Origin of the sequence: Paenibacillus sp. 32352, from assembly GCF_002042965.1 — a bacterium.
Taxonomy (GTDB): domain Bacteria; phylum Bacillota; class Bacilli; order Paenibacillales; family NBRC-103111; genus Paenibacillus_S; species Paenibacillus_S vulneris.
The window spans coordinates 1-115,343 of record NZ_MZNT01000020.1 but is presented as its reverse complement, the minus strand read 5'-3'; the positions used below and the strand labels follow the sequence as shown (position 1 = coordinate 115,343).

The following is a 115,343-nucleotide window of genomic DNA, read 5'->3' as shown; positions in this document are numbered from 1 at the left end:
TAGCGGTGATCCTTCCTTGCGCAGCTTCACGGCAATGGGGGCGATAGTGGAGATGAATTCGTGCCTGTCTATGATTCATCACCATCCAAATACTTCTTCTTTTCTTCTACTCTTTTGGCTGCTCTAGCCATCTTATGTTCAATTTCATCAGCCACCGCGTTCATCACCCAAACCGGAACCCACTTGTCCCACCCTGCCCTGACCGTATTTGCGGTCATACTCTTCCAAATATGCAAGCCAGCCGCTCCAGTTAGAAAACCAAAAGCAACCATCGGCATACCTATAATTTGATCGACCAAGTGGCCTGCAGCAGGAACAAATAGGAGAAATAAGGATCTAAATGCACCATCTATGCCATATTCAGAAGCATAGGATCCATCTTTCAATGAAGCCCTGTACCCGGCTATCCAATCCATAACAATAAGCAGCACATACAGTGTTAAAACAAGGTATTTTACAGGCTCATCACCATAAAGGAACTGAAAGCACGTCATAAAATAAGCGCCCAAGGCGCCTGTAGTGTAATGAAGTAACTTCATGTTATACACCCTTCTTTCCATTTGGATTTAAGAAAGCCCTGCTTATGCAGGGCTTCGTGTCACTTGAATTTCAGGACGCTTTGTATGAATTTGTTCAGCCACCAAGTCTGAATCCTCGATGGACATCTTGTAGCTATCCACAATTTGAATTATGGAACCTTCGCCAGCGTCATAGCGAATCAAGCAGGCATTTGCGATAATGCGAATCTTCTCCATAGCCATTGCCATGTTATTTCCCCCTCTCCATTAGAATCTCAGCCATGACGAGCTCCATGTCTCCAAGTCTAGCTTTCAAATCCTCCTTCTCTGCTTCCAGCCTTGTTATTTTCTCAGTATCCGTTTCAGAGGGTTGCTGGTTTCGGATGGCTGCCAACTCCTCGGGAGTTATCCCTTCTACCCAAAACGTTGCAATCTGTTGGGCTTTAGGTTTGTTCACGGTTTCACACCCATCTGTTTCTAATTCAAATTCTCCCCTTGCCACTAGATCTAATCGCTGGTTATATAATTCCCAAGCAGCAAGATCGAACCTAGGCTTATAAAGACCTTCTGGCACTGGAATAGCCACGGTATAACCTACTAATTCTTGTTCCAGTACAGTATCTTTGAAAGTTTCAACCGATTCAAAATTATCCTTTGGACCAGACTGCTTATAGATAGGAAAAACGCCTGTCACATTATCTGTGACAAGCGTTACGTCTGTGATATATCCGTTTAAATCGATAATAATTGCTTCTTTCATGGCGTCCTCCTTATTGTTCTGCTCGGAATGAGATACCATTTAGAATAAACCAGTTATTTCCGCCCATTCTAAACTGAACTTCTCCGTTTATTTCAACAGATGCACTTGAAACAACCTCAGCTGTTCCATTGTTCGATAATGTTACTAGTCTAAGATAGTGACTGGGTCTATACCCTTTTGGCAATATAAAAATTGGTACCCCTGCATTCGTGGCACCATCTTTTATAGATCCTCTTAAATGTACAATCCCTTGATCATCCAAATAATAACTTGCTGGCGGATTAGGGGCGCCATAGTTAACCCAGCCATTTAACAATGTTGATGTAATCCATTGCGGTTGAACCTTCTGCGCTTTCGTGTTTTCAAGCACACTAACCCTTTTCACGATGTCCGCCTGATTCTTAGTTAAAGTATCGACATTTGTCCTTAGGTTAGCTGAATATTCCCCCTGCACATCCTGAATATTGGATGTTAGGCTGTGCTGGTCAAGAGCCAGATATGTGACAGTGTAGGTTGCAGATGGGTCATATTCAGCTATTTGTTTATAAGCTCTCTCCCCAAGGTAGGGTGTCATTTTCATGCCAGTTGATGATATAGTCCAAACTTTATCTACCTGTTCATTTTTATGCACATATACAATTTTTTTTGCGCGGTATTTAAGAGCCGATTGTGGTTCGATCGAGTCATTAATGTATGCCCATCCTAAATCTCCTCGATAAGGTATGCTTGCCTTTTCTCTAACTATGACACCTGTACCAACCTCGATCTGGTTCAGATCATCATGAAGCATGATAGCTCCTTCGGGAATAATTTTTTCAAATAGAGGTTGTGATAGTTGATATTGAAGTTTGTAAGGCGTTGACCACTCAGGGTATGAAAAAGTTGGTGTTGTTGTTGTCCAATTTGCAGTTCCACCCGCATCCCCATTCATGGAGTTGATGAATTTAATTTTTGCCCAATACTTTGTGCCAGACGTGTATGGTTTTCTCGCGTCACTAGAACCATCGAACATCTTCCAACCGTTAAAATAAGCTTGAATCTCAGCTTGGGATGGTTGAAAATCATCGCCCCAACCGCTATCCGCATTAGATATTGATATATACAAAAGTCCATCATTCCATAAATTAAAAGCATCGGTTGGATATGATGTTTGCCAAGCGGTTGAAAGTTGGTTGGTTAAAATTTTTCCATCAAATTTAACTATCTGGGCATTCGAATCATAAGGTATGAATCCACTAATTGGAATCCTAACTTGTTTTTTGCCTGTTGATTTTTGGGAGTATACCCAATGCAAATTGCCGTCCAAATCCATTGTTCTAAACTTCGCTAGTTTATAATAATCATGCCCTATACGATATAGTTGATCCGATACAGAGCCATCAATATTGGAGCACCATTGACCTGGAAAGAATAAATAATTATCTTCACGTGGTTTGAACGGTTTTGGTATTTCACCGCAAGTTAGCGTCGGATTAGAATATATTGCTGTGCCTAGAAGCCCTGTGCCAGACGAATCTAGCGTATTAAGGACTATTTCTAAGTAAATCGTATCATTTAAAGTGTTTATGGATTCTCCCGTTAGTTTATTCGATAATCTCCGTTTATAAGCATCACACAGATAATAATATGGCTTAAAGTTAGCACCCGTTATTGTTACTCTGAAATAATACGTTTGGTTTCTAGCTACAGGCACGTAATAGCGAATAAAGCTTCCATTTACAGAATCATTCGATGTAACCGAGATTTTGTAAGGATCCATAATTACATATGAACTTGTTCCCTGCATTCCTGTTTCCCATTCTGTAAAAGGAGGCAACAAATTCTCCCCATACTTTATTACATAAGGATTCATTATCGACTTCATATCATCTACATAGGGATATCTTGCTGCGATTTGCTCTGTTGTCATGCTATCTATTTCATTGTATTCTTCATCCGAAATTTCATATACTCGACAAGAATCAAAATATCCATAAGTACCCGGTTCCCCAATAGTGATTGCATTAAAACCGGATGTTTGAGTATCTTCCGTCGGAGAAAATTTTTTATAAACAGTGGTGAATTTGGTAGTATCCGTAACAGGTGGTATAACACCAATACCACTAGGTACAAGCGATGTTAATTGGATTTGTACCCCTGTTGCGTTCCCATTTTTAACATCGCCGATTAAGATATATTTCCTCCCTGCATGAAATTGGTAGGCCGAATTAGTTGCTCCAGCTCCCAATGGGTAGCCCGTTGCTACAGTGACTTTTAGTCCATTCATTCCAGATGTGGTATTTGTGGGGTCCAGTGCTATTGATGATTGGTATGCAAAATATCGTGATATTGACTCAAATCCACCATCCTGACCAAGCAAATTTATAAGCGTACGCCCCTTAAAACCAGTAACATTATATGGAGCTACCCTGTCAGACTGGACGACCTGGGTACCATATCGTAAATTCAGAGCCGTCGGCTCAGGACTATCAATTCCTTCCGCGTGAGCATCCTTAATCCCTTGCTCCAAACGGTTCATATCATGTTCCGTCACAATCTCCTCAAATTTCCAATTCGTTTTTGCGTTATACGTCACGTTCTATACCTCCTTGATTCCTATCGTTTGCTTTATAATCGTGTCGCTGGTAATCGGCACATAGACGGCGTTGGAGCTAATGACGGCGTCATCTTGGCTTTTTAGCTCGATAAGCGTCACTTCCGTTACGGAGCCGTAAGGGATAACATACTCCATTTCAACCGTGCCGGCCGTCACTTGCTTTATAGAAAAACTGGATATCGCATAGCTCTCATTCACAACAACCTTGGCAATCCGATTATTCGTAAATGAAGCCAGTTCAGACAAATATGTCGTCGGTATCATACTAACTGCACCTCCTGCCCTTTTACTGCAAATGGCGTTTGACCCAGCTTCCAGCCGCTCCCTAACCGGGTTCCGCGAATTAGTGGCGTAGCACTCACATGCTCCTGTAACACGATAGTATCGAGTAACGAGGTCGATTGATGGTAGACAATGTTAGCCGGTTTAATCGTATGAATCGTATATTCGATCTCTTTAAAATAGGCGGCGTCCGGAACGTCAAATGTTACTTTGAGAATATAATTTTGCTCGTCGATCTCCACGGTGGCACGCCCCTCGCCGGCAAGTACATCCAATCGGGTCTGTAGATAACGCGCAGTAAAGGGGGGCTTGGTGGAGTAGCGGTTGATCAGTCTTCTGCGCCGGAAATCCAGGGACTCTGTCGTTGAGTCAGCTCGAATCCCCAGCATTTGCTCCCTGCGTTTGATAGCCTGGATGCTGGACGTATCTACGAATTGGTCATCCAGCAGCCTTTGAACGGCTTCGGCTAGAGCGTCAAGCTCCGCATCTTCCGTTGTAGCAAGCTCCGCGAAATCGGTTATCTCCTCATAGAACTCAGGTAAGTAATGAATCAGCTTAGACAAACAAGCTCACCACCCCAAGCACCGGAATTTGCTCGCTCGTTAATGTCAGATTAGCACCGGCTCCATTAAGCATCGTATTGGATACATCCGTAACACCAGGTACGGTCAGAATTCGCGCCTCAATCTGACTGACCCTGATAACAAGCTGTGATTCACTCATCCACGCTTGCCGCAAGGATAACAGGTATGCTTCGAGCACCGCTTCGATTTCAGCTTGAACTTGTCCCAATGTCATGCCATTTTCTAACGTAAGGCTTGTTTCTAGATTGAGAGTGACATTCTCAACTCCAGCTATGGTGACCTTATGTCCGATAGGGGCAAACCCAAGCCCTTCCGCGCTGTTAACGGTTGGATCCATAGCGGTCTGGACATCGTTAACCAACATGGGAGACGGTGAGCTGTAGTCGGAAGAAATAATAGTGCATTTCACCGTCCCTCCGCCCTGCCACACCGGAAATACTTTGACTCCCCCTATGCCCGGGATATCCCCGATCTTCTTCTTATAATCGGCAACATTGCCTCCGAAGGGCTGCTCGTTCAGGGTCGCAAAGTACCGCTTCCGTAGCGAAGCGTCGCTTTCCACATCCTCGCCGGGCACGAGCACTTCCGAAAGCTCTGCTTTGGCCAGCCCGGATAAATTATTAATAGGCAGCAGTGTACCGTAGTATTGGTTTCCAGCCGCTCCCGCCGTCTCGCACTCCAATTCAAAAGCACCGGCCGCAAGCTTTCGAATGACGGTGTAATTCAGTGAACTGCCTGAGAATCGGCTGCCGATAGGCACGTCGAAGGGAGCATTGCCCGAGCCATAGAACAACGCTTTGCGAAGAGATTTTGTAGCAGGCTTGCGTTCAATTCCAAATTCCAGCGTACGACGCTCCAGATAATCTCCTGCCGCTGTGTCGGCAAAGGAGAGATTACGGTTAATGTCCAGCTCGGTGTACAATCCTGCCAGTTCCCATGCGGCCGGTGCCAGCGCATCATAAATGATGCTGCCTTCCCGTTTATCTATATCCGAAGGAATCCGGTCCAGCATTCTATTTAAAATGGCTTGAAATGTTTGATGCTCATACACTTTCTCCAACCCCCTTGGTTAATGCGACACTCCCATACAGTGAAACAACCGTAAAGGAAGCCGTAATGTCATCCCCGTTTATCTCGACTTCAAAGTGCTGAATGTCTTTGATCCGGTCATCCTGCAATAATGCTTCCCGGATTCGCCTGTTCAGCTCGGTTTGAACAAAGGACGGGCTGCGTCCCGGAATATTGGAAAATTCACTGCCGTAATTTCCGCTATAGATGATATGTTCAAACCGCTCCGTCGCCAGTATTTTTAATGCCGCTTGCTTTACGGCTTCCAAACCATCTACCATACCCAGGATCCTCTTCAAACCCGGATCGATCCGGTAGGTCCTGCCGGGCTGCCGTACGGTTTGAGTCACCTTGCCTAATATGCCGCCTTGCGGAATCATCCCTCCACCACCTTATCCAGAACGATGAACTTAAGCCCGCCCTGCATTCTAAGCAGGAGCACCACATCGCCTGCTTCCAATCCTTTTCGAATGACGATAGGTTCGGCAAGGGCTTCTTCCGTATTTCCCCCATTAATGGAATGCGTATGCTTCAAATCCAATTGCAGAGGGGTAAGGCTTTCCGGAACAAGCAAAAAATCCTCCGTAAGCGGCTCTCTTTGCGGATCGAAGCTCACTTCTAGAGGATTTACTTGTGTTACATTTCCTGTAAATATGGAGACGGGATATCCGGCATGAACCGCATCGGCCCCCGCCTGCTTGATTAAATCTAATAATCTCATTTCTCAATCACCACCTTAGGGTCATCCATTCTGATATCAAACAGGTCGAGTGACATGGAATGGTCGCTGCCTTCAAATTTATGCGTACACTCATTGACCAAAAACCTCATGTTAATCCCCTCTTCCGCAATGTTAATAGATAAATAGCTGCCGGCTCTTACGCGAATATCCCCAATAGCCTCCACCTGAAAGCTTCTGCCCACTCTATTCTTAAGATTCATCAAGTTGGCCAGCGACTTCTTCACCTGGTCATCGTCCATCTTCTCGTCCACCGATTGGTACAGCATCAACAGTCCCCATTTGGCGATATTGCTGCTGTCCTGTTTTATAAATAGCTCGCGCTTTCCAAGCTCCTTATTGTCCCGGCCGAGAACAACCATATTGTATGAATTCTCGATGGTTACTTTTTGCTTGTAATCGTACAGAAGACTTCCGTCACCTAGGGATAGATTAAGCACCCTATCCTCAACGTTTTGGATAACCAGCTCGCCGAAGTCATCCAGAAGCAGGAACTGTTTGCCGGTTCCGAGCAGCGTATTGTCCATAGCCTTGCAAATAATATCCATCGTCTTCACGCCATCCTCCGATATCTTCGGAATCTTATACTCGGTATCGATCAGCGTGCCTGTTTTCAACTGGTATTTATCTGCAAAATGCTGTACGACCTCCGTAGCCGTCATGTCGGATTTTAGAAGGTAATCATTGACCATCAGGTATCGCATTTGATCATATGCCGTAATTTTGACTTCCTCGTCCCGGCCGCTGCTAATCACAAAAATGTACCCATAGAATACTTTGACGCCATCCTTGCGTACGCGGACTATATCGCCGACGTTGTACTTAAAGTCCTTATCCTCGTACCAGCCGCCTTTAATCAGTGTAAACTCAAAAGTAGAAGCGCTGCCCTTTCGGCTTGTCTTATAGGTCGCATCAGAAATGATTCCTGAGACATCCCACAAATGACCGTCCCGATTATCCAGGATAATCTCTAACATCTATGACCACCTCCTAGTACTGTGGAATTCTTACCAACGTACCTGCCGGTAGTTCCATAACCTTATCGTTTGTAATTCCGTTAAATGCTTGAAGCTCAGTCCATCTATTTTCATCACCAAACAAACGTTTTGCTACTTCCCTCAGCTGTTCCCCCGCCCTTAAAGTGTACGTCTCCGGTTTAACCCGCTCGTCCGGGCGCATCGGCTGCTGCTGCACTATTGCCGTTTCTCCATTTTCCAATTCCACTGTGCTTACACCGCGTGCTGAATAAAATACATATTCCTTAAGCTTCAAGGTGTATTCAATATCGCCGGAGGATCCTGCCGATTGCTTCCATTCGAAGGATTCAATAGATGCAGGGAAGTTGAGGTCTGATAATCCCGTAACGCCGCTTGCCTTGGCCAAAGCATTGTAATCTCCCGCGAAAATAAATCGGATGGGGTGCTTGCTCTCCATCCATTTTCGGATCAGGTTAACATAATACATAGGCACAAATAATGTGACTTCCTCATTGACAAAAGGGTAGTACTGATTAGGGAAAAAGCTGCTGAAACTAACTTCCTTCAGCTTCGGGTTTTTGATGACATTGATCTCGCCCGCCCGAGTCTCATCCGTGCCTCCGCCCCTGCCGACAATATTGTAGGTTTTCCCCTGCCCTTCTTCTTTGACGTCCAGAGACTCGGGATTTACGGGTAATTGGAACCCTTCCGCTTGATTGTTCCAGCTCAGCGATATTCTGTAGTTGTTCAATAGCTGCACTCCTTTCCTTTATTTCCTACATAAAAAAGAAAGGCACCCTGGAGGGTGCGCTTTTTACTAATTACCCATATACTCCTTGGGCTGAGTTAGAAATTTCTCTTACCATAACGTCTTCAATACGGCGAATCATCTCATTCACATCGGTCGGATTATTAATATCTCCCGTTGTGACTTGAACCGTAGGGGTTAAAGTAACGAAGTTCTGGATATTTTGCATTTCCGCCAGGTCCCGCATCACCTTGATATCCTCGCTCGTTACGTCAACCGTATCATCGATCTGGCCGACGACGCCAACCCTGTCGATATTATTGTTTTTTTGGTTCCAACCGTCCAGGATAGAGGTTTGCTTGTTAGGGTCAAGGGAGCCTTGCAGTGAAGACAGCTTATTGACAAGGGTCGCTCCGCTGCTATAGCCAAAATCGAATTCGTTCTTCAAATCCTTGTAATCCATCCGTCCTATGACAGCTACGTCCTTGTCACTGACAGGCTTCTCAAGCTGGTCCATCATATCCCTCATACTATCGCTGATGGCATGAATGTTATTCTCATCAAAGAGCTTGGCTTGGCCGATATTGAGTCCGAACATGCTGTTTACTCCATCTGCCAGCCAATTAAAGCCTTTCAAAATTCCATTTATACCCTTCAGGATGGTTGTCATAAAACCGCCCGCGAAATCTTCAACACCCTGAGCCATGCTTATTAGGAAGCCGCCAAATGTCACAGCTAAATCGTAGAACAGTTTTTTCACGGAATAAGTCGAGTCTATAAATATATTGATTAGACCTTCTCCAAAGCTCGCGAAAACGTTCCATAGCATGGCGACAATATTCCATACTACTCCATATAGCACCATGAAACTCCCTACTATAACACCGACAATTTGCTCTGCAGTAATGCCGCAGTTTAAAAGATAATAAACCAATATTCCTACAGCAGCAGCTACTAATAGGATGGGCCAGCTTGCGAGAGCCAGCTCCAATATGGGAACAAGCGCGGCCCATAGTACAGGAATGAGCATGGTAGCAATGGCTGCAGCAACGGCCAGGATAATATTGCTGGCAGTGGACCAATTACTTTGAATGGCATCGGATACTTGCAGGAATCTGTCCACTAAAGACGTTACGAGCCAAGCAACTACGTTCAAGCCTGCTTGTAGTGCGTTAAAAAACGGGTCAAATTTCCCTTCCTGGAATGCCGTGTTGAGTGTCGCGAGCAGAGGCTGCAGAGCTTGTAATGCCCCTTGGCCAGCAGTGGCGAGAGATGTTTGGAAATGGTTACCCAACGCCTCCACTTGCTTGGCCGGTGTCGCTAACATCGTTTCAAGTGCTTTCTTTCCCATATTTTCCTTTTCAAGCAGTTTATCAAAAGCATTTATAAAACCATTCAAATCGCCGGCTTTTCCGAGATCCTCAATTTTTGAAGCCTTAATGCTTGCCTCGGACATGTTGTAACGCCCTGCCAGCGAAGCGGTATTTCCGCTCATCGCTTCTTTCAGTACGGAGATGTTATCCCCCAGTCCTTTACCCTCGTTATCGAATGCATTTAGGCGAAGCGCCAAATTATTGATTTTCTCAAGTTGATTCGTGTTCTTGGTCTGAGGAAAGAATGATAACGTTCCCTTCAAAAATTCATTGACGTCCACACCCGACTTGACAGCATCCGCCTTGAACTTTTGAAACATCGCAGTACCTACTTGATCGTCACCGGTTCTTGCCTTAAACGTATCTTGCAGCTTCTGCAGCTCCATTCCGCCGGACAGGGCTTTTCCTCCGAGCTCTTTGAACGTATCGAAGTTTAAATACTGGCCGGCCAACCCTTTGATTTTGTCCAAAAGCCCGCCCCCGGCCCCCCCGCCTTGCTTGCCCTTACCGTTCAATTTATCCTGCAGCTGATTAACCTTTTCCTCCAGCTCGGCGATTTTCTTTAGGTCCTCCTGCATTTGCTTTACTCCGGTATTGGAAAGCTTAAACAGTCTGGCCGTTTGGACGATTAACGTCAATAAGCGTAATATATTTGTTAATCCTCCAGCTGATAATTTAGGCATTGCCGGTGCTGGGTTCATTGGGGGATTAGCTGCACCCGCAGCCTTCGCGGCATTAACGACATTTGCAACCTTTGCTACATTTGCCACATTCGCAACTTTTGCCACATTCGCCACATTTGAAATTTTTGCATTTGTGATATTCGCAGTCTTTACTGCATTGGCAGCGTTGGCAACAGTGATCTTGATATTAGCCTGTATAGATTGTTTCAACAATACAGTAGAATTGAAAACCGTGCCCATACCCGATTTGGATATTGTTGACGCTTGTGAAAATTGTTTAATCAATTTCAACGATGCTCCTATGGTTGCCAGCGGCTCTCCCTCCTTTCTTGCACAAGTAAACCTCTCTGCGGCTACCTGCTTTTCTTCGCCTGGGCCTTTTTCTCCTGATCGATTCGAATATCAATCATGGCATAGATCACGGCCCTTTGACGGGAAGTCATGTTCATTAGATCATGCGGTAAAATGTTTAATTCATGGAGGGCGTAGTAAGCATAATTAGCCTCACCGTCCCCCTCCATAACTAGTTTTTTGCTTCTTCGACCAGCTCGTTCATATTTTTGTCGAAGGCGTTAAGCTCCTGGATTTTTTCAATCAGCGCCGCATACTCCCCTGCCAACAGCATTTTCCGGAGAAGGTTCTCTGCGCCCATGACGCCGTAGGATTTTTGCAGCTCGGCATCTTTCAGATTCGGGAATACGACGCTGGCAACCGCCAGCTTCACCATATATTCCGTTGGATCGGTTTCCTGCGTTGCCACACCTCTCTTTCCTTGAACGCGCTTGGTCGCCGACTTACGAATCGATTCGTTCTCTTCCTCCGTCATACTTCTCAGCTTCCAAGGGACCGGCTTCCCGTCCTTGTCCTTAAAGCGTTCCGAAACAACCAGTTCCTCCGTCAAGCCGCTAACATTTTGTGCATAGAATACGCTCAAATCGCTCATTGTTTAATACCCTCCATTAATTAACCCAGAACGGGCTTTCCGAATTGGTCTAGAATATCCACATCATCAAACGTAAAACTTACTTCCTCTTCCAAAGCATCCGAGCCCGTGTCCAGCAGCGCCATAATGACGCTATCCAAATTCACGCCCTTCAGGACAACCGTTTGTTTTCCTACGGAAGAGGACGGATCCTCGTTGATCACCTGCACATCGAAATAGGTATCCTTGCCCTGCTTGATATAATCCAGCATCATTTCTCTGAACACCGAGGTGATGTAATAAATCGTCATGCTGCCTGAGCCTTTCCAGCCCTTAGCCTTATGCTGCGTGCCGCGTCGTCCCAGAGTCTTCACCTCAGACTTTTCCTTTTCGACCTTGCCCTCAAGCTTCTTGATGTAGAACATCTCTTCCACCTGACCGTTAATTGTGGCATAAGCCCGGCCCTCTTGACCGGAAATCGTATCGCTCGCTCTTAAGAAAGACATATTATTGCACCGTCACTTTCATATAAATTTTTTCAACCGAATCGACCGGCTGTACTCCAACTTCCACATACACGCTATCCGCCTCATTGCCTTCCAGCACCACTACGTCGCTTTGAGAATCGAAGTTTTGAACCGCATTGATTCCCTGCAATGTGCTCAAGTACGAATTGCATTCGCCGCGCAGTAGATTTCTGCCATCCGCGTTATTGTCCACTTTTCCGATAAAGAACGATTCGAAGATTCGTTTGAAGTCATTGTTGATGCCGTCGAGCACGCGAATGACCCGATTTTTGCGGAACTCCTTGCCTTTGGCCGGAGAAAAGCCCGTAAAGGTATTGATGTCCAGCTCCACCTTGGCTTTCCCTTGGCTTGGCGTAAACACAAATTCCCCATTATTGATGGCTGTGATGATCTGCTCGTTGGTATAGCGGGGCTCCACGTCGACAGCATCATCGTAAGCATCATAGGTCAGCGATTCGTTCACCTGCGCTCCGGCCGTTGCAGCAGCAACCCATGCCACAGCTTGTGCCGCCTTCAGCCTTGTCCCATCCGAGAGAATAACGCCGTTCTTGACGCTAATGACGCCTTCATAGTCCGCCGTTGGATAGTTTTCCAGCACGACCTGGACCTTCTTGCCTTCATCATCCCGAAGCCGGCGCACGAAGGAAGTGTATACCGATTTGAGGGTGCTGTCCGTTGACGGGAGAGCCATCGTTTGGAAGTCGACCAGCTCGGCAGCCGCCAAATAGTCCATATGGTCCTGGTTGGTCACCGTACCGTCTGTACCGCCGGCCAGCGCAGTTCCTGCCGTTTCCGTTAAAGCGCCGGTTCCGCTGAATGCAACCCAGTCATTAGACTTGAGGCCATCCGCATCGGTGACCGATTGACTATCTGCGATTTTCCCCGCCAGCAGCGTCTTCACATCCCATTTGGTTTCGTCGTCGAAATTCTTTTGGATAACCAGAGAGATATCGTTGCCGCGCAATCCGCCATATTGGGCAGTTGCCGTTAGAGTGCCTAGCGTTGCTTTCGCCTTGGCTCCTTCGTTCAAGCGATAGACAAGGACCGTCTTAACCCGCTTCAGCGCTTCCTTGACCAGCAGCAGCTGCAATGCCGTCACATCGTATCCGAGCAGCTTGGATACATCCTCGCCAGCTTGAATCTTGAGCATTTGCTTCGACGATCCCCAGCTTAGCGATAAAGGCATGGTCATCACGCCGCGGTCCCCTACGGCTCCAACTGGTTTCCCCTCCCCGACAAATTCAATGTATACCCCTGCACGATCTTTATTTTGCGTTGTCCATGTTCCTCCAGCCATTTAGTTAGCCACCTTTCTTGAAAACTCCGTCATATATTTTTTTACTTGCTCCATGGTGTAAGCTGCATCCTCCTGCAGTAAGGCGTTCAGCACATCTTTTTGCTGCGCCGTATACCGGCTCGAATCCAAAAACTGCTGCTTGGTATATGTGGATACCGCAGCTTCATCACTTTTACTTCTTGTACTCATTTGTACCGTTCCTCCTGTTCTAAATGCATCATTTTTACTGCGGGCGGTTTCTGCTTCATCATGCGGATATCGAAGCTGATATAAAATCGGAGCGAATCCTCCGCGATTTCATGATGAAGATCATATCCCCGGTATTTGTTTCCTTCCCGTTCGATGGTTTCCAGCTCCTCATACAACCGTTCGGCCATCGCATGATAGCCTAATGGGCTGTTCCGGTCTGCCGGATCCGGGTAGTATTCGATCCTGAACAAAGTAGGATATCGATACCGCCCATTGACTTCCTTGACTTGCTTGCTGCTCACTAAATGAACTAGTAAAGCAGGCCTCTGCCAATTCTGATCCGGATACTCATCGTAAACGGGGAGATTAAATCCCAGGGACTGCAGCCGCTGTAGTAAGGCTTGTTTCATTTCCTCAAAAATCATAGATCCACCTCAAATGCGTTGGATAATGGTTCCAGCCCAGTCCGAACGCTGCTAGAATCCCTTGCTTTGAACCGAAACCGCCGCCTCTCCCTTGGGAAGCTCGTCTGTGTTTTCCCTGTAAACAATAGGGCTGCTAGCTACTTCCGCCAGAAAGGCAGCCGGCCGGCTCTTGATTCGAAACCTCGTGAACGGACTGCTATCGCAATCGTTCATCTCCAATTGCCTTATCCGCTATCCTATGTGCTCGAAGATGCCACACCTCCTTCATTCATGGTGTTGGTGATTGCTGCTGCAACCCGGAGTGTTTCTCGGCGATCCAAGGGGTTTCTAACCCCGCCTCATCTTCACACCATCGACGACTAGCGTCTAAGGTGGAATATCATGTCCACCCACAGCATGACCGAGTCCTCCGATGATCAGGGTACAGTAGGAATCACCCGAGCCGTAGCTCTATGAACCTAATGTACATCCTGACCGTAGACATTTTGTTGACACGCTTTGGACATGAATTGGACATCCTCATTCCAAATAGAGAAGTGTATTGGCTACGGAGACGACCCCTTCATCCAATTTGCGGTCAATGGTTTTATCGCAGTAATTCCACCCGCTGAATTTGAGAATAGTCGCCGCGCGGGTATGGCCTTGGATATAGCGAAAGGTCACAACCGCCCTGATATTCTCGTCCGCAATCTGCTCTACGGCTCTTTCTATTAAGCTAGTGAACCGCAGCAGAGATTGCTGAACATGTTTTTGCATGTCGTTAGCAGGGGGATTTTGGTCAAATAGCTCCAGCTTCTTCTTTCTGTCTTTGTATTGCTTGAGATATTCCTTCGCGATCTTGATTTCCTTTACCGTTGCTGCCGGAAATGCTTCATTCTTCATAAGCAACATGCTTCTCACCCTTCTTCATATGAAATAGAAATAAGTACTCTCCTGTAGAAAAACAAATAGGCAGCTATTCTTGACGAATCCAAGCTCAGCCGTTCTGATCAGGCCGTTACGCTGCCTCAAAGTAATTACACCTTGGGTTCCTTGCTTCCAAAAGCTACATGCAAGGAATCGCTTCCTTGCCAGCTTGTCCGCTAACAGCTATACTAAAAACAAGCATCTTGCTTCATAGCTAACGTCTAAGCCGCCCCGCCAGGCGGCTTTTTCGTATTGCTGTCATGCATTCTCCACATCTTTCACCCAGCCCGCATAACCGACGAAGTACATTTGCCGATATCTCAAATAGGTCTCCCCCCTTTCTATCAATCACTTTTTAGCGATGGATGACACTATTTAGTCAATCGTTGACCAAATAGTACCATCGTGTCACTTTATAGTCAACGATTGTTTGTCACTTTTTAGTGATACCGTTGAATTTTTGGTCAACTTTTACTAATATAAAGATAGAGAGGGGATTGAGACCCGTGAAATACCATGAACTGTTATCCCGTTATATAGAAGAAAGCAAGCTAAGCCTTGGAGAGCTTGTCTTGAGGCTTAAAAATCGTGATATCGATATTACAAAGTCGTATATCAGCAAGCTCAAAAACGGCAATAAACCCCCAGCCTCGGAGGAAATTACCCGCGCTCTGGCCGAAGTCACAGGCGGTGACCCCGATGCTCTGGTTATGGCCGCCTACATAGATAAAGCCCCCACGGAAGTGAAGGATGCTCTCCGGGAGGCCGAAAAATATAGATTTGCCTTTCATCTGACTCGCAAGCTGATGGATTTCATGGAGTTTTACAACGAGCACCAAGAAATTCAAGAAGACTTGTTGCACGAAATTCAATCTATGGGAGATGAGCTAAGGGAAGCCTACCATTATGACTATCCCTTCGATAAGCTTAAAGAGGCTCCCGAGTCCGCTCTGCAGCTGATAGGTTCCCTTCGTTCCCGCTTTTTCCCGCAGTCGCCTTCAGTCACCATGGGAAGCGAAACGATCCATTTTGCCAATTATCTTGACGATAAAGGTCAAATCGTACGCCCGTTTCCTCGGACAGAAAACGCTGCTTCTCCCTCTTACAATAAAGCGGCAGATTCCGGGAATGATCCGGATGTGACCCGGCGCATGCTGGAGGCTGCCCGCGATCTTATGAAAGAAACCGACGATTACATCGATTTTCTTGAAAATATGGGCGTCGAAGCGGAATATGTCGAAGACATTCTCAAAGACGTCATCTATATGAAACGCTATATGAACAAGCTGTATAACAACATCCATGGCTTGCAGCATACCCTTCAGGAAGGGAAGCGGCCAGGAAAGTCAACTCGTAACCCTATAGGCGCCTTGGGGATTGTGACGGAGGAATCCGGAGAGTATCTGAGCCAGGCGGCCTATAATGGGAAACCGGCTCCTCTTACCGAGCAAGAACGCAAGGAGTTTGAAGCCAAACGGAAATTATTCGAAAAATTTAACGGCGAACACTAGGTTATTGTTGCCCTCTGCTAATTTGGAAAGCCCCTACAGGGCTTTTCTTTATCAAATAAAATAGAACATACGTTCTGTTGGGAGGTAAATATATGGATCTTTCTTTATACAAACCGACTGAAACAGAAGAATGGATTTCCTTCATATATCAAAAACATGGAATCTGCTACGCGGCAGATATGGATATAGATCATATCGCAGCTATTTTTCGTGCTATGGTAGAGCTTCACCCTCACGAATCGAAAGTGATCTGGAGCAGCAATTTTGCCTTAATTTATTTGCACGCCCTGCTAAGCAAAGAACAACAGCGCGAAAATTTCTTTCACGAGCTCGGGCACATCGTCCGCCATTGCGGCGATCAATATGGAATGCCCGAAACATTCATAGAGCTGCAGGAGCAGCAAGCGGCGCAGTTCCAGCTGTATGCTGCCATGCCGGCCTTTATGCTGCACGAGTTTATACATGATGTGTACAGCTGGGGCGCATTTGAAAAGGTGTTGGCCGAAGCCTTTTGTCTTCCGATCCGGTTCGTTCAGAAACGGCTTAATCAAATCCTAAATCGTCTCTGCCTTGCGCAAATAGATAAGGAGCGGCGGGATCGGACGGTGGACACCAGCTATATTACGACCGATTACATAAGGCAAAAGCAGGCTGAAATGGGGCGGCAGAGACTAATTAGAGAGAAATCGTGGGGGATCCTATGACAAAAATCCGTGTCTATTATGAAGAACATCAGGGGCTCGACGGCGTTTGCCTGGTTCCTATGAAGCTTATTGTGCGGTTTCCCCGCGGTAAGATGCTCTGGGACAAGCCTGCGGTGTATATTCCCTTAGACGTCCCGTTTCGCCGTCACTATTCGGAGGATTTTCTTGAAGATCTAATGAGCATTGCCATCGGGATTGACGACATGATGATGAGCTTTGATAAACCAAAGCATATCGGTATCTCACTCACTCGTGTGATGGAGCGTATGGAAAAGATGAAGGAACGCGATATGCTGGTGTTTCAATATGAGGACATCGAACAGTTCATTATTCAAATCGACGATATCGAGCAGGTATTACAAATGCAGGTAAGGCCGTTCTATGTATTATCATAAAAAACACAAAAGAGACGCGTAAACCGCGCCTCTTCCGTCCCATCTTTATTGTTCTGCTTGAATAGGCTTCACTTTGCCTAACAGGAACAAATAATTCAAAATACCGATAACGATCAGCGCCGCGGAGAACAGCAGAGCCGGTACGAAGGAGCCGTAAGTCGCTACGAAAAAGCCGGTGATAATCGGTCCGACGACGCCGCCCATATTGGATACCGTGTTCTGCATACCTGCAACGACCGAGGTCATATTTTTCGGAGCCACGTCGCTAGGCAGCGCCCACACCTGGGATGCCGCCACTGTGGTACCCGACTTGGCGATACAGAGGAGCACCACGGCCAGCACGGCCGATTGAGCGAAGGCGGCGAAGCCGATGCACGATGCCATCAGCAATCCGATGATAAGGAACAGCTTGCGTGTCGCCGTCAATGACAACAGCCCCTTTGCATAAATGCGGTCGGACAGCCATCCGGCGATAACCTCAACAACCATCGCGCACAGCAGCGGCAGCGACGCCATGAAGCCCATCTCGATCAGGCCCATACCTCTTTCCTTGACGAGATACGTCGGCAGCCAAGTAATGAAGAAGTAGGAATTATAATTGATCATGAAGAACCCGATACACATCGCCCAAATATTACGATACTTCAGCAGCTGATACCATTTCATCGGCTGCTCGGTGTCCAGTCCCTCCTGCTTGGACTGTCCTTCCCGGATATGCTTCAATTCCGCTTCGTTAACGCCCTTATGCTCTTCCGGCGTTTCCTTAAAGTACAGAATCCAGACGATTGCCCAAACGATCCCGAGTCCCCCGATGATCAGAAAGGTCATCTTCCAATCGAACATGGCGATCAGCCACACGATGAGCGGCATCGCTATAGCTCCGCCGAATTTGGATCCGCTATCAAAAATTCCCGCTACCGTCGCGCGTTCCTTATCCGGGAACCATTTGGACGAGATGCCCGCATTGCTCGGATAAGCCGCGGCTTCCCCGACGCCTAGAGCGACACGAAAGCCAAGAATGGACTTGAAGCCGGTTGCAAGACCGGTTACCGCTGTAGATAGCGACCACCAGGCAACGGCGAAGCCGAGCGTTTTCTTCTGTCCGATCCGGTCGGCCACCCAGCCGGAAGGAACCTGCAGCAGCGCGTAGGACCAGAAGAAGCCGGAGAGAACGACGCCCATTTGGGCGGCATTCAGTCCGAATTCCTTCGTAATGTATGGCGCTGCGGCCGAGAGTACTGTTCGATCGATATAGTTGATCGCTATTGCTGCCCACATAAGAATGGCGACGACCCAGCGCACATTGGATTTCTTAGTCAGTGTTTGCAAGATGTATCTCTCCGTCTCTTGATGATGTAGTAAAAGAATAATGTATGAAGATGGCAATCCGATGGACTGATGTTGACGAATTACAACCCATTCATAACGTGATCAGGTCTTTGCCCGTTCACCAGGACGTTCACGATATTGCGAACGCAAGTCATGCCGAGCGCGTTCACCGCCCCGCTAGTATAGCCGGCAATATGAGGCAGAGCAATAAAGTTAGGCAGAGCGAACAGCGGATGCTCCTTCAGCGGCTCAAGCTCGAATACATCCAATGCCGCCCCGGCTATCGTCCCGGCAGTCAGCGCTTGATACAGCGCCTCCTCATGAACGATTCCGCCTCGAGCAGCGTTGATCAAATAAGCGCTTTCTTTCATCCGCTTCAGCTGCTCGGCACCGATAAAATGCTTGGTCTCTTCCGTCAGGGCGATATGAAGGGTAACGAAGTCGCTTCGGCTGAGCAACTCGTCCAGCGTGACGAAGGACACTCCATGCTGCTCTGCAAAGGCATGATCCGGGTACGGATCATAAGCCAATATGTTCATATCGAAGCCGCCCGCTCTTCTCGCAACCTCCTTGCCGATGCTTCCGAGCCCGATAATACCTACCGTTTTATTATATACATCGGAGCCGAAGATTCGAGGCCATTCACCCTTCTTCGTCAGCTCGTTCGCCAGCGGAATTTGCCGAGCCAGCGACAGCATCAGGGCGAATGCGAAGTCGGCCACCGCATGCTTGTTGGCGCTTGGGACGTTCGTCACCCAAACCTGATGCTTCTTCGCCGCCTCCAAATCAATATTATCCACGCCGACGCCATGCTTGCACACCAGCTTCAGGCGAGGGGCACGGGCGAGAACATTCTCCGTAATCTGATTAAAGGCTACGATAGCCGCGTCCACATCCTGAATCGCATCAATAAACGCTTCCTCTGTAATATCTTCCGGCAAATGCTGAAGCTCGATGCCGTACTTCTCCAAATATTCAATAGGTTCATTAGAGTATTTGGCGAAGGACGGCGATGTCGATACAACCTTCATGGAATACTCGCTCTCCTTCTATGTTGTCTATAATCTATGATGTTTAACGGGTCGCTTCCGTCTTCGGCGCCAAATCCGCTCCGGACTGGATCGCCGCGAGCATGCTGCGTTCATCGGCGATGTTTTTCCCTGCAATATCGAAGGCCGTTCCGTGATCGACGGAAGTGCGCACGATGCCGCCTTTCAGACCGACCGTAATATTAACGCCTTCCTCAAGCCCGAGCACCTTGATCGGCACATGGCCTTGATCGTGATAGCAGGCGACGACGATATCGAAATCTTTGCGGACAGCACGGAAAAACAACGTATCCGCAGGATAAGGGCCGGTGACCTGAATGCCTTCGGCGGCCGCCTTTTCGATGCCCGGAATCAGCTTCTCCTCTTCCTCCCCGTTACCGAAAAGACCGTTCTCTCCCGCATGAGGGTTAATGCCGCAAACCGCAATGCGCGGATTCGCATATCCAGCGCGGGTTAATGTCTCATGCGCCAGCTTGACGACCTTGTAGGTCCGCTCGGGGTTGATCGTCTCAATAGCTTTGATCAAGCCTACATGCGTCGTCAAATGGATGACCTTCAGCTTCGGCGAGGACAGCATCATCGAATAATCCTCGGTACCTGTCAAATCGGCCAGGATCTCGGTATGCCCCGGATACAGATGCCCTCCCTTTTGCAGCGCTTCCTTATTCAGCGGCGCTGTGCAGATCGCCTGAATCTCCTGCTCCTTGGCGAGGTCAACCGCTTTCTTCAAATATTGAAAGGCCGCGTCGCCGGCTTGCGGAGACATCACACCGAACGGCAAATCCGCCGGAAGCAGATTCATGTCGAGACAATCGATCGTGCCATGAACAAAGGCCCCTTCGCTTACCCGCTCAACCCGGCGAAGCTGGACCGGCGTTCCCGTAACGTCAACGGCGCGCTGCAAAATGCCGTAATCGCCGATGACTACTGGACGGCAAATATCATAAACCGATGCATGTCCGAGCGCTTTCACAATAACCTCCGGGCCGATGCCTGCCGCATCTCCCATCGTAATTCCGATAATTGGCTTCATAGTTCTCCTCCTTGCAGCTTGCGGGCAGCCTTGATCATAGCTGACTCCGAGCCGAAATTTCCTGCCTTGGTTACGGCATAGATATCCTTCCCCGATATACGAACGGCTCCAAGAGGAATCCCCGATTCGACTTCATCCAGCAGATGGAACTCATCCGCCTTCAGCTGCTGGAATACTTGGCGTGCCGTATCGCCGCCTGTCAGGAACATGCGGCGCAGATCATATTGATCTGCAAGCGCCATCGCCCACTCCCCAAGCACTCGAGAAATCCGATTGCTGATGTCGACAAGGTTGTAGCCGAACTCCCGCCCGAGCCGCTGCGTCCGATCAACATCGTTGGAGGAATACAGCGCGATATGACGCCCCGACTTTAGGGCGGCCTCCGCTTCCAGAAGCACACGGCTCCATTCGGCTTCTCTGGAAGCCTCCTCCCGGATGATCTCCTCCGACCGAATCTCGATTCCGGCCACATCCGGCTCCTGAAGCAGCCGTTCCAGCTGCTTGCGGCCGATAGCGCTTACGCTGCCTACAACAAGGAGGACCGGCGTTCCATGAGCCGGGATCGTAACCGGCTTCGGCTCCGGCTCGAGCCCATAAGCCAGGGGCAGCACATTCATAAGTCCGGCCGAGCCTACCCAGATAACCGACTTACCGGTGCCCAGCATATGCCGGACAAGCCGCTCCAGATCGGAGACGTCTGCCGAATCCGCCACTACGTACACGACGCCCCGCTCCTGCATCGAAGTGAGCTTGGCAGCCACATGCTCCGACGTTTGCTGCAGATCGCCGCGGGACAAGTGCCCGACCTCCCTGCCTGCCTGCTCCCGAATGAGCCGCGTGATGAGCGAGTCGCGGACCGGAGTCTTCGGGTCCCTCGCCACTTCGGTCTCATGAAGCGGTTTGCCACCCAGGTACATGACGCCTTCCTCAATGGTACGTCCGTTCTGCGGAAAGCCCGGGGCGATGACGACAAGATCCGGACGGAACACATCGTATACCGCGTTGATTTCCTGCCCGATGTTCCCTCTCATTGTGGAATCGATTTTTTTATAAATGATATCGAACGGCTCGCCCTGAAGCGATTCACAGGCTTCCTTCACCCTGCCGTATGCCTCCTCGGAAGTCACGGATCGGCTGTCCGTATCGATGATGACGGCGTCCTTGCTTCTTAAGCCCTCTGCTTGCGGCTCCAAAATAACCGATACCTGGAAGCCATAGCGGATCAACTGACCGCCGCAGTCGCTCGCACCTGTCAAATCATCCGAAATGACAGATATTCTCATGCCCGTTCACTCCTTTATCATGGAAATGGGAAATGCAGGCTCCAAGCTGCGACCACTTCATGCCAATTTTCCTAATCTGTAGCCTGAAGCCGCATTATTTTCCATGACTTCGTTTCGTTGTATCTAGTTATGCCAGTAATTTGCGGTAAATCGCTTCCATGTCCTGCAGGCTGAGCTCTTTTGGATTATTATTCAGCAGGCGGGTTACTTTGGACGCCGATACGGCGAGTTCAGGTACGTCATCCGGCTTAACTCCGAAGCTGCTCAAATCCTGCGGTATTTCCAGAACGGTCGTCCAATCGACGATACGCTCGACCACTTTGGCCGCGGCCTGTGAGGATGTCAGCCCTTGCACCTGAATACCCATAGGTTCAGCCACTTGATATAACCGATCCTCAATCGCATCCATATTGAACTCCATCACATGCGGAAGCAGCATTGAATTGGCTACGCCATGCGCGATTTTGAATTTGCCGCCGAGCGGATAGGCCAATGCATGAACTGCTGCGGTACCCGCGGCCGTCAATGCCATCCCGCCGTACATGGAGCCGAGCAGCATCTTTTCTCTGGCATCAACGTTAGTTCCGTTCTGATAAGCTTCCACAATGCTGGACGAAATCAGACGAATCGATTCCAGCGCGAACATATCGCTGATCGGATTCGCTTTATTCGAAATGAAGGATTCAAGCGAATGGGTGAACGCATCCATTCCAGTAGCCGCCGTAATCGGCTTTGGCAATCCCAGTGTCAGCATCGGATCAAGGAAGACGACCTTTGGAAGCATATGCTTGCTGACGATGCCTATCTTCAGCTCTTCGTCAGGCAATGTAACGATAGCGTTCGGAGTAACCTCCGCCCCCGTACCTGAGGTGGTCGGAATCAGAATCGTCGGGATTCCCGGCTTCTTGACCAAATCCGTTCCGAGCAGGTCGCGGATGGAGCATTCGTTCGTAGCGAGAACGGCCAAAATTTTGGCGGAATCGAGAACGCTTCCCCCACCGAACCCGATCAAGACATCGTAAGCTTTGTCCGCCATGCCGGCAAACACCTGCTCAATGTTCTCTACCGTCGGTTCCGGCAAAATGTTTGTATTAACGTCGGCCGTCACGCCCTTGGCTGCCAGTTGGCTGACCAAGGCATCGACAAAGCCTAATGATTTAATCGAAGGCTGTGTAAGGATAAGCACCGATTTCACATCGACGCCGGTAAGGTGCAGATGCTCTCCCACGCTTTGCAGCGAGTTTCGCCCTGCGATAATATGATCTGCGGTTTGAAACTGGTACAGCGTTTTCATGAATTCAACCCCTTGGATGGATTTGAAACAACTGAGATTTAACGGCTTTGATAGGAATCCACCATAGCCTGAATCTTCTTCAGCGCCTCTCCCGAAACAACAGATACAGGCGATTTCGGCGGTCCTACCGGAATACCGCTCAATTCTACGGCCTTTTTCAAAACGGATGGGAGCGTCCCCAGAGCAAACGTATCGCGAAGCGGCTGAAGCGCGTCCTGCGCTTTTTGTGCTTCTTCGATATTGCCGTTCTGCCAGTGATTGTAGATCGATACAACGGTTTCAGGAAGCATATTGGCTGTCGCGGCCACCGCACCCACGCCGCCGGCAAGCAATGTTTTCAAAATCAGCGAATCCGTGCCTGCGAAGACGGTAAAAGCTTCGCCTTGGGTTGCCTTAATGTAATTCTCGATATTGGCGAAATTGCCGCTGCTGTCCTTAATACCGACAATGTTAGGAAGCTTGGCCAAGACGGCTGCCGTCTCCGGCTCCAGGTTTACACCGGTTCTTGAAGGAATGTTGTACAGCACGATCGGCAGCTTCGTCGATTCGGCGATTCGGGTATAATGAACGATGAGCTCCTCTTGTGAAGGCGCTATGAAGAAGGGCGTAATAATCGAAACCGCATCGGCTCCCAATTGCTCCATCTGTCTGGAAAGCTCAATCACTTCCTCCGTCGTCCCGCCCCCAGTACCAACGATCACGGGAACTCTGCCTTTTACCTCTTCTATCACGATGCGAGCCATAGCCAGCTTCTCTTCCGTAGAGAGCAAATGGAATTCGCCGTTCGTTCCGAGAATAAAAATCCCATGAACCCCGGATTCAATAAGCCGGTTCGTCAACTGGCGTACCACGGGCTCGTTAACCTTCTGATCTTCCGTAAGCGGTGTCAGCATAGCAGGAATAATCCCTTTTAATTCCACCATAAAGGCCTCCTTCTATTTCCCATCCTATAAAAACGTTTTATTTCACAACAGTTATCATCAATATGTCTTTCGTAATGAATTATAAATAATATAGTTCGAAATATCAACATTTTTATTGTATTTTGCATCATATACTTTCTAATTGTTGCATTACGCAACATATATAGTTGCGATTTGCAACACAAATAACCCTACATCCGGACTGGATATAGGGCTTAATGCACACCACACTTCTAATGTTTTATATCGGATCCTTCAATATTCTCCACAGCGTTGAACGATTAATCCCGAGCCTTTTGGCTGCACGGGACTGATTCATGTTCTCCTCCTGGAGCACCAGCTGAATGATCTCCTTCTGGATACTCTGCAGAGGCTGATCCAGATTAATCGTACGGGCGCCGCTTGCCGGGCCGTGCCCGATTCTTTGCTTTTCCAGCACAGTGAGAAGCTCTTCGTCGATATACTCGCCTTCTGCCGCTTTTACCAGCTCTTTCACCGTGTCTCGAAGCTCTATCAGATTACCCTTCCACGGGTATTCGTAGAGCGCTTCCTGTGCTTTAGGACGAATGCCGACAACCTGCTTGCCGTATTTCTCGTTATTCTCCGAAATAAAAATACGGATCAGCTCCTCCAGCTCCTGAGGATTTGTTCGGAGCGGCTTCATCTCGACGGCTGCCCCTTCGATCAGCGAGAGCAGCTCCGGCTCCAGAAGCCCTTCCTCCCGCAGCTGCCCGGGCGCTTTCTCGAAGGAGCAGATCAGGTATGCAGCGCATTGGGGCACCGACTCCGCCAGCCTTCTCTGGTATTTGGGCGAGAGCCGTTCCGCACCGCGCAAATAGATCATGCTGCCAGGCAGAGCCTCTCCCAGCAGATGCTTCAAGTGCATGAAGGCTTCCTCGGAGCCTCGTACAACGTTCACCTCCAGCAGCTCGCCTCCTTCAGGATGCAGCTGCCGCCATACCGTGCCCGCAAAAATCCGTTTTCCTGTTCCCTGCTCTCCGTATACGGCGAGAGGTCGTACCCGCTGCAGCCGTTCCGCAGCTGAGGCAAGTGCTTCCTGGAAATCGGAGCGGGCCCGAATCAGATGAGGAAACGTCTCAATAAACGGCTCCAACCGCCGAACCTGAATATCGTTCTCGTTATCCGTTACCGGACGCACATAGAGATTAAACGCAGCCTCCGGCTCCCCTTCCCCCCGGATCACAGTAAGCTTATGACGGAACGTCATGTCGTACAGCTCGAAGGAGGAGGCTTCACCAACCTTGCCGCCTGACTTTTGCATCATAGCAAGCAATTTGGGGAACCTCTGCCGCATTATGACATCCGCATCTTGATCGTGGCGAATGCCCAGCATATCCCGGAACGCAGCATTCATATAATGCAGTCTGCCGCCGGTCTGCATCACCGCCATCCCCTGTTCCGCACCTTGAGCGAGCGAGTTCAGCATCTGCCCCTCAGCTTTGTAGCAACTGACGGCCTGGCACACATTTCTCGCGTTCTCGAACGCCTCCAGCACGGATTCTTTACCGGACGTGATCAGAATGCCCTGAAGCCCTTGCTCCTTGGCCAGCCGCACCGTATTCGTCCCGCCGACAATCACAAGTGCCCCTTTGCTCCGTGCCGCCTCAAGGACCTCGTTCACATCATCCTGCTCGTTAATGATCGTATAGGGAATATCGACATCCAGCAGCCGTGATACGGCGACAACCGCCTCGATAATATTAGGAAATCCTATCATTTCAATAGGAATTTTGTATTCCTTCAGCAGCGTGATTAGCCGCAAAATGTCAAAGCCGGATATTTTGATCTCCACTACCGGAAGTGAGCTGAGCTTACGGATCAGTCTGGCCGTCCCGCCACGGCTAATAATGATGTCATAGCCTTCCTTCTCATATTGATGAACAGGCAAAGGCTCCGACAAATCGCCTTGTATCACCGTTACTTCAAAATCATCCAGTTGATCTTTGAGATTGGAGGTCAGCTCCACCAACCCGCGGTAGGGCGCGATGACCAATGCCTTTATTTTTTTCATAGAATGCCCCTCTTCTAAACCTCACAGGAACGATATATTGATTTATTTTCGTTCACTTTATAGCTAAAATATACTGATTCATCTCCATAGTGTCAATTTGGTGTGGCTTATTGCAACGATTCCATCAGAGATCCTGCGGTCAACACGGGAAAGAAGGTTAATCTTTTAGTCCCATTTACATCCAACTGCTGCTAGTATATACAAGAATAGAGAACTTAACTTAACCAGGGAGAGGATTAAATGACATCCCAGCAGCAAGCTGCTATGCAATCTATGATCAATTGGCTGTCGGATGAACGAGAGCTCGGCCAAAAACCTAGCAAAATTGAAATTGCAGGCGAATTCGATTTGCATGGTATGCACTACTACATCTTCAAGTACAAAAAAACATGGCTGGGAAAATGGCTCCTTGGTGTCTGCGGCGGCTATGAGCATCCATCGGATACGGAGCATTGCGGCCATATCTTCAGTGAGATGCAGCCCTATGACCCGGCTACTGCGAAGCAGGAAGCTATAGCTATGGTAGAAATGATCCGCGAGTATTGGATGAAGCAGGCGGCAGCAATCGAGGCGACTCAAACGCAAGAGGACGCCACGGAGTCTCAGGACGAGCCCTCCGGAGGTTTATTTAACGGGTTCGTGCTGCTGAACTCTCCGGAATGCGATCTGGATCAGGTCAAAGAGAACCTGATGAAGGATTGGAATATCTCTTGTTCATCAGCATCAGGGGAAGGTGAGGGCCCTGAGGAAGAAAAGGAAGGAATCCTCGTTTTTGAAACGGACGGCTTCACTGCCGCTATAAGCTTTGTGGATGCTCCAATTCCAGACGGGGAGGCAGAGCATTATGCAGGAGGCAACTATCTCTGGCGGGAGGCCGCTGACGTTACCAAAACCCATGTGGCCCAAATCATTCTGGCTGTATTTACCCGCTCCGGCTCTCCGTTGGATAGCGGCAGGCTGTACACCAAGCTGGCGGCCAGCTGCTTGAAGCTTCCGAACGCAATCGGATTCTATTCGTCGGGTACCGTATTCCAGCCGGAGCTTTATGTGGAAATGGCTGAGCTGATGAAGACGGAGGATACGTTTCCTTTATTGAATCTGGTTCACTTTGGTCTTGTCAGAACGGAGTCGGGAATGAATGGATATACCTGTGGACTGCGGCCATTCGGCAAGGAAGAGATCGAAGTGCTGGACAGTCAGGCTTCTCCTGCCGATCTGCGTGATTTTCTGATCGATATTTCCGCATATATCGTGGAAAGCAACGTCACTTTAAGGGACGGGGAAACCATCGGCTTTTCAGCAGAGCACAAGCTGCCGATTACCCGTTCCCAAGGCGTATATGTAGACGGAGAGAGCCTCAAAATCGAATATTAATCCCGAGACGTCAGGGAGGCGGCGGATTTGATCCCCGTACTCCCTTCGCTCGCTCCAGACCATGCGGACTGAACATCATCTTTATTTAAAAGCACTTGTGCTACAGGCATTGAGGGCACCGTTGAGGAAATTGCAGTCCTTCGTTCGTGTAATAATCCGGATTCGACTCGTCCAATAAGAACGGATTCCCGCACTTCCCACATGCTAATATAATGGGATTGTCCGACCGAAGGAGCAAGGAGTGGGCCATCTCACCCACCAACTGGCCCCACTGCTTATCATTCATTCCCTCACGTTGCTCCAACGCTTCAATCACATGCCGAATCTCCCTCTGAACCTTCTTGAATTCCACCTGCTCCCACAATCTCAAGTAAGGAATGTATTTCTTATTAGCGGAGCACAAGATTTTATACAGAAACAGGAGCATCATCCCCCGGTTCCGTTCTTTCAAATATTCCATACTGACCGGTGTTACGTTATGCTCAAGCCAATGATCCCACTCTTGTAAAAACTCTTGGGCGCGCTGTTCTCGTTCGACAGCCCATCCATACGGTGTGAAAATGATCATGGGCAGCTTACCCTGTCTTTCCGTCCCCAAAAATCCCGTGTCTATCATAGTATCCACTTTGTCCATGATCTGCTCCAACGTAAGATCCCTGTAGAAACCATAAGAAGGGTTTTGATCCAATCCTAGCTCCAATACTTTCCGCTCTTTCGAGCCCTTCAATATTTTGACAAGCAACGTCCTTCCGCCTTGGGCAATGATATCGTCTGCTGCCCGCAAAATAGCGCGGTATTCCGTTTCTGGCAACGTCCTGCGGCTTCGCTTCATTTTGGTATCAGTCCTGTTATTCAAAGTATTAGAACCATAATACCATAGGAAGGTAAAAATAACTTTCATGTTCCTGATTAACGAAAACGAACGGTAAATGATTTTTTAGTTAGTACCTGGAATCTAAAGCCTTGCCTCCTCAGCCCTTTGATTACAGCCGGCAGGCATTTGGGCGTATTGGGGTTGAAATCATGGAATAGGACGATGATTTTACGTTTGTTTTTGCTGCCGCGCAGTACATTGCGAATCATAGCTTCCGTGGTGGGACGAGGGATTTCGGAGTCGCCGGACTCGACATTCCAGTCAAAATACCGGTATCCTCTTCTCGTCATGACTTGGTTCACCTTGGTCATCTGGGCCCTATTCCCATACAACGGGTTCACTGCGTTTTGGGACCCTCCTGGAAATCGAAAGATCTTCGGCTTTACATGTACTTGTCGCTGCAATAGGGACTCCAGCTTACGGAAATCCTTAAGAAATGCCGATATGGAGCTGTAAATGACCGGATAATTGTGAGAAAACGTATGATTGCCGATGGCATGGCCTTCTTGTACCATTCTTTTATACAAGCGAATTCCTTTGGGAGTACGGTTGCCAAGGACAAAAAAGGTCGCCTTAACCCCATGCTCCCTTAGCTGATCCAGAATGGCTCCTGTATAGCGGGCAGGACCATCGTCAAAAGTCAGATAAGCTACTTTAATAAGCCCGTCCTCCTAAGAATCGATAGCATACGTTTTGCCCGATTCGTGTAATTATGCCTATAAACCGTACGGTTCCCTTGCCTACGAATGCGTTCTCGAGCTGATGGGTGCTCTAGATAATGATGTACCAGCCGCACCGTATCTTCAGGCGAGGTCGACACTGCAAAATCGCGTCCCGGTTTACCGACCCGTCTTACCCCCGGTGTGTCGATGGTAAGAAGGAACCCCCCTGAACCTAATATTTCATAGGTTCGCTGGGTTACCATATCCCTGTAATTTTGCAGACCCAGCATGATTTGCGATGAACTATAAACTTGATTCGCATTTTGGTAAGGCAGCTTCCCATGTATCCAGCCTCGTGGAACGGTTTTACCCAAGTAAGGCTTCATCTTCTCCCAATCTGCCCCGTAGAAATCTACCCGAATACCCGCAGAAAGCAGCGGACGTATCAGAAGATTCAATGCCTTTCGCCGAAAATGCTTCGGATATCTGCTTAAGACTTGAGGATAGGCGTTCGCTACGACGGCAATTTTATGTCTATACTTTTGAAGCGGCTTTACCCTTCGATGAATACTAGGAGAAAAACCAAAATCGAGATGAGCTGCGCGGATACCAAGCTTCCGATAATAGGCGGCTGTCCGGGCGGAAATGGTAAATACAAAATCCGGTTTCATTCTTCGGATCAACGGAAGTGTAAATTCTGCTGTGAAATTGGGATCCTCTGTTGACCAATAGATCAATGGAATACCCGAAATGCTGGCGTATTGGCGCATCCACCGCTGCTTTTCCTTTGTTTGTTCAGGACCCCAACCCACAGTCATAAGCAGCTGCGGCTTGTAGGAGGAAATCAATGAAGCTATTTTTTTCTTGGTCAAGGGACCTGAAATCTTTACGTTATGACCCAAATCACGCAATCCATCAGTGAGCCCCCTCGACCAGATGGGCCCGCTTTCCAAAAAGAGAATTTTCATAGTCACTCCCCTTCGCAGGCCGCCACACAGTCAGGCTTTCCCGCTTTCGGAATATAATGCGAATGAATAACTTTTTAGGAGGAGATCCGTTTGGGCGATAGTGATGCTTTTTACCGTTTCCCGACAAATAAGCGATATATCGCGCTCACATTTGATATCGGATGGGGGAACCAGGTACCAGGGACCGTACTGTGGGTGCTGCAGCAAAAAAACGTGAAAAATGCAACTTTCTTTTTGTCGGCCGCCTGGGCAGCCAAACATCCCCGATTAGCACGTAAAATTCATTCCCTGGGCTATGAAATCGGCTCGCACGGGTTTTTGCATCAAGACTATACCAAACACCGCGAAGATTGGATTCGGGTCCAGGTAAAGAAAGCGGAAAGAATCATAAAAAACGTGACAGGGGTTCGGACCCGATTGATTCGGACACCTTACGGCAGTATCAATGCCAAGGTTGTAAAAAAACTAAGAACGTTAAACTATCGAACGATCCATTGGAGTGTAGATTCCCTGGACTGGACCAATCCAGGGGTTGATGCCATTGCCAAGCGGGTACTCTCTCAGACTAAGGCCGGGGACATCATTCTTATGCATGCAAGCGATTCTGCAACCCAAACGGCGAAGGCCCTTCCGATAATGATAGACCGATTAAGAGCCAAAGGATTCCGGTTCGTCACGGTTTCCGAGCTCATAAACGGGCGAACCGGTTCTGGTTCATCGCGCGTTAAATGATTTTTTGTCGGTTTGCTTTAGGACGGATCCCAGATAGCAGTTCATTCACGGTTACCAATGTGTAACCCTTCTTTTTTATTCCATCCAGAATAATGGGTAAGGCTTTCAACGTCTGGGGCCATGGGTCACAGCCGTGGAGCAATACGATCGCACCCGGATGTATATTAGGCAGCACCCGCTGAACGATTTTTTTTACATTCTTGTATTTCCAATCTAACGAATCCGTGTCCCAATGAACAATCGTTTGCTTCATGCTCAGCAGCTTCTTAATGACTCGCAAATCGAGGTCGCCGCTTGGCGTGCGAATCATATTGGTCTTGGCTCCGGTTGCGTTAACAATAGCCCGCTTGGCAGCTTTCACATCCCGCTCTATCCAAGCATTCGAATGAGAGGTGTAATCCTCATGACGATGTCCATGGGAAGCAATGTCAAAACCCATCTGCTGTATTCGCTTGGCAATACCAGGGTTGAGCTGTACCCACTCCCCAGTGACAAAAAATGTCGCTTTTTTTACGCCTCTTGCTTTCAATAAGGAAAGTAATTGGACAGGGACCCGATGACCATAAGCCATATTGAAGGTTAAGGCGAGGATCCGTTTACGGGTCGGCACATTGTAGATAACGCGATTTATCTTCACGGGTGATCTTCTCTTTCTTTTCCTTGTTATTTTAGAATGCTTCGTTTCTTTAGCTCAAGTAGCATCCGAATGGCACGATGCTTGTACGTATGCTTGGCGACAGCCTGCTTGCCGGCTTTTCTAATTTGTTCCCTTTTGTCAGGGTGTTTGAGATAATATCTGACAAGCCGTACCGTTTCTTCCGGAGAGCGTGAGACAACAAGGTGCTTTCCCGGCTTAAAGAGCCGTCGTATTTCCGGTGTGTCGCTTGTAAGCAAGAATCCTCCCGACCCGAGGATTTCATAAGTTCTTTGCGTTACTTGCTTTAATTGGTTTTGCGGACCAATAATAATTTTCGCGGAGTTGTAAACCTTATATGCCTCTTGATAAGGCAAATAACCGTGAATCCACTTCTCAGGAATCCGAATGCCTAGTACGGGCTTGACTTCATTCCACTGCCTTCCCCAGAAATCGACCCTGATTTTCCTTTTTACCAGCGGATGGATTAAAGTGGACAAGGACTTGATGCGAAAATGGCGAGGATATTTTTGTAATATTCGAGAATAGCCGTTGGCTACGATGGCGATATCGCTGCGAAACCCGGCATGCTCCCTCCCGTTCCTATGAACGTTCCGGTGGTGGCCGAAATCTGAATGAGCAGCGGGAATGCCCATTTTCTCGTACTTCTTTACCATGTCACGGCAGATGGTAAAGACAAAATCCGGTTTGACCGCTTTTACGTATGGGAGAGTAAAAGTATGGTGGTGCGTAGGATCTTCTGTTGCCCAGTAGACATGCGGAATGCCGGATCGGCCAACATAGTGCCGAATCCATTTGCGCTTGAGGGGGCTGTGTTCTTCCGTCCAACCCAAAGTAATGATCAAATGCGGCCGGAAATCCGCTATTAAGCGAGGAAGCTTTTTTCTCGTGAGAGGACCAGACACTTTCACCTGGTGTCCCGCATCCCGGAAGCCATTGGGAAGGCCATGAATCCACATGGGGTGGCTTTCTAAAAAAAGTACCCTCAAAGTCGGAACCCCCTGTTGTTATATTTCGCGGTCATTGCCTGTATCCAGGAAGCCTTGACCATAAAATAGATTATGCGTGCAGAATACAAAGGAAAGTTGTCCGTTCGCTGCAGGCGATGCCTAAATTCGGGCAACAAAAAAGCCGGCTTTTCGAAGCCCGGCTGGCGATAGGCGATACTATGTTTAACTAGCATTGCTGTACCTTTTTTAAAAGCTGAATCCCGCCCCACTCTCTGAACAGCCTTTGTGTCTTTATTATAATCTCCCTTCGGGTAGGTATGTGCCCATTTCCCCTTCCGGACTTCGGAAAAACTAAATAGAATACATTCTCTTGATTTCCTGTTCCGCCCGTTCTTGGATTCGAGTTGATGCCCAGCACTCTAGCTAATGCAATGGAGCCTTCACCAATACCAACATCCGTATCCGCGTAAACAGCAAAAGCCAATCTTCCATTCTTTATGTTATAAACTACGGCCATATCGCCCAAAACTGCACCAAAGCTTCTCCTTTGGGGTAAAACGATAAAGGGGATTTTCTCCGAATTCACATAAGCGTTCGGATCGGTAAAGCGCTTGTTAAAATCACTTAGGGCTGTTTGGGAAACATAAAAGCCGGGGGCGGGATCCGTACGTTTTTGTATGACCGGCCTTCCCGAAGGCTTGCCGTTGTGTGTAACAATCCCTACCCAATGGCCGGGTCTGCCAGCGTGGCTCAAATCGTCAAGCCCGGTATTTTGGGGATTGTAGGCGCGGGGGGATCCATCTGCGTCAATGTCCATGATGCTGCGGTAGAAAAATGCCGGAGGTTTATGCCCGGGAATCGTATAAATGAATACCTTTTTATTAAATCGGTTCAGCACGACGCCGATTCTACGCACCTTAACAGCTGCAGGCTTAAATTTTTTTATATGGATCATTCCTTCCGGTAAGAACCTTTATTGCCTATACTATTTTTATTTGGTGCGCATGGTTCCTATAAGCTCGCAGCGTGCATGAAAAAAGGGGCTTATAAATAGAAAAAACACCATTTCCATGATGTTTTTTCTATTTATAAGGGTGGGGAAATACCGAGCGCTTTACAGCAATTCCCTTCTAAGCTGCTCGCCCGATTTGGGGGATAAGTAGCTGAAAGGAATATCGAATGCCGTTTTGGTCCCTGTAAAGCCTTCCTTCGCGAATCTGCTGATAGCTCTGGCATAGGCGACCAACACGCTTCCCGTAAATTCGGGATTGCTGGCAAGGTTGAGTCCAAATTCGATAATCTGCTTGCTGTTGTCACCTGTCTTCCCGCTTCTGAGAACAAGTCCGCCATGAGGCATGGCGGAGTGCTTTTCCTGCAGCTCTTCTGCACTAATAAAGTTCACCCGAGTCTCATAATCGGCAAAATAATCCGGCATCGTGGTAATTTCATGTTCAATTCGGGACAAATCTTCTCCTGGCTCCACTACAACATAGCACTCTCTCAAATGCTTGTCCCTTGCGGTCAGTACCGGATCCTCCCCCCTTCTTACCTTATCCACCGCATCCATGCTGGGGATGGTATATTGAACCGCATTGTCGACGCCCCGAATTCGGCGAATCGCATCCGAATGCCCCTGGCTCACGCCTTTTCCCCAAAACGTGTACTCATTTCCTTCCGGCAGCACCGCCTCAGCGAGCAGACGGTTTAATGAAAATAAGCCCGGATCCCAACCCGTTGAAATCACACTTGCATGCCCGCCTCTTCTTGCCGATGCATCTACCGCATCGAAGTATTCTGGAATTTTGGCGTGCCTGTCGAAGCTGTCCACCGTATGGAACATGGAAGCGAAGTACGGGCCTTGCTCCGGTAAATCCGTTGCAGAACCGCCGCATAATATCATGACATCGATCTTTCCTATGTATTGTTCAGCTTCAGAGATGTGCTTGATTAGCCCTGTCGAGGCCATGTTCCCGGGCTGACGTCTCGTGAAGATCGCTGCAAGCTCCATATCCGGGTTCTGCCGAATGGCCTTTTCAACCCCGCGGCCCAAATTGCCATAACCTACAATCCCGACTCTTATCATTGACATATAATTCCCTCCACGCTTTTATATCAATCCTTGTCGTAACGGACAAGGCCTTACGTTCAAACAAAAACATCGTGCCCGCAAGCAAATCGCAAGCACGACGTGATCTCTTTTTTTACATGATGTAACGAAAGCTAAGGCTTAACGACGGAAAGCAGGAACTCGTGGGCCTCGGAAATCACCGTCACCTCAGACGCAAACTCCACATCCTTGACGTACAACGTTTCTCCAATGCCCATCGTGCTAATATTCAATTCCACTACATCCGGCAAATGCTTAGGCAATGCCTCTACCTCGATAGCCGAGCATTGAATCTGCACGACGCCGCCTTCCTTTGTTCCGATAGGAGTTCCTTTGAACTTGACCGGAATCTTCGTGCGAATGCGCTCGCCCATCTGAACCTGCTGAAAATCGACATGCAATAAATCCCTCGTCACCGGGTCCCGCTGGAAGTCCTCCAGCAGTACGGTCAGCGAGCCTTCGCCTTCAAAATGCAGCTCAATGAATCCTGACCCGCCTTGCTTCAGCCATTTTTGAAACTGGGTCGCCGAAATATGAATCCGCTCATTCTCCGCATGTTTTCTGAAAATAACGCCCGGCAGACGTCCGGATCTGCGCAGTTCCCGAAGTCCGGAAGAATTTAACGGTACGCGGGGTTCCGCTTGAAACCTTGTAGTCATGCTATGCTCGCTCCTTCTCATCAAATGATCTTTGCCTGCTGCCCACGGTCATCCAATATCCCCTTAACGGGGCTGCAAAGAGAAACATAGCATCACCACCTCCATGTCCTATCGAACCGATTTACAAGACATTTAATGTAAATTTCCCATAAATATGCACCAAGGCACCCTACTCCGAAAGAGTAGAATGCCTATGGGATACTTTTACCATATCATAGATATCCTGTTTTGTCGATCTGATCTAGATATGTAAAATTCATACTTCTATAATGATCGTAATTGGGTATTACCCGGTTATCCATTCATTTCAAAATACCATGTAATAATGTATAATTGTTATAACAGTTGAATAATATGATAAGGAGTTGATTACAATATGAGCAAGGTGATAGAAATGGAACGCAAAGTCTCGAAGTTTGGAAACAGCTTGGGCTTAACGATGACAGACGCTCTTAAACAACTCGGATTGGATGCCGGTGATTCCGTCCGTATTGAAGTCCATGAAAATGATGGGGAAATCGTTATTAAAAAAATCAATAAGGTAAATCTGCCGACTGGAATCAGCACTGATTTTCTAGATACCCTTTCCAAAGTTATGGAGGAGTATGACGAAACATTAAAAGGACTGAAAGATAGATAATGGACAAAACCCGGTTTATTACCGTCCAAGAGGTTATAGCTATTAACGTTGCTATGATACAAAAATATAGTCCCGGAGAACATATTGGTGTAAAAAACAACAGTCTATTGGAATCCGCTGTGTTACGCCCGCAATCATCAGCTTTTGGCAAAGATGCCTATGAAACCCTTTATGAGAAAGCGGCTGCGCTTTTTGAATCCCTCGGTCAAAACCATCCCTTTCAAAACGCAAATAAGCGAACGGCTTTTACTGCCCTGGTCATCTTCTTGCGGTATAATGGCAGTCATTTCATAATGGGCAGCAAAGACGCGGAGAATTTTACTGTAGATATGGTAAATCATCAGTTTGGTTTTCAAGAGCTCACTGAGATGATTCAAAGGAGCTGCAGGATGTTAGAATAAACTAAGAGACACCAGCCCTGGAAGGCCGATGTCTCTTTTTATTATGGCGATGGTTCGGCTGCTCCCGCCGGAAATCGCTGGCTGCAGAGCCGCATTCTCACCAAAAGGATCCGCTCATTCTTGAACAGGCCGTTCCTGCACACCCTGGTATGTTTGCCTAGCTCCCTTGCTTTCTTTCATCATGCTGTTCAAGCTTAGGGCCGCAAGGATTGCGATAGCTACACCAATGGCTCCAAACCATGTGATCGAGGATAAGGATACCTGCTCAACGGCAATGGCTCCTATCCCTGCACCTGCCGCCATCGCGAGCTGCAGCATAGATTGATTGAGACCCAGCATAATCCCGGAGTATTCCGGCTTAATCCGAACCAGATTATATTGCTGCGTAGGACCGGTAGACCATGCCGAGAATGACCATAAGATCAACAGTGCGGCAATGACGAACATATTAGCTGATACGGCAATCGCCAGCGAAAGCAAAATGAGAGCAGCGACGTGCACAGTCATTCCGCCGAGTAATGTGGAGGATACCCCCCATTTATCTGTGCTGTAGCCCCCTGTTTTGGAGCCTATTAAGCTTGCAATACCGAATGCCAATAAAACCCCGCTTAACATCCCCTCATTCACCCCTGCAACGTTAAGAAGATAGGGAGAAATGTACGTATAAGCTATTGAATATCCCCCTAACCAAAAGAGGGTAATAGATAAGCCAACTGCAACCTTTTTGTTTTTCAACAACGCTAACTGTTGCGTTAGAGGTACGGGGGCGTCCCCTTTAATTCGAGGAATGGTGTAGAAAAGAACAAAGACGGCCACAAGTCCCGCTAAAGCAATGAAACCGAATACCGATCGCCATCCGTATTCAGCAGCAGCCATTCGCCCAAGAGGAACGCCAATAATTAACGATGCCGTAAATCCCATAACGACCGTAGCGATTGAGCTTGCCTGCTTACCTGCAGGCGCAATTTTGGCTGCAATATCCAAGGCTGTAACCACCACCACGCCCGCTCCCAAAGCCATGATCACACGGGATATAATAAACAGTCCAAATCCAGGCAAAGCAAAGGACATCACATTGGCTAAGATGAATATTCCCAATGCTCCTACCAGCAGGTTCTTTCTATCCAGCTTTGATGTCAGGGCCATTGTAACCGGTGTGCACAGCCCATATACCAATGAAAAAATAGTTACAAGCTGTCCCGCCGCGGTAATCGAAATTGCCATCGAGTCCGAGATCTTATCCAGGACACCTGAGATCACATATTCGGACGTCCCCACTAAAAAGCTAACCAATGCTAAAAAATAAACCTTCCATGTACTAGACAAAAAAATCACCCATCCTTTACTATATTCACATCTATATATTATAAATTGTCGATGTGTTGAACCATACAAAAACATATCGTGATATGTCGATACGTTTTTCTTAAATAAAACTGAATTCTCAAGATGAGCATTCAGTTTAGCCCTGCTTATATTTCATTGTTCAGAAATGCGGCAATCTCACGCAGCTTTTCGTCATCCCTTGTATAGTAGGTGTATTTGCCAATGCGCTCTGCCTTGATCAGACCTGCCCGTTGAAGAATGGACAAATACTGGGACGCCGTGGATTGGGTCATATTTAATTTTTCAGTAACCTGACAGACGCATACCCCGGTTTTTCTCATATCAATCCCTTCATGGGGCTTAAAATGTTTTTCGGGTTCCTTTAACCACTGTAGAATTTGCAATCTCGACTCGTTGGACAACGCTTTGAAAATTTCGATGGGATTCATACATATAATCATATCGGGAATTATCGATTTGTCAAGTGGGCTTTAGTGAAATCATCTGCAAATCTGTCATGATTTAACCCTTTATAGTTTCTTAACTTTATTATTTGCCCCGTTATGGTATTATTTGGTACAAACCTTGGAGAAATGGGGAGGGATATTCTAGATGAGCAAGTATCAAAGACTTATTAATGATTTGAATAACGACCTCGAATCGAATAATGAGACCTTGACCATACACATTTGGAGCACAGATGCTTTCCTTGAAAAAATGGACCCAGCACAGGCAGAAGATTGGAAGGAACAGTTTATTTTGAACATTATCCAGAAGGAAAAAAACTAACGGTAATGTCCCGAAATGCAAAAAACACCGACTAAATCGTCGATGCTATTCGCATTTATTGGGAACGAACTGCAGTTTAGCAAATCAGTGATCCGCCACGTCATGGTGTGGATGTTCGGGCGTAAAGGCAGAAACCAGGCTTCATACTCGTGCCGCGGCTTTTAACTTATCCTGCTCGATGGCCGATAAAGCGATCTTTTGTATGGTAGCGTCATCCATAGGCGGATTATGCAAGCCGGCTCTTACATCCCGATAGTATCGCTGCAATGGATTGCTGCGGTGGATGCTTTTGATTCCCAGGATTCTCATCGCTTTGTCCACAACAGCAATCGCCGTATTGGTGACTGCATGTTTGGCCGCGCCGAGCTCGTTCGTGAGGAACGGTCTTCGCGATAAATCATCGTAGGCTTCGGCAGCACTATATAAAAAATGCCTTACTTTCATCAGCTCAAGATCCATTTCGCCTATAAGCTGTTGAATGTTGGACAGCTGACTGATCGGCCCGCTTATACTATTAGGCGAATAATGATTGGCAAACCGGACCGCATAGTCTCTCGCAGCCTGCGCGACGCCCAGATAACAAGCCGGAATATGGAGCAGCCAGCCGTTCACTTCTTTTCCTCTGCCAAGAATATCGGGTTCAACAAGCAGATCCTCATGGACAGTGACTTGTTCCAGGACAAGATCGTGGCTGCCTGTTCCCCGTAACGAAATGGTATCCCAAGTTTCATCAATTCTAATTCCCTCTAAATCCTTATGCACCAGGAAGTACCCGATCGTCTCCGTTTCCTCTATCCATGCCGAAACAAGAAAATAAGTTAACATAGGAGCAAGCGATGTAAACACCTTACGTCCCGAGATCACCCAATGGTTCCCTTTTTTTATGGCCTTGGTCTCGGGGCGGCCGCCTCTTGTCGGGCTTCCTGTCTGCGCCTCAGAGGCAGCTCGATTGATTAAGGCCCCCTTGGCAATTTCTTCAGCTATAAAATTCAGGTCTCGATCCGACCATAATTTTTTCTCAAACAGCTCCCCGATCACGGACAAATGCCACCCAATAGCTAAGGCAGTAGAGGCATCGAAGCTCGCGACTGTTTCCTGGAGCAGCACCATATCATATACGTTTAGCCCTTCCCCGCCATAAGCTTTTGGAAGTGTCGACCGGGTGTAGCCCAGTTCGATTAAATCTACTATATTTTCCGTAGGGAAGAGCCCCTCCTCATCGATTCGCGCGGCTTTATTTTTGAAATCAGCCTCCTTCTCGTATAGCTTGTTCAGCCATTCTTGTTGAATATCCCGCCGTATAAATAAATTCATCCTGATTCCCCCTCTATGCGATAAAAGTACCCTCTTGCCTAACGATCCAAAATATCATATAATTCCGATTGGATTTATTTAGTATTATGTTATTTCCAATGCCGGTTATTTGTCAAGAAAGAAAGACCCTTTGATCCATTTTAATTCCTACTTTACTGATTGGATTTCTTGTGTTAATATTTGGTTCATCAAAAAAAGGTTCACGTTGGTTTATCATTCTACCGGGTTTCTAACAAACTTTATAGATCATTTCAAAGGAGATTTGCGTGATGAGAAAAAAATGGTTATCTATGGCTGTCACTAGTTTAGCGTTGGTCACTCTACTGGCGGGATGCGGTTCAAGCACAACGGCTTCCACAGACGCATCGAAGGGCTCATCGGATGTTAAAGACTCCAAAGCCAGAGTCGTCAAAATAGCGTATGATCAAGCTTCCAAACCTATAAGCTACACGGACGACAAGGGAAATCCAACGGGATATGATGTCGAAGCTATGAAGTTAGTGGGCCAATTACTCCCTCAATACAAATTCGAATTCGTTGGAACATCCAGCGACGACTTATTATTAGGCGTTGAACAAGGTAAGTATCAAGTGGGTATTAAAAATGCTTTTTGGACAGAGGAGCGAACCAAAAAATTTATTTTCCCCAAAGAATTTCTGGGCTTAAGCAGCACCGGACTTGTATTAAAGAAAAAGAATGAAAACATTAAAAACCTGTCGGATTTCGCTTCAGCCGGATTTACGCTAGCGCCTATTGCTGCTAATAACGCGCAATATACCATTATTGACGAATACAACAAGACGAATCCTAATAATAAAGTAAAATTGCAAGCCGGCGATTCGTTCACAGTGGATGTAGTTCAATGGGTAAATGAAGGGCGCGTGGACGGAGGTGTCATGATTGAAGGTCCTTTCCAAAAGCAAGTCACCGAGCCGGACGGCCCCTATTATAAGTTCAAGGATCAGATTGTCTACAATGAGTTCGCCGTGATCAAAACGTGGCCGTTGTTCAATAAGAAGGAACAGGAATTCGCAGATGCTTACGATGAGGCTATTAAAAAGCTGAAAAATGACAAGAAGCTCAATGAATTGAGCACCAAATTTTATGGCCGGGATTTGTTCGAGGTATTAAATGCCGTTAAAAGGTAATGGCCTATTGCCTAGCTAGTTTCCCAAAGTCAAATAAAAGCTTGTCACTTGAGTGGCAAGTTTTTTCGATTAATGCTTTTACCTATTCATAAGCCAGAATGAAGGTGAACCATGAACCACTATTTCGATGCAAAATATATCTTTGACTCCATTCCCGTGCTAATTCCGTTTTTAAAAGTAACCTTTATGGTTACCGGTTTCTCTGTATTGTTCGGCACCCTTCTAGGCTTCCTTCTAGCGGCGGCAAAAATAGGGAAGAATCGCTGGGCTAGTAAAACGGCTCATGGGTACACCACTATAATCCGATGCACGCCGTCCATTGTGCTTCTATTTCTAACGTATTACGGAATCCCGTTCCTATTCAATCAGTTTGGCATCGACTTGAACAGCATTGATAAATCCGTATTTGTGGTTATTACGTTCTCGCTTCAATTCGCGGCAGCGATGTCCGAGGTCATCCGAACCGCCTATGAATCTGTAGATAAAGGGCAGTATGAAGCTGCGGTAAGTGTAGGATTGAGCAGCACGCAGGCTTACAGGAGAATCATTTTTCCCCAGGCTTTTGTAGTGGCACTGCCCAATTTTGGCAACAGCCTGCTAGCGCTGATTAAGGAAGGCTCCTTGGCGTATACGATCGGATTGATCGATGTCATCGGGAAAGCAAGTTTAATTATTTCAAGCAATTACAACGCTCACGCGTTAGAAATTTATTTGGCCTTGTCCCTGATTTACTGGGTAATTTCCATTGCTATTGAGCAGCTGTTCTCGAAGCTGGAACGAGTATTCAGCAAAGGAAAACAAGCTCTAAAAACCGTATAAGGAGGTGGGGAACGTGTCGGAAGGGCTCGATTGGGGATTTTTGGTGAAAACCTTTTTTATAGCATTATCCGGTGCTCCTACTGCGCTAGCCATTACAGTGGTCGCGCTGCTGATTGCGGCTCCACTAGGCTTTATGGGGGCGTTAACCAGAATTAACAAAATCCCGGTTTTGCACCGGCTCGCTCAGATCTATATTTCTTTTGTAAGAGGAACACCTATCATCGTCCAAATTTTTATTATCTATAGCAGCGTGCCCTTATTGCTAACTAATCTATTTGCCAAGCTTCATATTCAAGTTGACATTTACAAAGTGAATCCCATTTGGTACGCATTCATCGTATTTTCCTTGTACACGACAGCTACGCTGATCGAGGTATTCCGTTCGGCCATCAACACAGTCAACAAAGGGCAGCTTGAAGCCGCTTTGTCTGTCGGATTAACTACCGTCCAAGCTTTTAGAAGGATTATCGTTCCGCAAGCTTTGGTCGTGGCATTACCCAATATTTGTACTGCGACAACCAATCTCATTAAAGCTACCTCTTTGGGCTATGCGATGTCCTTGCAAGAAATTACATTAAAAGCTAAAGTAGCGGCCAACGTCGGGTACAACTACGTAGAGGCTTATATCGATATTTTTCTTATCTATTTGATTATTTGCAGTCTGGTGGAATACGGATTTAAGCGGTATGAGAAATATTTGAGAACCTACAAAACGGTAAATGCCTAAGAATGAGCAAGGGGGGCCACACACGTGTTAGAGATTCGGGATGTCTATAAATCATTTGGTAAACAGGAGATTTTAAAGGGAGTCAGCCTAAAAATAGATAAGGGCGACGTGGTCGTCATCCTTGGTCCCAGCGGCTCGGGTAAAACCACCTTACTCCGATGCATTAATTTTTTGGAAAGATCCGACCAGGGGCACGCCGTGTTTGGAAATGTCGATGTGAACCTTCGAACAGCAACAAAAAAACAAATTCACGACATTCGCCAAAAGGTCGCTTTCGTATTCCAAAATTATAATTTGTTCAACAACAAAACAGCGTTAGAAAATGTGACCGAAGGACTGATTATCGGAAGAAAGGTACCTAAACAGGAGGCGGATGAAATCGGCAGGGCCATGCTCGATAAAGTAGGGCTTTCAGACAAATACAACGCGTATCCCAGCCAATTATCAGGAGGCCAGCAGCAACGGGTTGGCATTGCGAGGGCTCTTGCATTAAATCCTGACATCATTTTATTTGATGAGCCTACTTCTGCGCTTGATCCGGAATTAGTCGGGGAAGTGTTAACCGTCATGAGAAACATTGCGAAGGAAGGAACAACGATGCTAGTGGTTACTCACGAAATGTCCTTTGCCAGGGATGTGGCTAACACAGTTATTTTTATGGATGGCGGAAGCATTGTGGAGCAAGGAACGCCGAAGGACATATTTACAAGCCCAAAAGAAGAACGTACCCAACAGTTCTTAAGGAGAGTTTTGCCGGCGGATTACTCTTATGACATTTAAGTGAGCTACAGATTTGGATAGGCTGATAGTTTCCAGCGAGCAGGAAAAAGTACCCTATAGGCAGACTACTTTATGTGTCTACTCTATAGGGTACAGTTTGTCGTGTGGACAAGGTTCCACTATTCCAAACCCGTTAAGCGTAAGCGTGCTACTCTTCAAATATCTTCGTAAGCAGCCCGCCCAATTGGGTTAATGCTTGCTCTTCTTGCTCACCGTCTATTTCCAGCGTTACTTCATCATTTTGCTGAATGCCCAGGGTCAGCATACTAAGAGAACTTTTCCCGTTCACCTTCTTATCCCCTTTAATCACGCTGATCTTGCAAGGGAACGCGCTGGCGGCCTGAACAAATTCTTTTGTAGGCCGTGCATGGAAACCGGATGGATTCAGTACTTTAAAAGTTTGAGTTTTCATATCTGGTTACTCCTTGGTCTTTTGATGTACGAATTGAACAATGCCCTCATGACTGCTCATCGCCATTATTTGCTCCGTATAATCCGCCCACTCTCTGCGGTTTAACCGCTTGATGAGAGCTCTCGTCGACAAAATGGAGCCTGCACTCATGCTGAACTCATGGAGCCCCATTCCGAGCAGGATCGGAACCGCCGTTTCATCCCCGGCCATTTCTCCGCACATACCAACCCATTTGCCTTCTTTCTCCGCGGCTTGAATCACCATGCGGATTAATCTTAACACAGAGGGGTGGCACGGCTGATACAAATACGCCACGTTCTCGTTCATGCGGTCGGCGGCCATCGTATATTGAATCAGATCATTGGTGCCGATGCTGAAAAAGTCGACCTCTTTGGCTAAGTGATCGGCAGCCAGTGCCGCGGCAGGAATCTCTATCATGATTCCGATCTCGATGATATCGGATACGGCTGTTCCTTCGCCAATCAGCTTCTCCTTTTCCTCCTGCAGCAGCCGCTTCGCCTCCAGAAGCTCTTCTCTTACCGCAATCATAGGAAACATGATTTTTAAATTGCCGAAGCTGCTTGCACGCAGCAAAGCTCTAAGCTGGGTACGGAACAAATCCTGTCGGCTGAGGCATAAACGCACCGCGCGCAGTCCAAGGAACGGATTGCTTTCCGCTGGAAGCTTCATATATGGCAATTCCTTGTCGCCGCCGATATCCAGCGTACGAATGACAACAGGCTTGTTCTTCATTCGTTCCAGCACATGTTTATATACCTGGAACTGCTCATCTTCGCTGGGAAGAGCACTACGGCCCATATATAAAAATTCCGTCCGCAGCAAGCCGATGCCTTCCGCTCCGTTCTCAAGCACCTTCTGCAAATCTTCCACGCTGCCGATATTGGCCGCCAGTTCTACATGGTGGCCATCCTGCGAAATAGTCGGCTGATCCAGCAGCTTGCGCAGCTCGCGTCTACGCTCGTCATACGCCGCTTTGCTCGCTTGGTACGCCGCTAGCTCCTCATCGGTCGGATTGACGATCACGGTTCCGCCCACAGCGTCCATAATGATCGGTGTTCCCGTATCGATGAGTGCCGCTGCCTCGCCTGCCCCCACGATGGCAGGTACCTCAAGGGAACGCGCCATAATCGCCGAATGCGAGGTGCGGCTGCCGATTTCGGTTACAAACCCGAGCACATAATCAAGATTTAACTGCGCCGTATCCGAAGGGGTCAAATCCTCCGCAACAAGAACACACGGCTCATGGATGGCCGATACCGATGCATGAGGGATTCCCCTCAAATGGCTCATTATACGGCCTGATACGTCGCGCACATCTGCCGCACGTTCCCGCAGCAACTCATTATCCATTGCGCTCAGTGCCTCGATGAAGACAGTGGAAACCTCGTGGAGCGCATATTGGGCGTTATCACCCTCGTTTTCGATTTTCTCAATGATGGCATCGATCAAATCGGGATCTTCTAACAGCATCAGATGCGCTTCAAAAATTTCCGCCTTCGCCGCACCCATTCGAGCTTCCGTCATACTGCGAATCTGTTCGAGCTCTTGCTTTGCGCGCTCTACCGCCTCGCGAAAGAGCGTTAGCTCGCGTTGTACATCGGCTGCCTTGTCAGCCCCAGGAACATACTGCTCCTGACGCAGGCGAAAAGCTTTGCCGATAGCAATACCCGGTGAGGCAGCGATACCGGACAGACGATTGGTTGCCATTTCAGTCATGCTCATACCTCCTTAACACCCGCTTTTAACTGTTCATAATGAATAATAATGGCTTTATGCAGCGGGTGCTCCTTGTCGATCGAAGTATAGCTCGTAATGGTTTGATCCAAGCCATGCTCGGATAAGGACTTCTGAATTTCCGCAGCTTCCGGGTCGGACGCAATGTCAAACAGAAGCGCGGAAGCAATGCCCATTGTTAGGTACCGTGTGGACAGACCAAGCTCAAAAGCCTGCAAGGCCGGACGAACAAAACGGTCGTTACGGGATATTTTGCGAATCGGTGATCTGCCGATACGTTCGATGTGATCCGTCAAATAAGGGTTGGAGAAACGGCCTAGTATTTTATCAATATACTGCTCATGCTCCCCACGATCAAATCCATATTTACGGGTTAGCAGCGCTCCTGTTTCTTCCATGATATGCCGTACGTTTTTTGCGATTTCGGAATCCGCCATCGCTTCTTGAATGGTGCCGTAGCCTTGCAGATATCCGAGGTAAGCCGCGAAGCCGTGCCCTGTGTTAACTGTAAACAGCTTACGCTCAATATAAGGCTCTAGCTCGGAAACGTAATGTACGCCTTCGATTCGATGAAAGCCCGGAAGCATTTTCGATTCATCCACGACCCATTCATAAAATGGCTCCACCCTCACTTCGAGAGGGTCCTCATTGTGCTGAATAGGAACGATGCGGTCAACCGCCGAATCCGGAAAAGCAGCGAATTTCCCTACGATCTCTTGAAGTTCCGGGCTTAAATGGCTGTATACATGCTCTTTAAGCTGAGTGCTTCCTCCGATCGCATTTTCGCAGGCGATAATGTGGAGCGGGGCGGCACCGCGTTCTGCACGTTTAGCAAGCCCCATTGCTATACCTTCAGCAATATGTTTAAGAATGTTAACCCCAACCGCCGTTGTCACAAGATCGGCCTGTGCGACGGCTTCCGCAACATCCTCCAGATTCTTACCATTTATCGCCGTCACGTTCGATACATAGAACGAATCTTGTGCAGCGTTCGCCAAACGAACGGTATATGCTTTTCTTTCCTTCAGCAATTCCACCAAGCTGTCGTTCACATCGGAGAAGCAAACTTCATAACCCGCTTGGGACAATACTAGCCCGATGAAGCCCCTGCCAATGTTCCCGGCGCCAAAATGCAGAGCTCTCATGATTCCATCCCGCTTTCGAATATACCGATAATTTCCTCAGCTGTGGACGCTTTTTGAATACTCTCCATATTTTCCTCTTCAGAACAAACCATCGCTACATTGGTCAAAATGTCCAAATGCTCACCGCCGGCGGCAGCAATACCGATAACGAGCGTTGCCTTTTCTCCGTCTCCGAAATCGACACCCTGCGGAATTTGTACAATCGACAAGCCTGTGGAATGAATCAACGATTTGGAATCCTGCGTACCGTGAGGAATGGCCAGCCCATTGCCCATATAAGTGGACAGCGTCGCCTCGCGCTCAAGCATTTTTTCGATATACCCTGCCGAGGCATGACCGGCATCGACCAGCAGCTGGCCAGCCATGCGAATCGCTTCGAATTTGTCTTTAGGTTGTGCATTTAGTTTCACTTTGTTTGCAGACAGTATGCTCATAGTAGATCTCTCCATTATCCGTTTATTTTTTATTTTCCACAAAAACAGCCAGCTCTCTCGATAGAAATTGTTTGATCTCCGCTGTTTCACCCGTTTTGAGCAGCTCGATCATTTCCGGATTGATCAGGTAAGAGCTTATTTCACTAAGCACCTCCAAGCTTTCCTTGGAAAGCTCTTTCGGACCCAGCATCAGAAGCAGCTGCCTGACACCCGCGGGGGCAGGCTCTAGAAGATTTAAGTCTTCCCTCAGCCGAAACAGTGTAAAAGAAGGCGCCTTAACCTTATCGCTCCTTATATGGAACAACGCAATGCCCAGGTCAGGGATGATCTGGCTGCTCTGCCGTTCTCTTTGCAGCAGCAGCTCGACAATCGGCTCCACTTCCTCAATCGTGCCGGACTCCTTGACATATTCACACATGGCTGCAAGCATTTCGGATAAGACCTTGCACTTCTGCTCCAGATAATAAACCTTGAATTGGTCGATAATCTTCCTGATTTCATCCGTGTATCGTTCAAGCCGTTGAAGCTTATGCGAAGCTACCTGATCTTCTTCTATCCTTTCGCGTGGAGTCTCTTTTTCTCTCTCCTGCTGAAGCGTTACATTATGAATAAACAAACGCAGCCTTTCTGCTTCTTCCTTCGTTAGCAGCGGGCTTACCTTGATATATTGGTCGTCTTGCAGCGGCAGGTCCACGGTGGAAATGATCAGATCGTACTCGCTTTCCGGTATGCGGGCCGCTTCAAACCACGAGGCCTGACCGGCGATAACGACTTGAGGAAGCACATTGGAAAGGCGAACCGCCAGCATGTTGGACGTTCCGATCCCGCTCGTGCAGACCAGGATCGCTCTGACGTTGCGGCGAAATTGCTTCTGCTTTTCAATAGAAGCTCCAAAATGCATAACCAGAAATCCGATTTCCTCATCCGGAGCGAAGAGCTCCGGCATGGTCTCATCCATCGCCTGACGAACGGCCGCGAACAGCTCTTCGTAATCTCTCTTGATTTGCCCAAGCAAAGGATTGCGTATACTCCCCTTCGAACGGAGACGGGTAATCGCAGATTCCAGATGATGGAGCAACCCGTCTCGAAGCGATCGGTCCTCGCTGAACCGGATGCCCATGCGCTCTTCCATATTGCGGATCAGCCGCCATACGATTTCCATATAGCTCAGTTCTTCAGCCGGAAGCAGCTGATTGGGATGTACCGTCTCTTCAGGCTCAAGCAGCGTGGACAGATGGGCTATCTCCGCTGTTATAAACTCCACAGGTATCGCTTCCGTTAGCTCCTGAATGATGCGGATAAGCAGCTCACTGCGGCGAATAGAGGCATGCTCGGCTTGGAGTGCTACCTGCTTCCCCTGTTTGATTCGGGAGATAGCGACCGATATCCCGAGCAGCAGATGCGTATATTCCTCTTCTCCAAGCTCACTTAGGCCGGCCTCCTCAGCATGCCACAGTGCAGCCTCCACCTTGGCAAAGTAAGGCTTGCCGATAAGCTCAAGCAGCTTCCCTTCTGCAGACTGGGGCGGAGGAGGATGCTTCCCGAACATATCGGATTCATCCAGATATTGCCTTGCCAGCTGATTGATCAGCTTTCGCTTATTGGCCTCCGTTCCGGTTAACTCCACTCCATATCCCCTTCTGCGCACAAGAAGCAGGTTCGCCTTCCGGATCACATCCTCAAGCTCATTCAAGTCGTTCGTAACGGTCGGTGTAGAGACGTGCAGCTCGTGCGATAAGGTAAACAGCTTTACAGGCTCCTCTTCCGTAAGAAGCTTGCACAAAATAAAGAGTTTGCGCTCCTGTGCCGAATTTTCGAGCATGGCTTCGTCCTGTAGTCTTCGTCTTAACGCATCAAGCTGCTCAGGCTTTCCCTGAAGCTGAATGCCTTTACCGGTTTTTTTGAGCAGCGTCAGTCCGAATGCAGCCAGACTTGTCTCCAGCTCGTAGAGCTCCCTGTGAATGGTTCTCGTGCTTACACCGATTTCCGAGGCGATTTCTCCAACGGTGATCTCCTCATGACGGCTGAGGAGTAAATCCACGATTTGACGATGCCGGTGATGCTGGCTCATGCCTATGCTCCTTATCAGTAGAATGGAGATAAACGCCGGCAATGAAGCCGACGTCTGAAAATTGGCATTATTTTAATCGCTCTACAAGCTCGTCGTACTCCGGGCTCTTCAAGAAATTATCGATCGAAATGTGTTCCGCTTGCGGTGCCTGTTTACGAGCTCGGTCTGTCAGCGACTTGTGCGTCACGATGATATCAGCGTCGCTTGGAATCTCGCTAATCGCTGTGTTGATTACCGTGACATTCACACCGGCTTGGTTCAGCTTCTTTCTTAGCATAGAAGCCCCCATAGCGCTCGAACCCATCCCCGCATCGCAGGAGAACACGATTTTATGAACTTCCGAAGCTGGTTTCACTTGAACTGCATGGTCCGCCACAGCTGCAGCAGCGGGTACAGATGCGTTTGGAGCTTGCTTCATTTGCTGTACTTTTGCTTTAGCCTGTTCCAGATCCTCTTCATCCGCCGATTGCTTGCTTGTTTTCAAGAGCAGAGCAGCCACTACAAAAGAGACGATGGTTGCCGTAATAACCCCGGTAAAGATGGACAGCAAGCCGCCCTTTGGCGCCATGGCAATGTAGGCAAAAATACTTCCGGGCGATGGAGGAGCCACAAGACCTGCATGAAATAAGGAGAAGGTGAATGTACCCGTCACGCCGCCGGCGATAACCGCCAAAATCAAGCGCGGGTTCATTAGAATGTATGGGAAATAAATTTCATGAATACCGCCAAAGAAATGAATGATCACGGCACCCGGAGCGGAAAGCTTAGCCGAGCCGCGTCCGACAAGCCAGTATGCGAGCAGAATGCCAAGTCCTGGTCCTGGATTCGATTCCAGCATGAACAAGATCGATTTGCCCGTCGTAGCGGCCTGATCAACCGCAATAGGACTAAGTACGCCGTGATTGATGGCGTTGTTAAGGAACAAGATTTTGCCCGGCTCAATCAGCACATTCGCAAGAGGCAATAGGCCGGCATTGATAAGCATTTGCACACCTGCGGCCAAAGTTTTGCTTACGACCTGAACCGCGGGACCTACAACCGCATAGGCAAGCACAGCCAAAATCCCGCCGATAATCCCTGAGGAGAAGTTATTCACCAGCATTTCGAAGCCGGACTTAACCTTACCCTCGATGGATTTATCAAACTTTTTCAATACCCAAGCCGCGAACGGCCCGACGAGCATGGCTCCCATGAACATTGGAATGTCCGTACCGATGATAACGCCCATCGTCGTCACCGCACCGATGACACCGCCGCGCGTACCGTGAACCATGTTCCCGCCCGTGTAACCGATGAGCAGTGGAAGCAGATAAGTAATCATAGGTCCGACTAACTTAGCCAAATATTCATTTGGAAACCAGCCTGTCGGAATAAATAATGCAGTAATTAATCCCCAAGCGATGAAAGCACCGATATTAGGCATAACCATACCGCTTAAAAAACGCCCAAAGCGTTGAACCTGTACGCGAACGTCAACTGAAGACTGTTGCTGGTCATTTGTCAATGCGCTCACTGTCATAACCTCCTACTTCGTTATGAGCTAATGGTATATGATGTACGCTTTCACGATCAATAAAATCAAAATCACCTTTCGTCATCATCAATGTTGACAAATTTTTAATTTAGCGGTTTAAATGAGTAAAATCTTCAATGAAAATGCGGTACCGGAGCTTAGTCATGATTTACTATTTCCTAAGAGACCAAGAATTATGTTGCATTTTCCAGATTGAACTCCCCATTATTGTGCAAAGAAAAAATCCCCGGGAGATTTTCCCGAGGATATGAAGTATGGATTAGCTGTGCCATATTACTTTCCGGTTTGCGATTGAACGTATTTATTAATCTCATCTTCGGCTTCACGAAGCGCCGTATTCGTATCCTTTGCCCCGTCAACATATTGTCTGAAGTGACTTTCGAGAATGCTGACAGCCTTGGAATAGTAGGTTGATAGCCGCGGCGCAGGCGCAGGCTTGCTCTTGAAGATCCCTTCCAGATGCTTCCCTTTCAAAATAGGCATATCCGCACCGTAAGCCTGCTGGAATTTCGGATCGTTCAGCAGCGAAATGCGTCCGGTCTTTTTCGTAGCGATCATTTGCACTTCATCCGAAAACAGAACCTCAAGCACTTTCATCGCTTCTTCCTTGTGCTGGCTCGTTTTGCTGATGGACATGATGTGTAAGTCGTACATCCCGGCGACATTAGGCTTATCCTGATAGCTCGGATACTGGACAACATCCCAATTGAATTCAGGAGCTTGCGCGATGTAAGGGAACATATTGACGGTGGCCGTCATGGCGACTGTTTTATCCTTGATAAAAGAATCGTTTGTGCTGGTCCCCCATTTAGGCGGCTTGTTCTCTGGTAAAGCGTATACATCCTTCCCCAGTTCAAACAGTTTTTTAAACGTATCGTAGTTATCGCTGATAGTTGTTTTATTAGTCGCAGCATCCACTATATTTAAGGACAAAGGGAAGCTCAATCTTTGGATGCTTTCCGGATCCAGCCCGCGATATGCAACGCCGTCTACCGTCCTTGTTAGCTTCTTGGACAACTGGATCACCTCTTCCCAGGTCATGCCGTCCTTCGGATACTCGACTCCGAATTTATCAAAAATATCTTTATTGTAATAAAGAGCATTAAACTGTCTGTTGTAAGGCAGGCCATACAGCTTCCCGTCGTTAGAAATAGTTTTAATGGTCTCGAGCGCTTGCTGGTCAAACCGGCCTAAGTCAAACCCATCTGCTTTCGCCAAAGGCGTCAGATCCTCGAACACGCCCAGATCCATTGCCGCAGACATACTGCCGTTCCAGGTAGTAATGAGATCCAATTGACTTCCTGAAGCTACATGATTCTCCAAATTATTTTTGGTTCTGTCTATCACCTGCACGGTAATATAGGGATATTTACGGTGGAGCGGTTCATTAATCATAAGCTCCAAGTCTTCCGGTGTGATCATTTGGCCAGGGTGCAGCATTAACGTCACAGGCTCGTGATGTTCTTCGCTTTTCCCCGTACCCGCGGCCGGAGATGCCCCTGAATCCGTACTGCCTGAACTGCAGCCCGCCAATAGACTCGTCAAAAGAACGACAACTAATGCAAATCCCATGTTCAACTTCGCTTTCATCGGTTTCAATCCCTTCATTCCAGTTTTACAAAACCTTAATAAAGTGGAAAAAATTGCAGCAAAATTTGAATATTTACATTATGTATTGCCTTGCACAAGTTGAATATTATAATAGATTTAACTGGACCTCAATGGTAATGAATTATCGTAAAAGGGTAAAAAATTGCAAGGGGATGCGCTATGAGTGTTTTCGGTTTTCAATTCAAGGATGGTCCAACGACGCCATTTGCTGAAATCGTTTACGTAGGCTGGGAAAAGAGGAATCAGAATTACTATTGGGATGGATTGCAGAGGGCTACCAACCATCAATGCATTTTCCAATACACGCTTGCCGGGAGAGGGGAAATTCGCATCGGAACCCAAACCTACCCGCTCGAACAACATTCCGCCTTTCTAGTCGTAACCGGAACCGACCACCGATACTATCTTCCAGAAGACAGTGAGCTTTGGGAGTTTATCTTTATTACCTTGATGGGGCCGGAAGCTTTGGAGTGCTGGTCCGCGGTCCACAATCATTCGGGTCCCGTCATTCGTTTCGTCCCTGACACGCCGGTGATTCGCACATTGGAACACATTTATCTGGAAGCGAGCAAAAAGTCCATCACCAACGGCTACAAAGCATCGGGCTTGGCCGCCCAGTTTGTCATGGAGGTTTACCAGTCCCTGAAATATAATCAAGCTTCGCCGGATACTTGGCCCGAAGTGGTTGTCAAAGCGTTAAAGCTCATTCATGAAAATTACGCGGTCATCAACAGCATTGAAGAACTTAGCCGGTCGCTTGGCATCTCCAAGTACAAATTTTCGAGGCTGTTTCACGCCACATGCGGCGTAACCGCTATGCAGTATTTAACAAAAATCCGCATGGAAAAAGCGATGGAGCTGCTTCGTCATACCAAGCTCAATTTGAGCGAAATCGCACGGCTTACGGGGTATTCGGACGAGAACTACTTTAATAAAGTGTTCCGCAAGTCAACGGGTGTATCTCCAGGTAGATTTCGTTCAAGCAAGCAAACGATCCGTGTCGATCATATCTCGTTTAATTAGAAATTGGGCTTTCTCGTGAGGAGACTTAAGCCTTTAAACGCTATCTCTTTTTATTCCACAAATCAAGAGCAATCTCGTAGATTTCCCTATCATTATCATTATGTACTCTTGCAATATGTTGTGTAAGGATATGCAATTGTTGCTTGCATTCTTCGTTGAGTCTCCCATCGGAAATTAGCGGTAAAAAGGTAACTACAATTGGTATAATTACCAAAAAAATATCCCTCTAATTCTAAAGATCCGATAACGTCGGGTCTCTAAAAATCGGAGGGATATTATTATGAAGACCTCTTCCGAGAAACTTAAAATCATAAGGTACTGTACCCGTCACCCTCTTCGAAGGAGCAACGGTTCTCCAAAGGATCGCCAACCCAAGCAAATAGAACGAACTATGGCGAGCTCGATCTGCCATATGAGTCATGTACGTAGCAGGCAATTCGGAGTAGCCCTTACCTGATCTACCTGTTGAATAACGGGCGTATTTTTCACTCTAAACCTCTGTTACTCACTTGATTTGCCTGCGGGTCAAATAGATAAAAAAGGGAGCCCCCGTAAAGGACGCCTTGGGTAAGGGCATCCGAACCGATAAGAAGAAACGAAGAACAACTTATCGCATCTTGTCCGACCAGACGTCTCGCCTAATATGCGGACCTATGAGCCAATAAAACCGAAGACGCCTGCGATAGTACCCTCAGGCCGTAAGCAGATCTGAAAGGAACAACGGACCTATCCGTACCAAACGGACCAGCAAATTGATTCGCAAGACGATGCCGTCACCAAGTTGCGGTGGGTTCGCCTCCCCGCGCTCACGCAACGGAGATTTCTTAATATGTTAGATTTAACTGCTCAAAGTATCATTAATGGTATAAACTCCGCCTTGACCCTCTTCTACTAAATAAACATCAAAATTATTTGATCCCCACATGACAAATTTAAATTCCTTGCCTCGAGGGGCTCTCAAATGCACTGTTTTAAAAGGGCTGTCTGTATCGCTTATTTTTCCAAGTAAAGAAACTGTACGGTCTGCACCTGCTAATAGTAAACCTTTATCCAAACTTTCGGTATCGTTATAGAAATGAAGGATATGATGCGTATCAGCAGTATTGTCCGAAACGGCTCTGACGGATACTCCACCATCCGCAATGTTAGCAATGGTGAATCTTTTTCCATCCTTCAGTTCCAAGTAATGTTCATGCTCGGAAACATATTTTTCTACACGACCGCTTTCGAGGTTGTAAAATAAATCGGCTGATAATGTATTGGGCCACATCCCATTAACCTCGGAACCATCCGCTAAAGTCGCCTTCATGAAATATAAAATCGTGGTTTCGCTAGGCATTCTCCTTGTAGGTACCAGCTTTGCGGTAACATCGCTAATCCAGTTTTTTAATACGCTATCGCTTACTCTCAAGTCCTCTGATCCCCATCCTAAACGAAGCAAAGCGATCTGAGCTTGAGATAAAGCATAGTACATTCCAAGCTGAGGAATGATACGTTCAAATGCCGTTATCGTTTTGGCAATGGCTGTAACCGTCTCGGATGCACCTATCGCTGAAATTCCGCACGTAGAAACGACTTCTGCTTTAAAATGAGAGTCAAGGAACATAAGTACGCCCTCATTCTTATTCAATGTAACTTTCAGTGTCGAGTGTGCAGTTCCTTCATTAACAATCTCTAAAGCTCTGTTAAAGCCAAAGGACTCTCTATACTTGCCTGTGTCGGAAATTATACCGAATCGTCTCACCAATAAATCATTTAAATCCTCAAGCAAAAGATCTTTATTAGCTTCATTACTTAATGAAGCGGCGTCAAGACCCAATAATCTGACAATCCCTTCGAGCTGGAAAGGGTCAACTGGATGGTTGATCGTTTTAGCAAAATGTTCTTTAAGTCGTTCAGATAATAATATCAGTTCTGACTTCAGCAACAAATCACATAGAGATAACACATCCTCGTTCAAATACATATATACGAAACTTTCATTTGCAATAATCGTTTCCAGAATATCCGCAAGAAATATATCGCCTACCAGAAAATCAGACCCTACTCGCACAGCAAGACGACCATCATCTGAAAATCCGGCTCTAACAGGAGGAAGAGAAAGTTCAACATGATGATCTAACTTCAAGGCGACTCCAGGCTCCTTTGATGTAGCATCATTTTCGTCAATCGCTGACTTTAGTGTCATACGCATCTAAACTCACTTATACATGACTCCCCCGTGGGGAAGGATATTTTAAATGGTTGTTTGCTTGCTCTCTCGTGCAATCTCTTTTCGAACGATCGGTGCAACGCGGGTGCCAAACAACTCGATGGCGCGTAAGACTTCGCGATGTGGCAACGTACCGATATTGAGATGTAAGAAGAACCGGTTTGTTCCTAGATTTTTGCGGATGAGAAGAATCTTCTCCGCGACATATTCAGGATCACCGACATAGAGGGCACCATCGATCTTCCGTGCAGCATCGTAGGATGCACGGCTGTATGGCGGCCATCCCAACACTTTGCCAAGTTCGTTCATTTGAACTACCGTGTAAGGTTGGTGTAATTGGACAGCCTGTTCTGTTGTTTCTCCAACGTAGCCGTGCGAGTGTGTCGCAATTCTAAGCTTACTTATATCGTGACCAGCTCTGGCGGCAGCTTCTTTATACAATTCAACTAACGGAGCAAATCTTTCCGGCATCCCGCCAATGATGGCAAAAACGATGGGTAATCCAAGCGTTCCAGCCCGAATCGCCGATTCCGGGCGCCCTCCAGATCCAACCCACACCGGAAGCGGGTCTTGGACGGATCGCGGATAGACGCCGAGATTATCAATCGCTGGGCGATGACCGCCTCGCCATGTGACTTTTTCCGAAGCTCTAATCTTTAGAAGCAACTCAAGATGTTCTTCAAACAATTCGCTGTAGTCATTCAAGCTATAGCCAAACAACGGGAACGAATCAATAAAGGATCCTCGACCTACCATAATTTCTGCCCGGCCATTACTGATGCTGTCAAGAGTAGAAAAAGATTGGTATATGCGAACCGGATCGTCCGAGGAAAGAACGGTAACGGCACTTGTGAGCCGAATTCGCTTGGTTAAAGCTGCCGCCGCAGCAAGCACCACGGCTGGCGATTCAGAGGCATAATCAAACCGTTGATGCTCTCCGATTCCAAACACATCAAGACCGACTTGATCGGCAATAACGATCTCTTCGATCCCGTTCCGAATCCGCTCGGGATGGCTGATCCTCTTGCCCGTTACAGGATCAGGCGAGGTCTCTAGAAAGGTATTGATGCCTATCTCAAAGTCTGTGGATTCAGTCATAGTGATCCTCCTTCATTTCCTGTAATTACCGATGTCCTGCTGCAACGTTTTTCGGCGCTACTTCATTAATACGTCTAAGATCCGAATCCGTAAGCTCAACCTGCAAAGATCCAATGTTTTCCTCCAAATACTTTCTTCTTTTCGTTCCTGGAATAGGTACGATATCGCTGCCTTGCATCAATATCCATTTCAGCGCCAATTGAGGTGCGGTGCATCCCTTTTCAGCAGCCATCTCTTGAATCCGTGTAACAAATTGAAGGTTTTTCTGTAAGTTTTGTACTTGAAATCTAGGGAAGTTCCGTCTTATATCATCGTACCCCAAATCCTCGTATCGTTGAATTGTACCGGTTAGGAACCCGCGTCCAAGCGGGCTGTAGGCTACAAAACCGATGCCAAGCTCTCTGAGGGTAGGAAGAACTTCGTCTTCAATGTCTCGGGACCATAAGGAATATTCCGTTTGCACTGCCGATATTGGATGAACTGCATGTGCTCTGCGTATCATATCTGGCGAGGCTTCTGAAAGGCCGATATAACGAACCTTCCCTTCCTTCACCAAATCAGCCATCGCCCCCACAGTCTCCTCAATTGGTGTATAGGGATCGATACGATGCAGATAATACAGGTCGATGTGGTCAACGCCTAATCTGCGCAAGCTTGCTTCGGCGGCAGCCTTAACATATTCCGCTCTTCCGTTATATCCCCAGGAACTCCCCCATTTGTCGCGTACTACCCCGAACTTGGTAGCCAAAACGACCTCGTCACGCCGATCTTTAATCGCTTTACCCACCAGTTTTTCATTTTCTCCGACGCCATACATATCTGAGGTATCCAAGAAGCCCACACCAAGGTCCAATGATCGATGAATCGTCCGTATGGATTCCTGTTCATCCCGGTCGCTACCGTAAAAGTCGGACATGGTCATGCAGCCTAATCCCAGAGCAGATACTTCCAACCCGCTTGATCCAAGCGCTCTTTTTTCCATAAAAATCACTCCTCATGTTCAATGTTGAAATCACAATACGGTATGCTTTGCATATTCGATATCTATTTCTTATACGCTTTTGAGCTGTTCAGCTACATTCTGTTTATTTTTCAAAGCAATCGAAATCAATGCAAATACAGTTGCAAGCAATACGATTAGTCCTCCGACCCAACCAATTGATGATAGCGAGAGTTGTTCGACAACCACTCCACCTAGAGCTGCTCCCACGGCGACACCAAGATGGAATGCAGAGGAATTCAAACTCAAAATAATATCGGTTGATTGAGGAGCCATAGTAACCAGATTAAACTGCTGTGCTGGGGCCGTTGTCCAAGCCCCAAGCATCCAAAGGGCGAGTATAAACAAGGCGCCTGCAAAGGTAACGGCAGCAATCGGAAGAAAGAACAGGGCCATCACATGAAGGAGCAGACTTGCAATAAGAGTACGAGCAATTCCCCATTTATCGGCACCGTGGCCTCCTACACGTGCTCCTACAACAGCCATTAGTCCCATGCCTAACAAGACAAGGCTAATCGTATTGGTGTTAAGACCTGCGTTTTCGCGCAGCAACGGAGCTAAATACGTAGAAACAACAGAGTAACCTGTAATAAAGAATAAAGAGGTTAACAAACCGCTTATTACTTTGAATTTTTTGAGTACGGCCAGTTGTTTAGACAGCGGAATCGCTTCTTGACCGGATAACTTTGGAACGGCTTTTGCGATGGCAACAATCGTTATCAAGGTGATTAAGCCAAGAATAGCGAAGATCCAGCGCCATCCCATATACTCCCCGATCAAAGTTCCTAAAGGAAGACCGACGACGAGTGCAAGACTTGTTCCCATTAAGACAGTACCGATCGAGCTTCCTCTTTTCTCCGGCGGAGCCATTTGTGCGGCTACACCCAAGGCAACTACGGCGAAAACGCCTGCGCTTACTCCTAAGACAGCCCGGGAAATCATAAGTAATGCAAAATTAGGGCTCAAAACAGCGACGATATTACCGATAACGAAAATACATAATGCCATCAATAGTAACTTTTTCCGATCGAGCCCTGAGGTGAACGCAATCAGAATCGGCGTACCCACTGCGTAGCCAATGGAATATATGGTAACCAATTGTCCGGCAAGACCTATCGACACATTTATATCTGAGGCAAGCATGTCAAGAATTCCAGTAATAATCGATTCGGCTGTACCGACCACGGTCGCACCTAGTGCAAGAAAATAAATAATCAACTTATAGTTCTTCATGAACGCTAGTCTCCCCGTCTGTATTTCTTAAAGAATATTGATATTGAATCTGAATAAAAAAATCAATTCTTCAACAGGTTTTCCTAGGCATCAGGATGCCCTCGGCCTTTGGTAGCAAGCATACGAACATTCACCTCCTTTCTATCGAACGATCGATCAATTTAGATTAAAATTTTATCGAACGATCGATCAATTTGGATCAAAAAAATATATCGATCGTTCGATCAATATTTTTCAAAAAAATGTGCTGCCTATGCTTTAATAGCATTCCAGCTCATTTGAACCATTTTCTCGATATTAGCAGAACTGAATTCATATTCGCCATTTATATATTCTTTCCCCATTTGGACAAATGGCAGACAGGAGTAAGTAACCAAAAGATTCGTTTCCGAGTCCTTGAATAAACCTTCCCTGACCCCCCTCTCGAATAAGGCATACATCGGCTTGAATACACCACCGTTTTGATCTTTACAGCTTTTGCGTATAAACGGTGAGTCAAGAAACTGTTCCATCAACAGAAAGTTAGCTTTATTGTTCATAATATAATTGGAATAATTACGTAATATCTTCTCAAAACCATCCTTGACTGGCATATCTGCCGTTACACCTTTAAACATCATCTGATGCATTTGTTCCTTGAGGTTAAAATATAGTTTAATCAGCAAGTCTTCTTTACTTTCAAAATAAAAGTAAATAGATGATGAAGAGATGCCTGCCCTCTTCGCAATTTTGGACATGGAGATATCGGACAGACCTATTTCATTGAGAAGCTCAATGGTTGTTTGATAGATGAGTTCCATTTTGTTATCGGTTTTATTTTTCATGAACACAGTATAATCGAACGTTCGATCAAAGTCAATTTAATGACCGAAACATTCTTCCAGCGTTTCAAAGTATTCAGCTTGATCTAATAGCTGCTGAACCTGATATTATCTTCTTCAGCTAGCCCCAAGCGGAGACTAGACAGCGTATCCCATTATAGGTTGAGCCCCTATCCCGCCACATACATCGAGACGAGGGGAGTCTTTACCTAGAAAGTACTTATTATGAGGCTCCCCCATACAAACAAATTTTGTGCTGGTTCTTAGCGCTAATCTACGTATTCTGCCCAGAGATTTGTGCTGATATCCTCATTGTTATTGAACTATCGTACCCGTTAGCTTAACGATGTTTCAGCCAAGATTTTCTCAGCTCCCTTGCCGATCAGTAATTTTGCTACATCTTCACCTACTTGTATAGGGGATTCCCCAGTATAGGTTTCTCTAAGTATAATGGAGCCGTCCGGTTTTCCCACCATTCCCGTTAACGAAATCTGCTGTAGACTATGTTCAGTTGTTTCTGCATCTCTTTTTAGAGCTTGATTCAATACTGCAAATGCACCAATTGGCACGTGACATCCACCGTTCAATACCCCGAGAAATGCTCTCTCCGCAGTTACCTCCAGAGCTGTTTGTGGATCATTATACAAGTCCAGCAACTTCCTTAACTCAGTATCATCTTCACGGCATTCAATACCAAGAGCACCTTGCCCGACAGCAGGCAAGAACGTTTCTGGAGATAGAACTTCAGTAATACGGTCTTCCCAGCCCATCCTTTTAAGTCCCGCGACTGCTAAGATGATCGCGTCAAATTCACCATTATCTAACTTACGAAGACGTGAGTCAATATTCCCCCGTAACGGCTCAATGATAAGATCCGGTCGTAGTGCCGCTATTTGGCTCGATCGCCGCAGACTGCTGGTACCTACACGCGCACCAAACAATAAATCCTTAAGTCCGGCGCCGCTGATAGAGATCAGACAATCGCGCGGGTCCTCACGTTTTGGAACGGCACCATTTACAAGGCCTCTAGGAAGATCGAAGGGCATGTCCTTTAGACAGTGCACCGCCATGTCGATTTCCTTGTCAAGCATGGCCTGTTCAATCTCTTTTACGAAAAGACCCTTACCCCCCACTTTAGACAATGTTACATCCAAAATCAGGTCACCCTTGGTGACTATTTTTTTTAACTCGAACGTAAATTCCATTCCGTGCGCTTGGCTAAGCAGTGTCAAATCGGAAATTACTTGTTCCGTTTGTGTCAACGCAAGTGCACTCTTTCTGCATCCAACCACAATTTTTCTCATTCCATTTCTCCCTATCTTTTTATAAGTCACCACTACAGGCGATACATGCAAACTATTTCAATCATAGCATAACTGACTATAACGATTAAAACTAATCTGCCAGTTAGCGCAATGACGGCTGCCCCGCGGCAGCCGTTTTGGTGTTGAACTATCGTTACCCGATAGCTTAATCAATACTTTTCGAAATAATCAACAAAACGGCAGCCGTGCTTTGACTGCCATTGTTTATTATTACTCTCTTGTTAGAATAAGGGCTGATGCAGCACCAGTCGTTGGACTGGGCTGCTGATCAGACCTTATCTTTAAGGTCTTCGCCGGGAAGTATCCAGCCATTCCGGTGTCCAAGCAGAATTTTGACCGTCCATTCTGCTCCCGGGGGGCACAATCGCATCTATGGCGTCCAGTAGATCGGGGCTAAGTGTCAGATCCGCTCCGTTTATATATTGTCTCAATTGCTCTGATGTGCGCGGCCCCACAATAATTGAAGTGACAGCCGGATGGGTCCGGGCAAACGCTACAGCCATATGGGCCAGCGGCATTCCTGCTTGGTCGGCTACATGCTTCAACTTTTCGATGATCGCGAACTTTTGCGCATTTTCAGGCAATTCGGGATCGAGCATGCGGCCGACCGCTCCCTTTAATAGTGCCGCTCGCGACCCACTCTCCGCCACGCTACCGGACGCGTACTTGCCCGTCAGTAGACCACCTGCCAGCGGACTGTATGTCAACAAAGCAAAATCGTGACGCCGAGCGACTTCGACAATGTCCATCTCTATGCTTCGGTTAAGAATCGAGTATGGAGATTGTTCGCTGACAAACCGCTGCAAGTTGCGACGCTCGCTCTCTGCCTGCGATTCTGATAACTGCCAAGCTTGATGGTTGGAAGTGCCGATATAATGGACCTTGCCTTCTTGGACAAGATCGCTTAACACGCCCAATATTTCTTCGAAAGCAACGTCCCCAAACGGACGGTGCAACTGATAAAGATCGATATAATCCGTTTGCAGCCGTAGCAGACTTTGTTCGACCGCTTGCCGAACCCAGCGGCGAGAAACGCCGCTTTGATTCCGCTCGTCATTCGGTTCAGCCCCGAATTTCGTTGCCAGAATCACCTTTTCCCGCCTGCCCTTAATCGCTTCGCCGATGATTCTTTCCGATTCTCCGTCTCCATAACGGTTGGAAGTATCGATCATATTGATGCCGGCGTCCAGTGCTTCGTCAATAATGCGGCTCCCCTCTTCTTTGCCGGCAAGCGCTCCGAAAACGCCCCCTCCAAGGGCAAATTGACTCACGCTAATCCCCGTGCGCGCTAAATCTCGATATTGCATAAGTACCCTTCTCCTTTCAAATGAACACGTGTTGATATGCGTCATGGGGTATATTATAATAAGCCCAATCGTTCGGAACAATCAACATTACAGCCGATCTGTTCAATAAGGAACACTGTAGAAATACTGTACATTACGTTAGAAAGGAGTATGGATAATGGAGGGAAATACGGATCTGCGGGCGATTCGTAGCCGCAAGCTCATCGAACATGCACTGTTGGACATCCTAAAAAATCAGGGGATCAAGGAGTTAACCGTTAAGAATCTGTCGCAACAAGCTGGTATCAACCGCGGCACCTTTTATTTGCATTACAAAGATATTTACGACCTGATTGAGCAAACGGAGTGGATGCGTGGCTTGCTGGATATATTCGAGCCCATTCAGCTGGGTGATCTGTTTAAGCATTCGGATGAGAGATCGCCTTTCCCGGCTATCGCCGAAGCCTTTCGATATTTGCAACATCATGCTTCTTTTTTCAAGGCTGTCTTTCATCCCTCCGCTCCCATCGAATTCAGAGAGCGGCTTCAGTACCTTGTCGGAACCCGATTGTACGAAAGTCTTAAGAAAGATCACCCCGATTCGAGTTGGTCTGATCAACCAGCCGGTTATATCATTGCTTATCTGGGCACTGGCCAGTTCGGGTTGATTCAGCATTGGTTCATAACCGGTCGAACGCTTCCCCCGGACGAAATTGCCATGATGCTGACTCGATTTATCCGTCATTCTCCCTGCCTGTCCCCTCATTTTAGCGGAAGCTGATAGCACACAAGACGCAGATTGGATCCGGCGTCTAAGGATGGCTATTTCGCTGTAATAGGGGGACCTCCAGGATTAATAACTATGGTTGCAGAAGAAGCCGGAGTAGAAGATTCTACGCAGCTTTTCGGCGGAATTTACGGATCAGATACTAACCGTAAAACAAATTGCTAATATAAATACCATTCGAGTAAGTTGCGTTATCCTGCCCGTTAGTTTAATAAAAGTGTTTTAAATGAAAAAGGCACAACCTCATCTTTTTTGGTGAGATTGTGCCTTTTTTTCTATCCGATTTCTCGGACAGGGTACTGGAGACGAGGGGAGTCGAACCCCTGTCCGAAGATAACGCCACATAGGCTTCTACGGGTGTAGTCACAGTTTTGATGTCACCCGAGCAGCGCCCCGAGTTCTCTATATGTAGTAATTCTAGCCACAAATTCTGTAGTTACTTAGTTTGTTAATTTATTCACTTCTGATAGAATTTCTTGAAAATCATCTTGATCAAGGTGCTCTATAGTTCCAATCTTTTTACCTATACCATTTAAGGATGGACCAACTTTAAAACCCTTCTGTGTGACCTTCGACAACCAGAATCTATCATGAAATTCTTCTGTGGTGTATAATCTAACCATTATATTCGATGAAGCTATTCTTTTCTCAAATTCAGCAAATAAATCTTTATTAAACGAAGGCAGCGTAATTATTTTCAGTGATCTTACTTTTGATTCATTCAATATTCTTATGAGAAAATCCAAATAATCATCATCTGCTCTATTCGGGAAAAGGAAGTTGTCAACTATTATAAGTTCCTCATTGGCAATTTCAATCTCATTCAGGAACTTGATCAAAGTTACTGCTTTTTCTTCACTAGTCATGTTCTTCCAGAGCACCTGCTCAAGTAAAATCTCCCCAACAAACATTTTGGATTTAAAAAGTGCTTCAATAGCTTGCTCATGTGTATATGCAACATTTGCAAGTGTTAACCCTGTTTCCTTGTACAACAAATGATTAAATTTTGCCATTATAGGGCCGATTTGGTCATCCGAAACCTTGCTTCTACTTGTATCGAGTGAATATACAAAGCTCATGTCGATAATACCTCATATTATAGTAATTTGGTTTGAATACTCAGATCAGTTCATCCATTCGAATAACAGGCGAGATGCGTCATAATTTTGATTGCCACCAAAGGAAAATATCCTAGGAAATCTTTAAAAATTCTAAAATCTCATCAAAGAAATTCATTTCAATATTCAAGTTGATTAATTCTGCATCAATTTGTTGTTTTTTAATTTCTTTAATAATGTCCTCTGTAACTCTCTTATTATAACTGCCAATACGGTCTCCCCAATATTCTTTTGGAGCAGACCAAGAAGTATCATTATAAAGTTTTCCTCTAGTACGATCATAATGCTCATTTCTTGAATTAGTATACAATCTTGAATATACTTTATTGATTTCATCAATAATCGATTGGTAACATGTTAATTCCATCTCATCACAGTTTTCGAAGGTTTCATTAATTAACGCCAAAATAACTTCTTTTTGATTATGACACCTTTCAGAAAATTCCTCCCCACCACATCTTTGGAAAGTGGCATAAACATCGGCAGTTCTTCCAATTCCATTATGATTTACAGCACCACGAAGAGATGCATGATATATCTTTAATGTGGCCTCTTCGAACCGCTTAACTATATTGTTACTATTCATTGCAGCCTTTTCTTTTCCTTGTTCAATAAACCTTCGACAACTAATAAACTTCTCAATAGTCTTCTGTGTTATTTTTCCATTCGCTAATTGATTAAGAGTTTTTAAAGAATCACAAACCTCTTCATAGTAATTAGCATACATCCTTTCTAGGACTTCTCTTAGATCCTTGAAAAACTTCTCTTGTTCTACTGCTCTCTTTTTCAGATCAATTTTGGTAATTATACTATCTTGAATACTTAAACCAGGTGCTGAGTTGGTAAAGAACATATTTCTATTTTCAAAGTACACACTGTTATCGGTGAACTTTTTTTGTGCTTGGGATAGTTTACTTGCCATCCCTTCCGATCTATTGCCTTCAAAATCAGTTATATTGTCAAGCTCTCTGCCTTTTTCCAACCCAAGAAGAATCGTTCTATATTTAATATCCTTATTCTCTTTAATTAGAACCTGCTTGAGTATAGATAATATTGATTCATTTCCACCAAAGCCATTAACCTCGTCGCACATTAAAGAAATACTATTGTTTAATGTTAAATATTTCTGGATGTCTGACCGTTCACCAACGCCATCTATTCCTCGTGTATCGATCACAGAATCAATAAATTCTGGTAAGTTTAACTTAAGATCATCTTCACATATATACACTAAAATTTTAGAGGGCATCGGACATGACTTGATTTTCCCATCATTGATGCTCTCATACGTGTTTTTAAGCCAAACATTAAAATCATTCTCGTCATGTGGAAAATTAAAAACAGTATCCACACGCTCTTTATAAGCGATTGTATTCAATAAATAATTGAACTTATTGTCTGTCAACGATTTAAGGAATTCGTTAACTTCATCAGAGGTTTTTAACTTAAGTGGAATTTCACACATGTTTTTTATTACACGACTCTCTTCCTCTGAGAAATCCGAAACTTCTCCATCTAACCACTTACAAAATTCGTTCAAATATTTCTCAAATTCATCGCTTTCAACTTTCTCAATTTCGATATAACTTTTATTTGAGTTTGGAATAATTTTTGTCTCACAAACTGTTGTTCGGCCACTTCCTGTTTTCAGCAATAGAGGTTGATTTATACGGCTATCTTCTAATAATTTTGTTGAATCGATCAAGTTAAGAAGATTACAAATCGTAGTCGATTTACCCAAACCCACTTTTCCATTGAAGTACAAATTGTACTTCTCAACAGAACATAACTCCTCTATAATTTCTACTCTATTCTTTATTTGTTGGGCCATCTTTTTTATAATAACGTGATGGTCCACATTTAATTGTATCTCATTTGCAGCAACTACTGCTTTTTCACAAAATTCAAGGATCTCTTTTCTCTTATTGTTATGATTCATCACTTTACTCTCGGCCTCCGTATTTCGACTCGACATATGTTTAACTCTTTCGTATTTTCGACTGTCATAATTCATTATTCAAACTAATCACTGCTAAAGGCGGGCAACAAATATCTTATTCAGGCAAATACTGGCTGTACTTCTCTTTTAAATACCTCATACCTTCTTCATTGTCTTTCACGAACAACTCTAATTTATCTTGTAGGTATCTATGCTTACCTTTCGCTTCCTGAATAACTTGTTTCCATTCTTTAACCCAAACTTCCATATTATCACCACGATAAAGAAGTCCAGGTTCCCGATCAGACTGTGTTACCTTTTTTGCAGCAAATTTATCCATCTTGATGCCGAGGAGTATTATTTTCCATTTTGTTTTATCCTTGTCAAAATACTCATTCTCCTCTATGGCTACAGCATATTTCTCAATCTGGTTAAGCTCATCCTGACTTATCGTACAGGAAGGTCTCTTAAGTTCAATTACTAGGTTTTCAAAGTGGTCGCCACTACCAGTGACACATTGACGATATAGTCCAATGTCTGGTATATCATTCAAGTCTTTTATATTTGTATAGTCAATTTCTTCAGACAAATCACTTCTACCAAGAAGTTGCAAATGCTTCTTAAGAGCATTTTTTAGGGAAATATCATCGTAGGCGTATGTATACTGCTCACCGAATAACCACAACTCACCCAATAGAATCTTATGCAACTGACTTCTTTCTTTTAAGCGTTTGTGATATTCATCGGTATAAAGTATCTGTTCCAGGCCATTAATAAACGAAACTCGATCCGATATTAATTTCGTTGTATTTATTATGGATTCTAGACTGGTCTTATCGAGTATCGCGGCGAACTCTTCCTGTTGATCTATTGGTAAATTTAAAACTTCATTTAATATCTTGCTTAAACTCGTTGGATTTGCCTGTAAAGCTTCTTTAAGAAGTCTATAGGTGAATTTTTTTGATCCTTTATTTAGATTACTGAATTCGGGTAAATACTGATTTATTTTTACAGCGCAGATATCAAAAACCTGCCTCTCAGCAATCTCAATTACTGAAGTTGCCTTGCCTGAGTATGGATAAACCTTTTCTTCCTTAAGCTTCTTAACTTCTTTAGATGCTTCATTTGCAAGTCTACTTCGGTAAACGGATTTAAGTATCTCATAGGCTTCATCTCTAAGTGCATTATATTCGAGTGACATCTCTCTTACTTCTAGTTGATTTTCATTAACCAGCTTTTCAATTACATCACTATGAAGATAGGCAGTATGGGAAAATCCTCCTGTACTCTTAACTCCAGATGATTCTTCCTCGTAAGTAATTCCTTCGTTATTGCATAAGAATAATTTCTTATTTGAACCCGTTTTCCATTCAATGACTTTTAATAATCCTTTAATTTCTCCATTATGATAGTTTACATTAATTATATAGTTCTGTTGGGAAGCAATTACTTTGTTTGGGTCCAACTTTCTCCCATCAATGATAATCTTTATTCCACTATATGCGAGTAAATACGGAGCGAAGATTACTGTTAATTCACTGGCTAATCTTTCACTATCTGCTAATTCATTGACCTTCTCATCGAATAGTTCTGTTATACTTACGCTAACTCCAGTCCTAATCCCTATTATTTTCTTAGGTTCGGAAAATTGAAAGTAGTTCATATTCCCTAACCGACCTATTATATTATATTCGTATAGTTCCTCATCTTCCCTGAAGATACAAACCCACTCTACACTTTTACCTAAAGCAAATCCATTATAACGTCCCTGACCAAGTTTACCATGATACCTCCTTCCCCCAGGACTAAACCTTGCATTAATTTTATGAGAGCCGCCTAATTTCCCAAAGCGGTCATTGATATATCCAAAGTTTATACCATCACCGTTATCCACGATGTAAATATGTTCAATTCCCCCAAGACCATTTTTATCAAATTTCACCTCAACCTCAGTTGCGTCTGCATCAAGAGCATTCCATATTAACTCAGCTAATGCCTTAAGAGGTTTTGTTTTTGAGAATTTGTTAAGATGTTCATTTGATAACTTAACCTCTAATTGTCTCAGTCCCATAATATCACCGACTTTCGTTTGCAGTTTGGTTGACTTTGAAATTAACATGGGTCTCTAAGATCGGTTATGCATAAATTCATTATTTGTATAGTTTCATCTGCATAGACTGTTCGTACATTTTATTTAAATATTTAGATAAGGGTCGGTTTAGCTCAGTATGTTCCTTGATGATAATATCCTTATCCGAATCGATCAGATGGCCCTCATAGAAAAGCCACCCAAATAATTGAGGAGTTGTCTGCACCTTATCATTTTCCATAAACATTGCAGCTAGTTTCCTTGCTCCCTGATCATCAGTTAAAAATGCTTGTCCCATTCTTTTAGCAAAAGCAATTGATGAAAGTTCCCCTTTTGACAGATTTTTGCTACTTTGAAGTATTTCCACTTCCTGCAAATCTGAAATGCTTAGGTGATAATCTCTAAGTCTACCCTTATTACGCTCGGATATTAAGCGATCTTTTAGAATCTCTTCTTCTGTTGTGCTACTTCTTCTTGGTTTTTGCAGACATTCATAGAGTACAAACCGAGTACATATTAAAGTACATTTCGCTTGAAGAACAGCCGAATAAAAAACAGTTGAAGAAAGAATATTCCAAATCGAGCAGGTGTCTATAACATTATGTAAGTAAAAGTTCTTAATCTGGTTGGACATATCGAATATTCACCCCAAAGATGCTCATTATTTCTCGCAGTTCTCTCTCGTGAACCATAAGCATTTCTGCCATTCTAGAGGCTGTTATAATATCCTTTGCATATGCATCTAAGCACAATTGTAAATAATCACTAGTAAGTCCACGCTCCAATAGAGTTTTTCTTCTTTCTTCTCCTTTGGGCGATAATCCTCGTAATTCTGGATCAATCTTTAAATTTCTAGGCACTTTCACTGATTTAATTAATCTCTCCGTATTGGAGTCAATTAAACGTTCATCTTTCAATGCTATCGCCAAAACTTCCGTGTTTACATTAAGTTTCACTGACCAATAAAGAACTTTCTCATCGTCCCAACTGTGCGAACTAGGAATTAAGTTTGTGAAATTCCGAGGCAATAAAAAATGAGCAGCGAAGGTATTCGCACGAATTTCTACTAAGTCATTTTTAGACCACTTAGTAAAAGAAACAACGGCTTGATGCTCGTCATCCAAAATACTATGAGCAACTTCATGTGCCGCTGTAAATCGTTGCCTAAACATATCTTCTGAATAGTTCACAAGAATGCATTTCCCTGCAATTGGGTGATTAATATATAATCCTGAGATATTAGAGTTATCTAGTTTACGACGATATACTTTTACTCCTAGCTTTCGAAAATCTCTGTATATATTTAACGGAATCTCATTATCGCTATAATTTAAATACGACCTAAGTCTTGATGCTGCTGCTCTGCCATGATATTTATAATTCGAGCCTTCTTTCTCAAAGTAAAAAGCCGTATGCTGGAGACCAAGATTTTGAGTTAAGAAAGCCTCATTCTCAGCTAAGAATAAAACCTCTTGTATAGCCCACCGATCTGATTTAGAAAGTTTTCCGCCATATTTTCTAAACAAATAATCTGTTTGTTCAAATGAGGTTACTTGTTTATTGGTAATAAAGAATCGAAAATCACATTTATAATAATCGGCAAGTATCAGAATTTCATCACCAGAAGGCTCCAAAAAACCCTGTTCAAAAGCAGATAATCGATCCACTTCAATACCTGTATAGAGCGCTAACTCCTCATTTGATATCTGAAATTGCTCTCTATATCTACGAAGCTTTTCGGGTAGTGACGCCAGTTCAATCGCCAAGATTGATCCCCTCTAACCAATAAAATATTTGTTCAGTTAAATAAGGCATTAACAATTTGGTGCAGATCTTGTATGTATCTGACACTGAATTTCTTTGACAGAGTTGATTGTGTGAAACTAACAGCCTCCTAATACTTTATTACATTATTATACAATATTCGTCATGGGTTTTCCTTTTCCTTTTCCTTTTCCTTCCTCAATAGTATTAAAATGAACAACTTCGGAAACACGTATTTACAGTTCCCTTCAGTCTCGGTTCAACAAATTCAGGAAATAGTTTTTTATCGTTAAGAATAAAAAGAGGCTATTGCTTCAGATCCGCTCGATCTGTACCCTCAAAGGATCTCCCCCTTGGCGTCTCTATAAAGCAAAAAGACACCCTCTCGAGTGTCTTTGCTTGTACTTATGGAGACGAGGGGAGTCGAACCCCTGTCCGAAGATAACGCCACATAGGCTTCTACGGGTGTAGTCACAGTTTTGATGTCACCCGAGCAGCGCCCCGTAACCGGCTCTGCGTTGGGTCAGCCTGGTTGTCTTCTTCAGCTAGCCGCAGGCGGAGACTAGACAGCGTATCCCACTATAGGTTGAGCCCCTATCCCGCCACATGGGCGATGGAAGGTAGGAGCGCTCCAGCAGTTTCTTAGGCTGCTAAAAGAGCAGGTTGTTGTTGTTTGCCATTTAATAGGCTTTAGCGTTGATAAAGCGGTCGCGTCCCCACTACCCGCTACCTATGCTCGAACTATCCCCGTCGAATCCAGAAACGTCCCCGCATAGGTGGGCTTTCTGCCAGGAAAGCCGCAATAGATGAAGCATGCATCCGCTTGGGATGCTTACTTAGTATACCATATTTCCGAACAAAGTGAAGCCTATCTTGCTGGAAGCCGAACCAATTTCGCATTGAAATTGGCGATGGGTGCTATCGGGCAATCTTCTGCTTCTCGCGAAGGGCCCGTTGAATATCACGCTGCGCATCGCGTTTGGCCGCGGATTCGCGCTTATCGTACTGCTTCTTCCCTCGACCGAGACCGAGCAGCAGCTTCGCGTAGCCGTTCCGCACATAAATCTTGAGCGGCACGAGCGTATACCCTTCCTGCTTGGCTTGACCAAGCAGCTTGCGGATCTCCGCTTTCTTCAGCAGCAGCTTGCGGGTACGGGTCGGATCGGACGGATTATGCCGATTTCCCTGCTCGAACGGGCTGATATGCACATTATGAATGAAGGCCTCGCCGTTCCGTATGGTGGCAAAAGCATCACCGATATTAGCTCGTCCCAGCCTTAGCGACTTGATCTCCGTGCCGGTCAGCACCATGCCGCACTCGTAAGTATCCTCAATAAAATAATCATGGGAAGCTTTCTTGTTCTGCGCAAGAACCTTACCATCGGCCTTTTTGGTAGTCATCGTTCCCCAACTCCTTCCCTACAGCGCTCCGAAAAAGGGATTGGAGTTCATTTTACCAAACTCCAATCCCCCGAAGCAAGCGAAAAAGCTACTTTTTCAGCTTTTTCTTGCGCTTGCGCGGCGCTGGACGCCCGCCTTCGGCTGCTGCTCCCTTGCCGGAGCCATGCGCCTCCAGCGCGCGCGCCTTGGCGGCCTCGACCCCGGTGCCCCGCGAGGTACCGGCCGACAGAGCCGCCCCGCCGCTGGCGCTGCCCTTGCGCGTCCGCGCGCTCTTGCTGCCGGCTGCGCCTTTGCTCGCGCTGGCGCCGGACTTGCTGCGCTTGCCGCCGCGCGCGGCCTCCGCTGCTGTACGCTCGCGATCGCCTCCGCGGCCAGCGCGTCCTGCGCGTCCGCCGGCAGCTTCGCCACGGCGTCCGCGAGCCTTATTGCCGCGGCGCGCACCCTTCAGCGCGTCGACCAAGCTCATCTTCTGCTTCCGCGGCTTCATATCCACCAGCTCAAAATCGATGGTGTGTTCATCCATGCTGACGCGGGAGACGCGTACCTTCACTTCATCGCCGAGGCGGTAAATTCGGGACGTCCGCTCTCCGATCAGCGCGTGCTGCGCCTCATGATAATGGTAATAATCATCATGCATATCGCTCAGTCGAATAAGTCCTTCGACTGTATTGTCCAACTCGACGAAAATTCCGAAGTTCGTCACACTGCTAATAATGCCCTCGAATTCCTCGCCGACCTTATCCATCATATACTCGGCCTTCTTCAGCGCCTCGGTTTCCCGCTCCGCATCGACAGAAGCACGCTCGCGCTCCGACGATTGCTTCGCGATATCTTCCATGCGTCCTGCCAAGTACTCTAGACGCTTATCATCCAGCGTGCCGCTTTCCAGCACCTCGCGAATCACACGATGAATAATCAAATCCGGATAACGTCGAATAGGGGACGTAAAGTGAGAATAAAACTCAGCCGCCAAGCCAAAGTGCCCCAAGCTATGAGCGTCATACCGCGCCTGCTTCATGGAACGAAGCATTACGGTGCTGATGACCGTCTCTTCCTTGGTTCCCTTGATTTCCTCCAGCAGCGTCTGAAGCGCACGAGGATGCACCGTATTACCTTTGCCGCGAACAACATAGCCGAAGTTCGTAATGAACTCCATGAAATGCATTAGCTTCTCCGAATCCGGCTCCTCATGAATCCGGTACAGGAACGGAACCTTCAACCAGTGAAAATGCTCCGCCACTGTTTCATTAGCCGCCAGCATGAACTCCTCGATAATCATCTCGGCGATGGTACGGTCCCTTTTGATAATGTCCGTCGGCTTGCCGTTCTCATCGACCAGAATCTTGGATTCCTGGAAGTCAAAATCGATAGCTCCGCGATTCATCCTCCGGCCGCGAAGCTTCATAGCCAGCTCTTCCATCAGCTTGAAGTCATCCATCAAGTAAGCGTAACGCTCCTGAAGCTCTTCATCCGCCTCGCCTGTCAGCAGCTTACGCACATTCGTGTAGGTCATGCGCTCGCTGGTCTTAATCACACTTGTAAAAATATCATGTCGAACGACATTCAAGCTGGCGTCGAACTCCATCTCGCAGGACATCGTCAACCGGTCTACCTGCGGATTCAATGAGCAAATCCCATTAGACAGCCTATGCGGCAGCATCGGGATAACCCGGTCCACCAGATAGACGCTGCAGCCGCGATTATACGCCTCTCTGTCCAGCGGAGTGCCCTCCCGGACATAATAGCTTACGTCAGCAATATGAACGCCCAGCAGGTAGTTTCCGTTCGGCAGACGCTCTACGTTAACCGCATCGTCCAGATCCTTGGCATCTTCCCCGTCAATCGTGACAATCCGCTTATTCCGCAAATCGCGGCGGCCGGCCAGATCCTCCTCCGATATGACCTCAGGCACTTCCTGAGCTTGCTCCATAACCTCATCCGGAAATGCTTCCGGCAGCATATGTTTACGGATGATGGAAATAATATCGACTCCTGGATCATTTTTATGACCCAAAATCTCAATGACTTCCCCTTCCGCTGCAGCACGGCCTTCCGGGTACGACACGATGTTAACGACAACCTTATGTCCGTCCATCGCTCCGTTAAACGCATGCTTAGGAATAAAAATATCCCGTATCACTCTTTTATCATCCGGAATGACAAAGGCGTAGCCGCCCTCATGGGATTGAAACAAGCCTACCATTTGCGTATTAGCCCGGGTAACGACTCGGACTACCTCACCCTCCAGCTTGCCGCCGTGGGTGCTTTTCGTCGTGATCCGAACCAGAATCGTATCTCCGTTCATCGCACCGGCCATGTCATTGGCGTGAATGTATACGTCCGGATGATCCCTGTCCTCAGGAATTAGGAATCCAAAGCCCTTGGGGTGAGCCTGCAGCTTGCCTCGCAGCAAATTCATTCTTTCCGGCACGCCGTAGCGCTCCGTTCTGGTCCGCAGAATCAAGCCCTCATTTTCCAGCTCGTTCAATAACTTAAGGAAATCTTTGAACTCCAAGGCACTTTCGATCTGAAAATGCTTCTCCAATTCCTGGTATGTCATCGGCTTGTAGGCCGTTTCCTTCATGAAGTCCAATATCGCTTCTCTTGTAATCAACATTTCACCTTCCTTCTCTCTTTCATATAGTTTTACCCATTTCCCTGCTAAGATAACACCGCACCGTCACTTGACCAGCCTAATGCACGCACAAGCGCCGCATGATGCTGAACCATCATCACAAAACGATGAATATCTTCATATACCTTCTCCCGCTCTTTATCCAGCAGCACAGCATGAGAAGAGTTCGGATAATACGTAAGCTGCTTCATTTGGGACGATACGTGCTGATAAATATAGGCAGCGCTTTTGGGACGAACCACGCCGTCATGCTCCCCTTGGGCGATAAAAATCGGAACATTCACCTTCTCCAGTCTGGATTTGACCAGCTTCATCAGCTTTCTCAAATCGACGATGCAGGGAACCGGCATTTTGGTATATGTACACGCTTCCTCGATAATATAATCGGCAGCAGCAGGCTTTGCCTCCATATAATTCATCACATATTTCAAAAGGACAGCCATGATCGTCTTCCTGCTTTTCAGAAATATCGGCGCGGACAAGGAGATAACGCCCTCCAGCCTGCGTTCCATAGCCAGCTTCATCGCCAATAAGCCTCCCATGGAATGGCCAATCACGATAACCTGTTTCCCGTTCCGGTTCTTAATCGCGTCATAATGCTGCACCACATAGCCTGACCAATCCTTCCAGCCTGTTGTCATCATATCCTCCGGCGAGGTCCCATGACCAGGAAGCAAGATTCCGTCTACCGTGTAGCCGATGTCATGCAAATAATATCCGAGCCGGCGAAATTCCGCCGGTGAACTGGTAAACCCGTGTATCATCATTATATGAGTCGAAGCACGTTCCCCGTGACCCTGTAGAAAAAAAGGTTCCGTTGTTTTCTCATTGCGGCTCATGACCCGACCTCCGAAAGCTGTGCTTGAACAAAAAAACAGCAGGAGTATCATTCCCCTGCTGCGTGTGTTTTATTACCCTAATTTTACGAAGTAAGCAGCGACCAGCGACAGAATGAAGAATGCTGCTGCCAATCCGATCGTCAATCGCGATAAAAACAACTCCAAGCCGCGCGCCTTTTGTTTTCCGAACAGATGCTCCGCACCTCCGGAGATGGCACCGGACAACCCTGAGCTCTTCCCTGGCTGAAGCAGTACGACCGCGATCAAGCCGAGAGAGGCGATGACCAGTACGATTTTCAAAACAAGTTCCATGTTTCCACCTCCTGCGAGCAATCATTCCTGGATTAAACAAAAGCTAACGGTATAGCCACAATAAGACCCTAAAATAGACAGCATTTGTATTATATCACAGACTTGTCCTAGTGGCAAATAAGCCCCCTATATCCTCTTAACGGTATTCGTTATAACGGGGCTGTTCCGATTGCCGTGCCGGTCTCCTGCGCTCCAGAAAGGCGGTGATCGCTTTTTTGGCGCACCATAACCCGAATAGGCTGAAGAATACCGCCCAGCCCAAGGCCGGTATGAATGTGATTCGGCTTAAGTTGGCCGCATCCCCTGCCGATGCCGGATTCTCCAGCGCATACACGATCAGCGAAATCGGACCGACCACCGATTCCTCCAAGGTGAGGAACGCGAGCAGCAAATAATAAAAATCCGTCAGCCAGCGTGGAGATAATGCCAGCATAATGATGTTCAAAGCGATGAAACCGACCAGCCACATGACGCCGAACTCGTTGCGAACGAATAAAATGAGGGAGATGATAGCAATCACGGTAATGACCTGAAGCCCGAGCCGCTGTCTGCCCCCAGCCCGCATTTTGAATAAGAAGACGGCGAACAAGGACGCTGTCATATAGCCGGCGAGCGATACCGGAATGGAACTCCAATTATTCATGATCTGGGAGTACGTAACCCCGCTGTGATTGGCGTACAGCTCAATGTACATAACCTTACCCGAAAGCGCCAGCGTCATCACCGCATGGCCAAATTCGTGAATCATCGTGTCCAAGTTGCGGAAAAAAGATGAAAAGGGGATCAACCGTGTCAGAAAGGCTGACCCTATTAAAAATAATACAGTCTTTAACCCGTTACCCATGATTGACCCCCTGGAACGGGTTGTATGAACAGCGCAGAGTCTTATCGGACCTGTGCTTCTGCCTGCGAATGAGACACTGCCTCCGGCGTCTGTTGAAAACGGGCTCTTTAATCATTTCCCTTGCGGTAACAACCCGTTTTCAAAGGCCGCACGTAAACTCTCCGGCAGCTGTCTCTTTCTCCGGCCGAATCCTTCGATGAAAATAGCTGTTCATACAACCCATTTATTATTAAATAAGCACAAAAGACGGATTTAGAACCCGTCTTTTGATTATACCAAGTACTACTATCTTATTTGAAGTTCTTCAAGTTGTAGAACGCTTTTTTACCAGCGTATTGAGCTGTGCCGCCCAATTGGTCTTCGATGCGAAGCAATTGGTTGTACTTCGCTACGCGGTCTGTACGGGAAGGAGCACCTGTTTTGATTTGACCCGCGTTAGTTGCAACCGCGATATCGGCGATGGTGCTGTCTTCGCTCTCACCGGAACGGTGGGAGATAACTGCAGTATAGCCAGCGCGCTTAGCCATTTCGATAGCATCGAAGGTTTCAGTCAAAGTACCGATTTGGTTCACTTTAACCAAGATGGAGTTTGCGATGTCTTGCTCGATACCTTGGGACAAGCGAACTGTATTCGTTACGAACAGGTCGTCGCCAACCAATTGTACTTTGCCGCCCAATTTCTCAGTGAGCAATTTCCAGCCTTCCCAATCGTCTTCGGAGCAGCCGTCTTCGATTGTGATGATTGGATATTTTTCAACCCAGTTCGCCAAGAAGTCTACGAACTCAGCGGAAGTGAAGGATTTGCCTTCGCCTTCGAGGTGGTATTTGCCGTCTTTGAAGAACTCAGTGGAAGCCACGTCCATACCCAAGAATACGTCAACGCCTGGTTTGTAGCCAGCACGCTCGATAGCGGTCAGGATGGAAGTGATAGCTTCTTCGTTGGAAGCGAAGTTAGGAGCAAAGCCGCCCTCGTCGCCAACTGCTGTGTTCAAGCCTTTTTCTTTCAATACGGATTTCAGGCTGTGGAAGATCTCAGCACCCGTACGAAGAGCTTCTTTAAATGTAGGAGCGCCTACAGGAAGAACCATGAATTCTTGAACGTCCACGTTGTTGTCAGCGTGAGCGCCGCCGTTGATGATGTTCATCATAGGTACTGGAAGCTGTTTTGCGTTGAATCCGCCCAAATATACGTACAGAGGGATGTCCAAAGCTTCAGCAGCTGCACGAGCTACAGCCATGGAAACCGCCAAAATAGCGTTAGCGCCCAACTTAGCTTTGTTAGGAGTACCGTCCAGCTCGATCATTTTGTTGTCGATTGCGACTTGATCCAAAGCGTCGAAACCGATCAATTCAGGAGCGATGATATCATTTACGTTCTCAACAGCTTTCAGAACGCCTTTACCCAAGTAGCGGGATTTGTCGCCGTCGCGAAGCTCAACTGCTTCGTATGCGCCTGTGGATGCGCCGGATGGAACGATAGCGCGGCCTTTTGCGCCGGACTCCAGATATACTTCTACTTCTACTGTTGGATTCCCGCGGGAATCCAGCACTTCACGAGCATAAACATTAGTAATCATTGTCATGACTTGATACACTCCTTATTCTTTGTAAGATGGTTATTGAATTAAAGCTTGACCGGTCATTTCCTCAGGCTGCTGTACTCCGAGAAGCTTCAGCACCGTAGGGGCGATATCCGCCAAAATGCCACCATTTCTTAGTGTAACATGTTTGTCGGTCACAATAAAAGGTACCGGATTGGTCGTATGCGCCGTGTTGCGGCTGCCGTCCGGATTCGTCACCACATCGGCATTTCCGTGGTCCGCTGTAATCAAGGCTACGCCGCCTTGTGCAAGGATCGCTTCAACGACTTTGCCCAAGCACTCGTCCGTAGCTTCAATCGCTTTGACCGTCGGCTCAAGCAAACCGGAGTGACCTACCATGTCCGGATTCGCGAAGTTCAGGATGATGACATCGTGGCGTCCGGCTTCGATCTCCTTCACCGTCGACTCGGCCAGCTCATACGCGCTCATCTCCGGCTGCAGATCATACGTCGCTACTTTCGGCGAATTGATCAAGACGCGGGTTTCACCTGGAAGCTCTACATCGCGTCCGCCGCTGAAGAAGAACGTTACGTGCGGGTATTTCTCCGTCTCTGCCGTACGCAGCTGCTTCAGGTTGTTTTGCGCCAACACCTCACCTAGCGTGTTATCCAGGTTCTTAGGCTTGTAAGCAACGAATCCGTCCACGCTCTCGCTGAATAGCGTCAAGCAGACATAGTGCAGATTCGAAGGGCATTTCGGCCCGCGATCGAAGCCGCGGAAATCGCTGTTCGTGAACACTTGAGACAGCTGAATGGCGCGATCCGGACGGAAGTTGAAGAAGATAACGGAATCGCCCGATTCAACCAATCCAACAGGAGTTCCGTCAGCCTTCACAATAACGGTCGGCATCACAAATTCGTCGAATACCGATTTCTCGTACGATTCGACGATCGCTTTCATCGGATCCGTATAGGTTGGACCTTCGCCGTATACCATCGCGCGGTAGGATTTCTCCGTACGCTCCCACCGTTTGTCGCGGTCCATCGCATAGTAACGGCCTTGCACCGTAGCGATTTTACCTACGCCAAGCTCGCTGATTTTGGACTGCAATTTCTCCATGTACATTTTAGCGCTGTCCGGAGCCACGTCGCGGCCGTCCAGGAACGCATGAATGTACACTTCGTCGAATTGTTCCTTTTTGCAGGCTTCGAGCAATGCGAACAGGTGATCGATGTGGCTGTGAACGCCCCCATCGGACAGTAAGCCGTACAGATGCAGCTTCTTGCCGTTCTGCTTCGCGCTGCGAATGGCTCCTAGAATCGTCTCGTTATCGAAGAATTCGCCGTCGCGAATCGATTTGGAGATCCGAGTCAAATCCTGATACACAATACGGCCTGCACCGATGTTCAAGTGGCCAACCTCGGAGTTGCCCATTTGTCCCTCAGGAAGCCCTACGGCTTCGCCGCAAGCGGTCAATGTCGTATGAGGGTATTCCGCCCAGTAACGGTCGTAGTTCGGCTTTTTCGCTTGAGCGACGGCATTGCCCATCACTTCGCCGCGAAGGCCGAAGCCGTCAAGTATAATCAGTGCTACCGGTTTCGGTCTGGACATCTTACTTCGCCCCCTCGACGAGTGCGATGTAGGAAGCCGGCTCCAAGCTCGCTCCGCCTACGAGAGCGCCGTCGATGTCGGACTCTTGCATATATTCGCTGATGTTGTTAGGCTTCACGCTGCCGCCGTATTGAATACGAACCGCATCCGCTGTCGCTTGGCCGTACAAGCCTGCCACCAATTCGCGGATATAGCTGATAACTTCATTAGCGTCCGCAGCTGTGGAGGATTTGCCCGTTCCGATCGCCCAGATCGGCTCGTATGCAATAACAACTTGTGCTGCCTGCTCTGCGCTAAGGCCAGCAAAAGCCGCTTCCGTTTGCACTTTGCAAACATCCTTCGTTTGGCCTGCTTCGCGCTCTTCGAGCTTCTCGCCTACGCAGAGGATTGGAGTCAAGCCATGCTTGAAGGCCGCATGTACTTTTTTATTTACGATCTCGTCTGTTTCCGCGAAATAAGCGCGGCGCTCAGAGTGTCCGATGATCACGTAGTCTACGCCAAGGTCCTTCAGCATCACACCGCTGATTTCACCTGTGAACGCGCCGCTGTCTTCAAAATGAAGGTTTTGGGCGCCGACTTTCAGCGTCGTTCCTTTTACAGCCTCAACCAGGGCAGGCAGGTTGGTGAATGGAGCGCAGATGACGCTCTCCACGCCGTCTACTTCGGCTTTGCCTTTGACTTCGTTAACGAAAGCTACCGCTTCGCTTACGGTTTTGAACATTTTCCAGTTACCGGCAATGATCGGTTTACGCATTTTCGTCACTCCTTGTAGGTAGATTTCCGGCGAGTAACCGGACCAGCTTCAAGCAGGCCGGTCATTCACCGGTCTATGTGAAATGTCTTATTTATCGTTCAAAGCTACAACGCCTGGAAGAGCTTTTCCTTCCATGAACTCCAGGGAAGCGCCGCCGCCTGTGGAGATATGGTCCATTTTGTCGGCAAGATGGAACTTCTCAACTGCTGCTGCAGAGTCGCCGCCGCCGATTACCGTATAGCCGGAAGTAGCTGCGCAAGCTTCTGCAACTGCACGAGTACCGTGGGAGAATGGCTCGATTTCGAATACGCCCATAGGTCCGTTCCATACAACCAGCTTGGATTCCGCAATCGTTTTGGCATATTTCTCACGGGTTTTTGGTCCGATGTCGATACCTTCCCAATCCGCAGGAATTCCGCTGATCGAAACAGCCTTCGTATTCGCCGTAGGGCTGAAGTCGTCCGTTACGATGATGTCTTCCGGAAGCAGGAAGTTCACGCCTTTTTCCTTCGCTTTGTTAATGAAGCTGAGAGCAAGGTCGATTTTCTCGTTGTCTACCAACGACTTGCCGATCTCGTGACCTAGAGCTTTCAAGAACGTGTAGGACAAGCCGCCGCCGATGATGATGTTGTCTGCGATGTTCAGCAGGTTGTTGATAACATCGATCTTATCTTTAACCTTTGCGCCGCCAACGATAGCTGTGAAAGGACGCTCCGGATTGTTCAACGCTTTACCCAATACATCCAGCTCTTTCTCCATCAACAGACCGGAAACTGCCGGCAAGTGATGTGCGATACCTTCTGTTGAAGCGTGGGCACGGTGAGCAGCGCCGAACGCATCATTAACATACAGGTCAGCCAGCTCAGCGAATGATTTAGCCAGTTCCGCATCGTTCTTCTCTTCACCAGCATAGAAACGCACGTTCTCAAGCAGCAGTACATCGCCTTCGTTCAAAGCTGCAACTTGCGCTTTTACCGCGTCGCCGATAGCTTCGTCCGCTTTAGCAACCGGTTTGCCCAACAGCTCAGCCAAACGAACAGCAGCCGGAGTCAAGCGAAGCTCTTCCACAACTTGTCCTTTTGGACGTCCCAAGTGGCTCGCCAAAATAACTTTAGCGCCTCTTTCCGTCAAATATTGAATCGTAGGAACCGTTTCGCGAATCCGCGTATCGTCCGTGATTTGTCCATTTTCCAACGGAACGTTGAAATCTACCCGTACAAATACTCTTTTGCCTTTTACTTCTACGTCACGAACGCTTTTTTTGTTCATTGTTCTCCCGCGCCTCCTCTATATTTTACCATTGCGACTGGACCTATCCAAACATAAAAAATGTGGTTCTGCCTGACTCCGTTACAAACGTTCCCGCCTATAAAACAATAGAGGATGTACTACAGAGCGCCAGCGTGGTTCCTTTGAGATTCTATTCATACCGCTATGAAGTCCAATCAAAAGAATACCCTCTCAACAGCACCTGAAAGTACATCCCCTTTGCATAATAGAGCGAAGCGTTTTATAACCCGTTCAGTTCATAACCACAGTTGGTTGATCTAAATTACAGACCTTTTTTTGCGATGAAGGATACCAAGTCAACTACACGGTTGGAGTAGCCCCACTCGTTGTCGTACCAGGAAACCACTTTAACCAGGTTGTCGCCAACTACCATAGTCGACAAAGCGTCGATGGTGGAGGAAGCTGGGTCACCGTTGTAGTCGCTCGATACAAGCGGCTCAGCGGAATAGTTCAAGATTCCTTTCAAAGGGCCGTTAGCTGCTTCTTGCAATGCTGCGTTTACTTCGTCAACCGTTACGTTCACTTTCAATTCAGCAACCAGGTCAGTTACGGAAACGTTAGGAGTAGGAACGCGGAATGCCATACCGTTCAATTTGCCTTTCAACTCAGGAAGCACCAAGGAAACGGCTTTAGCTGCACCTGTAGTGGAAGGAATGATGTTCTCAGCCGCTGCACGAGCACGACGAAGATCTTTATGCGGAAGATCCAATACGGATTGGTCGTTAGTGTAGGAGTGAATAGTTGTCATCATACCTTTAACGATACCGAATTTGTCGTTCAACACTTTAGCGAATGGAGCCAAGCAGTTGGTTGTGCAAGAAGCGTTGGAGATGATAGTGTGACTAGCTGGATCGTATTTATCTTCGTTAACGCCAAGAACGATAGTGATATCTTCGTCTGTTGCAGGAGCGGAGATGATAACTTTCTTAGCGCCGCCTTTCAAGTGAAGGGAAGCTTTTTCTTTCGCTGTGAAAATACCTGTGGATTCAACAACGATCTCAACGCCGTTAGCAGCCCAAGGCAGGTTCTCTGGGTTACGCTCAGCAAATACTTTTACTGTTTTGCCGTTAACGATCAAAGCGCCTTCTGTTGCTTCAACAGTGCCTGCGAATTTACCGTGAGTCGTGTCATACTTCAACAGGTGAGCCAAAGTTTTAACATCAGTCAAGTCGTTGATAGCTACAACTTCTACTTCAGGGTTGTTGAATGCTGCGCGGAATACGTTACGACCAATACGTCCAAAACCGTTAATACCTACTTTAGTTGCCATGTGAGATAGCCTCCTAATTATTAGTCATTTGGATTTATGTCAAGACAGGATAACCTGTCATGATGGCAATGTCTGAACTATGACCTGCGCTGCCGCTTCGTCAATGACGACAATATCTTCTCTGCCGAACCGCAGCACCGCCGCGATCGCTTCGCCCTTGCTCTTGCCCCCGGCTACGCCGATCACGCAGTCCATTTCTTGAATATCTTCGATTCTCAAGCCGACGGTCGGCATATTGTGCAGGATTTTGCCGTCCCGGTCAAAATAATAACCGAACGCCTCCGCCAACGCGCCGTCGTTCCGCAAGCTTGCTGTGGTAGCTTCATCGACCTTCCGCCGTCTAGCCATCACCATAGCGTCACCCATTCCATGAATAACGATACGGGCTTTGCGGATAAACTGGATAATCTCCAGGATGTTGCTGTCCTGCATCAAGGTTTGATAAGCTTCCTCGCCCAGATGATAAGGCACATGAAGCAGCCGGTACTTGGCACCCGTCTTCTTGGCCATCGTCGAAGCGATTGTGTTCGCCTGGACATCCATGCTTTCTCCAAGCCCGCCTCGAGCCGGTACGAACCAGCTGCCCTTAAGCGAGGTGGAGGAGGACAAATGATAGGCGACCTCTGCCATCGTAGAGCCTCCGGTTACGGCAATCACTTCATCCTTGGATACGTACTTGCTGAGTACGGCAGCTCCGGCGCGCCCCAGCTCCTTCTTCGTATGAGGAGAAGTGTCCGAATCTCCGGGCACGACAACGACCTGCTTCAGCCCGAAGTGCGCGCGAATTCGTTCTTCAAGCTCCGTTAAGCCGAACAAATCTTTAACGAGCGGCTCGATTTTCTCCAGAAGCTGTCTTCCGGCTTCGCTGATTTTCATGCCCGAGGCATCGACATTGAGCAATCCCTGCGCTTTCAGAAAATCGACCTCGGCCCGAAGGATACGCTCCGTCTTGTTCAGCGACGCCGCAAGCGTTCTGCGGCCTACGATACCGGATACCATGATATGGTGCAGGATGGTATACCGTTCTTTCAACGTGTCCAGCAAGTCCGGCAGAAGCTGCTTTTGAATATCGAGTAACTCTCTCATAAAACACACTCCCGCTGGCTATTGGACTTTTTTCGTCCCAGTACTACATTTTAAGTCCCACAGACTTCAAAAAAACAACTAAGCTTTCACTTAGCTAAGTTCATTATATAAAATCTGAAAACCATTTTCAACTAAAACTCACAAAATGGACAAAAAAATAGTTCTATCGTTGAAACATCTGACCTCTGCTCCGGGAATCTTTTTTCATCTCTATATACCCAATGCCAATTTTACTCAGAGGGTTGCTTTTTTGTGCCCGGTATCATATAATAACTCTTGCTTCACTTTTTGTAAGACAATCTATTATGCGCCCGTGGTCCAATGGATATGACGTAGGCCTCCGGAGCCTGAGATTAAGGTTCGATTCCTTACGGGCGCGCCACTTTACTTTACGAAGATCAAGCCTCTATACCTGGCAGCTATGCAGGTTGGAGGTTTTTTTGCAGGTGTTGTTTGACCTTTCTTGACCTTTGTTTGATTTTACGCTATGATGGTTATAGTGTTACCATATATGATCCTTAAGGAGGCTGCAGCATATGAGTTTCATTCCAATGGTCGTTGAACCGGATGCAAGAGGAGAGCGCGCTTATGACATTTACTCCCGTTTGCTGAAGGATCGCATTATTTTTCTGGGAACTCCGGTAAACGACGTTGTGGCCAATGCGATTATTGCCCAACTGTTGTTCTTGGCCGCGCAGGATCCGGATAAAGACATTCACTTGTACATTAACAGCCCTGGCGGTTCCATCACAGCCGGGATGGCCATCTACGATACGATGCAGTTTATTAAACCGGACGTGTCGACGATCTGCGTCGGTATGGCCGCGTCCATGGGAGCGTTCCTGCTTGCGGCAGGCGCCAAGGGCAAACGCTTTGCGCTGCCTAACAGCGAAGTGATGATTCACCAGCCTCTGGGCGGAGCGGAAGGACAAGCAAGCGATATCGAGATTCGTGCTAAGCGCATTCTGAAAATGCGCGACAAGCTGAATCACATCTTGGCTGAACGTACGGGCCAGCCGTTCGAGAAAATCGAGAAGGATACCGATCGCGACAACTTCATGTACGCTGAAGAAGCCGCTGCATACGGCTTGATCGATAAAGTAATCGAACGCGTATAACCACAAAAAAGTTCCGGCCGCTGCCGTCAGGCAGTACCGGAACTTTTTTGTGTGCTTGTATTACTCTTTATCATCTAAAGGATAGAAGATGAGATCGATAGGGAATGCCGAGCCCGCCGGAGGCGTAAATTCAATATCCAGCGATGGTTCCTTGCCTGTCGTCTTAGCCAGAATTTGCATGCCGTCGAATGCGGTCAACACGCCGGATTGCGGCACGAGCTGCATCTCGCCGTTAATTTTGAACGGGCCTTTAAATACGCCGCCGTACGCCAGAATCATAATGGCCATTTTGCGCGGCTTATCGGAATGAATCTTGTACACCACGCCGTAGTTGCCTTCGTTCTTCACATTCTGCTTCCTCATCGGGTCATAGCCCGGCTGGAACGGATCCGTCTCGCCGTCACCGATAATAAGCCGCGATGGCGTAGTGAACGAGCTTGCGTTAATATTCCAGGTCACTTCCGATACCGGGAACGAGCCCCGTACATGACCGGTGAACGGCAGAAGCGGAAGCTGTGTCAACGTGTTTTGCGCAATCCGGTCTGTCGCGACAAAGGAGAATTGAATTTCTCCGTCCGTTTCAACATCATAGAACAAGTTCACGCCCTGACCTGGATAAAATTCCGGCATCTGCGAGTAAATCAAGGTCTGATTGGCCGGAATGACCATCTCTTCATTGCGGGGGTCTTTCATCAAGAATTCAACCGACGCTTCGTTACCGATCAAATTCGCATACACAGAAGGCCATACCTCGCCTTTGTTGGTCGTCTTGATAGTGACCGGCTTGTTCGACGTATTCTTGGCCAGAATAGCCATAGTCACCTTTTCCTTCGTTCCATTCACGTGGTCGGCGTACAGCCTTCCTTTTCCGTTCACGGTGTCTTGATACAAAATACCTTTTTCCGTGAATTCCTCCGGACTATCACTCACCAGAAGCTTTCTGGTGGAATCCGCGGTGACCTGCTTAGGCAGCTGCGGCAAATTCCAGAAGTTCCCCCACAGCGTGCTCCAATCCGTTTTGATGAAGCCGCCCGGAGGCTTGGTGTAAATTGGGTATTCCACTGCACTTAAGTACGTTTCACTGCTTATCGTTATGTTTCGGGTATAAGGCTCACTTTTGTTCCCATGAGCATCCCATACAGTCAGAGTAATCGGATACGTCCCCGGCGTGAAGAAAGCTTCGTTATTGCCGGTCCATTCATATTTTGCGATTCCTTCTGCATCCGGATCATAGCTGAGATCCACGTATTTCACCGGTTCGCCGATCCGGTAGGTGTCTTTTGCAAAGGCGAATTTCGCTACAGGCTTCGAATTCCCCGAGTTCGGAATATAAATCCCTGCCGGAGTTTTCGTATGGATGATCTCTACACGTCTCAATTCGTCATTGTACGTATAGCGGGCACCCATGTAGTCGGCCAGCCAAGTCAGCTTGATCAGCAAACGTCCTTCCGGACTGATCGCGGCTACGGAGTCAAACGGCTCCATCACGCCATTGATCCATACAGCTTTACGGTCGCTATCAAGCACGATGTTGAAGCCTGGTGTTGCCATTTCAATCTGACGTGTCTTGTCGTTCCATTCCACCTTCAGACCCATTGCATCCCCCAGGAACTTGGCAGGCACAAACATTTTGTCTTTGATGATCGTAGCTGGGGAGTCTAACGTTACCTGTTTCCCGTTCAAAAACGCCTCCGCTTTATCGACATAGAGCAGAATGTAGGTCGAAGTCGACGCTACGCTCTGTGCCGAAGCCAACGGAGAGAAGAGGACGGTGAACAACAAGGTGATGATCATCATCAGAGACATTTCTCTTTTCATCTGTTTCATCTCTCTTACTCCTTCTAAAAATAAAAATAAAAATATAAAAATAAGAACAGCAAAAAACCTTTTCTGCAGAAGACACGTCATTATAGACGCTCCGCTCAAGAAAAGGTTGCGCTTTTCTGTGCATCCCATACCACCCATTGTCTTCCATCCGGTAACGTAATCTCATTACCCGAATTCTCAGCATGGGCGACTGCGTACAGCAGCAGGTTATCGCCAGTAAGATATGCTCTTTGCTGCGCCGATCGGGCGCTTAAGCGAACACTTAAAACCTTCCCAAGTGGTGAAAAAGCTTCCTTAACGGAAGCCTGTGGCGGTTGTTATTGATTCTCCAGTTCCTCTTTGCTGACCAAAGCAACTAAAGCGTTTACAGCCTGCTCGGCGTCCGAACCTTCTGCACTAATGTACACTTCCGTACCTGTGCTGATAGCCAAGCTCATTATGCCCAGGATACTCTTGGCATTGACTTTCTTCTCGTCCTTCTCGACGAAGATCTCCGAAGAAAACTTGTTAGCTTCCTGCACAAATAGTGCCGCTGGTCTGGCATGAAGGCCAGTTTTCAACTTTACGACTACTGGGCGTTTCGACATTCCAACCCATACCCCCTACTTCTTAATAACAAATGACCATCCAGATGAATGACCATGAAAAAGCGATTTTTCAAATATTATACCATTTATCCATCCGATACACTAGGCGTATCGTAAAATAACACAAAAAATCTATATTTTCCGTAAAGTGCTATGATTTACGAATTTTTTCCGCTAGCTCATCAATTTTCCGTAGACGGTGATTGACGCCGGACTTGCTGACATTGCCTTTTAGCAGATCGCCGACTTCTTTCAAATTCATGTCCGGATGCATAAGACGGATCTCCGCAACCTCGCGAAGCTTCTCAGGCAGATTCTCCAGGCCGATTTCCTTTTGAAGCAGACGAATATTATCGATTTGCCTTACGGCCGCGCCGATCGTTTTATTCAGATTCGCCGTCTCGCAGTTGACCAGCCGATTGACCGAATTGCGCATATCCTTCATAATACGCACATCCTCAAACCGCAGCAGCGCCTGATGCGCGCCGATCAAATTGAGAAACTCGATAATTTTCTCGCCTTCCTTAATGTAAAATACAAAGCCCTTCTTCCTCTCGATGCAGCGGGCGTTCAAATCAAATTCGTTGGCTAGCCGGCACAACGCTTGACAGTGCTCCTCATACATGGAGGAAATCTCCAGGTGATAGGAAGAACCCTCGGGATTGTTGACCGATCCGCCGGCAAGGAAGGCTCCGCGCAAATAGGCGCGCTTGCAGCAATCCTCCTTGATAATATCCTCTGCGATACCGGGTGTAAATAGAAACCCTTCGGATACGATCTGCAATCTGGACAAAATCTCCTGCACCTGATTTGGTACACGGACAATGTAGACGTTATTTTTTTTCAACCGCATTTTTTTACGCACCAACAGCTCGGTATGGACATTGAATTCCTTCTTCAACAGCGTGTACATACGACGTGCAATAGCCGCATTCTCGGTTGAAACATCCAGAACGATACGCTGATTGGTCAGCTGAACGGACCCGTTCATTCGGATAAGCGCGGACAGCTCAGCCGTCTCACAGCAGGCATCGGACTGGATCATCGTCAGTTCTTTTTTCGTTTGTGCGGCGAAGGACATGGCAAATCACCTCTTCTTGTGCATCCAGCTCTCCACCAGTTGATATATGTGATGACTTAATTTGACGGCATCATGGCGCAGATAAGTCCGGAATAGAACAAGCTGGTCGCCGATTACCTTGTACCCGTTTTTCGTGACCTCTTCGAGGTCCAACGGAACGACCTTGGCTCCCTTTTCGGCATATCTGCTTTGTACTTGGGCGGGGATTTCTCCGTTATTGACGATAACATAATCGAACAAGTGATGTCCGACATGGTGGTATACGGCTTTCAAATGGTCGCTGACCGTATAATTATCGGTTTCTCCGGGCTGGGTCATAACATTGCAAATAAACATTTTCAGCGCCTTGGATTCTACAATCGTGCGTGTGATTTCTGGTACAAGCAGGTTTGGCATAATGCTCGTGTACAGGCTGCCGGGACCGACGAGAATGGCATCGGCCTGCTTGAGCGCATCAACCGCTTCATCCAGCGGGGGCACATCGGAAGGCTCGATAAAGACGCGCTTGATCACCTTGCCGGCCTTCGGGATCTTGGACTCTCCCACGATGACCGTTCCATCGGTCATCTCCGCCTTCAATACGATGGGATCATTGGCTGCGGGAAGAACGCGCCCGCGAACGGCAAATACACGGCTTAGCTCGCGTACGCCGGTAACGAAATCACCGGTAATATCTCGCATCGCTGCCAAGATTAGATTGCCCAAACTATGGCCGGCTAATCCTTGACCTTTCTCAAAGCGGTACTCCAGCATGTTGCCGAGCAGGGGCTCTACATCGGCCAATGCCGTCAATACGTTGCGGATATCACCTGGAGGCACCATTTCCAGCTCGGACCTGAGGATGCCGGAGCTCCCTCCGTCATCCGCTACGGTCACGATCGCCGTAATATCCATCGGCTTCTCCTTCAAGCCGCGGAGCATTACCGATAGGCCAGTGCCTCCCCCTATGACAACGATTTTAGGGCGCGCACTCTCAAGACGGGTATCCGTCATTTCTTCACCTCAACCCGGTCACGCTCGGAGTCCCGGTGGCTGACCCGTACCGTCTCCGTCTCGCTGTTCCCCATCACTTTACCCAGATATTCCGCAATGGCAACGGAACGGTGCTTGCCCCCTGTACAACCGATGCCTACGACAACCTGACTTTTGCCTTCCTTCTTGTACTGGGGAACAAGAAAGTTCAGCATATCGAGAAGCTTGCTGAGAAATTCCTGCGTCTCGTTCCATTTCATGACATAGTCGTATACTTCCGGATCTTGGCCTGTATTAGGCCGGAGTGTCTCCACATAATGCGGATTAGGAAGGAACCTGACGTCGAAGATAAGATCCGCATCGATAGGAACCCCGTATTTGAAGCCGAAGGAAATCACATTGATCGAGATACCGTTCGATTCCAGATTCGTGAACCGCGACACGATCCGCTCCTTCAGCTGCGCAGGCTTCAGACTGCTCGTATCGATCACCTGGGTCGCCATGCCCTTGAGCTCCTCCAGAAGCTTGCGCTCCTGTACAATGCCTTCCAGAGGCGCGCCTGCAGGCGCCAGCGGATGCTTCCGCCGGCTTTCCTTATACCGCTGTACCAGGACGGAATCCGTCGCATCGAGAAACAGAATCTCATACGTCAGCGTATGGTTCTCCTTAATATAACGTAACGATTCCGAAAGGGAAGTGAAGAATTCCCTTCCCCGAAGGTCAATAACTAGAGCTACTTTGCCGATACGGCCTTTGGATTGTTCAATCAATTCGGCAAATTTAGGTATGAGTACGGGGGGAAGATTATCCACGCAGAAAAAGCCCAAGTCCTCCAAGCTTTGCACGGCAATGGTTTTGCCGGCACCTGACATTCCGGTAATAATCACGAGTTTGCCTAAGGTATGCATTTCTTCCATGGGACTTTCCACCTCCAGAGCCCGGATTCCCGTCGGCTTGCCGCCTGAAACCCGAGCTGTTTTAACGAAACAAGCGCTTAAAACAAGCAGAACTCTTCCATCTCTATTTATATCAAACCGCGTCGACTAGGAGTGCAGATTCAAACCGGCGGCTCCTACCACTCCGGCATCATTGCCCAGACTTGCAGGGACGATTTCGACGCCCTCTTTGGCGGATTCCTGAGCAAATTCGTTGAAATACTTGCGAATGGCATCAAACAGAATATCTCCGGCCTTCGATACGCCGCCGCCGACGATAAACCTCTGCGGGTTCAATACGACCGACACAAGCGCCATAGATTTGCCTAAATAATAGGCTGCACGGTTAATGATCCGCAGTGAGACCTCGTCTCCGGATTTCGCCGCGTCAAAGACGTCCTTCGCCATAATGTTCTCTACCAATGCAAGCGAGGTATGCTCGCCGCGTTCCACCGCTTCTTTGGCCATGCGGATAATGCCCGTCGCCGAAGATACAGTTTCCAAGCAGCCTTTCATCCCGCATCCGCATTGAATAGCTTCCAGATCGGGAACGACGATCATATGGCCCAATTCGCCGGCCATTCCCTTAAACCCTTGGACGATGCTGCTGTTAACGATGATGCCGCCGCCGACACCGGTTCCAAGAGTATAGCATACGAGGTTCGGAATGCCCGCTCCCGCGCCGCTCCAGGCTTCTCCCAATGCCGCTACATTCGCGTCATTGTCGATTTTTACGGTTTTGCCGAGCTTCTCTTCAAGAATTGTTTTGATAGGTACGTTACGCCAGCCCAAGTTGGGGGATAGCTTAATAAAGCCTTCCGGGATATCCATAAATCCGGCGATGCCTGCTCCGATCCCGGCAACCTGATCCCATTCATATGGAGAATCCGCCACCAGCTTGCGCACATATTGCGCGATGTTCTCCAATACGACGTCGACACCATGTTCCGTTCCTGTCGGTCCTTCAAAGGTTTGCAGCAGCTTCCCATTCTCGTCGCAAAGCCCTACCTTAATGGCTGTTCCTCCCAGATCGACTCCAACGTACACTTTCTCTCCCATTTTCCTGGTCACCTCATAAACTTTGATCGCGTATTGTTTCCTGTTCCAACTATAAGCCAACCCCTTGCACAGGTCAAGAAGCCGAAATGAAAAAACGCGGAACCCCGGTCCCACGTTTTCCCCCTTATTACAGCGATTGACTCCAGTCGTGAACGGCATGTCCTTCCAAGAACTTCTCACACTCAAGAGCGGCCATACATCCGCTTCCGGCAGCGGTGATCGCTTGGCGATACTTGCTGTCCTGTACATCGCCGCAAGCAAAAACGCCTTCCACATTTGTCTGCGTCGTGCCTGGCTTCACTACTATGTAGCCGTGATCGTCGGTTGTAATCTGTCCGCCCAGGAAATCCGTATTCGGCTTATGGCCGATCGCAACGAAAATACCGTCGGTTTCGAGAACTTCTTCGCTACCTGTCGCGTTATCCTTCACTCTCAAGCCGGTAACGCCCTTCTCACCCATAACGACGCCGAGCGGAGTTTTGTTCAGGCTCCACGTCACCTTGGAGTTCGCGCGAGCGCGGTCCTGCATGATTTTGGAAGCGCGAAGCTCGCTGCGGCGATGCACCAGACGAACCTCTGTTGCAAACCTCGTCAGGAAGTTCGCTTCCTCCATGGCCGAGTCTCCTCCGCCGACAACAATAATTTTTTTGCCGCGGAAGAAGAAGCCGTCACAGGTTGCGCAAGTGCTTACGCCGCGGCCGATGCTTTCCTTCTCATTCTCAATGCCAAGCAGCTTCGCCGAAGCTCCGGTGGAAATGATCAGCGTTTCCGATTCGATATCTCCCAAGCCTTCAACCGAAAGCTTGAACGGACGCTTCGAAAGATCCACTTGATTCACCCAGCCGGTTTTAAATTCCGCTCCGAAGCGTTCCGCCTGCTTGCGCATGTTATCCATTAATTCAGGACCCATAATGCCTTGAGGAAAACCAGGGAAGTTCTCAACCTCCGTAGTCGTTGTCAATTGTCCGCCCGGCTCCGGACCTTCAATGACCAAAGGATTCAAATTCGCACGAGCCAAGTAAATGGCTGCCGTAAGCCCGGCAGGACCGGTTCCGATTACTATTGCTTTGTACATGTTCAGTTCCTCCTTAAAGTTTCCCTCTTCATCGCCATCCGTGTTGCTTGTTACTTCACCTTATTATCAAAGCTTGAGAACGTCGGGAAGATGGCTTCCATCTTCTCGCGAATGCCGCAAGCCTCATCAATCATTTTGACATTCTTGCTGATCGTCGCCGGAGTAACCTGGTAACGAGTCGACAGCTCGTGAAAAGAGATGGAGCGGCGGTGCATTTTGGCCGTCAAATATTCCAGCGCTGCCGCCCAGCCCTCGCTCTTCGTTATTTTCGGCACATTCGGGTAAACTCTCGATAAATATTCTACCCATAATGTTTGCAAATCGTACTGCTGTACCATATCATACCTGCGGTTCATCTCCTGCATGGCACGATCCATAACCTCCTGCCATTTCCGCTCCCAAACCGGCAAATTCGGCGAGAACGGCGAAGCAGGAATCGTCAGCCGATTCCCGTCGATGACTGCTGTGACCGGTTCACGCAGCCCGATATTGCGCAGCACGAAGATGGCTACCTTTTTCAGGTAATCGTCCTCTTTCGGCTCCTGGATAAAATCCAGAAGCGCCTCCTTGACCTCGCTGTCGCCAATCAGGCCAAAGGCTTGAATGACCTGCAGCTTCGTCTCGGTATCTCCATGACGCAGCGCCCAGAAGAAGGACGAACGGACCAAAGGATCCCGCTTCAAGTGGTCGGGCAATCCCTCCGTAGACTTTTCCAGCCCGCGGAACTGCTCTTCAAAAGGAAGATGGTAGTGATAGCTGACCGAAGGCTTCACCTGCTCAGTGCGGGCCTTCTCCAGCTGGCTCAAATAAAACTTCGGAATTTCGGAGCCGGGATCGAACTTATCCGCCTGACGCCATTGACGCTCCGCCTCGTCGTACCGTTGGGTATTATAAGCCGCCACCGCCGTATAGTGGAACAGACACGGATCGAGTCCTGCCTCCCCCGTCTTCAGCAAGCGCTTGAACAGACGGTAAGCCGTCTCGTGCTCGCTCAAGATCCCCATCGTTGTGGCCAGCTTAAACACATGATCCTGATGGAACGGATACGTTTTGCGCAGAACGCCGAGCAGCTCGGATAAGTTCTCCTTATCTCCGAAATGCTGGTAGAAAATGGCCAGATTGCACAACCCGTGCAGATTGCCCGGATCCAGCTCGAGCACCTGGCGTATCATATCAACGGATTTTTCAAAATGCCCCATGTAATAATAGGCCAAAGCCAGATTATTGCGCGCAGCCATGAAATCCGGATGCTTCTTGATAATTTTCTCTAAAATACGAACCGCTTCCGCAAATTTGCCCTCTTCCAGCATACTGCGTGCCCGGTCATGCTCGAACATGCCTTCCCGGCTTTTGATCGAGGTCAGCTTGGTCGGACGGTCCAGCTCATAGCTGAGCAGCTCGATCATTTCCTCCGACTCTTCAAGGAACTGGCCTGTAGGGTCGTTTTCGAGGTAATGAATGATCGCCTTTTCCGCCGATTCATAATTCTCCATATTGGCATAATTGTTGGCCATGTAGAAGTAACATTCCGTCATACTCGGATCAATATGATCCAGTACGTGCTGAAGAATGCGGTTGGATTCCTCGTAATTCCCCATCTCCGAAAGCAATCCCGCCAGATTGCAATGATTCACCGGATTCTCCGGTTCGTAATCAGCAGCCCGACGAAAATACTTTAATGCCTTATCGTAATGATATCGGTCCAAGGACTGAACGGCTCTTTCGAAAAAGAACGTGGCATCCATTTTCATCGGTATGACTTTCTCATGCTGACTCGGGTTAGCACGCTTTTTCTTTTCCATTAAATAAGGCACCTCCGGTTCCGACTGGAATTCACATAGGAAACCAGTGTTAGTTGATACAAAAAGTATAGCATAAAGAGTATGATACCCATACGCAGATTACATCTTATACCCTGCCGTATTTGAACAAGGAGCTGATGGAACCGCCGTCTTTTATAATTCGAATCGCATTGGATAATAATCCGGCTACGGAAAGCACCTGGAATCGGGATGAATGATCTTCAGGAATCGCAATAGAGTCTGTAATCACGACTTCCTTAATGTTCGGGTGATCCAGACGCTGCAGGGCAGGTCCCGAGAATACCGGGTGCGTCGCACAGATGTAGACATCGTTGGCCCCCCGTTCCTTCAAGCCCTCGACTACATTGACAATGGTCGTTCCGGTATCGATCAAGTCCTCGAAGATCACCGGCGTTTTGCCTTTTACATCCCCGATTACGTGAGTAACGACCGCTTCATTGTGCGCATAGCGCTTTTTAAACATCATAGCGATAGGGGCTTCCAGCACGTTCGCCAGATTCTCCGCTCTAGTCACACCGCCCGCATCCGGAGAGACGACGATCAGATCGTCGATTTCCTTCTTCTTGATATGAGCGCTCAACAGATCCAACGCCGTCAAATGATCGACAGGAATGTTGAAAAATCCTTGGATGGCAGGCGCATGCAGATCGATCGTGATAACACGGTCCGCACCGGCTGCATTCAACAGGTCCGCAACCAATTTCGCAGAAATCGGTTCGCGTGGAGCCGCTTTACGCTCTTGGCGGGAATAACCATAGTATGGAATGACAAGATTGATAGTTTTTGCCGACGCGCGCTTGGCTGCATCCATCATAACCAGGAGCTCCATGAAGTTCTCGTTGATGGGATGAGAAAATGTTTGTACCAAAAACACGTGGCAGTTCCGAATCGTTTCTTCGAAGCAGCAGTAAATTTCCCCGCACTTGAATCGGGAAAGCTTGACTTGGCCTAATGGAACACCCAGCTCGTTACTTATCCGTTCGGCTAGCTTAGGGTTGGATGATCCGGAAAAGATTTTCAATTTGTCGCTATACATGGTTACAGGTTACCTCCGCTATGGAATGTTTACGTAAATTTTCGTGGGTTGTTTTCCGATGCATCTATAACATCAACAGTCATTATACAATAAAAATGTCCACAACCCCAGTATACATGAAAACAAACGAATTATAAAAAGGCATTTCCGTGAAAAAAAGGGGATAAAGTGCATAACAGCGGGCTTTTTACCATTATAAGGGGCGTTTTGGGCATTGATTATTTCCGTTTGCCAAGCTTTCCCTCGCAAGACACAGAGCAAGGGCATAAACGGAAGCCCTCTCGTCGAACGGTCGGTCTTGCGCTCCATGCCCTTTTGTACTATAGCGGATTGCACCAGTTAAGAGGCTGCAGCGAGCTGGCATAGGCGGAAACATCACCTTACTTAGTTGTACGCTGCGCCCTATCGGCGGTTTCGGTTATTTTTTATGTCTTTTATCGAGTTCTTTCATGACTTCGTCCAACGGAAGCTTCGCTTCGCGAAGAAGAACCATCAAGTGGAAGATCAGGTCGCTTGATTCATAACGAAGCTCGTCATTGTCGCGGTTTTTGGCTGCGATAATAACCTCGGCGGTTTCTTCGCCGACTTTCTTCAATATTTTGTCGATTCCTTTTTCGAACAGGTATGTCGTATAAGCGCCCTCCGGACGTTCCGCTTCGCGCTGTGCGATGACGGACTCCAGCTTGGACAGCATGGCAAAACGATCGTTTGCAGCCGTTGCAGGCTCTGCGGAAGCCTGGCCCTTGACAGGGACTTCATTATAGAAGCAGCTGTAGCGCCCCGTATGGCAGGCAGGACCGTTCTGAATGACTTGGACGAGCAGCGTATCGCCGTCACAATCATACTTCAGAGCACGAACCTGCTGCGTGTGTCCGGAGGTTGCTCCTTTGTGCCACAGCTCGCTGCGAGAGCGGCTCCAGAACCAGGTTTCTCCCGATTCCAGCGTCAGCTTCAGCGACTCCTCATTCATGTACGCCATCATAAGGACATCCTTGCTTACCGCATCCTGCACGATCGCCGGTACCAGACCTTGAGCATCCCACTTGATCGCTGCCGAGAGCTCCTCCCAGGAAAGCCCGGCTTGTTGTTCATTGTCCACGTTACTCATCGCACTTCGACCCCTTTATGTCTGAGGTTGCTCTTAACCTCATCGATTGTAAGCTCTTTATAATGAAAAATCGTCGCGGCCAATCCCGCGTCCGCTTTGCCTTCTGCAAACACATCGTAAAAATGGTCCTTCGTCCCCGCACCGCCGGAGGCGATAACCGGGATGTTCACCAGCTCGGACACGGCACGGGTTAACGGGATGTCAAAACCGTCCTTCGTACCGTCGGCATCCATACTGGTCAGGAGAATTTCTCCTGCGCCGAGCTGCTCCGCCTGCTTCACCCATTCCAGCGCCTTGATCCCCGTGCCATTGCGCCCGCCATGGGTGAATACTTCCCATTCTCCCCAGGCCTCGTTAAACCGGGCGTCGATCGCCACAACGATGCATTGGGATCCGTAACGGCGCGCTCCGTCGGAAATCAGCTGCGGATTCTTGACGGCGGCCGTGTTGATGCCGATCTTGTCTGCGCCTGCGCGGAGCAGCCGCTTCATGTCATCCACGCTGGAGATCCCGCCTCCTACCGTAAACGGGATTGTGATCTCGCCTGCGGTTTTCTTAACCACCTCGACCATCGTCGCCCGCCCTTCGACGGAAGCGGAGATATCGAGAAACACAAGCTCGTCTGCACCCTCCCGGTCGTAAATCGCCGCCAGCTCGACCGGATCACCCGCATCGCGCAGATTGACGAAGTTTACACCTTTGACAACCCGCCCATCCTTAACGTCGAGACAAGGAATAATACGTTTGGCAAGCATCGGTTCGTCCTCCCCGTTTCTTTACTCATTGATTCGGCTGTGCAGCCGCAATCCCCGTTCGTCGGAAGCTGGTACTAACAGCTGACCCTGCACAGCTCGAGAAAATTACCTAGCAGCTTCATGCCGATGCTGCCGCTCTTTTCGGGATGGAACTGCATCCCGTATATTTGATTCCGTCCGACGATGGCTGTTACCTGCTGGTAATAATCCGTCGTCGCAAGCAGATCCGACCGCTGCTCCGGTTGAACATGATAGGAGTGCACGAAGTAGACATGCCCTTGCTCGATGCCCTTGAATAACGGGCTCGACTGCACGAATTGCAGCCGGTTCCAGCCCATGTGCGGCACCTTGTAGCTGCCGCGGAAGCGGACCACGCTGCCCGGCAGCAGGTTCAAGCCTTCGTGCGAGCCGTGCTCCTCACTGCGGCTGAACAAAAGCTGCATGCCGAGACAGATGCCGAGAAGCGGCTTGCCGGATTCCGCATAACGCTTAACCGCACCGTCCAGCTGCGATTCGCGCAGATGCTCCATCGCATCGCCGAAGGCGCCAACGCCCGGCAGGATGGCGCCGTCCGCAGCCATAATCTGCTGCTCGTCGGAGGTGATCACCGCCTCATAGCCAAGGCGCTCAACGGCCTTGCTGACGCTGTGCAGATTGCCCATGCCATAGTCGATAATGGCGATCATGGCTACAGCACTCCCTTCGTGGATGGCACGCCTTTCACGCGCGGATCGATGCTCGTCGCTTCGTCCAGCGCACGGCCGAGCGCTTTGAATATCGCTTCGATCATGTGATGCGTGTTTTGGCCGTAGTGGACAATGACATGCAGAGTAATGCGGGCTTCCAATGCGAATTTCCAGAGGAATTCTTGAACCATCTCCGTCGAGAAGCTGCCGACCTGATTGGATGGGTACTGGGCACGGTATTCGAAGTGCGGACGGTTGCTCACGTCGATCACGACTTGGGCCAGTGCTTCATCCATAGGGATGAATACGTTGGCGTACCGTTTGATCCCTTTCTTGTCGCCCAGCGCTTCACGCAGTGTTGAGCCTAAGCAAATCCCGATATCCTCCACCGTATGGTGGTCGTCGATATCGATATCTCCGATGGCCTTAACCTGCAGGTCAAATTGGCCGTGCTTCGTAAACAAGTCAAGCATATGGTTCAGGAACGGCACGTCTGTTTCGATTTCCGAGACACCGGAGCCGTCCACGTTAAAGTTCAGTTGAATGTCCGTTTCATTCGTTTTACGGGCAATGCTTGCCGAGCGGGTCGCTTGTTGATCAGCCACGGGAAATCCCTTCTTTCTCAAGTCGTATTTGTATCGCCCTTGCGTGGGCTTCGAGCCCTTCATGGCGGGCTAATGCGATAATTTTGTCCCCGTTCTTAAGGAGCGCATCCTTGCTATAATAAATGACGCTCGATTTCTTCATGAAATCATCCACATTCAATGGGGAAGAGAAACGAGCCGTGCCGTTCGTCGGCAGCACATGGTTCGGGCCGGCGAAATAATCGCCTACCGGCTCGGAGCTGTACGGTCCAAGGAAGATGGCGCCGGCATTTTCGATAGCGCTCAAATACTGGAACGGCTCCTTCACGAGCACCTCGAGATGCTCGGGCGCCAGCCGGTTGACGGCGCGCACGCCCTCCTCGAGACTGTCTACCGTGAGGATCGCCCCATAATCGCGGATCGATGCAGAAGCGATGTCCTTCTTCGGCAGCGTCTCCAGCTGGCGGGCTACCTCCGCCTGCACCGCCTCGGCAAGCGGCTTGGACGGCGTGATGAGGATCGCCGAAGCCATCTCGTCGTGCTCCGCCTGCGACAGCAGGTCGGCCGCCACGTAGGCCGCGTCGGCCGACTCATCGGCCAGCACCACGATCTCGCTCGGGCCGGCGATGCTATCGATGTCCACTGCACCGAACACGTAGCGCTTGGCCAGCGCTACATAGATGTTGCCCGGCCCCACGATCTTATCCGCTGCCGGAATCGACTCCGTACCGTAGGCCAGAGCGGCTACCGCCTGCGCTCCTCCGACACGGTAAATCTCTTTGACACCCGCTTCCGCAGCTGCAACTAGGATGTGCGGGTCGATGCCTTCGACCCCGGCGGTTGCCGGTGGGGTGACCATTACAATCTCGGGCACTCCGGCTACCTGTGCGGGAATGGCGTTCATCAGCACGGAGGACGGATACGCCGCCTTTCCGCCCGGAACATACAGGCCTACCCGGCGAAGCGGACGGATCACTTGCCCCAGGATGCTGCCATCCGGCTGCAAATCCATCCAGGAGGTGCGCATCTGCTTCTCGTGGAACCGCCGAATATTATCCGCCGCTTCCCTGATCGCGGTGAGGAAGCTCTCGTCTACCTTCGCGTAGGCCGCCTCAGTCTCCGCATCGCTCACGCGCAGCTCATCGACCGTAATTTTATCGAATTGCTGTGCGAACCGTCTGAGCGCTGCGTCGCCTTCCCTGCGCACGCTCTCAATAATGCTTTTGACCCGCTCGTTCTGCTCTTCCGAGCCGTACTCCACTTCACGCTGAAGCGCAAATTCGCTGGCCGGCATGATTTTCATCACGATTTCCCCCTTGCCCTTGTAATTGCCATTTATGATATAGATAAGCTCTTTATTTTCTTTCTCTACGCTTTTCCTGAGGCTGCCATCATTTGCTGCAGCTTATCGCACAAAACCTGAATCGCTTCATTCTTCATCCGGTAGCTGACACGATTGGCAATCAGCCTGCTCGTGATAGAGAAGATCTCCTCCTGCTCGACCAGTCCGTTCTCTCTAAGCGTCTGTCCGGTCTCCACCATATCCACGATACGGTCGGCGAGCCCGATCAGCGGGGCCAGCTCAATGGAACCGTTCAGCTTGATCACTTCCACCTGCTGTCCGCGCTCGCGAAAATATTGCGAAGCCACATTCGGATATTTCGTGGCAACCCTCGGATTCAGTACCGGCTTCCAATCAGGAAGACCGATGACGGACATCCGGCACCTTGCAATGCCAAGATCCAGCAGCTCATACACATCGCGGTTCTCTTCCATCAGAACGTCCTTACCGACAACGCCGATATCCGCTACGCCATATTCCACGTACGTCGCTACATCGACCGGCTTGGCCATAATAAATTCCAGCCCCGCTTCCGGCACCGGAATGATGAGCTTGCGCGAATCGTCCATATCGTCCTGAATCGGAAAGCCCGCTTCTCGGAACAGCTTGGAAGCCTGCTTATATATACGCCCTTTGGGCATCGCCACTTTCAATACATCCTGCATATCCATGCTCCTTTACCCAAACTCGATGACGTCTTGGTAGATAGCTCCGTTAACGAAGAACGTTCCATCATCTTTACGTACCGGCTGGAACTCGTTCAATCTGTCCGGGATCAACCGCGTTTCTACCATCGTACCGCCCTGCTGACGCATTTCGTGCGCTTTCTTGAACGCTTCCCCGCGTTTAGACGCGGTATATGCAATCAGTACCTTGGAAGGCGTTATAATCGGCTGTTTGCTCACAGCCTCGAGAATCCGGTTCGTCTTAAGAGCAAAGCCCGTTGCCGGAGCCGGACGGCCGAATTGGGTCAATAAGTTGTCATATCTGCCTCCACTGCAAACCGGAAATCCTAGATCTGCCGCGTAGCCCTCGAACGTCATTCCCGTATAATAGGAGAAGTCTCCAATCATGGTCAAATCGATGACTACATGCTCGCTAACACCGTAAGCCTCCAGCACATCCCACACCTCGCACAAGTGCTCGATGGATTGCTGCGCCATCGGATCGCGAGCCACCTGCTTGGCTTGAGCGCAGATTTCCTGCCCCCCGCGCAAGCGCAGAATGCCTTCCAGCTCCTGTTGCATGTCAGCTGAAAGCCCCAGGGATTTAATCGTATCCCGGTAGCCTACATAATCCCGATTGAGCAAGCATTCCTTTAATGCCTGCTGCGCTTCGCTTCTCTCTTTCAGCGTTTCATTAAATAATCCGGTCAAAAAGCCGACATGACCCAATGCGATTTTAAAGCGCTCTACCCCCGCCGCCTGTAAGCTCGCAATGGCAAGAGCAATAACCTCCGCATCGGATTCCGAGGAAGCGTCTCCTACCAGCTCCACGCCTGCCTGGAAAAACTCTGCGTCCCGCCCCGCTTCCGCTTCAAAAGCACGAAATACGTTAGCATGATAGGATAGCCGGATCGGAAAAGGCTTCTCCTTCAATAACGAGGATACAACCCGGGCGATCGGCGCCGTTACATCCGAACGCATAACCAGCGTCGTCCCGTTACGGTCCAGCAGCTTGAACAGCTTCCGATCCTCTGTCGAGCTGGCTACCCCTACTGTATCATAGAATTCCAGCGTCGGCGTAATAATTTCCGAATAACCCCAGCGCTCCATGCATTGCAGAACATTGGTTTCAATAGAGCGGAGTTTAGCTGCCGCCTCTGGAAGATAATCTTTAACTCCGGTCGGTTTTTCAAACACTTTTGGTTTCGACACCGATCTTCACCCGCCTAATAGTAACAGTCATCTTTTTTCAACGTATTCGCTTTAGTTCGCTAATATGCTACCATACTACCAAAATAAAGAATGTATTCGTAAGTGTACCACCGAACACCTGCGGCGTCAATGAATACACAGCAAAAATTGATGGAAAAAAGCCTTTGTCAGCGCACTTTTACAGAAGCACTTACTCGTAAGGCGAACTACCTTATACATGATGAAGCGGGACAATGCCAAACCGCAACCGTCTGTCATTCAGCGGAACCGGCTTACTCCGGACATGGGATATGAATTATTGCTTATTCGAATAAGCCACTACATCTTTGTAGGACAGCTTCCCCCCGAAGATATCCAATGCGCTGCCTATCGTAAGATCCAGCTTTCCATCACAAAGCGACCGGAACAGCTCCATATCCTCCATAGACCTTGCTCCCCCCGCATACGTCGTAGGGATCGACACGCATTCGGCTAGATGACGGACCAGACTTTGCTGAATGCCGGACTGCTTGCCCTCCACATCCACCGCGTGAACGAGGAATTCATCACAAAACTGCTCCAAATAACGGATATTATCCGGACTCACTTCAAAATTGCTGAACGTCTTCCACTGGTTGGTGACCACGTACCATTTGCCATCTTTTTCCTTACAGCTTAAATCGATCACTAACCGGTCTTTCCCGACCTCTGACACGATGCTGTTCAGGTTGCCGGTATTCAGCTCTCCGTCCCGGAAAATGTAGGAGGTGACGATAACATGCGATGCTCCCTGCTCCAAATAATAAGCCGCATTGTCCGATGTGATGCCGCCCCCGATCTGGAGCCCTCCTTCATACTGGCGCAGCGCTTTCACAGCCGCTTCTTCATTGCCGCCGCCCAGCATGATGACATGTCCGCCTAACAGACGATCCTGCTTGAACATTTCGGCATAGTAAGCGGAATCATACTCGGATACGAAATTTTCAACGACGCCCTGCTGACCTGCATTCAGCGTTTCCCCTACAATTTGCTTCACTTTCCCCTGATGAAGATCAATACATGGTCTAAACTTCATTCTTGTTCCCCGTCCCCTCTGTTGATTGTCCCTCTCTCACATCTTCGCGGATAACGCGCAGCGGATTTCCCGCGACAAAGCTGTACGCCGCTACATCCTTATGAACGACGGATCCCGCCCCAATCACCGCATGGTCACCGATTGTGACCCCCGGCAGTATTGTCGTGTTCGCTCCGATCATTACGTTCGACCCGATACGCACGGTGCCTATCCGGTATTCTTTAATCAAGTATTCATGCGTCAATATCGTAGTATTGTATCCGATAATAGAATTGCTGCCGACCTCGATTCGTTCAGGGAAGAATACATCCACCATAACCATTAACGCAAAGGAGGTATGCTCCCCCACCTTCATCCCAAGCACATGGCGGTAAATCCAGCGCTTAAAGGACAAGAAGGGTGCATACCGCGTCAATTGGATAAAGATAAAATTGCGGACCGCCTTCCAAAAGCTGACGGTCCTGTACATTTGCCATAATGAATTCGGTCCTTCCACCGAAAATCTATCTGTTTGTCTCAAGCGAACTCTCCTCGATTCCTGCAATAGGAAGCAGTTCTCTTATATCGTCAATAATATAGGTCGGATTATATTGCTTTAAATAAGGGATTCCCTTCAAGGACCAGGCAACGCCTACAGCAGGGATTCCCGCATTATGGGCGGCCTCCAGATCATAGTGGCTGTCACCGACCATTAACGCTCCCGACGTATCGGAGCCGAGCTCCTTCAGCGCCTTGCGTATTCCTTCCGGATCCGGCTTCGCGCGCTGCACTTCATCTACTGTTACAATCGCACCGAAATAATCGTAAATGCCGCATAGCTTCAAGCCCATCTCCGTAGTCAGCCTTACTTTGCTCGTCACGACGCCCAGTTTGATGCCCGCGGCATGCAGACGTGCAAGCGTATCACGAACATGCGGGAATTCCTTTACCAGTTCGTCATGCTTTTCGACATTGAACTTCCGGTATTTCTGCACCAGGTCATCCACCGTATCTCTACCGGAGAAGAACTGCATTTGCTCCACAAGCGGCCTTCCCATATTGGGAATAATATGCTCGCGGGTAACCGGCTCTTTCGTTACGCCTTCAAACGTATGCAAAAACGATTGGATGATCAGCTCATTCGTATCGAGTATCGTTCCATCGAGGTCAAATAACATCGTATGAATCATGAATTAAGCTCCTTTATCATGCTGTTCGGGTAGAGAGAGCCTTACGGCTCTCTTAATGATCCGTGGTAGGGTCCGACGGCTTGGCGGAAGCGGATGATTCCACAGTATCCTTAGGGCCGCCAGACGGATGCTCTTGTGTATCCTTTCCCTTCACTCGCTCGATCGGATCGGAATAGCGAGCCGATGCCGCCCCGGTCTTTCTGCGAACGAACATCAGAATGAAGGCTGCAATAACAATCAGCACGGCCAATAGCTGCGAAATTCTAACATTGCCGCCGTACGTCATGTATCCGGGCTCGAAGCCCATCCATGTCATCGGCGCCCACAAACCGTTCATTAAGGAAGCCAGCCATTCCGGACCCGTGAAGTCCAGACTATCCGTTCTCAGACCTTCCACGAAGAAACGTCCGATGGAATACCAGATGAAATAGCTCATAAACAGCTCCCCCGCACGCAGGAAAGGCCTTCTGCGCAGGATAAGGAGCAGTACCAGCCCTACAATATTCCACAGCGACTCATACAAGAAGGTAGGATGGTAGAACTGTCCGTCAATGAACATTTGATTCACAATAAAATCCGGCAGATGAAGCGAGTTCCTCAAGAAGGTCTCGCTGACAGGCCCGCCGTGAGCTTCCTGGTTCATAAAGTTGCCCCAGCGTCCGATCGCTTGTCCGACGATTAACCCGGGAGCGCAAATATCGGCAATGCGCCAGAACGAGTATCCTTTTCTCCGGACATAAATAAGAGCTGCTATGATCGCTCCTATCAGAGCACCATATATGGCGATCCCGCCATGCCATACTTTAATAATTTCCGATAAATTATCTCTGTAATCTTCCCATTTGAACGCTACATAATAAATCCGGGCCCCGATAATGGCTGAAGGAACACCTATCAGCACCAAATCCATGAAAAAATCCGGATTCATTCCGAACCGTTTGCCTTCCTGAATAGCCAACAGAAGTCCGACGAGAGCCGCCGTTCCCAGAATAATCCCGTACCAATGTACCTGCAGAGATCCTATGCCGAACGCGATAGGATTAATTGCCAGCAGCATGTTGCTCCTCCTTCATAAGAATGACTCAGCATTCTAATTATTCCATATCGTCGATATCTTCCGACAACGATTCGGTCAGCTTGTTCGTGAACTGAAGCGCCGCGTTATAGCCCATCCGTTTCAGACGGAAGTTCATCGCCGCCACTTCAATAATGACCGCCAGGTTACGTCCCGGACGAACCGGAATGGTAACCAGAGGAACGTCGGTGTCAATAATGCGGGTCGTTTCCTCATCCAGACCAAGACGGTCGTATTGCTTCTCCTGCTGCCAAGTCTCCAGCTTGACAACAACGGAGATCTTCTTCACGTTACGAACCGCCCCTGCGCCGAACAGGGTCATAACGTTAATAATACCGACACCGCGGATTTCAAGCAGATGGCGGATCAGCTCAGGCGCATTTCCGTTAAGTACATGGTCCGCCGTCTGGCGAATTTCTACCGCATCGTCCGCAATCAAACGATGTCCCCGCTTAACAAGCTCCAGAGCCGTTTCGCTCTTACCGATACCGCTGCTGCCGGAAATCAGCATCCCGATACCGTAAACGTCTACAAGAACGCCGTGAATCGTTGTAGAAGGGGCCAATTTATTTTCCAGAAACCCCGTAATGCGGCTCGCAAGGATGGTAGTCGACACTTTGGTTCGAAGCACCGGAATATTGCAATCATTGGCGGCAGCCAATAGCTCGATCGGTACATCCAGCCCGCGGCTGATCAAAATACAAGGTGTATCCTCCGGCTCGCACAGCTTTCTCATCCGGGTCATTCGGTCATCCGAAGTTAAACCGTCAAAGAAGGTCAGCTCGGTTTTCCCGAGAATCTGCACCCGTTCTGTCGGATGGAATTCGTAAAAGCCCGCCATAACCAGCCCGGGGCGATATAAGTCAGCGACAGTAATGGGACGTTTAAGACCGCCCTCACCGCAAATCACTTCGAGGTGAAACTCTTCAACCAAGTCAGATACTTTTACTTTTCTAGGCATCTTTGTTCCGTCTCCTTCGTTTTCCCAATAATCCCATCGTATAAAAAATACAAGCATAAATCAACAAGCTTTGGGATTTCATCTATGGAAGATTTAACGCTGCTATCCTTGAAATTGCCTAAGCTTTTGAATAAACATTTTGGCTGCCATTGTTTCTACGGCCGACCTTTTGTCCCGCAGAAGCCTGAAATCCCGGAGCAGCCGGGTCTGTTTCACCGGAATGCTGCATAATTCCCCTGTCTCCAGCTCCTTGCGTACGACAAGCCTGGACAGCATGGCAACCCCGAGACCTGCGACAACGGCTTCCTTTACCCCTTGACTGCTGCTGAATACGTAGGAACGCCTCATTCTGATGCCCGATTTCTCCATGAACTGATCGCTGAACGCTCTTGTTCCCGATCCGGGTTCCCTCAAGACCCATACATGATCCTGGAGCATCTCGATATCGACGGCTTTTTTCACGACACATAACGGGTGGTCCGCCGGAGCGACAAGAACCAACTCATCTTCCATAAAAGGGGGCTGCAGTTCAATTTCGGCATGCTCCACATTCCCTTCAACCAGACCAATATCCAGTTCATGGGAACGAACCGCTTGGGCAATTTCCTCCGTATTCCCGATCGTCACGCTAATATCGATTTGCGGGTACTGAGCTGTGAATTCCGCCAAAAACCGGGGCAGCACATATTCCCCGATCGTCAAGCTCGCTCCTATCTTCAACGTTCCGGCCACCTCATCGCGCAATTGACGTATGGCTTCCTTCGCCGAATCATAGAGGGCGAGCATTTGCTTGGCCTGTTGATACAATATCTCCCCCGCTTCCGTAACCTTTACCTGTTTGGAGGAGCGGTGAACAAGCTTGGCGCCGAATTCATTTTCCAAATTGCGTATATGCAAACTGACCCCTGGCTGAGAAAGATTCAGCATTTCAGCGGCCCGTGAGAAATGGCTCTGTTCAACTACCATGACGAACACTCTTAATGTATCTACAATCATAACCTGCTCCTTCGCTGTCTGCCCTGCCTGCAAAGCTCATCCTGCTGTAATCCCCATTGTATCCTTTTCATTCCAACGGAACAATCCCGTATAATCCGCGCTTGAAGCATAACAATAACTAATCCTACGCATAGCATATCGGTATTTCACTTTTCATTCTGCTCATCTTATAGTTAGAGGCAAGTTAAAGAAAAAGGAGTCGATAGTACCATGAGTCAAGCACAGGCGCTTTCCTCGCAAAAACAAAGCAAACCGTGGGTCGGTTTCCTCATAGGCATCGCTTTAACCTTGCTGATTGCATTGGCTGCGAAATATTTGTCCGGCTTTCCGTTCCTGAGCATTATGGGTCAGCTGGTCATTGCCATATTACTAGGCATCATTTGGAGGGCATCCATTGGCATGCCGGCCAGGGCTGCAGCAGGAACCCAGTTTTCCAGCAAAAAGCTGCTCAGGCTAGGCATAATCCTCCTGGGGATGCGTCTCAACCTGGTGGATATTGTTCACGCCGGACCGAAAGTATTTGTACTGGCCGTTATCGTCATCGTGTTTACGCTGAGTGTCGTCTATGGACTGACCCGTCTGTTTAAGGTAGAAAAAGGGCTGGGCATTTTGACGGCCTGCGGAACCGCAATTTGCGGGGCTGCCGCCGTCGTCGCCATAGCGCCTCAAATTAAAGCCAGAGATGAAGAAACGGCCATAGGCGCTGCCATCGTAGCTATTCTGGGTACGATATTTACTCTGCTCTATACGTTCCTGTTCCCTGTGCTGGGTCTTTCCCCTCTGGGTTACGGAGTGTTCTCAGGAGCTACCCTTCACGAAATTGCCCACGTTATTGCCGCCGCTGCGCCGGGGGGGAACGATGCGGTAGATATGGCGGTTATCGTTAAGCTCACCCGTGTCGCGCTTCTTGTTCCTGTAGCCATTGTCATCGGCATTTGGGCCAATCGTTCCCAGCGCAAGGAAGGGACGGGTTCAGCCGCAGCCTCGTGGAAATCCATTCCGATTCCCTGGTTCATTCTCGGGTTCCTCGTCGTGAGCGGGATCCATTCGCTTAATATCGTTCCGGAAGCTGCAGCAAGCGCTATGGTTACGGCTGCTTATATGCTTATCGCAATGGCCATGGCCGGACTCGGTCTCGGTGTCGATCTTGCCGCATTCCGCCGACTGGGCATGAAGTCCTTCGCCGCAGGGCTTATCGGCTCCGTATTGCTATCCGGATTAGGCTTTGCGATGGTGCATCTGCTCCACCTAGCCTAGAGAATGAGCCTTCGCTTTAAGGTCCCTAACTAGCTCCTCTTGCTATGTAAGAGGGCTTTTTTTTTGAGTGCCCTTTGCATCCTTCGGCCGATCCTTTGCGGGGGTCCTGGCAAACGACAAGCAATACCAAAAAAGGACCAGCCATTACGACTGGTCCTCAGTTTATATCAATTAGTTGTTTACAAGGATAGACAAAGTAGTTTGTGGATCGAAGAAGTGAACTTTGTTCATATCGATCGCCAACTTCACGTTTGTGCCTTCTTTGACGCTTGCACGGCCGTCAACACGAGCTACGACGCTGTTTTTGCCAATGCCGTTCAAGTGCAATAGCATTTCGTGACCCAAATTCTCGGAAACCTCGATGTGAGCGTTCACGATAGTGTTAGGGGAAGCTTCCAGGAATACCGGCTCTTCATGGAAATCCTCTGGACGAACACCCATAACCACTTCTTTACCGATGTAGCCTTTTTCGCGAAGCAATTTTGCTTTGCCTTCTGGAATTTCGACGCTAACGCCGTTAGCTTTGAAGTAGACGCTGCCGCCTTGCTCCGCCAAAGAACCAGGAACAAAGTTCATGGATGGAGATCCGATGAAGCCTGCAACGAACATGTTCAACGGGAAGTTGTAAATTTCTTCCGGAGTAGCCGCTTGTTGAATGATCCCTTTATCCATAACGACGATACGATCGCCCATGGTCATAGCTTCTGTTTGGTCATGCGTTACGTAGATAATAGTTGTTTCAAGACGTTTGTGCAATTTGCCGATTTCAGCACGCATCTGTACGCGCAATTTAGCATCCAGGTTGGACAACGGCTCATCCATCAAGAACACTTGCGGTTCACGAACGATCGCACGGCCCAAGGCAACCCGCTGACGTTGACCACCGGAAAGAGCTTTTGGCTTACGATCCAGCAAATGCTCGATGTCAAGAATTTTTGCAGCTTCGCGTACGCGAGCTTCGATGTCGGCTTTTTTGAACTTACGAAGCTTCAAACCAAAAGCCATGTTTTGATACACGTTCATATGTGGATACAAAGCGTAAGATTGGAATACCATCGCGATGTCGCGGTCTTTAGGTGCAACATCGTTTACCAAACGGTCGCCAATGTAAAGTTCGCCTTCAGTGATCTCTTCCAAACCTGCAATCATACGAAGAGTTGTGGACTTACCGCAACCGGATGCGCCTACAAGAACCAAGAACTCTTTATCTTTGATTTCAAGATGGAAATCTTTCACTGTCGCTTCTTCAGCACCTGCGTATCTTTTAACGATGTGGTTTAAACGTACACCTGCCATGGTTTATTCCCCCTACGAATTTTAGTATCAAGTTATATTGCTATCTTACCGTAGGAATGGTTTTGTGACTATGCACAATCTTCACAAAAAAATCACTTTCTTTTCGTTACTTTGTACAATAGCAATGCGATCTTGACCAAAACCGCGTCGTTAAAGGTCCGGACATCCAGTCCAGTCTCCTGCTTGAACTTGTCCAATCGATATAATAACGTATTCCGGTGAATATAGAGCTTCTTGGCCGTTTCGCTGACATTGCAGTCCAATTGAAAAAACTGCTCCAGCGTCGTCATCGTCTCCGCATCGAGAACCGCATCCAGCCGCTTCAGCACGCGTTCGAGGAAGCTCGCCTTCTCCCCTTCGGGAATCAGGTTAATCAGCTTCTCCAGCTGCAGCATCCATGGAAGATGCATATTACTGCCCATGTGGTAAGTACGGCCGAGCATCATCGTTTCTCTTAGCTGCAGCACCGTAGCGTAGAGAGATTTGGACGGCATAATCGGATAGTGAATGGCCAGGTGGCTGTCGCCGACCCATTCGTTTTCGAGCATTTCATGGAGGCCGTAACCAATAGCGGCGAGCGTATCCTCCAGACTATCCTCCTCGCCATAATCCCGTTCGTCGCTGGTATCCATCGTCAGCATTTTTTCCGAACCGAGAATAAGCCATTCCTTGTCCATTAACGGAATAAGCACGATCTCCGAATCAAAGAACGACTCCAGCAGCTTCTTGAGCTCCTGGTAGCTGACTCTCCTGGACTGTGAATAGTCTCCATACAGCAGAAGTGGAATTTTAGTAGAGTATAAAGATAATTGCGATACCAGCGTGTCCGGCATCTCTGCATTGGTTAAGCCCAAATCCTGCTGCTGCTTGAACCAGTCGCGGACCATGCCAACCCTTCGCTCTTCTTCGCTGATAGAAAGGATCGGCTTCTTCTCCTGCATCCGGTTGGATTCCAGCATCAGCTCGATCAGCTGGCGCTCCGCCTGATTCAGCCGGTTCGCTTCAATGCTTAGCACGATGGCATCCGCATGATCCTTATTCAGCAAAAAGATGAGCTGCTGCTCCTTCTGCAAGCTTTTGGGCGGCGCTCCTTTGCCGAGAGCCTCTGTATCCGCCTCACGGAGCCATTGCTCCCATGTCCATCTTGTCAACCTTACGGGTGCATCAAATATTTGTTCAAGCTGCTGCCTTAACGGTTCCCAGTCCATACCCGAACTCCCAACGTAAGTGTATTTATCTATATACCTTCATCATAGCAAAAAAAAGCACAGCATAAAACCAAAAATGCTTCGCCGACCCCTTGCATCCGCGAAGCTTAATTATCCCCCTCCCAAAGCAAGTCACAAGCCGATCTGTTGACTGAAAATAGTATCGGCTTCGCAGGATATTTTCGATCGGTTTGGTAATAATTGAACTGTTCGAATCTCGACTAGGGGGCCGCCGCAATTTTCCATTTACCTTATGGCAAGACGACCATACCTCTTTCAGTACCCGAGGGCCTGCCGGCGGATATCATCACGTACCGGGCAGACCAAACCGAGGAGAAGCAACTTTCGTCCCGGAACCGGATTCTTCAAGCACTGTCCCAGCCCATCGGGTCACCGAGGCTCTCCGAGCTTGCGGCAGGGCGTCATAGCGCCGTTATTATCATTAGTGACGGAACCAGGCTTAGTCCGAGTCATCTGCTTCTTCCTCCGCTATTGGAGGAGTTGAACCAAGCGGGCATCCCGGACCCATCGATTGATATTATCATTGCCCTGGGCATGCATCGGAAGCATACGCGGGAAGAAATGGAGCAGCTCGTAGGGCCGGCCGTCTACAAGCGGATCCGGGTTCACAACCACTCGGCCGCAGCCGAGGACTGTATTCGGCTTGGAACCACCTCCTTCGGGACGCCGATTGAAATCAACCGGCTGGCCGTCAAGGCCGATCTTCGAATCGCAACCGGCAATATGGAGCCCCACGCTTTGGCGGGAATATCGGGCGGAATCAAAGCCGTCGTACCGGGAATCGCCTCCAGAAGATGCATTGAGCATAACCATAGCTTATCGCAGCAATTCAAGGCAGTTCCAGGTCATCCTGACAATCCGATTCATCAAGATATGGAGGAAGCACTCCGCTTTATTACGGTCGATTTTATGCTTAATGTCGTTGTCGACCATGAGAAGCACGTGCTGGAGGCCGCAGCAGGCCATATTACGGCAGCACATAAAGCGTTAATCAGCCAAGCTGCATCCCGTTTCGTGGTCCCTGTTAAGCAAACCTACGACCTTACGGTGGTCTCTCCAGGCGGGCGTCCCAAAGATCTCCAGCTGTATCAAGCCATCAAGGCGCTTCGTAATGCATCGGCTCTAACAAGAACGGGCGGAACGATTATTATGGCGGCGGAATGCCCGGAAATGCTCGGGAACGGCATCTTTCAATTCTGGGTAGAGACGATGAAGGACCGCCAAACCATGGTAGATCAACTGAAGCGGGAGTTTCAGCTGGGCGCTCATAAAATCCTTCATTTGGACGAGGTTTTGACCAAACAGCGCGTTTACCTTTATTCGGCGCTGCCCCGTCCTATTGTAGAGCTGCTGGGCCTCTTGCCTGTGGACGATGTACAAGCCGCTTTTACCGAATCGATTTCCGGACAAGGCAAATCCATTGCTCTTATGCCTTACGGCTCTCTAACCTACCCTCAACTGCCCTAAAAAACTAACCGTATGACGAATGGAGGAAGCCCCATTGCAGCATTGGACCTACTGGACATTGGACCGCATGGTCATTTTATTTGTCGGGATTGCCTTTATAGCGATCGGCGCTCAAGTAACCCTGTCCCATTACCGGCAAAATTTCCATCACAAATCCATGTGGCTGCCTGTTATCTCCGCCCCTATATTCAGTCTCGCCGGTATTGTTCTTGCCCTTGTCCGGCTGGAGTGGCTTTTCTACCTGTTTACCCTTCTGATGTGGGTGGGTGTTGTCATCGGTACCGTAGGCTTCTATTTTCATTTTCACGGTGTCGGTGTCAGAGTCGGAGGGTATAAAATGCGCAACTTCCTGGCCGGTCCTCCCGTCATTCTGCCCGTTTTGTTTATCGCTATGTGTGCTCTTGGTCTACTAGTCATGTATTGGAGGTAGCTTGTATGAACCCGAACCTAAGCCGTTACCCTACGTACGACGTCATGTCCGCACAGCACGAATGGGATCAGCATACCCGCACCATTGTCAATGAAAGGCTTCATACCGGCGGGGATTATCTGTTTTTGTCCGTAACCGAAGCGGAAATACTCCGAAGCTGGTGCTCCCTTCTTATGGACGACGCAAGAGGAGAAATCATACAGTATGTCATTGAGCATATCGACCATACCTTATCAGCTGGCATAGAAAGCGAACGTAAATCTGACGTTCCCCACGCTGCGGCGCTCATTAGAGCGGGACTGGAGGCGCTTGATGACTCTTGCCAGGTTCTTTATACGGAACGATTCTTTCATCTGGATACCGAACGGCAGCTTCAGATCATGACCTCCATCAGTGAAAATGACGCCTTGCCGCACGATACATGGAAGACTATTCCTCAAAGCGTTTTTTTTCAGAAGCTGCTGCGCTTGACTACGGAAGCCTATTATTCCCACCCCCGTGTTTGGTCGGATATTGGGTATGGAGGACCCGCTTATCCTCGGGGATACGTACGTATGCATCCCGGGCAGCTGGACCCATGGGAGGCGAAGCCCAAAAATGAAGCGTAAATATGAAGGACAAGAAGTCGATGTTGTCATCGTCGGTGCCGGAGCTGCCGGAGGCGTGCTGGCCAAGGAGCTCAGCGAAGCCGGAATGAGTGTAGTCGTGCTGGATGCCGGGCCTTTCCTTGATCCGCAGCATGACTTTGCCAGTGACGAGCTGTCCATGCAGCGGCTTGGCTGGCAGGATACCCGAATCGTCGCAGGCGATAACCCACTGCAGATGGGACATAATAACTCGGGCAGAGGGGTCGGAGGGGGGACCGTCCATTTTACAGGAGTGTTCCTAAGGTTCCACGATACAGACTTTCTGGCCCGAACGCGAGACGGCGTAGCGGAAGATTGGCCCATCCGTTATGAAGATCTGGCGCCCTACTACGACAAGATCGAAAAGGAAATTGCAGTGGCCGGTCCCAGACATTTTCCATGGGGGAATTTTCACGGACCTTACCCTTATCCCGAACGGGATAGATTAAGCCCCAACGCTTTCATGTTCCAAAAAGGGTGCGAAAAGCTGGGCATCCGTTCTACGGTTACCCCTCTGGCTATTCTTTCAGCGCCGTTTGAAGACAGACCGCCTTGCATCAATCGGGGCTTTTGCAACCAAGGATGTATGCCGAACGCCAAATTCAGCACTCTCATCGTACATATTCCCAAAGCGATCCGTGCCGGCGCCGAGGTGCTCGCCGATTGTATGGTGACCCAAGTCCTGATGAAGCCCGACGGAAAAGCGACAGGCGTTACGTTCATCCATAACGGGGTAACGTATGAGCAAAAGGCGAAACTGGTCATCCTCTCGGCCTATGTAGTGGAGACGCCGCGGCTTCTTCTGAATTCTGCAAACAGCCGGTTTCCCGATGGCCTGGCCAATAGCAGCGGTTGGGTGGGCAAAGCTATTATGACCCATAGCAGCCATGACGTGTATGCAAAGTTCAAAGAGGATATCCGGCTGTACAAAGGAACCCCGGTCTTGGCCAGTACGCAGGACTTTTATGAAACATCGCCTGATCATGACTTCGTCAGAGGCTACACGCTTCACTCTCACGGGGCGAGACCGGTCAGCTTCGCTCAAGGCGTCACTCAATCATCCAGCACTCCGGTTTGGGGATCACGGCTGCGCCAAATCATGCTTGATTATAATTTTTACGGCCGAGCCACCATGGTCGGCGAAGTGCTTCCCCATCCGGACAACCGTGTAACCTTAAGCGATGAGCTGGACTCATACGGGCTCCCAAGAGCCAAGGTCACCTTCAGCTATGGCGAAAATGATCAACGGCTCATCCAACACGCGGTTCAGAAGATGAAGGATATTTTAGAAGCGGCTGGAGGTCAGCCTGAAATGACCGTTTCCGATACCGCTCATTTGATGGGAGGCTGCCGGATGGGCAACGACCCGAAGGAATCGGTTGTGAATTCGTTTGGCCAAACCCATGATATTTCCAATCTGTTTGTCTGCGACGCCAGCATATTCGTTACCTCCGGGGCGGGGAACCCGACGAATACCGTAATGGCTCTAGCGGCGCGAACCGCAGATTACATCCGCAACCAAGCTGCCCGCTTGGAGCTGTAAGAAGCCTCTTGCCTCCATCCGGGGGAAAGAGGTTTTTATTTGATGCTTCCTGACATAAGCGATACAATGAGAGACAAACCTAATTTTCAATCAATGGAGGAAGCTTTCATGGCTATTGTTGAATTAACCATTATCCCCATAGGCACTGCAACGACCAGCTTAAGTCAATATGTTGCGGATATTCAAAAGGTTCTGGAGCAGGCCAACGAGCCTATTCATTACGAAATGACCTCGATGAGCACCATTATTGAAGGGGAGCTCGACGATTTGATGACCGTTATCCGCCGTCTTCATGAGGTTCCTTTCAGCCACGGTGCTGAACGCGTATCTACGTCCATCAAAATCGATGACCGGCGGGATAAAAAGGCATCTATGGAGCAAAAACTAAAATCGGTCGCAGAGAAGATGAAATGAGTTAACACCAGAACCTTGGGCTCTGTTCAGGTTCTTTGCAAGGATCCCAGAAATTTAGAACGACAGAAGGCCATAGTAGCAGTATGAACAAAAATGTTCCTTTATCAAGGATGTTTCCCACCGCATAGAAGTCTATAAAACTAAAAAAAGCGGGGCCCAGCGGCTCCGCTTTTTTCCATGTCGTTGTATGCTGTTAGTTGCTCATAAAACTTGCTCATAAAACAAAAAAGAGACCTTACGGTCTCTCTTCAGATGAGTCATGAAGGACTCGAACCTTCGACACCCTGATTAAAAGTCAGGTGCTCTACCAACTGAGCTAATGACTCACATGAAATGGTGGAGGCTGATGGATTCGAACCACCGAACTCAATGAGAACAGATTTACAGTCTGCTGCGTTTGGCCACTTCGCTAAGCCTCCATATGATGCGGCTTCCTGCTTTTGCAGTACGCCTATGGTGGCTCGGGACGGAATCGAACCGCCGACACGAGGATTTTCAGTCCTCTGCTCTACCGACTGAGCTACCGAGCCTTATAAGAATATCTTGTCCAATCTTACGCATTTCTATTTTGAAAAATGGCGGAGCCGACGGGATTCGAACCCGCGGTCTCCTGCGTGACAGGCAGGCATGTTAGGCCTCTACACCACGG

Annotated in this window: 113 protein-coding genes, 4 tRNA genes, 1 other RNA gene and 1 pseudogene (1 of these 119 running past the window's edge); 23 read left to right on the top strand and 96 right to left on the bottom strand. The window is 48.1% G+C overall.

Annotation, left to right across the window (positions count from 1 at the left end):
• The 13 genes from B1728_RS33245 to B1728_RS33185 form a co-directional block, all read right to left on the bottom strand.
• Positions 1 to 30 carry the beginning of a glycoside hydrolase family 73 protein gene (locus B1728_RS33245; protein WP_256865614.1) on the bottom strand. It extends 597 nt beyond the left edge of the window, so only the first 30 of its 627 coding nucleotides appear in the window; it begins with the start codon at positions 28 to 30; its stop codon lies off the left edge, out of view.
• A 38-nt stretch (positions 31 to 68) separates the two neighbouring features.
• A complete protein-coding gene (locus B1728_RS33240) occupies positions 69 to 539 on the bottom strand; it encodes a phage holin family protein (RefSeq protein WP_179136297.1) in 471 nt (156 codons plus the stop codon).
• Between the two features lie 42 nt (positions 540 to 581).
• Complete coding sequence (locus B1728_RS33235) at positions 582 to 767, bottom strand: hypothetical protein (RefSeq protein WP_079914722.1); 186 nt, start codon at positions 765 to 767, stop codon at positions 582 to 584.
• A gap of 1 nt (position 768) precedes the next feature.
• On the bottom strand, positions 769 to 1,278 hold the full coding sequence (locus tag B1728_RS33230) for a hypothetical protein (RefSeq protein ID WP_079914721.1): 510 nt from the start codon (positions 1,276 to 1,278) through the stop codon (positions 769 to 771).
• Between the two features lie 10 nt (positions 1,279 to 1,288).
• Positions 1,289 to 3,853 carry a hypothetical protein gene (locus tag B1728_RS33225; protein ID WP_079914720.1) on the bottom strand — a complete coding sequence of 855 codons (2,565 nt, stop codon included), beginning with the start codon at positions 3,851 to 3,853 and terminating at the stop codon, positions 1,289 to 1,291.
• 3 nt (positions 3,854 to 3,856) lie between these two features.
• A complete protein-coding gene (locus B1728_RS33220; RefSeq protein ID WP_079914719.1) occupies positions 3,857 to 4,138 on the bottom strand; it encodes a ketopantoate hydroxymethyltransferase in 282 nt (93 codons plus the stop codon).
• Positions 4,135 to 4,719, bottom strand: a complete 585-nt coding sequence (locus B1728_RS33215; protein ID WP_079914718.1) for a putative phage tail protein — start codon at positions 4,717 to 4,719, stop codon at positions 4,135 to 4,137. Before B1728_RS33215 ends, B1728_RS33220 begins: the two co-directional genes overlap by 4 nt.
• The gene (locus B1728_RS33210; protein ID WP_079914717.1) at positions 4,712 to 5,791 is read right to left on the bottom strand and encodes a baseplate J/gp47 family protein; all 1,080 of its coding nucleotides are present in this window, start codon (positions 5,789 to 5,791) and stop codon (positions 4,712 to 4,714) included. The genes B1728_RS33215 and B1728_RS33210 overlap by 8 nt, the downstream gene beginning before the upstream one ends.
• Entirely contained in the window at positions 5,784 to 6,188 is a 405-nt protein-coding gene (locus B1728_RS33205; protein WP_079914716.1) for a DUF2634 domain-containing protein, read from the bottom strand. Before B1728_RS33205 ends, B1728_RS33210 begins: the two co-directional genes overlap by 8 nt.
• Positions 6,185 to 6,529 carry a DUF2577 domain-containing protein gene (locus B1728_RS33200; protein WP_079914715.1) on the bottom strand — a complete coding sequence of 115 codons (345 nt, stop codon included), beginning with the start codon at positions 6,527 to 6,529 and terminating at the stop codon, positions 6,185 to 6,187. Before B1728_RS33200 ends, B1728_RS33205 begins: the two co-directional genes overlap by 4 nt.
• Positions 6,526 to 7,524 (bottom strand): XkdQ/YqbQ family protein, encoded by a 999-nt coding sequence (locus B1728_RS33195; protein WP_079914714.1) that lies wholly within the window; start codon positions 7,522 to 7,524, stop codon positions 6,526 to 6,528. Before B1728_RS33195 ends, B1728_RS33200 begins: the two co-directional genes overlap by 4 nt.
• 13 nt (positions 7,525 to 7,537) lie before the next feature.
• Positions 7,538 to 8,275 carry a LysM peptidoglycan-binding domain-containing protein gene (locus tag B1728_RS33190; protein WP_079914713.1) on the bottom strand — a complete coding sequence of 246 codons (738 nt, stop codon included), beginning with the start codon at positions 8,273 to 8,275 and terminating at the stop codon, positions 7,538 to 7,540.
• Positions 8,276 to 8,345: 70 nt separating this feature from the next.
• Positions 8,346 to 10,223: a hypothetical protein gene (locus tag B1728_RS33185; RefSeq protein ID WP_144028092.1), complete on the bottom strand. Its 1,878-nt coding sequence runs from the start codon at positions 10,221 to 10,223 to the stop codon at positions 8,346 to 8,348.
• 16 nt (positions 10,224 to 10,239) lie between these two features.
• Here B1728_RS33185 and B1728_RS36480 point away from each other — a divergent pair, with 16 nt between their 5' ends.
• The gene (locus B1728_RS36480; protein WP_179136296.1) at positions 10,240 to 10,830 is read left to right on the top strand and encodes a hypothetical protein; all 591 of its coding nucleotides are present in this window, start codon (positions 10,240 to 10,242) and stop codon (positions 10,828 to 10,830) included.
• Between the two features lie 21 nt (positions 10,831 to 10,851).
• Here B1728_RS36480 and B1728_RS33180 read toward each other — a convergent pair whose 3' ends face one another.
• The 6 genes from B1728_RS33180 to B1728_RS33155 all read right to left on the bottom strand — a co-directional run bounded on the left by B1728_RS33180 (position 10,852) and on the right by B1728_RS33155 (position 14,579).
• Complete coding sequence (locus B1728_RS33180; RefSeq protein ID WP_079914711.1) at positions 10,852 to 11,271, bottom strand: phage tail assembly chaperone; 420 nt, start codon at positions 11,269 to 11,271, stop codon at positions 10,852 to 10,854.
• 20 nt (positions 11,272 to 11,291) lie between these two features.
• Positions 11,292 to 11,756 carry a phage tail tube protein gene (locus tag B1728_RS33175; RefSeq protein WP_079914710.1) on the bottom strand — a complete coding sequence of 155 codons (465 nt, stop codon included), beginning with the start codon at positions 11,754 to 11,756 and terminating at the stop codon, positions 11,292 to 11,294.
• A gap of 1 nt (position 11,757) precedes the next feature.
• A complete protein-coding gene (locus B1728_RS33170) occupies positions 11,758 to 13,074 on the bottom strand; it encodes a phage tail sheath family protein (RefSeq protein WP_079914709.1) in 1,317 nt (438 codons plus the stop codon).
• The gene (locus B1728_RS33165; protein ID WP_079914708.1) at positions 13,075 to 13,263 is read right to left on the bottom strand and encodes a hypothetical protein; all 189 of its coding nucleotides are present in this window, start codon (positions 13,261 to 13,263) and stop codon (positions 13,075 to 13,077) included.
• Positions 13,260 to 13,688, bottom strand: coding sequence for a phage tail terminator family protein (locus tag B1728_RS33160; protein WP_079914707.1), 429 nt, complete (start codon positions 13,686 to 13,688; stop codon positions 13,260 to 13,262). Before B1728_RS33160 ends, B1728_RS33165 begins: the two co-directional genes overlap by 4 nt.
• Before the next feature lie 519 nt (positions 13,689 to 14,207).
• The gene (locus B1728_RS33155; protein WP_079914706.1) at positions 14,208 to 14,579 is read right to left on the bottom strand and encodes a hypothetical protein; all 372 of its coding nucleotides are present in this window, start codon (positions 14,577 to 14,579) and stop codon (positions 14,208 to 14,210) included.
• Between the two features lie 521 nt (positions 14,580 to 15,100).
• Here B1728_RS33155 and B1728_RS33150 point away from each other — a divergent pair.
• From B1728_RS33150 to B1728_RS33140, 3 genes are all read left to right on the top strand, one after another.
• A complete protein-coding gene (locus B1728_RS33150) occupies positions 15,101 to 16,105 on the top strand; it encodes a helix-turn-helix domain-containing protein (protein ID WP_079914705.1) in 1,005 nt (334 codons plus the stop codon).
• Between the two features lie 92 nt (positions 16,106 to 16,197).
• Complete coding sequence (locus B1728_RS33145) at positions 16,198 to 16,809, top strand: ImmA/IrrE family metallo-endopeptidase (RefSeq protein WP_079914704.1); 612 nt, start codon at positions 16,198 to 16,200, stop codon at positions 16,807 to 16,809.
• Entirely contained in the window at positions 16,806 to 17,204 is a 399-nt protein-coding gene (locus B1728_RS33140; RefSeq protein ID WP_079914703.1) for a hypothetical protein, read from the top strand. Before B1728_RS33145 ends, B1728_RS33140 begins: the two co-directional genes overlap by 4 nt.
• Positions 17,205 to 17,249: 45 nt before the next feature.
• On the opposite strand, the gene B1728_RS33135 is transcribed toward B1728_RS33140, so the two are convergent.
• The 7 genes from B1728_RS33135 to B1728_RS33105 form a co-directional block, all read right to left on the bottom strand.
• On the bottom strand, positions 17,250 to 18,533 hold the full coding sequence (locus B1728_RS33135) for an MFS transporter (protein WP_256865613.1): 1,284 nt from the start codon (positions 18,531 to 18,533) through the stop codon (positions 17,250 to 17,252).
• 80 nt (positions 18,534 to 18,613) lie between these two features.
• Complete coding sequence (locus tag B1728_RS33130) at positions 18,614 to 19,564, bottom strand: phosphoglycerate dehydrogenase (RefSeq protein WP_079914702.1); 951 nt, start codon at positions 19,562 to 19,564, stop codon at positions 18,614 to 18,616.
• A gap of 43 nt (positions 19,565 to 19,607) precedes the next feature.
• Complete coding sequence (pdxA, locus tag B1728_RS33125) at positions 19,608 to 20,615, bottom strand: 4-hydroxythreonine-4-phosphate dehydrogenase PdxA (protein ID WP_079914701.1); 1,008 nt, start codon at positions 20,613 to 20,615, stop codon at positions 19,608 to 19,610.
• The gene (locus tag B1728_RS33120; RefSeq protein WP_079914700.1) at positions 20,612 to 21,898 is read right to left on the bottom strand and encodes a four-carbon acid sugar kinase family protein; all 1,287 of its coding nucleotides are present in this window, start codon (positions 21,896 to 21,898) and stop codon (positions 20,612 to 20,614) included. Before B1728_RS33120 ends, pdxA begins: the two co-directional genes overlap by 4 nt.
• Before the next feature lie 127 nt (positions 21,899 to 22,025).
• Positions 22,026 to 23,192: an iron-containing alcohol dehydrogenase gene (locus B1728_RS33115; RefSeq protein ID WP_079914699.1), complete on the bottom strand. Its 1,167-nt coding sequence runs from the start codon at positions 23,190 to 23,192 to the stop codon at positions 22,026 to 22,028.
• Positions 23,193 to 23,230: 38 nt separating this feature from the next.
• A complete protein-coding gene (gene dapA / locus B1728_RS33110; RefSeq protein WP_079914748.1) occupies positions 23,231 to 24,112 on the bottom strand; it encodes a 4-hydroxy-tetrahydrodipicolinate synthase in 882 nt (293 codons plus the stop codon).
• Between the two features lie 244 nt (positions 24,113 to 24,356).
• Positions 24,357 to 26,147, bottom strand: a complete 1,791-nt coding sequence (locus tag B1728_RS33105; RefSeq protein ID WP_079914698.1) for a PrpR N-terminal domain-containing protein — start codon at positions 26,145 to 26,147, stop codon at positions 24,357 to 24,359.
• Positions 26,148 to 26,387: 240 nt separating this feature from the next.
• On the opposite strand from B1728_RS33105, the gene B1728_RS33100 reads away from it, so the two are divergent.
• Positions 26,388 to 27,521, top strand: coding sequence for a DUF4261 domain-containing protein (locus B1728_RS33100; protein ID WP_079914697.1), 1,134 nt, complete (start codon positions 26,388 to 26,390; stop codon positions 27,519 to 27,521).
• Positions 27,522 to 27,621: 100 nt separating this feature from the next.
• Here the strand turns inward: B1728_RS33100 and B1728_RS33095 are convergent, their stop codons facing one another.
• The 4 genes and pseudogenes from B1728_RS33095 to B1728_RS33085 form a co-directional block, all read right to left on the bottom strand.
• Positions 27,622 to 28,332 carry an RQC-minor-1 family DNA-binding protein gene (locus B1728_RS33095; protein ID WP_256865612.1) on the bottom strand — a complete coding sequence of 237 codons (711 nt, stop codon included), beginning with the start codon at positions 28,330 to 28,332 and terminating at the stop codon, positions 27,622 to 27,624.
• A gap of 98 nt (positions 28,333 to 28,430) precedes the next feature.
• Positions 28,431 to 28,736, bottom strand: a complete 306-nt coding sequence (locus B1728_RS37105; protein WP_256865611.1) for a polysaccharide deacetylase family protein — start codon at positions 28,734 to 28,736, stop codon at positions 28,431 to 28,433.
• 54 nt (positions 28,737 to 28,790) lie between these two features.
• Positions 28,791 to 28,997, bottom strand: a pseudogene (locus B1728_RS37405) (polysaccharide deacetylase family protein); the annotation flags it as partial.
• A gap of 47 nt (positions 28,998 to 29,044) precedes the next feature.
• On the bottom strand, positions 29,045 to 30,025 hold the full coding sequence (locus tag B1728_RS33085; protein ID WP_079914694.1) for a CgeB family protein: 981 nt from the start codon (positions 30,023 to 30,025) through the stop codon (positions 29,045 to 29,047).
• A 90-nt stretch (positions 30,026 to 30,115) separates the two neighbouring features.
• On the opposite strand from B1728_RS33085, the gene B1728_RS33080 reads away from it, so the two are divergent.
• Positions 30,116 to 30,757 (top strand): polysaccharide deacetylase family protein, encoded by a 642-nt coding sequence (locus tag B1728_RS33080; RefSeq protein ID WP_179136295.1) that lies wholly within the window; start codon positions 30,116 to 30,118, stop codon positions 30,755 to 30,757.
• Here the strand turns inward: B1728_RS33080 and B1728_RS33075 are convergent.
• The 5 genes from B1728_RS33075 to B1728_RS33050 all read right to left on the bottom strand — a co-directional run bounded on the left by B1728_RS33075 (position 30,750) and on the right by B1728_RS33050 (position 35,128).
• A complete protein-coding gene (locus B1728_RS33075; protein WP_079914692.1) occupies positions 30,750 to 31,394 on the bottom strand; it encodes a polysaccharide deacetylase family protein in 645 nt (214 codons plus the stop codon). The two genes, B1728_RS33080 and B1728_RS33075, sit on opposite strands and share 8 nt — an antisense overlap.
• Positions 31,395 to 31,420: 26 nt before the next feature.
• Positions 31,421 to 32,401: a CgeB family protein gene (locus B1728_RS33070; protein WP_079914691.1), complete on the bottom strand. Its 981-nt coding sequence runs from the start codon at positions 32,399 to 32,401 to the stop codon at positions 31,421 to 31,423.
• Positions 32,402 to 32,588: 187 nt separating this feature from the next.
• A complete protein-coding gene (locus B1728_RS33060; RefSeq protein ID WP_079914689.1) occupies positions 32,589 to 33,317 on the bottom strand; it encodes a glycoside hydrolase family 75 protein in 729 nt (242 codons plus the stop codon).
• A gap of 159 nt (positions 33,318 to 33,476) precedes the next feature.
• The gene (locus B1728_RS33055; RefSeq protein ID WP_079914688.1) at positions 33,477 to 34,451 is read right to left on the bottom strand and encodes a diaminopimelate dehydrogenase; all 975 of its coding nucleotides are present in this window, start codon (positions 34,449 to 34,451) and stop codon (positions 33,477 to 33,479) included.
• Between the two features lie 131 nt (positions 34,452 to 34,582).
• Complete coding sequence (locus B1728_RS33050) at positions 34,583 to 35,128, bottom strand: 50S ribosomal protein L25 (protein WP_079914687.1); 546 nt, start codon at positions 35,126 to 35,128, stop codon at positions 34,583 to 34,585.
• 376 nt (positions 35,129 to 35,504) lie between these two features.
• Here B1728_RS33050 and B1728_RS33045 point away from each other — a divergent pair, with 376 nt between their 5' ends.
• Together B1728_RS33045 and B1728_RS33040 are read left to right on the top strand one after the other, a co-directional pair.
• Positions 35,505 to 35,768, top strand: coding sequence for an AbrB/MazE/SpoVT family DNA-binding domain-containing protein (locus tag B1728_RS33045; protein WP_079914686.1), 264 nt, complete (start codon positions 35,505 to 35,507; stop codon positions 35,766 to 35,768).
• Positions 35,768 to 36,169, top strand: a complete 402-nt coding sequence (locus B1728_RS33040) for a type II toxin-antitoxin system death-on-curing family toxin (RefSeq protein WP_079914685.1) — start codon at positions 35,768 to 35,770, stop codon at positions 36,167 to 36,169. Before B1728_RS33045 ends, B1728_RS33040 begins: the two co-directional genes overlap by 1 nt.
• Positions 36,170 to 36,283: 114 nt before the next feature.
• Here B1728_RS33040 and B1728_RS33035 read toward each other — a convergent pair whose 3' ends face one another.
• Together B1728_RS33035 and B1728_RS33030 are read right to left on the bottom strand one after the other, a co-directional pair.
• Complete coding sequence (locus tag B1728_RS33035; protein WP_256865610.1) at positions 36,284 to 37,495, bottom strand: MFS transporter; 1,212 nt, start codon at positions 37,493 to 37,495, stop codon at positions 36,284 to 36,286.
• A 146-nt stretch (positions 37,496 to 37,641) separates the two neighbouring features.
• Complete coding sequence (locus B1728_RS33030) at positions 37,642 to 37,944, bottom strand: ArsR/SmtB family transcription factor (RefSeq protein ID WP_079914683.1); 303 nt, start codon at positions 37,942 to 37,944, stop codon at positions 37,642 to 37,644.
• A 163-nt stretch (positions 37,945 to 38,107) separates the two neighbouring features.
• Between B1728_RS33030 and B1728_RS36475 the strand changes: the two genes are divergently transcribed.
• On the top strand, positions 38,108 to 38,284 hold the full coding sequence (locus tag B1728_RS36475) for a hypothetical protein (protein ID WP_179136294.1): 177 nt from the start codon (positions 38,108 to 38,110) through the stop codon (positions 38,282 to 38,284).
• Between the two features lie 141 nt (positions 38,285 to 38,425).
• Here the strand turns inward: B1728_RS36475 and B1728_RS33025 are convergent, their stop codons facing one another.
• Entirely contained in the window at positions 38,426 to 39,598 is a 1,173-nt protein-coding gene (locus B1728_RS33025) for an acyl-CoA dehydrogenase family protein (RefSeq protein ID WP_079914682.1), read from the bottom strand.
• A gap of 269 nt (positions 39,599 to 39,867) precedes the next feature.
• Between B1728_RS33025 and B1728_RS33020 the strand changes: the two genes are divergently transcribed.
• The 4 genes from B1728_RS33020 (at position 39,868) to B1728_RS33005 (ending at position 43,072) form a co-directional block, all read left to right on the top strand.
• Complete coding sequence (locus B1728_RS33020) at positions 39,868 to 40,746, top strand: transporter substrate-binding domain-containing protein (protein ID WP_079914681.1); 879 nt, start codon at positions 39,868 to 39,870, stop codon at positions 40,744 to 40,746.
• Positions 40,747 to 40,857: 111 nt separating this feature from the next.
• On the top strand, positions 40,858 to 41,565 hold the full coding sequence (locus B1728_RS33015; RefSeq protein ID WP_079914680.1) for an amino acid ABC transporter permease: 708 nt from the start codon (positions 40,858 to 40,860) through the stop codon (positions 41,563 to 41,565).
• A 13-nt stretch (positions 41,566 to 41,578) separates the two neighbouring features.
• Complete coding sequence (locus tag B1728_RS33010; protein WP_079914679.1) at positions 41,579 to 42,292, top strand: amino acid ABC transporter permease; 714 nt, start codon at positions 41,579 to 41,581, stop codon at positions 42,290 to 42,292.
• Positions 42,293 to 42,316: 24 nt separating this feature from the next.
• Positions 42,317 to 43,072 carry an amino acid ABC transporter ATP-binding protein gene (locus B1728_RS33005; protein WP_079914678.1) on the top strand — a complete coding sequence of 252 codons (756 nt, stop codon included), beginning with the start codon at positions 42,317 to 42,319 and terminating at the stop codon, positions 43,070 to 43,072.
• A gap of 148 nt (positions 43,073 to 43,220) precedes the next feature.
• On the opposite strand, the gene B1728_RS33000 is transcribed toward B1728_RS33005, so the two are convergent.
• The 7 genes from B1728_RS33000 to B1728_RS32970 form a co-directional block, all read right to left on the bottom strand.
• Positions 43,221 to 43,484, bottom strand: a complete 264-nt coding sequence (locus tag B1728_RS33000; protein WP_079914677.1) for an HPr family phosphocarrier protein — start codon at positions 43,482 to 43,484, stop codon at positions 43,221 to 43,223.
• 6 nt (positions 43,485 to 43,490) lie between these two features.
• Positions 43,491 to 45,221 carry a phosphoenolpyruvate--protein phosphotransferase gene (gene ptsP, locus B1728_RS32995; protein WP_256865609.1) on the bottom strand — a complete coding sequence of 577 codons (1,731 nt, stop codon included), beginning with the start codon at positions 45,219 to 45,221 and terminating at the stop codon, positions 43,491 to 43,493.
• Positions 45,222 to 45,223: 2 nt separating this feature from the next.
• Positions 45,224 to 46,384 carry a mannitol-1-phosphate 5-dehydrogenase gene (locus tag B1728_RS32990; protein WP_079914676.1) on the bottom strand — a complete coding sequence of 387 codons (1,161 nt, stop codon included), beginning with the start codon at positions 46,382 to 46,384 and terminating at the stop codon, positions 45,224 to 45,226.
• Complete coding sequence (locus B1728_RS32985) at positions 46,381 to 46,818, bottom strand: PTS mannitol transporter subunit IIA (RefSeq protein ID WP_079914675.1); 438 nt, start codon at positions 46,816 to 46,818, stop codon at positions 46,381 to 46,383. Before B1728_RS32985 ends, B1728_RS32990 begins: the two co-directional genes overlap by 4 nt.
• A 22-nt stretch (positions 46,819 to 46,840) precedes the next feature.
• Positions 46,841 to 48,889 (bottom strand): BglG family transcription antiterminator, encoded by a 2,049-nt coding sequence (locus B1728_RS32980; RefSeq protein ID WP_079914674.1) that lies wholly within the window; start codon positions 48,887 to 48,889, stop codon positions 46,841 to 46,843.
• 67 nt (positions 48,890 to 48,956) lie between these two features.
• Complete coding sequence (locus B1728_RS32975; protein WP_079914673.1) at positions 48,957 to 50,408, bottom strand: PTS mannitol transporter subunit IIBC; 1,452 nt, start codon at positions 50,406 to 50,408, stop codon at positions 48,957 to 48,959.
• Positions 50,409 to 50,696: 288 nt separating this feature from the next.
• The gene (locus tag B1728_RS32970; RefSeq protein ID WP_179136293.1) at positions 50,697 to 52,013 is read right to left on the bottom strand and encodes an ABC transporter substrate-binding protein; all 1,317 of its coding nucleotides are present in this window, start codon (positions 52,011 to 52,013) and stop codon (positions 50,697 to 50,699) included.
• Between the two features lie 180 nt (positions 52,014 to 52,193).
• On the opposite strand from B1728_RS32970, the gene B1728_RS32965 reads away from it, so the two are divergent.
• The gene (locus B1728_RS32965) at positions 52,194 to 53,057 is read left to right on the top strand and encodes a helix-turn-helix domain-containing protein (RefSeq protein ID WP_079914671.1); all 864 of its coding nucleotides are present in this window, start codon (positions 52,194 to 52,196) and stop codon (positions 53,055 to 53,057) included.
• An 838-nt stretch (positions 53,058 to 53,895) separates the two neighbouring features.
• On the opposite strand, the gene B1728_RS32960 is transcribed toward B1728_RS32965, so the two are convergent.
• From B1728_RS32960 to B1728_RS32930, 7 genes are all read right to left on the bottom strand, one after another.
• Positions 53,896 to 55,251: a hypothetical protein gene (locus B1728_RS32960; protein ID WP_079914670.1), complete on the bottom strand. Its 1,356-nt coding sequence runs from the start codon at positions 55,249 to 55,251 to the stop codon at positions 53,896 to 53,898.
• Between the two features lie 42 nt (positions 55,252 to 55,293).
• Positions 55,294 to 56,367 carry an Atu2307/SP_0267 family LLM class monooxygenase gene (locus B1728_RS32955; RefSeq protein WP_079914669.1) on the bottom strand — a complete coding sequence of 358 codons (1,074 nt, stop codon included), beginning with the start codon at positions 56,365 to 56,367 and terminating at the stop codon, positions 55,294 to 55,296.
• A 25-nt stretch (positions 56,368 to 56,392) separates the two neighbouring features.
• Complete coding sequence (locus tag B1728_RS32950; RefSeq protein ID WP_079914668.1) at positions 56,393 to 57,349, bottom strand: aldo/keto reductase; 957 nt, start codon at positions 57,347 to 57,349, stop codon at positions 56,393 to 56,395.
• A gap of 69 nt (positions 57,350 to 57,418) precedes the next feature.
• A complete protein-coding gene (locus B1728_RS32945) occupies positions 57,419 to 58,600 on the bottom strand; it encodes an MFS transporter (RefSeq protein ID WP_079914667.1) in 1,182 nt (393 codons plus the stop codon).
• A gap of 251 nt (positions 58,601 to 58,851) precedes the next feature.
• Positions 58,852 to 59,424 carry a TetR/AcrR family transcriptional regulator gene (locus B1728_RS32940; RefSeq protein WP_256865608.1) on the bottom strand — a complete coding sequence of 191 codons (573 nt, stop codon included), beginning with the start codon at positions 59,422 to 59,424 and terminating at the stop codon, positions 58,852 to 58,854.
• A gap of 332 nt (positions 59,425 to 59,756) precedes the next feature.
• Entirely contained in the window at positions 59,757 to 60,725 is a 969-nt protein-coding gene (gene hemC, locus B1728_RS32935) for a hydroxymethylbilane synthase (protein WP_079914665.1), read from the bottom strand.
• Between the two features lie 302 nt (positions 60,726 to 61,027).
• Positions 61,028 to 62,053: an aldo/keto reductase gene (locus B1728_RS32930; RefSeq protein ID WP_079914664.1), complete on the bottom strand. Its 1,026-nt coding sequence runs from the start codon at positions 62,051 to 62,053 to the stop codon at positions 61,028 to 61,030.
• A gap of 157 nt (positions 62,054 to 62,210) precedes the next feature.
• Between B1728_RS32930 and B1728_RS32925 the strand changes: the two genes are divergently transcribed.
• Positions 62,211 to 62,813, top strand: coding sequence for a TetR/AcrR family transcriptional regulator (locus B1728_RS32925; protein WP_079914663.1), 603 nt, complete (start codon positions 62,211 to 62,213; stop codon positions 62,811 to 62,813).
• Positions 62,814 to 63,259: 446 nt separating this feature from the next.
• Here the strand turns inward: B1728_RS32925 and B1728_RS32920 are convergent, their stop codons facing one another.
• The 17 genes from B1728_RS32920 to B1728_RS32840 form a co-directional block, all read right to left on the bottom strand.
• Positions 63,260 to 63,898: a hypothetical protein gene (locus tag B1728_RS32920; protein WP_079914662.1), complete on the bottom strand. Its 639-nt coding sequence runs from the start codon at positions 63,896 to 63,898 to the stop codon at positions 63,260 to 63,262.
• 112 nt (positions 63,899 to 64,010) lie between these two features.
• Complete coding sequence (locus B1728_RS32915) at positions 64,011 to 65,879, bottom strand: hypothetical protein (RefSeq protein WP_144028091.1); 1,869 nt, start codon at positions 65,877 to 65,879, stop codon at positions 64,011 to 64,013.
• 112 nt (positions 65,880 to 65,991) lie between these two features.
• The gene (locus B1728_RS32910; RefSeq protein WP_179136292.1) at positions 65,992 to 67,947 is read right to left on the bottom strand and encodes an ATP-binding protein; all 1,956 of its coding nucleotides are present in this window, start codon (positions 67,945 to 67,947) and stop codon (positions 65,992 to 65,994) included.
• A 79-nt stretch (positions 67,948 to 68,026) separates the two neighbouring features.
• On the bottom strand, positions 68,027 to 68,599 hold the full coding sequence (locus tag B1728_RS32905) for a hypothetical protein (protein WP_079914659.1): 573 nt from the start codon (positions 68,597 to 68,599) through the stop codon (positions 68,027 to 68,029).
• Positions 68,583 to 69,731: an XRE family transcriptional regulator gene (locus B1728_RS32900; RefSeq protein WP_079914658.1), complete on the bottom strand. Its 1,149-nt coding sequence runs from the start codon at positions 69,729 to 69,731 to the stop codon at positions 68,583 to 68,585. Before B1728_RS32900 ends, B1728_RS32905 begins: the two co-directional genes overlap by 17 nt.
• A 403-nt stretch (positions 69,732 to 70,134) precedes the next feature.
• Positions 70,135 to 70,499: a transfer-messenger RNA gene (gene ssrA / locus B1728_RS32895) on the bottom strand.
• Positions 70,500 to 70,647: 148 nt separating this feature from the next.
• Entirely contained in the window at positions 70,648 to 71,130 is a 483-nt protein-coding gene (gene smpB, locus B1728_RS32890; protein WP_079914657.1) for an SsrA-binding protein SmpB, read from the bottom strand.
• Between the two features lie 88 nt (positions 71,131 to 71,218).
• On the bottom strand, positions 71,219 to 73,744 hold the full coding sequence (gene rnr, locus B1728_RS32885; protein ID WP_079914746.1) for a ribonuclease R: 2,526 nt from the start codon (positions 73,742 to 73,744) through the stop codon (positions 71,219 to 71,221).
• A gap of 47 nt (positions 73,745 to 73,791) precedes the next feature.
• Positions 73,792 to 74,604 carry an alpha/beta hydrolase gene (locus tag B1728_RS32880; protein WP_079914656.1) on the bottom strand — a complete coding sequence of 271 codons (813 nt, stop codon included), beginning with the start codon at positions 74,602 to 74,604 and terminating at the stop codon, positions 73,792 to 73,794.
• A gap of 72 nt (positions 74,605 to 74,676) precedes the next feature.
• Positions 74,677 to 74,916: a preprotein translocase subunit SecG gene (gene secG, locus B1728_RS32875; RefSeq protein ID WP_028548996.1), complete on the bottom strand. Its 240-nt coding sequence runs from the start codon at positions 74,914 to 74,916 to the stop codon at positions 74,677 to 74,679.
• A 136-nt stretch (positions 74,917 to 75,052) separates the two neighbouring features.
• Positions 75,053 to 75,760: a M50 family metallopeptidase gene (locus B1728_RS32870; RefSeq protein ID WP_079914655.1), complete on the bottom strand. Its 708-nt coding sequence runs from the start codon at positions 75,758 to 75,760 to the stop codon at positions 75,053 to 75,055.
• A gap of 290 nt (positions 75,761 to 76,050) precedes the next feature.
• A complete protein-coding gene (gene eno / locus B1728_RS32865; RefSeq protein WP_079914654.1) occupies positions 76,051 to 77,343 on the bottom strand; it encodes a phosphopyruvate hydratase in 1,293 nt (430 codons plus the stop codon).
• 33 nt (positions 77,344 to 77,376) lie between these two features.
• Positions 77,377 to 78,912, bottom strand: a complete 1,536-nt coding sequence (gene gpmI / locus B1728_RS32860) for a 2,3-bisphosphoglycerate-independent phosphoglycerate mutase (RefSeq protein WP_079914653.1) — start codon at positions 78,910 to 78,912, stop codon at positions 77,377 to 77,379.
• Between the two features lies 1 nt (position 78,913).
• The gene (tpiA, locus tag B1728_RS32855) at positions 78,914 to 79,666 is read right to left on the bottom strand and encodes a triose-phosphate isomerase (RefSeq protein ID WP_079914652.1); all 753 of its coding nucleotides are present in this window, start codon (positions 79,664 to 79,666) and stop codon (positions 78,914 to 78,916) included.
• Positions 79,667 to 79,753: 87 nt separating this feature from the next.
• Positions 79,754 to 80,935: a phosphoglycerate kinase gene (locus B1728_RS32850; RefSeq protein ID WP_079914651.1), complete on the bottom strand. Its 1,182-nt coding sequence runs from the start codon at positions 80,933 to 80,935 to the stop codon at positions 79,754 to 79,756.
• A gap of 283 nt (positions 80,936 to 81,218) precedes the next feature.
• The gene (gene gap, locus B1728_RS32845) at positions 81,219 to 82,226 is read right to left on the bottom strand and encodes a type I glyceraldehyde-3-phosphate dehydrogenase (protein ID WP_079914650.1); all 1,008 of its coding nucleotides are present in this window, start codon (positions 82,224 to 82,226) and stop codon (positions 81,219 to 81,221) included.
• A gap of 57 nt (positions 82,227 to 82,283) precedes the next feature.
• Positions 82,284 to 83,312: a sugar-binding transcriptional regulator gene (locus B1728_RS32840; protein ID WP_079914649.1), complete on the bottom strand. Its 1,029-nt coding sequence runs from the start codon at positions 83,310 to 83,312 to the stop codon at positions 82,284 to 82,286.
• Between the two features lie 307 nt (positions 83,313 to 83,619).
• Here B1728_RS32840 and B1728_RS32835 point away from each other — a divergent pair.
• Together B1728_RS32835 and clpP are read left to right on the top strand one after the other, a co-directional pair.
• A tRNA-Arg gene (locus B1728_RS32835) sits at positions 83,620 to 83,694 on the top strand.
• A 154-nt stretch (positions 83,695 to 83,848) separates the two neighbouring features.
• Positions 83,849 to 84,430, top strand: a complete 582-nt coding sequence (gene clpP / locus B1728_RS32830) for an ATP-dependent Clp endopeptidase proteolytic subunit ClpP (protein WP_079914648.1) — start codon at positions 83,849 to 83,851, stop codon at positions 84,428 to 84,430.
• 60 nt (positions 84,431 to 84,490) lie between these two features.
• Here clpP and B1728_RS32825 read toward each other — a convergent pair whose 3' ends face one another.
• The 22 genes from B1728_RS32825 to B1728_RS32720 form a co-directional block, all read right to left on the bottom strand.
• Complete coding sequence (locus B1728_RS32825) at positions 84,491 to 86,257, bottom strand: stalk domain-containing protein (RefSeq protein ID WP_079914647.1); 1,767 nt, start codon at positions 86,255 to 86,257, stop codon at positions 84,491 to 84,493.
• Positions 86,258 to 86,574: 317 nt separating this feature from the next.
• Positions 86,575 to 86,844: an HPr family phosphocarrier protein gene (locus B1728_RS32820; protein WP_079914646.1), complete on the bottom strand. Its 270-nt coding sequence runs from the start codon at positions 86,842 to 86,844 to the stop codon at positions 86,575 to 86,577.
• A gap of 151 nt (positions 86,845 to 86,995) precedes the next feature.
• Entirely contained in the window at positions 86,996 to 87,925 is a 930-nt protein-coding gene (gene whiA, locus B1728_RS32815) for a DNA-binding protein WhiA (protein WP_079914645.1), read from the bottom strand.
• Positions 87,926 to 87,931: 6 nt separating this feature from the next.
• Positions 87,932 to 88,918: a gluconeogenesis factor YvcK family protein gene (locus B1728_RS32810; protein ID WP_079914644.1), complete on the bottom strand. Its 987-nt coding sequence runs from the start codon at positions 88,916 to 88,918 to the stop codon at positions 87,932 to 87,934.
• Positions 88,915 to 89,814 carry an RNase adapter RapZ gene (gene rapZ, locus B1728_RS32805; RefSeq protein ID WP_079914643.1) on the bottom strand — a complete coding sequence of 300 codons (900 nt, stop codon included), beginning with the start codon at positions 89,812 to 89,814 and terminating at the stop codon, positions 88,915 to 88,917. The genes B1728_RS32810 and rapZ overlap by 4 nt, the downstream gene beginning before the upstream one ends.
• Positions 89,815 to 89,940: 126 nt before the next feature.
• On the bottom strand, positions 89,941 to 90,891 hold the full coding sequence (locus B1728_RS32800; protein WP_079914642.1) for an ROK family glucokinase: 951 nt from the start codon (positions 90,889 to 90,891) through the stop codon (positions 89,941 to 89,943).
• A 127-nt stretch (positions 90,892 to 91,018) separates the two neighbouring features.
• Entirely contained in the window at positions 91,019 to 91,966 is a 948-nt protein-coding gene (gene trxB / locus B1728_RS32795) for a thioredoxin-disulfide reductase (protein ID WP_079914641.1), read from the bottom strand.
• 50 nt (positions 91,967 to 92,016) lie between these two features.
• On the bottom strand, positions 92,017 to 93,768 hold the full coding sequence (locus tag B1728_RS32790) for a tetratricopeptide repeat protein (RefSeq protein WP_079914640.1): 1,752 nt from the start codon (positions 93,766 to 93,768) through the stop codon (positions 92,017 to 92,019).
• A gap of 106 nt (positions 93,769 to 93,874) precedes the next feature.
• The gene (locus tag B1728_RS32785) at positions 93,875 to 94,825 is read right to left on the bottom strand and encodes a ribose-phosphate diphosphokinase (protein WP_079914639.1); all 951 of its coding nucleotides are present in this window, start codon (positions 94,823 to 94,825) and stop codon (positions 93,875 to 93,877) included.
• 418 nt (positions 94,826 to 95,243) lie between these two features.
• The gene (gene hisIE / locus B1728_RS32780; RefSeq protein ID WP_079914638.1) at positions 95,244 to 95,933 is read right to left on the bottom strand and encodes a bifunctional phosphoribosyl-AMP cyclohydrolase/phosphoribosyl-ATP diphosphatase HisIE; all 690 of its coding nucleotides are present in this window, start codon (positions 95,931 to 95,933) and stop codon (positions 95,244 to 95,246) included.
• The gene (gene hisF, locus B1728_RS32775; RefSeq protein ID WP_079914637.1) at positions 95,930 to 96,688 is read right to left on the bottom strand and encodes an imidazole glycerol phosphate synthase subunit HisF; all 759 of its coding nucleotides are present in this window, start codon (positions 96,686 to 96,688) and stop codon (positions 95,930 to 95,932) included. The genes hisIE and hisF overlap by 4 nt, the downstream gene beginning before the upstream one ends.
• A gap of 74 nt (positions 96,689 to 96,762) precedes the next feature.
• Positions 96,763 to 97,374 carry an imidazole glycerol phosphate synthase subunit HisH gene (gene hisH / locus B1728_RS32770; RefSeq protein ID WP_079914636.1) on the bottom strand — a complete coding sequence of 204 codons (612 nt, stop codon included), beginning with the start codon at positions 97,372 to 97,374 and terminating at the stop codon, positions 96,763 to 96,765.
• 2 nt (positions 97,375 to 97,376) lie between these two features.
• Positions 97,377 to 97,979: an imidazoleglycerol-phosphate dehydratase HisB gene (gene hisB / locus B1728_RS32765; RefSeq protein WP_256865607.1), complete on the bottom strand. Its 603-nt coding sequence runs from the start codon at positions 97,977 to 97,979 to the stop codon at positions 97,377 to 97,379.
• Positions 97,972 to 99,261, bottom strand: coding sequence for a histidinol dehydrogenase (gene hisD, locus B1728_RS32760; RefSeq protein WP_079914634.1), 1,290 nt, complete (start codon positions 99,259 to 99,261; stop codon positions 97,972 to 97,974). Before hisD ends, hisB begins: the two co-directional genes overlap by 8 nt.
• A 65-nt stretch (positions 99,262 to 99,326) precedes the next feature.
• Positions 99,327 to 99,965 carry an ATP phosphoribosyltransferase gene (gene hisG, locus B1728_RS32755; RefSeq protein WP_079914633.1) on the bottom strand — a complete coding sequence of 213 codons (639 nt, stop codon included), beginning with the start codon at positions 99,963 to 99,965 and terminating at the stop codon, positions 99,327 to 99,329.
• Positions 99,966 to 99,977: 12 nt separating this feature from the next.
• Entirely contained in the window at positions 99,978 to 101,177 is a 1,200-nt protein-coding gene (locus B1728_RS32750) for an ATP phosphoribosyltransferase regulatory subunit (RefSeq protein ID WP_079914632.1), read from the bottom strand.
• A 295-nt stretch (positions 101,178 to 101,472) separates the two neighbouring features.
• Complete coding sequence (gene hisA, locus B1728_RS32745) at positions 101,473 to 102,231, bottom strand: phosphoribosylformimino-5-aminoimidazole carboxamide ribotide isomerase (RefSeq protein ID WP_079914631.1); 759 nt, start codon at positions 102,229 to 102,231, stop codon at positions 101,473 to 101,475.
• Complete coding sequence (locus tag B1728_RS32740; protein WP_079914630.1) at positions 102,221 to 102,751, bottom strand: acyltransferase; 531 nt, start codon at positions 102,749 to 102,751, stop codon at positions 102,221 to 102,223. The genes hisA and B1728_RS32740 overlap by 11 nt, the downstream gene beginning before the upstream one ends.
• Positions 102,735 to 103,400, bottom strand: coding sequence for a pyrophosphatase PpaX (gene ppaX / locus B1728_RS32735; RefSeq protein WP_079914629.1), 666 nt, complete (start codon positions 103,398 to 103,400; stop codon positions 102,735 to 102,737). The genes B1728_RS32740 and ppaX overlap by 17 nt, the downstream gene beginning before the upstream one ends.
• A 52-nt stretch (positions 103,401 to 103,452) precedes the next feature.
• Positions 103,453 to 104,457 carry a prolipoprotein diacylglyceryl transferase gene (gene lgt / locus B1728_RS32730; RefSeq protein WP_079914628.1) on the bottom strand — a complete coding sequence of 335 codons (1,005 nt, stop codon included), beginning with the start codon at positions 104,455 to 104,457 and terminating at the stop codon, positions 103,453 to 103,455.
• Between the two features lie 37 nt (positions 104,458 to 104,494).
• Positions 104,495 to 105,436 carry an HPr(Ser) kinase/phosphatase gene (gene hprK / locus B1728_RS32725; protein WP_079914627.1) on the bottom strand — a complete coding sequence of 314 codons (942 nt, stop codon included), beginning with the start codon at positions 105,434 to 105,436 and terminating at the stop codon, positions 104,495 to 104,497.
• Positions 105,437 to 105,538: 102 nt separating this feature from the next.
• On the bottom strand, positions 105,539 to 106,465 hold the full coding sequence (locus B1728_RS32720; protein WP_306293563.1) for a LysR family transcriptional regulator: 927 nt from the start codon (positions 106,463 to 106,465) through the stop codon (positions 105,539 to 105,541).
• A gap of 177 nt (positions 106,466 to 106,642) precedes the next feature.
• Between B1728_RS32720 and B1728_RS32715 the strand changes: the two genes are divergently transcribed.
• Complete coding sequence (locus tag B1728_RS32715; protein WP_079914626.1) at positions 106,643 to 107,689, top strand: YeiH family protein; 1,047 nt, start codon at positions 106,643 to 106,645, stop codon at positions 107,687 to 107,689.
• Between the two features lie 171 nt (positions 107,690 to 107,860).
• Here B1728_RS32715 and B1728_RS32710 read toward each other — a convergent pair whose 3' ends face one another.
• Together B1728_RS32710 and B1728_RS32705 are read right to left on the bottom strand one after the other, a co-directional pair.
• Positions 107,861 to 108,985, bottom strand: coding sequence for an ABC transporter ATP-binding protein (locus tag B1728_RS32710; protein ID WP_079914625.1), 1,125 nt, complete (start codon positions 108,983 to 108,985; stop codon positions 107,861 to 107,863).
• A 92-nt stretch (positions 108,986 to 109,077) separates the two neighbouring features.
• Positions 109,078 to 110,193 carry a PucR family transcriptional regulator gene (locus tag B1728_RS32705; protein WP_079914624.1) on the bottom strand — a complete coding sequence of 372 codons (1,116 nt, stop codon included), beginning with the start codon at positions 110,191 to 110,193 and terminating at the stop codon, positions 109,078 to 109,080.
• Between the two features lie 237 nt (positions 110,194 to 110,430).
• Between B1728_RS32705 and B1728_RS32700 the strand changes: the two genes are divergently transcribed.
• The 5 genes from B1728_RS32700 (at position 110,431) to B1728_RS32680 (ending at position 114,694) form a co-directional block, all read left to right on the top strand.
• On the top strand, positions 110,431 to 111,681 hold the full coding sequence (locus B1728_RS32700) for a nickel-dependent lactate racemase family protein (protein WP_079914623.1): 1,251 nt from the start codon (positions 110,431 to 110,433) through the stop codon (positions 111,679 to 111,681).
• A gap of 34 nt (positions 111,682 to 111,715) precedes the next feature.
• A complete protein-coding gene (locus tag B1728_RS32695) occupies positions 111,716 to 112,111 on the top strand; it encodes a hypothetical protein (RefSeq protein ID WP_377739706.1) in 396 nt (131 codons plus the stop codon).
• Positions 112,112 to 112,116: 5 nt separating this feature from the next.
• Positions 112,117 to 112,719, top strand: a complete 603-nt coding sequence (locus tag B1728_RS32690) for a gluconate 2-dehydrogenase subunit 3 family protein (protein WP_079914621.1) — start codon at positions 112,117 to 112,119, stop codon at positions 112,717 to 112,719.
• The gene (locus tag B1728_RS32685; RefSeq protein WP_079914620.1) at positions 112,709 to 114,280 is read left to right on the top strand and encodes a GMC family oxidoreductase; all 1,572 of its coding nucleotides are present in this window, start codon (positions 112,709 to 112,711) and stop codon (positions 114,278 to 114,280) included. Before B1728_RS32690 ends, B1728_RS32685 begins: the two co-directional genes overlap by 11 nt.
• Before the next feature lie 108 nt (positions 114,281 to 114,388).
• Positions 114,389 to 114,694: an MTH1187 family thiamine-binding protein gene (locus B1728_RS32680; RefSeq protein WP_079914744.1), complete on the top strand. Its 306-nt coding sequence runs from the start codon at positions 114,389 to 114,391 to the stop codon at positions 114,692 to 114,694.
• Between the two features lie 253 nt (positions 114,695 to 114,947).
• Here the strand turns inward: B1728_RS32680 and B1728_RS32675 are convergent.
• The 3 genes from B1728_RS32675 to B1728_RS32665 all read right to left on the bottom strand — a co-directional run bounded on the left by B1728_RS32675 (position 114,948) and on the right by B1728_RS32665 (position 115,224).
• Positions 114,948 to 115,020, bottom strand: a tRNA-Lys gene (locus B1728_RS32675).
• A gap of 8 nt (positions 115,021 to 115,028) precedes the next feature.
• Positions 115,029 to 115,113: transfer RNA gene (locus tag B1728_RS32670), tRNA-Tyr, on the bottom strand.
• A gap of 35 nt (positions 115,114 to 115,148) precedes the next feature.
• Positions 115,149 to 115,224, bottom strand: a tRNA-Phe gene (locus tag B1728_RS32665).
• Positions 115,225 to 115,343 lie beyond the last annotated feature (119 nt).

What these genes read in the sequence shown, in the direction of transcription:
- B1728_RS33240 (WP_179136297.1), bottom strand. Translation starts at nt 539, where the DNA reads ATGAAGTTACTTCATTACACTACAGGCGCCTTGGGCGCTTATTTTATG.
- B1728_RS33235 (WP_079914722.1), bottom strand. Translation starts at nt 767, where the DNA reads ATGGCAATGGCTATGGAGAAGATTCGCATTATCGCAAATGCCTGCTTG.
- B1728_RS33230 (WP_079914721.1), bottom strand. Translation starts at nt 1,278, where the DNA reads ATGAAAGAAGCAATTATTATCGATTTAAACGGATATATCACAGACGTA.
- B1728_RS33220 (WP_079914719.1), bottom strand. Translation starts at nt 4,138, where the DNA reads ATGATACCGACGACATATTTGTCTGAACTGGCTTCATTTACGAATAAT.
- B1728_RS33205 (WP_079914716.1), bottom strand. Translation starts at nt 6,188, where the DNA reads ATGATTCCGCAAGGCGGCATATTAGGCAAGGTGACTCAAACCGTACGG.
- B1728_RS33200 (WP_079914715.1), bottom strand. Translation starts at nt 6,529, where the DNA reads ATGAGATTATTAGATTTAATCAAGCAGGCGGGGGCCGATGCGGTTCAT.
- B1728_RS33195 (WP_079914714.1), bottom strand. Translation starts at nt 7,524, where the DNA reads ATGTTAGAGATTATCCTGGATAATCGGGACGGTCATTTGTGGGATGTC.
- B1728_RS33185 (WP_144028092.1), bottom strand. Translation starts at nt 10,223, where the DNA reads ATGCAGGAGGACCTAAAGAAAATCGCCGAGCTGGAGGAAAAGGTTAAT.
- B1728_RS33180 (WP_079914711.1), bottom strand. Translation starts at nt 11,271, where the DNA reads ATGAGCGATTTGAGCGTATTCTATGCACAAAATGTTAGCGGCTTGACG.
- B1728_RS33175 (WP_079914710.1), bottom strand. Translation starts at nt 11,756, where the DNA reads ATGTCTTTCTTAAGAGCGAGCGATACGATTTCCGGTCAAGAGGGCCGG.
- B1728_RS33170 (WP_079914709.1), bottom strand. Translation starts at nt 13,074, where the DNA reads ATGGCTGGAGGAACATGGACAACGCAAAATAAAGATCGTGCAGGGGTA.
- B1728_RS33165 (WP_079914708.1), bottom strand. Translation starts at nt 13,263, where the DNA reads ATGAGTACAAGAAGTAAAAGTGATGAAGCTGCGGTATCCACATATACC.
- B1728_RS33160 (WP_079914707.1), bottom strand. Translation starts at nt 13,688, where the DNA reads ATGATTTTTGAGGAAATGAAACAAGCCTTACTACAGCGGCTGCAGTCC.
- B1728_RS33155 (WP_079914706.1), bottom strand. Translation starts at nt 14,579, where the DNA reads ATGTTGCTTATGAAGAATGAAGCATTTCCGGCAGCAACGGTAAAGGAA.
- B1728_RS33145 (WP_079914704.1), top strand. Translation starts at nt 16,198, where the DNA reads ATGGATCTTTCTTTATACAAACCGACTGAAACAGAAGAATGGATTTCC.
- B1728_RS33140 (WP_079914703.1), top strand. Translation starts at nt 16,806, where the DNA reads ATGACAAAAATCCGTGTCTATTATGAAGAACATCAGGGGCTCGACGGC.
- B1728_RS33130 (WP_079914702.1), bottom strand. Translation starts at nt 19,564, where the DNA reads ATGAAGGTTGTATCGACATCGCCGTCCTTCGCCAAATACTCTAATGAA.
- pdxA (WP_079914701.1), bottom strand. Translation starts at nt 20,615, where the DNA reads ATGAAGCCAATTATCGGAATTACGATGGGAGATGCGGCAGGCATCGGC.
- B1728_RS33120 (WP_079914700.1), bottom strand. Translation starts at nt 21,898, where the DNA reads ATGAGAATATCTGTCATTTCGGATGATTTGACAGGTGCGAGCGACTGC.
- B1728_RS33115 (WP_079914699.1), bottom strand. Translation starts at nt 23,192, where the DNA reads ATGAAAACGCTGTACCAGTTTCAAACCGCAGATCATATTATCGCAGGG.
- B1728_RS33105 (WP_079914698.1), bottom strand. Translation starts at nt 26,147, where the DNA reads ATGAAAAAAATAAAGGCATTGGTCATCGCGCCCTACCGCGGGTTGGTG.
- B1728_RS33100 (WP_079914697.1), top strand. Translation starts at nt 26,388, where the DNA reads ATGACATCCCAGCAGCAAGCTGCTATGCAATCTATGATCAATTGGCTG.
- B1728_RS33085 (WP_079914694.1), bottom strand. Translation starts at nt 30,025, where the DNA reads ATGAAAATTCTCTTTTTGGAAAGCGGGCCCATCTGGTCGAGGGGGCTC.
- B1728_RS33060 (WP_079914689.1), bottom strand. Translation starts at nt 33,317, where the DNA reads ATGATCCATATAAAAAAATTTAAGCCTGCAGCTGTTAAGGTGCGTAGA.
- B1728_RS33055 (WP_079914688.1), bottom strand. Translation starts at nt 34,451, where the DNA reads ATGTCAATGATAAGAGTCGGGATTGTAGGTTATGGCAATTTGGGCCGC.
- B1728_RS33050 (WP_079914687.1), bottom strand. Translation starts at nt 35,128, where the DNA reads ATGACTACAAGGTTTCAAGCGGAACCCCGCGTACCGTTAAATTCTTCC.
- B1728_RS33045 (WP_079914686.1), top strand. Translation starts at nt 35,505, where the DNA reads ATGAGCAAGGTGATAGAAATGGAACGCAAAGTCTCGAAGTTTGGAAAC.
- B1728_RS33040 (WP_079914685.1), top strand. Translation starts at nt 35,768, where the DNA reads ATGGACAAAACCCGGTTTATTACCGTCCAAGAGGTTATAGCTATTAAC.
- B1728_RS33030 (WP_079914683.1), bottom strand. Translation starts at nt 37,944, where the DNA reads ATGAATCCCATCGAAATTTTCAAAGCGTTGTCCAACGAGTCGAGATTG.
- B1728_RS36475 (WP_179136294.1), top strand. Translation starts at nt 38,108, where the DNA reads ATGAGCAAGTATCAAAGACTTATTAATGATTTGAATAACGACCTCGAA.
- B1728_RS33025 (WP_079914682.1), bottom strand. Translation starts at nt 39,598, where the DNA reads ATGAATTTATTTATACGGCGGGATATTCAACAAGAATGGCTGAACAAG.
- B1728_RS33020 (WP_079914681.1), top strand. Translation starts at nt 39,868, where the DNA reads ATGAGAAAAAAATGGTTATCTATGGCTGTCACTAGTTTAGCGTTGGTC.
- B1728_RS33015 (WP_079914680.1), top strand. Translation starts at nt 40,858, where the DNA reads ATGAACCACTATTTCGATGCAAAATATATCTTTGACTCCATTCCCGTG.
- B1728_RS33000 (WP_079914677.1), bottom strand. Translation starts at nt 43,484, where the DNA reads ATGAAAACTCAAACTTTTAAAGTACTGAATCCATCCGGTTTCCATGCA.
- ptsP (WP_256865609.1), bottom strand. Translation starts at nt 45,221, where the DNA reads ATGACTGAAATGGCAACCAATCGTCTGTCCGGTATCGCTGCCTCACCG.
- B1728_RS32990 (WP_079914676.1), bottom strand. Translation starts at nt 46,384, where the DNA reads ATGAGAGCTCTGCATTTTGGCGCCGGGAACATTGGCAGGGGCTTCATC.
- B1728_RS32985 (WP_079914675.1), bottom strand. Translation starts at nt 46,818, where the DNA reads ATGAGCATACTGTCTGCAAACAAAGTGAAACTAAATGCACAACCTAAA.
- B1728_RS32980 (WP_079914674.1), bottom strand. Translation starts at nt 48,889, where the DNA reads ATGAGCCAGCATCACCGGCATCGTCAAATCGTGGATTTACTCCTCAGC.
- B1728_RS32975 (WP_079914673.1), bottom strand. Translation starts at nt 50,408, where the DNA reads ATGACAGTGAGCGCATTGACAAATGACCAGCAACAGTCTTCAGTTGAC.
- B1728_RS32970 (WP_179136293.1), bottom strand. Translation starts at nt 52,013, where the DNA reads ATGAAAGCGAAGTTGAACATGGGATTTGCATTAGTTGTCGTTCTTTTG.
- B1728_RS32965 (WP_079914671.1), top strand. Translation starts at nt 52,194, where the DNA reads ATGAGTGTTTTCGGTTTTCAATTCAAGGATGGTCCAACGACGCCATTT.
- B1728_RS32960 (WP_079914670.1), bottom strand. Translation starts at nt 55,251, where the DNA reads ATGCGTATGACACTAAAGTCAGCGATTGACGAAAATGATGCTACATCA.
- B1728_RS32955 (WP_079914669.1), bottom strand. Translation starts at nt 56,367, where the DNA reads ATGACTGAATCCACAGACTTTGAGATAGGCATCAATACCTTTCTAGAG.
- B1728_RS32950 (WP_079914668.1), bottom strand. Translation starts at nt 57,349, where the DNA reads ATGGAAAAAAGAGCGCTTGGATCAAGCGGGTTGGAAGTATCTGCTCTG.
- B1728_RS32945 (WP_079914667.1), bottom strand. Translation starts at nt 58,600, where the DNA reads ATGAAGAACTATAAGTTGATTATTTATTTTCTTGCACTAGGTGCGACC.
- B1728_RS32940 (WP_256865608.1), bottom strand. Translation starts at nt 59,424, where the DNA reads ATGAAAAATAAAACCGATAACAAAATGGAACTCATCTATCAAACAACC.
- hemC (WP_079914665.1), bottom strand. Translation starts at nt 60,725, where the DNA reads ATGAGAAAAATTGTGGTTGGATGCAGAAAGAGTGCACTTGCGTTGACA.
- B1728_RS32930 (WP_079914664.1), bottom strand. Translation starts at nt 62,053, where the DNA reads ATGCAATATCGAGATTTAGCGCGCACGGGGATTAGCGTGAGTCAATTT.
- B1728_RS32925 (WP_079914663.1), top strand. Translation starts at nt 62,211, where the DNA reads ATGGAGGGAAATACGGATCTGCGGGCGATTCGTAGCCGCAAGCTCATC.
- B1728_RS32920 (WP_079914662.1), bottom strand. Translation starts at nt 63,898, where the DNA reads ATGAGCTTTGTATATTCACTCGATACAAGTAGAAGCAAGGTTTCGGAT.
- B1728_RS32910 (WP_179136292.1), bottom strand. Translation starts at nt 67,947, where the DNA reads ATGGGACTGAGACAATTAGAGGTTAAGTTATCAAATGAACATCTTAAC.
- B1728_RS32905 (WP_079914659.1), bottom strand. Translation starts at nt 68,599, where the DNA reads ATGTCCAACCAGATTAAGAACTTTTACTTACATAATGTTATAGACACC.
- smpB (WP_079914657.1), bottom strand. Translation starts at nt 71,130, where the DNA reads ATGACTACCAAAAAGGCCGATGGTAAGGTTCTTGCGCAGAACAAGAAA.
- B1728_RS32880 (WP_079914656.1), bottom strand. Translation starts at nt 74,604, where the DNA reads ATGAGCCGCAATGAGAAAACAACGGAACCTTTTTTTCTACAGGGTCAC.
- secG (WP_028548996.1), bottom strand. Translation starts at nt 74,916, where the DNA reads ATGGAACTTGTTTTGAAAATCGTACTGGTCATCGCCTCTCTCGGCTTG.
- B1728_RS32870 (WP_079914655.1), bottom strand. Translation starts at nt 75,760, where the DNA reads ATGGGTAACGGGTTAAAGACTGTATTATTTTTAATAGGGTCAGCCTTT.
- eno (WP_079914654.1), bottom strand. Translation starts at nt 77,343, where the DNA reads ATGACAATGATTACTAATGTTTATGCTCGTGAAGTGCTGGATTCCCGC.
- gpmI (WP_079914653.1), bottom strand. Translation starts at nt 78,912, where the DNA reads ATGTCCAGACCGAAACCGGTAGCACTGATTATACTTGACGGCTTCGGC.
- tpiA (WP_079914652.1), bottom strand. Translation starts at nt 79,666, where the DNA reads ATGCGTAAACCGATCATTGCCGGTAACTGGAAAATGTTCAAAACCGTA.
- B1728_RS32850 (WP_079914651.1), bottom strand. Translation starts at nt 80,935, where the DNA reads ATGAACAAAAAAAGCGTTCGTGACGTAGAAGTAAAAGGCAAAAGAGTA.
- gap (WP_079914650.1), bottom strand. Translation starts at nt 82,226, where the DNA reads ATGGCAACTAAAGTAGGTATTAACGGTTTTGGACGTATTGGTCGTAAC.
- B1728_RS32840 (WP_079914649.1), bottom strand. Translation starts at nt 83,312, where the DNA reads ATGAGAGAGTTACTCGATATTCAAAAGCAGCTTCTGCCGGACTTGCTG.
- clpP (WP_079914648.1), top strand. Translation starts at nt 83,849, where the DNA reads ATGAGTTTCATTCCAATGGTCGTTGAACCGGATGCAAGAGGAGAGCGC.
- B1728_RS32825 (WP_079914647.1), bottom strand. Translation starts at nt 86,257, where the DNA reads ATGAAACAGATGAAAAGAGAAATGTCTCTGATGATGATCATCACCTTG.
- B1728_RS32820 (WP_079914646.1), bottom strand. Translation starts at nt 86,844, where the DNA reads ATGTCGAAACGCCCAGTAGTCGTAAAGTTGAAAACTGGCCTTCATGCC.
- whiA (WP_079914645.1), bottom strand. Translation starts at nt 87,925, where the DNA reads ATGTCCTTCGCCGCACAAACGAAAAAAGAACTGACGATGATCCAGTCC.
- B1728_RS32810 (WP_079914644.1), bottom strand. Translation starts at nt 88,918, where the DNA reads ATGACGGATACCCGTCTTGAGAGTGCGCGCCCTAAAATCGTTGTCATA.
- rapZ (WP_079914643.1), bottom strand. Translation starts at nt 89,814, where the DNA reads ATGGAAGAAATGCATACCTTAGGCAAACTCGTGATTATTACCGGAATG.
- B1728_RS32800 (WP_079914642.1), bottom strand. Translation starts at nt 90,891, where the DNA reads ATGGGAGAGAAAGTGTACGTTGGAGTCGATCTGGGAGGAACAGCCATT.
- trxB (WP_079914641.1), bottom strand. Translation starts at nt 91,966, where the DNA reads ATGTACAAAGCAATAGTAATCGGAACCGGTCCTGCCGGGCTTACGGCA.
- B1728_RS32790 (WP_079914640.1), bottom strand. Translation starts at nt 93,768, where the DNA reads ATGGAAAAGAAAAAGCGTGCTAACCCGAGTCAGCATGAGAAAGTCATA.
- B1728_RS32785 (WP_079914639.1), bottom strand. Translation starts at nt 94,825, where the DNA reads ATGTATAGCGACAAATTGAAAATCTTTTCCGGATCATCCAACCCTAAG.
- hisIE (WP_079914638.1), bottom strand. Translation starts at nt 95,933, where the DNA reads ATGAGTAACGTGGACAATGAACAACAAGCCGGGCTTTCCTGGGAGGAG.
- hisF (WP_079914637.1), bottom strand. Translation starts at nt 96,688, where the DNA reads ATGCTTGCCAAACGTATTATTCCTTGTCTCGACGTTAAGGATGGGCGG.
- hisH (WP_079914636.1), bottom strand. Translation starts at nt 97,374, where the DNA reads ATGATCGCCATTATCGACTATGGCATGGGCAATCTGCACAGCGTCAGC.
- hisD (WP_079914634.1), bottom strand. Translation starts at nt 99,261, where the DNA reads ATGAAAATCATGCCGGCCAGCGAATTTGCGCTTCAGCGTGAAGTGGAG.
- hisG (WP_079914633.1), bottom strand. Translation starts at nt 99,965, where the DNA reads ATGCAGGATGTATTGAAAGTGGCGATGCCCAAAGGGCGTATATATAAG.
- hisA (WP_079914631.1), bottom strand. Translation starts at nt 102,231, where the DNA reads ATGAAGTTTAGACCATGTATTGATCTTCATCAGGGGAAAGTGAAGCAA.
- ppaX (WP_079914629.1), bottom strand. Translation starts at nt 103,400, where the DNA reads ATGATTCATACGATGTTATTTGACCTCGATGGAACGATACTCGATACG.
- lgt (WP_079914628.1), bottom strand. Translation starts at nt 104,457, where the DNA reads ATGCTGCTGGCAATTAATCCTATCGCGTTCGGCATAGGATCTCTGCAG.
- hprK (WP_079914627.1), bottom strand. Translation starts at nt 105,436, where the DNA reads ATGCCTAGAAAAGTAAAAGTATCTGACTTGGTTGAAGAGTTTCACCTC.
- B1728_RS32715 (WP_079914626.1), top strand. Translation starts at nt 106,643, where the DNA reads ATGAGTCAAGCACAGGCGCTTTCCTCGCAAAAACAAAGCAAACCGTGG.
- B1728_RS32710 (WP_079914625.1), bottom strand. Translation starts at nt 108,985, where the DNA reads ATGGCAGGTGTACGTTTAAACCACATCGTTAAAAGATACGCAGGTGCT.
- B1728_RS32705 (WP_079914624.1), bottom strand. Translation starts at nt 110,193, where the DNA reads ATGGACTGGGAACCGTTAAGGCAGCAGCTTGAACAAATATTTGATGCA.
- B1728_RS32690 (WP_079914621.1), top strand. Translation starts at nt 112,117, where the DNA reads ATGAACCCGAACCTAAGCCGTTACCCTACGTACGACGTCATGTCCGCA.
- B1728_RS32685 (WP_079914620.1), top strand. Translation starts at nt 112,709, where the DNA reads ATGAAGCGTAAATATGAAGGACAAGAAGTCGATGTTGTCATCGTCGGT.
- B1728_RS32680 (WP_079914744.1), top strand. Translation starts at nt 114,389, where the DNA reads ATGGCTATTGTTGAATTAACCATTATCCCCATAGGCACTGCAACGACC.